Source organism: Streptomyces roseifaciens (genome assembly GCF_001445655.1).
Classification (GTDB): domain Bacteria; phylum Actinomycetota; class Actinomycetes; order Streptomycetales; family Streptomycetaceae; genus Streptomyces; species Streptomyces aureoversilis.
The window spans coordinates 744,283-859,625 of the sequence record NZ_LNBE01000002.1 but is presented as its reverse complement, the minus strand read 5'-3'; the positions used below and the strand labels follow the sequence as shown (position 1 = coordinate 859,625).

Sequence of the window (115,343 nt, the reverse complement as noted above, 5' to 3'; positions counted from 1 at the left end):
TTTGGCTGAACGGGGGTTCCAGGTGCTGGTGGAACGTGAAGCGCAGCTGAGTGCGCTCAACGACCGGCTACGGCAATGCGCAGCAGGAAGGAGCGGGATCTCACTGATCAAGGGCCCGGTCGGCGGGGGCAAGACGGCACTGCTGAAGTCGTTCCTCGAGCAGGTGGAGGCCCAGGGCGGGATGGTCCTGGAGGCGGTGGCCACCCAGCGGGAGATGGACGTGCCCTTCGGCGTCCTGGACCAGCTCTTCCGCGGCCTGCCCTGCTCGGCCGAACAGCGCAGGCTGCGCGCGCTGCTGGACGACAGCGCTTCCCGGCTGTCCGACTCCCTGGAGAGGGCCGGCACGGAGTACCTGCGGAACCAGGCGAACCAGCAGCTGTGGGCGGGCGTGCAACAGCTCTCCACGGAGGTGCCCGTGGTGATCGCCGTCGACGAGCTGCACTTCGTCGACCTGCCCTCACTGGAGTCGTTGCTCTACTTCGCCGCCCAGCTGCGGTCAGCGCGGGTGGCCGTCGTGGTGACCCAGACCGACCGCCCGCTCTGTTCGAGCAACCGGGAGCGGACGCTGCTGGTGACGGAGCTGCTGCGGCAGCCCTGCTTCAGCCTCCTGCGCGCGGACCCGCTGTCCGTCGACGGCGTGGCCGAGCTGCTCTCCGACCGCACCGGACTGGTGGTCAACCGCACCGCGGCCGCGTCCTGGCACCGCGTCGCGGGCGGCAGCCCGTTCCTGCTCAAGGCGCTCCTGGAGGACCGCCTCGTGGCCGGACCGGAGCCCGGCCTCACCCAGTTGGGCGAACCGGTGGTCGGCGACGAGTTCGCCAGGGCCACGCTGGCCTGCCTGCACCGGGGCGGCAGGTGGTTCCTCAGCATCGCGCGGTCTCTGGCGGTGCTGGCGGAGTCGGAGTCGTGCGACCTGCTCGGCGACCTGCTCCACGACACCGCGGAGAGCACCGGCAACATCGTCCGGGCGATGAACGCGGCGGGCATCCTCGAGGCCGGGCACTTCCGGCACCGGGACACGCGGTCGCTGGTGCTCCACGAACTGCCCCCCACCGACCGCGCCGAGCTGCACCGCCGGGCCGCCGGCCTGCTGCACGAGGTCGGCGCGGAACCGCAACGGATCGCCTTGCACCTGGTCGCGGCCCGGTCCACCGACCGGCCGTGGGCGCTGCCCACCCTCATCGAGGCGGCACGCGAGCAGTTGCACCGCGGTGACGTCGAGTCCGCCGCGCAGTTCCTTCGGCTGGCGGAGAGCGCCTGCGAGAGCGAGGAACAGCGCATTGACGTGGCCGTCCTGCGCATCCAGGCCGAGTTCCGCGTCAACCCGGCGGAGGCGATGCGGCAGCTGGGGATGGTCACCTGCGCGGTGCGCGTGGACCGGATGCGCCACGACCAGATGATCGCCCTGCTGCGCCCGCTGCTGTGGCAGGGGAACCGAAAGGCGGCGGCACTCATCCTGGACCGACTCACCGATGCGTCCGACCGGCTCGACGACCGGACCGCGGCCGAGCTGTTCATCATCCGCAGGTGGCTGAGCACCGCGCAGCCGCGGTTGCTGGCCGCCGCGCGTGCCCCGGAGAAGCAGCTCCCGGAGGGGGCCCGCTCGATGGTGGTGGCCGACCCGACGGCGCAGGGAGCCGCCCTGCTGGGCGAGGTGCTCACCAACGGTCCCGACGAGGGCACCCCGAAGGCCGCGCAGTGGCTGATGGAGACCACGCCTCTCGGCGACGGCACCCTGTGCCCGATCCAGTCGGCGCTGCTCGCCCTGGTCTACGCCGACCGCCTCGATCTGGCCGAACAGTGGTGCGAGTCGTGGTTGCGCGAAGCCCTCGCCCGCCGGGCGCCCACCTGGCAGGCGCTACTCATGTCCACGCGGGCCGAGATCGCTCTGCGCCGCGGCGACCTGTCGACCGCCCGCCGCTACGGGTGGTCGGCCCTGAACCTCATCCCGCGCCCGGCGTGGGGCGTGTGCATCGGGTCGGTGGTGGCCAACCTGATGCACGTGGCCACCTCGCTCGGCGAAGCCGACGCCCCGGGGCTGCGGATGGCCGACGTGCCGGACGGCTTCTTCGAGACCCGCTCGGGCATCCAGTACCTCTACGCCCGCGGACGGCGGCAGCTGGATGCGAACCGGCCGCAGCCCGCGCTGGACGACCTGCTCACGTGCGGGCGGCTGATGCGCGACTGGGGCATCGACCTGCCCGCCTTCGTTCCCTGGCGCACCGACGCCGTACGGGCACTGCTGAAGCTCGGGCACGTGGACCGGGCCCGCGAGCTCGCGGAGGAGCAGCTGACCCGGCCGGCGGTCCGTCAGCCGCGGGTACGGGGCATGGCGCTGCGCGCTCTGGCGGCCACCCAGGAGGACCTGCGCGAGCGCGAGAGCACCCTGCTGTGCTCGCTGGACGCGCTGGAGGGCGGCGGCGACCGCGTGCAGCTGGCATACGCCCTCAGCGACCTGGCCGACACGCAGCAGCTGCTCGGTGAGCGCGGGCACGCCCGCACCTCGGTGCAGCGGGCGCTCGGCATCGCGGTCGAGGGCCGGCTGGAACCGCTGCTGCGCAAACTGGCCGGCGGCGCTGGCCCGGTGGGGGCCCGGATGCCGGTCGTGCCGTCTCCGCGGCCGTCGGAGGGGGGCGGAGTGTTCGAGCACGCCCTGAGCGCGGCCGAACGCCGGGTCGTGGTCCTGGCGGCCGAGGGCCGGACCAACCGGGAGATCGCCGAGGAGCTGTACATCACGATCAGCACCGTGGAGCAGCACCTGACCCGCGCCTACCGGAAGCTGCAGGTCAAGGGCCGGGCGGATCTGGCGTCCCTGAACCTCGTCGACCACGCCGTGCGCACGGGCCTCGTGCGTGCCGGGGACCGGAGCGGCTGAGCCCGGCCGGGGGCGGGGGGCGGCACCGCGCGGGTGCCGCCCCCCGCCCCCTTCGGCGTGTGCCGTCATCCGCGCCCGGTGAGGGAGTCGAGCCACGCCACCACGGCGGCCGCCGTGGTCACGGAGTGGTCCTCCAGCACCGAGAAGTGGTCGCCGGCGACGTTCGCGGCGCGGTGCGGCAGCGGCCAGGAGGCCCGCCAGTCCCGGTCCCCGGGCATGCCGGGCAGCGGGTCCCGCGCCCGCAGCAGCAGGGTGGGAGTGCGCACCGGTGACGGCCGCCACGGGCCGAGGACCGTGAGGTAGGCGCCCATCGTGGTCAGGCCCGCCTCCCCGAGCGCGAGGTCGAACCGGTCGACCATGCCCAGCATGCCGGTCATCAGGGCGGGCAGCCACCAGTCCATCTCGGGGTTCGCGGGGGTGTCCACCGGATAGGTGTCGACCATCACCAGGCCCGCCGGAGTGCGCCCGCGGCGCTCCAGCTCCTCGGCCACGGCGTGCGCCACGCACCCGCCGAGGGACCGGCCGACGAGCGCGACAGCACGGTCACCGGCCAGTTCGGTGACCGCGTCGGCCTGCAACCGTACGAAGGTATCCATCGAGTCGGGCACCGGGGCGCCCGCCCCGTACCCGGGCGCTGGGATGACGAAGGTGTCGTGCAGGCCGCTCAGGGCGGGGCCGAACCGGGCGTACTCGTGCGGGCCCGACAGTGCGGTGAGCGCCGGGAAGCACGCCAGCACCAGGTCGCTGCCGCCCGTTGCCAGCCGCACCGGCGCCTGGGCGTGTGCGGCCCGCTCGCGTGCGGTGAACCGCGGGCGCAGCGCCGCCGAGGCGGCCAGCACCTGGTTCGCCGCCGAGGCGTCCGCCGCGCACACCTTGAGGTAGACCGCCGCCAGCGCGTCCTGCGCCGGCGGTGCCGCGGTGCCGGCCGTCCGGTCGCGTACGCCCGCGGTCAGGAAGCCGGCCAGCGCCCGGGGAGTGGGGTGGTCGATGACCAGCGATCCCGGCAGGGACAGCCCCGTCCCGGCCGCCAGCCGCTTGCGCAGTTGCAGTGCGCTGAGCGAGTCCATGCCCAGCTCGGCGAACGCGGTGTCCGGGTGGATCTGTTCGTCCGGCGCGTGGCCGAGGACGGCGGCGCTCTCGTCGACGACCAGGTCCAGCAGTGCCGCGGCGCGCACCGGCTCGGGGGCGTCGTCGGCAACAACCTCCCGTGCGGGCCCGGCGGGCGCCGCGGTGGTGCCCGGCCGTGTGGGCGCGGCGTCCCCGCCGAGCCAGTAGCGGCGGCGCTGGAAGGCATAGCCCGGCAGCGTGACCGGCGGTGCCTCGTGGCCGAGCACTGCGGCCCAGTCGACCGTCAGGCCGCTGACGTGGGCCGCGGCCACGGCCGCGAGCAGCGTGGCCGCCTCGGGCCGGCCCCGGCGCAGGGCCGGTGCCAGCAGCGCGGGCTCCGTCTCAAGGACTTCCCCGGCCATCCCGGTCAGCACGGCGTCGGGGCCGACTTCGAGGAACCGGGTGACCCCGGCCTCGTGCAGGGCCTGCACCGCGTCGGCGAAGCGGACGGGCTCGCGGACGTGGTCGACCCAGTAGTCCGCGCTGCCGATCTCCTCGGCGGTGACGACCTTCCCGGTCAGGCCGGAGGCTACCGGAACGGCCGGTGCGGCGAAGACGATCCGCCCGGCCACCTCGCGGAACCCGGCGAGCATGCCGTCCATCCGGTGCGAGTGGAAGGCGTGACCGACCTTCAGGCGGGAGGTGCGGCGGCCGAGCGCGGCGAAGCGCTCGGCGAGCCGCAGGACCGGCTCCTCGTCGCCGGACACGACCACCGACCGCGGCGAGTTGACCGCCGCGATGCCCACCCCCGCAGGCCCGTCGGCCAGCGCCTCCCGGACCTCCGGTTCGCCGGCCTGCAGCGCGACCATCGCCCCGCCGGACGGCAGGCGCTGGATCAGCCCGCCCCGCGCCGTCACCAGCTCGGCCGCGTCCGGCAGCGAGAGGACCCCCGCCACGTGCGCGGCGGCCAGCTCGCCGATCGAATGGCCCGCCACCAGGTCCGGCCGCAGGCCCCAGGACTCCAGCAGCCGGAACAGCGCCACCTCGACCGCGAACAGGGCCGGCTGGGTGAACTCCGTCCGGTCGAGCACGTCACCGTGGCCGGGAGAGAGCACGACCTCCGCCAGGGGCGGTCCGGGAAGGTGCTGGTCCAGTTCCGCGCATACGGTGTCGAAGGCGTCGGCGAACACCGGGTAGGCCGCGTGCAGTTCCCGGCCCATTCCCGGGCGCTGGCTGCCCTGGCCGGTGAACAGGAAGGCCAGCTTGCCGCCCGGCTTCGCGGAGCCGCTGAGCACGGTGCCCGTCGGCCGGCCCTCGGACAGGGCCGTGAGCCCTGCGTCGAGCTCCTCCCGGGTCCCGGCGATCACGACGGCCCGGTGGTCGAGGTGGGTCCGCCGGGTGGCCAGGGTGTGCGCGGCGGCGGCCAGGGGGCCGTCCGCCACGGACGGGCGCAGGCGGTTCGCCTGGGCGCGCAGAGCGGCGGGCGACTTCGCCGAGAGCAGCCACGGGCGGGCCACCGCTTCCTCGGTGACGGCCGGGGTGTCCGTGGCGGGGGGCTGTTCGAGGATGAGGTGGGCGTTGGTGCCACTGATGCCGAAAGCGGAGACGGCGGCACGGCGGGGCCGGTCACAGGCGGGCCAGGGCCGGGGCTCGCTGAGCAGCTGCACCGTTCCGTCGGACCAGTCCACGTGCGGGGTGGGCTCGTCGACGTTGAGGGTCCGGGGCAGCACACCGTGCCGGATGGCCTGCACCATCTTGATCACCCCGCCCACGCCCGCCGCGGCGGCCGCGTGGCCGATGTTGGACTTGAGCGACCCCAGCCACAGGGGCCGGTCCGGGGTACGGGCGGCGCCGTAGGTGGCCAGCAGGGCGTTGGCCTCGATCGGATCGCCGAGAGGGGTGCCGGTGCCGTGGGCTTCGACGGCGTCGACGTCGGCAGGGGACAGCCCGGCGTTGGCGAGTGCCTGCTGGATGACGCGCTGCTGGGCCGTCCCGTTGGGTGCGGTGAGCCCGTTGGACGTGCCGTCGTTGTTGATGGCGGTCCCACGGATGACGGCGTGGATCGTGTGCTTGTTGCGTTGCGCATCGGAGAGGCGCTCGAGCAGGAGCAGCCCGACGCCTTCGGACCAGCTGGTGCCGTCGGCCGCGGCGGCGAACGCCTTCACCCGGCCGTCCGGAGCCAGGCCGCGCTGGCGGGAGAATTCCACGAACCCGCTGGGTGACGACATCACGGACACACCGCCCGCGACGGCAAGCCGGCACTCGCCGTCGCGGAGGGCTCGTGCGGCGAGGTGGACGGCCACCAGCGACGAGGAGCAGGCGGTGTCGAAGGAGACCGCGGGCCCCTCGAACCCGAACACGTAGCTGATCCGCCCGGACGCGACGCTGCTGAGGTTGGAGACCCCCAGGTAGCCGTCCAGTTCGGCGGGCACCTCGGTCGCCCGGGTGTGGTAGTCCGTGCCCGCGAGGCCGGTGAAGACCCCGGTGCGGCTGCCGCGCAGCGTGTCCGCCGGGATGCCCGCGTGTTCCAACGCCTCCCAGGTCGTCTCCAGCAGGAGCCGCTGCTGAGGATCGGTGGCGAGGGCCTCACGTGGGCTGATGCCGAAGAACGCGGCGTCGAACTCGTCGGCGTCGTGCAGGAACCCGCCCTGCGTGGTGTACGTCGTGCCCGGGGTGTCGGGGTCCGGATCGTAGAGGTCCTCGGTGGGCCAGCCCCGGTTGGTGGGCCAAGGGCTGATCGCGTCGGTGCCGTTGTCGACCAGCTCCCACAGCCGGTCCGGGTCGGTGACGCCGCCGGGGTAGCGGCAGGCCATCCCCACGACGGCGATCGGCTCCCTCCGGGCCGACTCCAGCTCCTCCACGCGCCGCTGGGCCTGCCGGCTGTCCGCGAGCGCGCGCTTCAGGTACTGCCGCAGCTTCTCTTCAGTGGTCATGTGTCCTCATTCACCGGAGTCCCGGCCGTGATCCATCAGCTCGAACAGCTCTTCGTCGGTTGCGGCGTCGAGGTCCAGGTCGATGTCCGACGTGCCGCCGGGGGCGCCGGATCCGCCCCACCGGGTGGCCAGGGCCTGCAGCCGCAGGCCGATCTGCACCATCACCGGATCCTCGACGGCCACTGCGGAGAGCATCGCCTCCAGTTGTTCGACGGTGGCCAGCGCGGACTCGGCGGCCGGGGCCGCGGACAGGTCCAGGCGGGCCAGCACGAACGCGGCGAGCGCGGCCGGGGTGGGGTTGTCGAACGCCAGGGTGGTCGGCAGGCGCAGCCCGCTGATCGCGTTGAGCCGGTTGCGCAGGCCGATCGCGCTCAGCGACTCGAACCCCAGCGACTTGAAGGGGGTGTCCGCGTCCACCTCGCCAGGGCCGGGCAGGCCCAGCACCGCGGCGGTCTGCGCGCGCACCACGTCCAGCACCGCTCCGGCGCGCTCCGGCTCGGGCATGGCCGACAGCCGTGCGGCCAGCGCGTTCGGCTCCTCGTGGACGGCGTCCGGTGCCGCGCCCGGCCCGGAGGCCACCACGGTGGTGGACGAGTCGGTGTCCAGCCAGTAGCGCTGCCGCTGGAAGGCGTAGGTCGGCAGCGGCACAGTCCGGGGCCCGGTCCCAGTGAACGCCGTGGTCCAGTCGACCGGCACCCCGCGCACGGCGAGCGCCGCCGCCGAGGTGCGGAACCGGGTCAGGCCGCCGTCCTTGCGCCGGAGGGTCTCGGTGACCGTCACCTCGCCGGCTGTCCCCGCCTCGAAGGTGTCCAGCATGCTCGGCACCAGCACCGGGTGCGCGCTCACCTCGACGAACACGGTGTGGCCCTGCTCGGCCAGGGTCCGGACCGCCTGTTCGAAGTGGACGGTCCCGCGCAGGTTGTCGTACCAGTAGCCCGCGTCCATGACTGCGGTGTCGATCCAGTCGTCGACCATCGTCGAGAACAGGGGCACCGATGCGCTGCGCGGGTGCAGACCGGCCAGGGCGGTCATGAGAGGTTCCCGGATCCGCTCGACCTGGGCCGAGTGCGAGGCGTAGGCCGCCGGCACCCGCCGGTTCCGCGTGCCCTCGGCCGAGAGGGCGGCGGCCAGCTCGTCCAGCGCGTCGGACGTGCCGGACACGACCACGCTCACCGGGCTGTTGACGGCGGCGACGGACAGCTCCCCCGCCCAGGGGGCGATGGCCTTCTCCGCGTCGGCGACCGGCAGCGCCACGGTCAGCAGCCCGCCGTGGCCGTCCAGTTCGAGCGCCACCCGGCTGCGCAGCGCCGCCACCTTCGCGGCTTCCGCCAGCGACAGCGCCCCGGCGACGTACGCCGCGGCGACCTCGCCCTGGCTGTGGCCGACGACGGCGTCGGGGCTCACGCCGTGGGAGCGCCACAGCTCCGCCAAGGAGACATTGACCGCCCACAGCGCGGGCTGGACGACGTCGACCCGGTCCAGGGAGGCGGCGCCTTCGGTGCCGCGGAGCACGTCGAGGAGCGACCAGTCCACGTACGGGGCCAGCGCCTCGGCGCACGCGGCGACGTGGTCGGCGAACACCGGTGCGGTGTCGAGCAGTTCGGCGGCCATGCCGAGCCACTGCGAGCCCTGGCCGGGAAACACGAACACGGTCTTCGGCGCGCCCTCGGCCCGCCCCCGTGCGACGTGGTCGGCCGGCTCGCCGTCCGCGACCGCCGCGAGCCCCGCCAGCAGGTCGGCGCGGTCGCGCGCGACGACCACTGCGCGGTGGTCGAGCGCGGCCCTGTTCCGCAGCAGGGAGTGGGCCACGGAGGCCAGGTCGAGCGCCGGGTCGCCGGCGACGTACGAGGCGAGGTCGCCCGCCAGGTCGCCGAGCGCGGCGGGAGAGGCGGCCGAGACCGGGAACGGCAGCGGAGTGTCGGTCTCCCCTGCGGCCGGGGTGTCCGTGGCGGGGGGCTGCTCGAGGATGAGGTGGGCGTTGGTGCCACTGATGCCGAAAGCGGAGACGGCGGCCCGGCGCGGCCGGTCGCCGGCAGGCCAAGGACGCGCTTCGGTGAGCAACTGCACCGTTCCGTCGGACCAGTCCACGTGCGGGGTGGGCTCGTCGACGTTGAGGGTGTGGGGCAGCACACCGTGCCGGATGGCCTGCACCATCTTGATCACCCCGCCCACGCCCGCCGCGGCCTGGGTGTGGCCGATGTTGGACTTGAGCGACCCCAGCCACAGCGGCCGGTCCGGGGTACGGGCGGCGCCGTAGGTGGCCAACAGGGCGTTGGCCTCGATCGGGTCACCGAGGGGGGTGCCGGTGCCGTGGGCTTCGACGGCGTCGACGTCACCGGCCTGGAGCGAGGCGTTGGCCAGCGCCTGCTGGATGACGCGCTGCTGGGCCGTCCCGCTGGGTGCGGTGAGCCCGTTGGACGTGCCGTCGTTGTTGATCGCGGTGCCGCGGATGACGGCGAGGACCGAGTGACCGTTGCGCCGGGCGTCGGAGAGGCGCTCGAGCAGGAGCAGCCCGACGCCTTCGGACCAGCTGGTGCCGTCGGCCGCGGCGGCGAACGCCTTCACCCGGCCGTCCGGGGACAGTGCGCGGTGCCTGCACGCGGCGACCATGCCGTCCGGCGAGGACATCACGGTGGCCCCGCCCGCGACGGCGAGGTCGCAGTCGCCGTTGCGCAGCGCCTGCCCGGCCAGGTGGATGGCCACCAGCGACGAGGAGCAGGCGGTGTCGACCGAGACCGCGGGCCCCTCGAACCCGAACACGTAGCTGATCCGCCCGGAGGCGACGCTGGCGGCACTGCCGTTGGGCAGGTAGCCCTCCAGCTCGCCGGGGACCTCGTGCAGCCTGCTCGCGTAGTCGTTGTACATCACGCCGGTGAAGACCCCGGTGCGGCTGCCGCGCAGGGTGTCCGCCGGGATGCCCGCGTGCTCCAGCGCCTCCCAGGTCGTCTCCAGCAGCAGCCGCTGCTGAGGATCGGTGGCGAGGGCCTCACGCGGGCTGATGCCGAAGAACGCGGCGTCGAACTCGTCCGCGTCGTGAAGGAACCCGCCCTGCGTGGTGTACGTCCTGCCCGGCCGGTCGGGGTCCGGGTCGTACAGCGCCTCGGTCGGCCAGCCGCGGTTGGCCGGCCAGGCGCTGATCGCGTCGGTGCCGCTGTCGACCAGCTCCCACAGCCGGTCCGGGTCGGTGACGCCGCCGGGGTAGCGGCAGGCCATCCCCACGACGGCGATCGCCTCGCCGGCATCGGTCACCGCGGCGGCCGCGGGCGTGTCCGCGCGGTCCCCGGTGAGCCGGGCCCGCAAGTGCGCGGCCAGCGCCTCCGGGGTCGAGTGGTCGAAGATCACTGTGGCGGGCAGGCGCAGCCCGGTGGCCGCGTTCAGCCGGTTGCGCAGTTCCACGGCGGTCAGGGAGTCGACGCCGAGCTCCTTGAAGGGCCGGGCGGAGCCGATGCCCGCGCCGTCCGCGTGCCCGAGCACGGTCGCCGCCTCGGTGCGCACCAGGTCGAGCACTTCCCGCTCGACCTCGGCCTCGGGCAGTCTGCGCCACCGGGCGGCCGGGCCCGCTGCCGTCCCCGCGCGGGAGCGGGCGGCGGGGCGCCGGGAGCGCAGCACCCCGCGCAGGACCGGCGGGACCGGCCCGTCCGTGCCGGAGGAGTCGACGGCCAGGGGTATCAGAAGCGGGTCGTCGAGCCGGCCGGCCGCGTCGAACAGCGCGAGTCCGTCCTCCGTGGGCAGCGGCCGGACGCCCTGGCGGGCGATGCGGCCGACGTCCGTGCCACGCAGGTGTCCGGTGAGGCCGCTGGCATCGGCCCACAGGCCCCAGGCCAGCGAGGTGGCCGCCAGTCCCCGGGCGCGCCGGTGCGCTGCCAGCGCGTCCAGGAAGGCGTTCGCGGCGGCGTAGCTGCTCTGCCCGGCCGTGCCGAGGACACCGGCGGCCGAGGAGAACAGGATGAAAGCGGACAGGTCGAGCCCGGCCGTCAGCTCGTGCAGGTGCCAGGCCGCGTCGGCCTTCGGCCCGAACACCGCGTCGAGGCGCTGCGGGGTCATGGCCTCCACCAGCCCGTCGTCGAGCGCGCCCGCCGCGTGCACGACCGCGGTGAGCGGGTGCTCGTCCGGGATCCCGGCCAGCAATCCTGCCAGGGCCTCGCGGTCGGCCACGTCGCAGGCCACGACGGTGGCTTGTGCGCCCTCCGCCGTCAGCTCGTCCACCAGGTCCGCCGCCTCGGGCGCGTCCGGCCCGCGCCGCGAGACGAGCACCAGGTGCCGTACCCGGTGCTCGCGGACCAGGTGCCCGGCCAGCAGCCGGCCGAGCAGCCCGAGGCCGCCGGTGATCAGCACGGTCCCGTCCGGGGCGAACGACCAGCCCGGGCGCTCCGGTTCGGGCGCCGTCCGCGCCAGCCGCGGCACCGTGGCCGCGCCGTTGCGCAGCACCACCTGGGACTCGCCCGCCGCGAGGGCCGAGGCGACGGCTGCGGGCAAGGCGCGCCGGGACTCCTCGGTGCCGTCCACGTCGGCCAGTACGAGCCGGCCAGGCTGCTCCGACTGCGCCGAGCGCACCAGCCCCCACGCTGCGGCCGCGGCGAGGGAGGGAGCCTGCGCGTCGTCGGCCGCGATCGCGCCGGTGGTGACCAGCACGAGGGGACCGGTGTCCGCGGGGCGGGCGAGTTGCTCCTGTACGTGCTGGAGCACCTGCCGGGTGGTGGCGCGCAGGGCCTCGGGCAGGTCCGGTCCGCCGGCGTCCGGCAGGCCGACCTCGACCAGGTCCCACGCCTCGGATGCGACGGGTTCCGCGCCGGTGGGCAGGTCGGCCCAGTCCATCCGCAGCGGGGCGAGGGCCGTGCCGCCCGCCGCGTTCAGCTGATCCGGTGTGACCGCGCGGGTCACCATGGACTCGACGGTGACCACCGGGACGCCCGCCTCGTCGGTGGCCGTGAGCGACAGCGCGTCACCGCCCGTCTCGGCGAGGCGCACCCGCAGGGCGGTGGCGCCGGACGCGTGCAGCCGCACGCCGTTCCAGGAGAAGGGCAGTCGCCGCTCGCCGCCCCCGCCCAGGGCCCACGCGTGGAACGCGGTGTCCAGGAGGGCCGGGTGCACTCCGAAGGCCCCGGCGTCCTGGCGTTGCGCTTCGGGCAGCTCGACTTCGGCGAACACCTCTCCCCCGCGCCGCCATGCGGCGCGCACGCCCTGGAACGCGGGTCCATAGTCGAGGCCGAGGTCCGCGAGTGCGGAGTAGAGGGTGTCCGTTCCGACCGGTGTCGCGCCCGCGGGCGGCCAGTCCCCTCCGGCGGCCGCAGCCGGGGCGTCGTCCCGGCGGAGGAACCCGCCGGCGTGCCGGGTCCATTCGCCCCCGCCCGTCTGCGAGTGCACGGCGATCGGCCGGCGCCCGGTTCCGTCCTCTTCGCCTACGGTGACCTGGACTTGCGCTCCGGACCGGCTGGTGAGCACCAGGGGCGCCTCGATCACCAGCTCGTCGAGTGTGCCGCAGTCGGCCTCGTCGCCGGCGCGGATCGCCCACTCCACGAACGCGGTGCCCGGCACCAGCACGCGGTCCAGCACGCGGTGGTCGGCGAGCCAGGGGTGGGTCCGCTCCGAGATGTGGCCGGTGAACAGCAGGCCGCCGCTGTCAGCGAGCCGGACCGTGGCGCCCAGCATGGGGTGCCCGGCGGCGCCCAGTCCCAGGCCCGGCGCGTCGGCCAGTGCGCCGGGCAGGTCCGGCAGCCAGTAGCGGCGCCGCTGAAAGGCGTAGGAGGGCAGGTCGACCCAGGAGGCGGGCCTCCCGCCGGTGACCGCCGGCCAGTCCACTTCGACGCCCCGCACGTGGGCGTGCGCCAGCGCGGTCAGGAACCGGCCGGAGCCGCCCTCGTCGCGCCGCAGGGTCCCGGTCACGGCGACGTCGTCGGCTCCGGCGTCCTCGGCGGTGTCCTGCAGGTGTGCCGTGAGCACCGGGTGCGGGCTCAGCTCGACGAACACGTCGTGCTCCGCTTCGAGGAGCGCGCGCACGCCCTCCTCGAAGCGCACGGGGCGGCGCAGGTTGGTGTACCAGTAGTCGGCGTCCATGCCGGTGGTGTCGAGCCAGTCCGCGGTCACCGTGGACAGCAGCGGGACGGACCCCTCCTGCGGGAGGATGCCGGCCAGCGCGTCGCGCACCTGCTCGCGGATGTGCTCGACCTGGGCGGAGTGCGAGGCGTAGTCGACGGGGAGCCGCCGGGTCTGCACGCCGTCGGCTCGGCAGGATTCGGCGAGCGCGTCCAGCGCCGCGGGTTCGCCGGAGACCACGACGCTGGCCGGGCCGTTCACGGCGGCGACCGACAGCGTGTCCGGCCACTGCGCGATCCGCTCCTCGGCCGCGGCCACCGGCAGGGCCACGGACATCATCCCGCCGTCGGGCAGGGCGAGGATCGCCCGGCTGCGCAGGGCCACGACGCGGGCGGCGTCGGACAGGGACAGGGCCCCGGCCACGTACGCGGCGGCGATCTCCCCCTGGCTGTGGCCGATCACCGCGTCGGGCCGGACCCCGCAGGACTTCCAGAGCTCGGCCAGGGACACCAGGACCGCCCACAGCGCCGGCTGCACGACGTCCACCCGGTCCAGCGACGGGGCGCCCTCGGCGCCGCGCAGCACGTCCGGCAGCGACCAGTCGACGAACGGGGCGAGTGCCTCTGCGCACGCGGCGATGTGCTCGGCGAACACCGGCGCGGTGTCGAGCAGTCCGGCGGCCATCCCGGCCCACTGCGAGCCCTGCCCGGGGAAGACGAACACGGTCTTGCGGCCGGGGGTGGCGGTGCCGCGGACCACGTCCGCGGGCAGCTCGCCCGCGGCGAGCGCGCGCAGCCCGCTCAGCAGGTCCTCCTGTGTGCCGCCGACAACGACCGCCCGCTCCCGCAGGGCGGCGCGTGTGGTCAGCACCCGGGCGGCGTCGGCCGGATCCGCAGTGCCGTCGGCCAGGGCCGAGGCCAGCCGCCCGGCCTGCGCCGCCAGCGCCTCGGGCGAGTGGCCGGACACCGTCCAGGCGACCGCCTCGCGCCCGAGCGCACCGGCTGCGGGCCCGGATTCCTGCCCGGCACCGGTCTGTTCGGCATCGGCCTGCTCGGGGTCCGCTTGCTCGAGGATGACGTGCGCGTTGGTGCCGCTGACGCCGAACGCGGACACGCCCGCGCGTCGCGCACCGTCGCCCGCCCACGGCCGGTTGTCGGTGAGCAGCCGCACCGCGCCGCTGGACCAGTCGACGTGCGGTGTGGGGGCGTCGGCGTGCAGGGTCTTGGGCAGCACGCCGTGCCGCAGCGCCATCACCATCTTGATCAGCCCGGCGACGCCGGCCGCCGCCTGGGTGTGCCCCAGGTTGGACTTGACCGAGCCGAGCCACAGCGGCCGGTCCTGCGGGCGGTCCTGGCCGTAGGTGGCGAGCAGGGCCTGGGCCTCGATGGGGTCGCCGAGGACGGTGCCGGTGCCGTGCGCCTCGACGGCGTCGACGTCGCCGCCGGTCAGCCGGGCGTCGGCCAGCGCCTGGCGGATGACCCGCTGCTGGGCGGGGCCGTTGGGCGCGGTCAGCCCGTTGGAGGCGCCGTCCTGGTTGATGGCGGTGCCGCGCACCACGGCCAGGACCCGGTGGCCGAGCCGCCGGGCGTCGGAGAGCCGCTCGACCAGCAGGACACCCGCGCCCTCGGCCCAGCCGGTGCCGTCGGCCCCGGCCCCGAAGGCCTTGCACCGTCCGTCCGGCGACAGTCCCCGCTGCTTGGAGAACTCCACGAAGATCGACGGCGAGGACATCAGCGTGACCCCGCCCGCCACGGCCAGGTCGCACTCGCCCCAGCGCAGCGCGCGCACCGCCAGGTGCAGGGCCACCAGCGACGCCGAGCAGGCGGTGTCCACGGTCACGGCGGGGCCTTCGAAGCCGAAGCTGTACGAGATCCGCCCGGAGCCGACGCTGGCGGCGTTGCCGATCGCCAGGTACCCCTCGAGGTCCGGGGGCGGGGCGGTGACCGTGGAGGGGTAGTCGTTGCCGTTGGTGCCGACGAAGACCCCGGTGCGGCTGCCGCGCAGCCCGTTCGGGTCGATCCCGGCGTGTTCGAACGCCTCCCACGTGGTCTCCAGCATCAGACGGTGCTGGGGGTCGGCGGCCAGCGCCTCGCGCGGGGAGATGCCGAAGAAGTCGGCGTCGAAGTGGCCGGGGTCGCGCAGGAAGGCGCCGTTGCGGGTGTAGGTGGTGCCGGAGCGTTCCGCCGTCGGATCGAACAGCCGCTCGATGTCCCAGCCGCGGTCGGTGGGGAACTCCGTCACCGCGTCGCGGCCGTCGACGAGCATCCGCCACAGGTCCTCGGCGGAGTCGACGTCGCCGGGGAAGTGGCATCCGATGCCGACGACGGCGATCGGCTCGTGCTGCTGGTCCCGGGCTTCGCGCAGCTTGCCCCTCGTGTCGTGCAACTCGGCGGAAACCCGCTTGAGCAGGTACCTGATCTGGTCGTCGTCCATGTCTTGCCTTTCCCGGTCAGGAGATGCCGAGTTCGTTGCCGATGAAGTCGATGAGCTCGTCGTCGGAGGCGTCGGCCAGCCCGTCCACCAGCGCGTCCGCCAGGCCGGAGCCGGTGTCGCGGCCCGTGGCCTCCCAGGCGGCCACCACCGCCCGCAGCCGGTCGTCCACCGTCGCCCGCGTGCGCTCGTCCCGGCCCGCCTCGGCCAGTACCGAGGCCAGCCGGTCGAGCTCGGCGACCACGGCCCCGGCCGGGTCGTCCGCGCCGGGCAGCAGCGCGCCGCGCAGGTACGCGGCGAGCGCGGTGGGGGTGGGGTGGTCGAAGACCACCGTGGCGGGCAGCGCCACGCCGACCTCGGCGCTGAGCCGGTTGCGCAGGTCGACCGCGGTGAGCGAGTCGAACCCCTGGTCGCGGAAGCGGCGGTCGGCGTCGACCGCCTGCGGGGACGACCGGCCGAGCGCGCCCGCGACGTGCTTGCGCACCAGGCGGACCAGCATCCGCTGCTGTTCGGGAGCCGCGAGGCCAGCGAACCGCTCGGCGAACGGGACCCGTTCCGCGTGCGCCTCGGCCGGCGCCGCCGTCGTGACCAGTTCGGACAACAGCGGGTGCGCCCGTCCGCCCGCGAGCCGGTCCCAGTCCGCGTCGCACACCATGACCTGGGTGTCCCCGCCGGCCAGCGCGGTGCCCAGGGCGGTGATCGCCAGCTCCGGCGGCATGCCCCGGAACCCGTACCGCTCGCTCTGCGCGGCGGCCTGGTCGTCGGCGATGCCGGTGCCCGCCCACAGGCCCCAGTCGATCGAGGTGGCGGGCAGCCCGAGGCCCCGCCGGTGCTCGGCCAGCGCGTCGAGGAAGGCGTTTCCTGGCGCGTAGTTGCCCTGGCCGGGCAGGCCGCACACGCCCGCGGCCGAGGAGAACAAGACGAACGCGGACAGGTTGTGGTCGCGGGTCAGCTCGTCCAGGTTGCGGGCGCCGCCGGTCTTGACCCGGAGCACCCGCTCGACCTGTTCCGGGGTCAGCCCGCCGAGCATCGTGTCGTCCAGTACCGCCGCGGCGTGCACGACGGCGGTGAGCGGGAACTGCGGCGGTACCGAGTCCAGCACCCGGGCCAGATCCGCGCGGTCGGCCACGTCGCAGGCCACGAAGGTCACCCGGGCGCCCAGGCCGGTCAGTTGCTGCTCCAGCCCGGCGCTGCCGGGGGCCTCCCGCCCGCGCCTGCTGACCAGCAGCAGGTGCTCGGCGCCCTGCTCGGCCAGCCAGCGCGCCGTGTGCGCGGCCAGTGCACCGCTGCCGCCGGTGATCAGCACCGTGCCCGGCGAGGGGGTCCAGGAGGGGGCGGCCGCGGCACCAGCCCGGGCGGGCACCAGCCGGCGGGCCGTCAGCCCGGCGGGGCGCACGCACAGTTCGGCCTCACCGTGCGCCCCGCCGAGGGCAGCGCGGACGTGGTCGAGGACGGCCGGGCCGGGCTCGGCCGGGAGGTCGAGCACGCCGCCCCACAGGGCGGGGCACTCCACCGCGACGATCGCGCCGAGGCCCCACACGAGTGCACCGGCGGGGTCGGTCACCGTGTCTGCCGGTCCGGTGGACACCGCGCCCGTCGTGACGCACCACAGCGGCACCCGGGTGCCGAGCTGTTCCAGCGCCTGTACCAGGGCGATGGTCGCGGCCAGCCCGCCGGGCACGGCCGGGTGCTGCGGGTGCGGGGTGGTCACCAGGGACAGCAGGGACACGACGCCGGTGAGGGGCTCCGCGCCGATCGCCCCGGCCAGCTCCGCCGCCAGCGCGTCCCGGTTCGTGCGGGCCGGGTCGACGGTGACGCACCGGGCGCCGGCGCCCAGCGCGGTGGTGAGCGCGTCGCCCCACGCCCGGGCCCGGGGGTCCTCGGGCAGCACCAGCAGCCAGTCGCCGCCCGCCGGGGAGGGGGCTGCGTCGACGTGTCGCCAGGCGGGCCGGTAGCGCCACCCGTCCACCGCGGAGCGTGCGGCGAGCCGGTCCCACCAGTCGGCCAGGGTGGGCAGGACGGTGCCCAGCGCGGCCTGGTGGTCCGCGTCGTCGATGGAGAGCTCGCCCGCGAGCGCGTCGAGGTCCCGGGCGGAGACCATGCTCCAGAACTCGTCCCCCGGTGTGGCGGCCGGGGCGGACCCGGCGGTGTCCGTGGCCGGGTCGAACCAGTACCGCTGGTACTGGAACGGGTAGGTGGGCAGGTCGGCGGGGCGCGGGGCCAGGCCTGCGAACAGCGCGTCCCAGTCGACCGCGGCTCCCGCGGCGGCGCTCCGGCCGACCGCGTCCATCAGGGTCACCGCCTCGGGCCGGTCGCGGCGCAGCGCCGCGGCGAACACCGGCACCGTCCCGGCCTGCCCGGCGGCCAGGGTCTCGGCGGCCATGGCGGTGAGGACTCCGTCGGGACCGAGTTCGACGAAGCAGCGCACGCCCTCGGACCACAGCCGCTCGACGGTGTCGGCGAAGCGCACGGTCCGCCGGACGTGGTCGGCCCAGTACCCGCCGGAGAACTCCGGCAGCGGTTCACCGGTCAGGTTCGACAGTACGGGGACGGCCGGTCGCGCGTGCGGCAGTTCCCCGGCGACCCGTCGGAACTCCTCCAGCATCCCGTCCATGTGCGAGGAGTGGAAGGCGTGGCTGGTCCGCAGCCTGCGCGTCTTGCGGCCCTGCGCGGCGAACGATCCGGCCACCGCCAGGACGGCGTCCTCGTCCCCCGAGATCACCACCGATGCCGGGCCGTTGACCGCGGCGACGTCCACCCGGCCGCCGTGCCGGCCGAGCGCCGAGCGCACCTCCTCCTCGTCCGCCTGCACGGCGACCATGGCGCCGCCGGCGGGCAGGGCCTGCATCAGCCGAGCCCGCGCGGCCACCAGGGTGCAGGCGTCCTCGAGGGTCAGCACTCCGGCGACGTGCGCCGCGACCAGCTCGCCGACGGAGTGGCCCGCCAGCCGGTCCGGGCGCAGGCCCCACGACTCAAGCAGCCGGAAGAGTGCCACCTCCACCGCGAACAGCGCCGTCTGTGCGTAGACCGTCCGGTCGAGCAGACCGGCGTCGTCCGCCCCGAACACGACGTCGCGCAGCGGCTGTTCCACATGCCCGGCCAGACCCCGGTCCAGCTCCGCGCACACCGCGTCGAACGCCGCCGCGAAGACGGGGTGGGCCGCGTACAGCTCCCGGCCCATGCCGATGCGCTGGCTTCCCTGCCCGGTAAACAGGAAGGCCACCTTCACCCTCGAGGCGGTCGTCCCCGGGTGTTCGCCACGGGCCACGGCGTCGAGACCGGACAGCAGGTCGTCCCGGTCGGTGGCGGTGACTGCGGCGCGCAGGTCGAAGGCCGTGCGGGTGGTGGCCAGCGCGTGGGCGATGTCGACGGGTTCGAGCTCCGGGTGCCCGGCGGCGAAGTCCCGGAGCCGGGCCGCCTGCGCCCGCAGCGCCTCCGTGCTGCGGGCGGACACCAGCAGCGGTACGGCGCGGGCGTCCGGCCGCTCGGCGGGCTCGGTCGGCTCGGCCGCTTCCCGTGCCGGCGGCTGCTCCAGTACGAGGTGGGCGTTGGTGCCGCCGATGCCGAACGAGGAGATCGCGGCCCGGCGCGGCCGGCCGGTCTCCGGCCACGGGCGGGCCTCGGTCAGCAGGGTCAGCGGGGTGTCGTCCCAGTCGATGTGCGGAGTGGGCTCGTCGACGTGCAGCGTGCGCGGCAGCTCTCCGTGGCGCATCGCCTCGGTCATCTTGATGATCGCGCCGACGCCCGCCGCGGCCTGCGAGTGGCCGATGTTGCTCTTGAGTGAGCCCAGGTACAACGGCTCGCCGGGGTGGCGCTGCTTGCCGTAGACGGCGTCCAGGGCCTGCACCTCGACCGGGTCGCCGAGGGTGGTGCCGGTGCCGTGCGCCTCCACCACGTCGATGTCGGCCGCCGACAGCCCGGCGTTGCGGAGCGCCTGGCTGATGACCCGCTGCTGCGCGGGCCCGCTGGGTGCGGTCAGCTGGCTGCTGCGCCCGTCCTGGTTCACCGCGCTGCCGCGCACGACGGCGAGCACCTGGTGCCCGTTGCGCTCGGCGTCGGAGAGCCGCTCCAGGAGCAGCAGGCCCGCCCCCTCGGCCCAGCCTGTGCCGTCGGCGGCCTTGGCGAAGGACTTGCACCGGCCGTCCGCGGACAGCGCGCGCTGCCGGCTGAAGTCCACGAACGTGGACGGGGTGGCCATGACGGTGACCCCGCCGGCGAGGGCGAGTTCGCACTCCCCGGACCGCAGCGCCTGGGCGGCCAGGTGGACGGCCACCAGCGACGAGGAGCAGGCGGTGTCCACCGTGACCGCGGGCCCCTCGAGCCCGAAGCTGTAGGCCAGCCGTCCGGATACCACGCTGCCCGCGCTGCCCACGACCACGTAGCCTTCGAGGTCCCCGGGTGCCCGGGCCACGCGCGCGCCGTAGTCGGCGTACATGACTCCGCTGAACACCCCGGTCCGGGTGCCGTGCAGGGTCTCCGGGGTGATTCCGGCGCGCTCCAGCGTTTCCCAGGCGACTTCGAGCAGCAGGCGTTGCTGCGGGTCGGTGGCCGCGGCCTCGCGCGGGTTCACGCCGAAGAAGTCGGCGTCAAAGCGGTCGGCGTCGTGCAGGAAGCCGCCCTCGCGGGTGTAGGACTTTCCCGGCCGGTCGGGGTCCGGGTCGTAGAGGTCCTCCGGCCAGCCGCGGTCGGCCGGGAAGCCGGACACGGCGTCCCGGCCCTCGTCGACCAGCTTCCAGAGGTCCTCCGGGGCGCGTACCCCGCCGGGGTAGCGGCAGGCCATGCCGACGATGGCGATGGGCTCGCGGTGCCGGGCCTCGGTCTCCTGCAGGCGCCGGCGGGTGTGCTGCAGATCGGTGGTGACCCGCTTGAGGTAGTCGCGGAGCTTCTGCTCGGTCGTCACAGGAGGTGTGGTCACGGGAGGTTCAGTCCTCTTCGATGGGGGAGATGCCGAGTTCGTTGTCGATGAGATCGAAGATCTCGTCGTCGCTGGCCGTCTCCAGGTCGGCGGCCGGCGCGCCGGCCTCGGCCCGGCCGTACCGGCTCAGCAGGTCGCGCAGCCGGGCCGCGATGAGTTCGCGCTCGGCGGGCGATGCGACGGACAGGCTGTCCTCGAGGTGGTCCAGGCCGGTCCGCACCGGTTCCGCCGCGGCGCCGGGCTCCGGCGCGATCCTGGTCAGCAGGTGCTCGACCAGGGCGGCCACGGTGGGGTAGTCGATGAGCAGGGTGGTCGGCAGCCGGAGGCCGACCAGCGCGTTCACCTGGTTGCGCAGCTCGACGGTGGCCAGCGAGTCCAGGCCCATGTCCAGGAACCCGCGCCGCACGTCGATCGCGTCCGCGCTCTCGTGACGGAGCACCTCGGCCAGCCGCGTGCGCAGCGCCCCGGTCAGCCAGGCGGCCCGCTCGGCCTCGGGTAGGGCCGCGAGGTGCGCGGCGCCGCCGGACTCTGCCGCGCCGCCGGATTCCGCCTGCCGGGCCGGTGTGCGCACCAGGCCCCGCAGCATCGGCGGCAGCGGACCCGTGGCCGCCCCGGCCCGCACCGCGGCCAGGTCCAGCGGTGCGGGGACCACGACCGCGCGGTCGACGGCCAGCGCCGCGTCGAACAGCGCCGGCCCCTGCTCGGGGGAGATCGTCGCGAGGCCCGCGCGGTTCATCCGGGCGCGGGCGGCCGGGTCGAGCCGCTCCCCCATGCCGCTGTCCCACAGGCCCCAGGCCAGGGAGGTGGCGGGCAGGCCGAGTGCGTGCCGGTACTCGGCGAGGCCGTCGAGGAAGGCGTTGGCCGCGGAGTAGTTGGCCTGCCCGGCCGTACCGAGGACCCCGGCGACCGAGGAGTACAGCACGAACGCGGACAGCTCGGTGTCCCTGGTCAGCTCGTGGAGGTGCCAGGCGGCGTCGGCCTTGGGCCGCAGCACCGCGTCCAGGCGTTCCGGGGTCAGCGCGCCGATCACGCCGTCGTCCAGGGTGCCCGCGGCGTGCACCACCGCGGTCAGCGGGTGGGCCGTGGGTACCCGGCCGAGGAGTGCTGCCACCGCGTCGCGGTCGGCGACGTCGCAGGCCGCCCAGGTGACCTCCGCCCCGAGGGCGCGCAGCTCCGCTTCCAGACCGGCCGCCGCAGGGGCGGCGCCGCCGCGGCGGCTGGCCAGGAGCAGGTGCCGGGCGCCGTGGGCGGTGACCAGGTGACGGGCGATCAGGCCGCCCAGGGCGCCGTTCGCGCCGGTGATGAGCACGGTGCCGCCGGAGTCGAGCGCGGGCAGCGTCTCGCCGCGCCCGGCCCGGTCCAGCCTCGGCACCCGGATCCGGCCGCCGTGCACGTGCAACTGCGGCTCGTCGAGCCCCAGGGCGGCGGGCAGCGCGCGGTGCGAGGCGGGGTCGTCGTCGACGTCCAGGAGCACGAACCGGTCGGCGTTCTCGGTCTGCGCGGACCGCACCAGGCCCCACACCGGGGTGGCGTGCAGGGCGCGCACGTCCGCGCAGGACAGGGCGACGGCACCGGTGGTGACGATCACCAGCCGGGACGCGGCGAGCCGGTCGTCGGCCAGCCAGCCCTGCAGCAGCGCCAGGGTCCGGGCGGTCGCCCCGTGTGCCTCGGCCACGACTCCGCCCCGGTGGACGGGGCCGGTGACGGCGGTCAGCACCAGGTCCGGCACGGGGGTGCCGGAGTCCAGGTCCGCCTGGAGCGCGGCCAGTTCGGAGTAGGCGTGGCCGGCGCCCAGCGATGCGGCCCAGTCCGCCTCTTCGGCGCCCAGCAGGGCGATGGCGCGGTGCGGGGCGTGCCGCGGCGGTTCGACCGGCTGCCACGCGATGTGGAACAGCGCGCCCGCCGGGTCCTGGCCGGCACCGAGCCGGTCGCGGCGTACGGAGCGCAGGTCCAGGGACTGCACGGCGGCCACGGTGGCCCCGGCCGGGTCCGTGATCAGCAGTGCTGCGGTGTCCGGGCCGGTCCGCGACACCCGGGCGCGGAATTCAGTGCCGCCGGCGGCGTACGCGGAGACCCCGGACCAGGCGAACGGGAGCAGCATCGTGCCGGAACCGCTGTCGCCGCGGCCCCGCACGAGCGGGTGCAGTGCCGCGTCCAGCACGGCCGGGTGGACGCGGTGGCCACGGCTGTCGGCGCCCTCCGGCAGCCGGATCCGCAGGTAGGTGTCCTCGCCGTGCCGCCAGGCCGCCTCGACCCCCTGGAAGACCGGCCCGTACTGGTACCCCTCGTCGGCGAGGCGCGGGTACCAGTCGGTCACGTCGAGCGGCTCCGCGTCGGCGGGCGGGAGGGTGCCCGTCGTGTGCCGCTCGCCGTCCACGGTGGTGAGCACGCCCTTGGCGTGCCGGGTCCAGGGGAGGTCGTCGCCGTCCGCGGGGCGCGAGTGCAGGGTGACCGTGCGGGCGCCCGTGGCGTCCTGCGCGCGGACCGCCACCCGCAGCAGTACCGCGCCCTCGTCCGGCACCGGCAGGGGTGACTCCAGGGTGAGTTCCTCCAGGTGCGGGCTGCCCACCCGGGCGCCCGCGTGCGCGGCCAGATCGACGGATCCGGCCCCCGGCATGAGCACCGCACCGCCGACGGCGTGGTCGGCCAGCCAGGGGTGGGTGGCGGTGGAGATCCGCCCGGTGAACAGCCACCCGCCGTCGGGCAGCTCGACCGCGCCGGGCAGCAGCGGGTGCTCGCCCGCGGCCAGCCCGGCGCCGCCCAGCTCCACCGGCCCGCCGGCGTCGGCGGTGAGCCAGAAGCGGGTGCGCTGGAACGGATAGGTGGGCAGGCCGACCGGGTTGCCCGCCTCGTCGCCGAACACCGCCGGCCAGTCCACGGGCAGCCCGCACACGTGGGCGCGAGCCACCGCGGTCAGCAGCGCCGTGCGCTCGGACAGGTCCCGGCGCGCCGTGGGGATGAGCACGTGGTCGCCGTCGGTGTCGGCCAGGCAGTCGCCGGTCATGGCGGTGAGCACCGAGTCCGGGCCGACCTCCACGTAGCGGGTGACCCCTTCGGCGTGCAGCGCGCGGATGCCGTCGAGGAACCGGACCGCCTCTCGCGCGTGCCGCACCCAGTACGCGGGAGTCGTCAGGTCGCCGTCGGCCGCGGGCGCACCGGTCACGTTGGAGATCACCGGAATGGCCGGCGCGGCGTAGTGCAGCCGCCCCGCGATCTGCGCGAACTCCTCGAGCATGTCGTCCATCAGCGGCGAGTGGAAGGCGTGGCTGGTGCGCAGCGAGTGGGTCCGGCGGCCGCGTGCGGCCCAGGCCGCGGCGACGGCCTCGACCTGCTCGGCCGTGCCGGAGACGACCGTGGAGGTGGGGCTGTTGACGGCGGCGACGGCCACCGCTCCCCCGTGCTCGGCGAGAGTGGGCCGCAGCTCGTCCTCGGACGCCTCGATGGCCGCCATGGCGCCGCCTGCGGGCAGTTCCTGCATGAGCCGGCCGCGGGCGGCGACGAGCGCGCAGGCGTCGGCCAGGCCGAGCACGCCCGCCACGTGCGCGGCGGCCAGCTCGCCGACGGAGTGCCCGATCAGGTGGTCCGGGGCCAGTCCGTGCGCGCGCAGCAGGTGGTATTGCGCGACCTCCAGCGCGAACAGGGCGGGCTGGGTGTAGGCCGTCTCGTGCAGCAGGCCGGCATCCGGTGCGTCCGCCTCGGCGAACATCACCTCGCGCAGCGGGCGGTCCAGGTGCCGGTCGAACTCGGCCCAGACCTTCTCCAGCTCCGTGGCGAACACCGCGGAGGTCTCGTAGAGCTCACGGCCCATGCCCGCGCGCTGGCTGCCCTGGCCGGTGAAGACGAAGGCGACCTTGCCCTCCTTGGCGGCTGCGCCGCGCACCACGTGCGGCGCGGTGCCGTCCTGCACCAGGGAGGCCAGGCCGGCGAGGAGTTCGTGGCGGGACCCGGCCACGACCGCGGCCCGGTACTCGAAGGCGGTCCGGGTGGTGGCCAGGGCCTGCGCGATCCCGGGCAGCGGCGCGGAACCGCCCTCCACGGACGCTTGCAGGCGCGCGGCCTGCTCCCGCAGGGCGGCCGGGCTCTTCGCCGACACGACGAAGGGCAGCGGCCGGTCCGGGCCCGCCTCCGGCGCGGGGGCGGGGGCGGGCGCGGGCGGCTGTTCGAGGATGAGGTGGGCGTTGGTGCCGCTGATGCCGAAGGAGGACACGGCGGCGCGCCGCGGCCGGCCGGTCTCCGGCCAGGGCTGCGCCTGGGTGAGCAGGGCGATCGCCCCGCCGGACCAGTCGACGTGCGGGGTCGGCTCGTCGACGTGCAGCGTCTGCGGGAGCACGCCGTGCTGCAGGGCCTGCGTCATCTTCATGACGCCGGCCACGCCCGCGGCGGCCTGTGCATGGCCGATGTTGGACTTGAGCGAGCCCAGCCACAGCGGCCGCTCGGCGGAGTGGCCCGCACCGTAGGTGGCCAGCAGCGCCTGGGCCTCGATCGGGTCGCCCAGCGCGGTCCCGGTGCCGTGCGCCTCCACCGCGTCCACGTCGGACGGCTGCAGTCCGGCCCGCTCGAGGGCCTGCCGGATGACCCGTTGCTGCGAGGGCCCGTTGGGCGCGGTCAGCCCGTTGGACGCGCCGTCGTTGTTGACGGCGGTGGCGCGGACGACCGCGAGCACCGGGTGGCCGTTGCGCCGGGCGTCGGACAGGCGCTCCAGCAGCACCAGGCCCGCTCCCTCCGCCCATGCGGTGCCGTCCGCCGCGGCCGCGAACGCCTTGCACCGGCCGTCCGGCGCCAGGCCCCGCTGCCGGGAGAACTCGGTGAACATGCCCGGTGCGGCCATCACGGTGGCCCCGCCCGCGAGCGCCAGGTCGCACTCCCCGCTGTGCAGGGCCTGCCCGGCCAGGTGGATGGCCACCAGCGAGGACGAGCAGGCGGTGTCGACCGAGAGGGCGGGTCCGGTCAGGCCGAGCGCGTAGCTGATCCGGCCGGAGGCGACACTGTTGGTGCCGCCCGTGAGCAGGTGGCCGCCGCCGTCGCCCGCCGGGTCGGCCAGCCGCGGACCGTACTCCTGCTGGGTGGCGCCGACGAACACCCCGGTGGCGCTGCCGCGCAGGGCCGCAGGCCGGATGCCTGCGCGCTCCAAGGTCTCCCAGGCCAGTTCCAGCAGCAACCGCTGCTGCGGGTCCATGGCGGTGGCCTCGCGCGGGCTGATCCCGAAGAAGTCGGCGTCGAACAGATCGGCGTCGTGCAGGAACCCGCCACGGCGGGCGTAGGTCGTCCCCGGCCGGTCCGGATCCGGGTCGAACAACCGGTCCAGATCCCAGCCGCGGTTGCCGGGGAAGCCGCCCACGGCGTCCGATCCGGTGGACACCAGCTCCCACAGGGCCTCGGGGGATTCCACGCCCCCGGGCCACCGGCCCGCCATCGCCACGACGGCGATCGGCTCGTCCTCGACGGCTGCCCGGCGCGCGGCCGGAGCGGGGGTGTCGTCGCCGTCGACCGCCGCGCGCACGGCCGCGGCCACGGCCAAGGGGGTGGGGTGGTCGAACGTCAGGGTCGACGGCAGGGGCAGGTCCGCGGCGGTGCTCAGCCGGTCGCGGAACTCCACGGAGCCGAGCGAGTCCAGCCCGAGTTCGGTGAACGTGCGGTCCACCGCCACACCGGCGGGGTCGTCGTGGCCCAGCGCGGCCGCAGCGCAGGCGCGCACCAGGTCGAGCACGAGCCGGTCCTGCTGCTCGCCGGTCAGGCCTGCCAGCCGGGCGGCCAGGCCGGTCCTGCCGGCGGAGCGGCCGGGCGCCTCCCCGTCCGGGGCGAGCCGGGCAGCCGGCACGTCCGGCGCGGGCGGCGTCGTCCGGGCGGTGGTCGTCCAGTGGCTGCCGCGCTGGAAGGGGTAGGTCGGCAGGGGCACCCGGCGGCCGCCCCCCAGGGCCGTGGTCCAGTCCGGCCCGCTGCCGGCGATCTCCAGCTGTGCGAACGCCTCCAGTACCGAGCGCCACTCCGCCCTCTCCGGCCGCAGCAGCGCAGCGGCCCGGAGGGCGGGCCGGTCCGACCGCGAGGGGAGGCCCTGGCGGACCATCGCGGTGAGCACGCCGGACGGGCCGAGTTCGAGGAAGCCGGTGACCCCGGCCCGGTCCAGGTACGCGACGGAGTCGCTGAACCGCACCGGCCGGCGGATGTGCTCGGCCCAGTAGTCCGCAGTGGTCAGCCGTTCGCCGGCCGGGAGGCCGGTCACGTTGGACAGTACAGGGATCCGCGGCTCGCCGAACGTGACCCCGGCCGCGACCGACCGGAACTCGTCGACCACGGAGTCCATGTGCGGGGAGTGGAAGGCGTGGCTCACCCGCAGCCTGCGCGTCTTGCGGCCCAGGGCGGTGAACCGGGCGGCGAGCTCCGCGGCGGCGTCCGCGTCGCCCGCCACCACGACCGCACCGGGCCCGTTGACGGCGGCGACGGACAACAGGCCCGCCTGCGCGGCGACCAGCGGCGCGACCTCGCCCTCGTCCGCCTGGATCGCGACCATCGCCCCGCCTCGCCGCGCGGACTGCATCAACCTGCCCCGCGCGGCGACCAGCAGGGCCGCGTCCTCCAGGGAGAACACTCCTGCGACCGCTGCGGCGGCGAGCTCGCCGACCGAGTGACCGGCCAGGAAGTCCGGCCGCAGCCCGTGGTGCCCGGCCAGCCGGAACAGCGCGATGCCGAGGGCGAACAGCGCAGGCTGCGTGTAGCGGGTCTCGTCCAGCAGCGCGGCATCGGCAGACCCGGGCTCGGCGAACAGCAGGTCGCGCAGCGGACGGTCGAGGTGCGCGTCCAGCCGCGCGCACACCTCGTCGAGGGCGGCTGCGAACACCGGGCTGTCCCGGTGGAGTTCGCGCCCGGCCCCGGCCTGCTGGCTGCCCTGGCCGGGAAACAGGAACGCGGTGCCGCCCGGCCCGCCCGCGGCGCCGCGCGGCACCCGCCCGCTGGTGACGGCGGCGGACGGGGTGCCACCGGCGAGGGCGTCCAGCCCGGCGAGCAGCTCCGTCCGGTCGCCGCCGAGCACCACCGCCCGGTGATCCAGGCGGGCGCGGGTGCGCACCAGCGAGTACCCCAGGTCGAGGGCGCTGCGGCCGGGTACGGAGCGGACGTGGCCGGCGAGCCGTCCGGCCTGCTCGTGCAGCGCGTCGGCACTGGCCGCGGACAGCACCCAGGGCAGCACGGCGGGGTCCTGGCCGCCCCCGGTCGCGGGCGGTTCGGCGGCCAGGGCCGGGGTGGACAGCAGGACGTGGCAGTTCGCGCCGCCCATGCCGAACGAGCTGACCCCGGCGACCAGTTCCCGGTCGGGGGACGGCCACGCCCCGGTGGTGCGCGCGACCGCCAGGTTCAGCTCGTCGAAGGGGATCCGCGGGTTGGGGGTGTCGAAGTTGAGGCTGGCGGGGATCTTCCGGTGGCGCAGGCTCAGCGCGGCTTTGAGCAGGCCCACGACACCGGCGGCGCCTTCGAGGTGGCCCACGTTGGTCTTGGCCGACCCGATCACCAGCGGGCGTCCGGACCGGCCCCGGCCGAACTCCTCGCCCACGGCGATCGCCTCGATCGGGTCGCCGACCGGCGTGCCGGTGCCGTGCAGTTCGACGTACTGCACGGCCGAGGGGGCGATGCCCGCCCGCTGGGCGGCCCGGCGCAGCACGGCGCGCTGGGCCTCGCCGCTGGGCACGGTCAGGCCGTCCGTGGCACCGTCGTTGTTGATCGCGCTGCCGCGCACCACGCAGTAGACGGGGTCGCCGTCGGCGAGTGCCGCCGACAGCGGCTTGAGCACGACGAGGCCGCCGCCCTCGCCCCGCACGTAGCCGTTGGCCCGCGCGTCGCAGGTGTAGCAGCGGCCGTCCGGCGAGAGGCCCCCGAACTCCGAGACGCTGAGCGTGCTCTCCGGGGTGATGATCAGGTTGACTCCGCCCGCGATCGCCACGGAGCACTCCCCGCGCCGGACGCTCTCCGCCGCGAGGTGCACGGCGACCAGGGCCGACGACTGAGCGGTGTCCACCGTGAGGCTCGGCCCGCGCAGCCCCAGGGTGTACGAGATCCGGTTGGCGAGCATGCCGCGGCTGAGCCCGGTGAGCGTGTGGCGGGTGATCGCGCCGCCGTCGCGGTGCACCAGCGTGGCGTAATCGTGCGCGATGGCTCCCACGAACACGCCGGCCGCACTGCCCGCAAGAGCGGGCGGCGCGATGCCGGCGTCCTCCAGTGCCTCCCACCCCAATTCCAGCAGCAGGCGCTGCTGGGGGTCCATGGCCGCGGCTTCGCGCGGCGAGATGCCGAAGAAATCCGGGTCGAAGCCGTCCACCCGGTCCAGGAATCCCCCGGCGGCCGGCAGTGCGCCTTCGCGCAAGCGGTCGGCCGGGGGGCCGGTGACGGCGCTGCGGCCGTTTTCGAGCAATTGCCAGAACGCGTCGGGGTCGGGTGCTCCGGGAAGCCTGCAGGAGATCCCTACTATCGCGACCGCGTTCGTGGACGGAATTCCCTCGCTGAGCATCGTGCTCCTCACCATGAGCCTGGCACGGCGCCGGGCCGAACGACCGCGTGTTGTGGAAACCGATGCTTGTCCAGGCATGACGCCCCCTCAACCCCTAGCCCACCCTTGCTCGGACGGGCCCCTTCGGGGCATCGATTAGGGGTGCACCGGGGTCGCCGATTAGGGGTGGGCGAGGGCGGCCGGCGCCGCGTAGCGTCCCGGAATATCTCGCCCAATTCGCGCTCGCGAGCGCGTCGTGGCGGCAATAATTCCACGTATAAAAGGAGTCGGTCCGTTGACAACCCTGGACCAGATGGACGTCTTCGACCAGGAACGCTATCTCGATGGCCCGCCGTACGAGGATTTCGCCGTGCTGCGCAGCCAAGCCCCCGTGTTCCGCAACCCCGACCCCGAGGTGCCCGAGGGCCACTGGGCCGTCACCCGGCACGCCGATGTCGTGCACGTCGCGCGCAACCCCGCCCTGTACTCCTCGGAGCTGAAGGGGTCGCAGCCGCAGGAGTTCGACGCGGGCGTCATCGAGGTGCAGCGCCGCATGATGATCCACCAGGATGCGCCCCGGCACAGCCGGGTGCGTTCGCTGGTCGCCCGCGGCTTCACCCCGCGCGTGGTGCAGCAGCTGCGGCCGAGCATCGAGGCCGAGTGCGCGGAGATCGTCGAGTCCGCCCTCGAGCAGGGCGAGTGCGACTTCGTCCGTACCGTCGCCGCGGAGCTGCCCCTGGTGGTGATCGCCGAGGTGATGGGCATCCCGCGCGCCGACCGGCACCGGATCTTCGAGTGGTCCACGGCGATCGCCGGGCAGACCGACGACGAGAACGGCGGCGCGCAGGGGACGCGGCGCGCGGTCGCGGACATGTCCGACTACGCCGCGGCACTCGGCTCGGACCGGCTGCGCTGCCCGGTGGACGACATCATCACCCGGATGGTCAGCGCCGACGACAAGGGCAACCAGCTGACCCAGGAGGAGTTCCAGGCGTTCTTCGTTCTGATGACCGTCGCGGGCAACGAGACCACCCGCTACTCGCTGGCCGGCGCGGTCGAGGCCTTCGCCCAGTTCCCCGACCAGTGGGCGCGCCTCAAAGCCGACCCGGGCCTGGCCAGAACGGCCGCGGAGGAGATCGTCCGCTGGGTGTCGCCGACCAAGGTCTTCCGGCGCACCAGCGTCGTCGACCAGGAGCTGGGCGGCCGGCAGATCAAGGCCGGAGAGAAGATCATGGCGCACATCGTCTCGGCCAACCGCGACGAGACGGTCTTCACCGCCCCCGACACCTTCGACATCGGCCGCGACCCCAACCCGCACCTGGGCTTCGGCGGCGGCGGCCCGCACTTCTGCGTGGGCAAGCACCTCGCCGTGCTGGAGATCGAGCTGATGGTCAAGGCGCTGGCCGAAAAGGTCGACCGCATCGAGATCACCGGCCCGACCCCGAGGCTGCGCTCCTACCAGTTCACCGGCATCACCGAGATGCCGGTCCGCATGATCGCGGCCTGAACGCCGCACGGCACACGGGGAGGCGCGGGGCGGTGGTGCACCCCGCGCCTCCCCGTGTGCGTCGGGCGGAACGCCCGGCACCGGTTCACCGCTGCGGCCCGGCCGGGCCGGTCCGTCAGGCTTCCGTCAGGCTTCGTTCGGGGCGAGCTCCCCCTGTTCGGCCGCGGCGGGCGCTGCGGACGCCTTCTTCGCCTTGCGCTCGGGCGCGGTGAGCAGTGCGACGCCTACCACCAAGGCGGCGAGAACGGCAGCGGCCGGGGCGAGCCAGAGCACGCCCCCGACGGACAGCACGGCACCGCCGACGCCCGCACCGATGGCCGTACCCACGTAGTTCATCGACCCGTTGAGGCTCAGTGCGATCGGGGCCACGTCCCCGCCCGCGACGAACACCCGGCTCTGCTGGGGGATGAACAACGCGGAACCCATCAGACCGAGGATGAACAGTGCCACAAGCGTGGGCACGAACCAGTGCTGGACGGCGGCCAGCAGGGCCGACCCGGCGATGATGACCACCATCCCGGCGGTGAGCACGGTCAGCGGGGAGAACCGGTCCGCGAACTTGCCGACCAGCCGGTTGCCGAGGAAGAAGCCCGCGCCGTAGACCAGCAGCGCCACCAGGATCGCGTTGTCGTTGTCCGGTGTGCTCACCCCGACGACGGAAGCGGCGTAGGAAGTGATGAGGAACAGCGGCGCGAGCACCAGGGCGCTCACCGCGAGCAGGACGAGGATGCGCGGGTTCACCAGCACCGCGAGCCGTTCCCGCATCGTCGTCGCCGGCAGCGTCATCGACGGCACTCCGATGCCTGCGAGCACCGCGGCCACCGCGGCCAGGACGACGATCGTCCACAGGGTGCCGCGCCAGCCCCAGAACTGGCCGATCAGCAAGCCGAAGGGGACGCCGAGGACCGCGGCGAGGCTCGACCCCGCGCCGATCACCGCGAAGGCCCTCGACCGCTTCTCGGGCGGGGCCAGCACCCCGGCCACGGCGAAGGCGTTGGCCTGGAACGCCGCCGCGCCCAACGCCGCGACGACCCGGCCCACCAGCACGACCTCGTAGGTCGGCCCCCCGGCCTGCATCACCATCCCGATGAGGAACGCGACCATACCCACGCCGATGACGGCGCGCCGGTCCATCCGTCCGGTCAGCGTCGCGATCACCGGCGACCCGATCGCGTACGCGATGGCGAAGGCCGTGGTGAGCTGGCCCGCGCTCGTCGTGCTCACCGACAGGTCCGAGGAGATCTCCGGGAGCAGCCCGGGCAGCACGAAACCGTCGACCCCGAGCACGAACGTACCCATGGCGAGGATGACCAGACGCCAGGTCAGCGATGAACTCGATGAATTCGATGATTGTGGAATCGTCACACGACTGAGATTAGACTACGATTCGATGCCGGTCAAAGAGTTGAGAGGAGCCTGCGGTGCCACGCACGCTGCCCGAACCGTCGGTCGACTCGTTCGATCTGACGGTCATCCTGAGCGCGCTCGCCGATCCGGGGAGGCGCACACTGATGGGCGCGCTCTACCGTTCCGTAGAACCGATCGACTGCGCGATCCTGGTGGAACGGGCCGGCCTCGGCCTGAGCAACCCGACGATCTCCCACCACTACCGGGTCCTGCGCGAGGCGGGCCTGACGAGGACGGTCGTCGAAGGCCGCAAACGGGTGGTCCGCGTCCGCCGCGACGAGATGGAAACCCGCTTCCCCGGCCTCCTCGAAGCGATCCTCGGCACCCCCGAACGAGCCGGAGCCCCCTCCTCCGTGTGAGCGCCCTGGGCTCGACCGGGGGGCGCGGGGTCGACCGATACGGGTAGCCCTCGCCGCCGGTGCGCCCCGGCGGGAGGCTCCACGGCCGGGCGGATCTCCTCCTGGTAGACGCCGTGGGGAAGTCGGCTGAGTACTCCATGGCAGCAGACCCGGCGGTCACGGCGCCTGCTCAAGGTGACGGTATGCGGAAACGGCCGCCCACCAGCCCCGAACTCCGCAATGGGCCTGCCGACGCCCACCAAGGCTTGCGCCAGCGGCTCGCCTGTTCAGCGCCTGTCCCGACTCGGGTATCCAGCCCTCGACCACACCCCCGTGGGACAGGCAGAAGCGGCGGCAAGATGGCCGGGGCGACCTGGCCCGGGCGCGCCGCGGGGACACCACCGAGTGAGGTCTCTGCGTCAGCGCCGAGGGCAATCGCAGCCACACCACGGGGGCTTGATCGTAGCCGCGCCTGCAGACCACATTCGCCGCGGCATGCACTGCGAGTCGTCCCTCCTGAGCCCAAAGGACCTGAAGGACGAACGCCATCCGATCACTCCCGTCGGCGCACGCGATCAGGTGCACACCGAATATCGCCGCAGTCACTCCGGCCGCCGCACTCGCCACAGCTGTCCAGGCGTCTCCACCTGATGGGGGCTCGGCTCTTGAGGCATCGGAGTTCCTCAGGGTGGCAGCCTCAGCACCCTGGGACCCATCACGCTGAGTAGTAGCGATTTACTTGACGAACCATCAGTAAAGTCAGCATTAGGTCAGCACCAGTACCGCCACAGACCGCCACAGACCACCAGAGCCCGCCAAGATCAACCACTAGCTCCACCAACAGCTGACCTGCTTGACAGCGGCCAGTTCGAATTCCCCACGTACGGCCAGTTTTGGGTTCACGGACGGTCGTCAGCGAACGAACGCAGATTGCGCTCCACAGGGTGGAGGCCATCTCTGCGCCCGTGCCGAGCGGCGCGTGATGCACGGGGTGCGATGTCAGCCCGTCTCACCGACGCCGTGCTCCGCCCACGCGATGCCGTCCACCGCCAGCCATGGCTGGCCGACCACGGTCGCCGGAGTCATTGCGGTGAACGCCAGAACGTCCCGATGCAGGTGAGACTGGTCGACGTAGCCGCTGTCGGCCGCGACCCTGGCCGCACCTTCGCCGGCGGCCAGGCGATGGGCGGCATGGTCGAAGCGGACCAGCCTCGCGGCGCGCTTGGGAGGAAGTCCGATCTGCGACCGGAACCGGGACCACAGGCGCTTGCGGCTCCACCCGACCTCGGCCGCCAGGTCCTCGACCCGGGCCTGGCCGCGGCTGACGAGGATCCGGTCCCAGACGAAGGCCACCTGGGGATCCACCGACGGTCCCGTCTCTGCTCGGCGGGCGAGCAACGCCTCCGCCAACGCGAAACGGTCCTGCCACGACGTGGCATCCCCGAGTTGCTGTCCAATCCGTGCCGCGTCCTGGCCCCACAGGTCGTCGAGGGCGACCAGGGTACGGTCCAGCTCCGACGGGGAGGCGCCCAGCACGGCGCGTGCGGCCACCGGGGACAGGCGCACCTGCACGCACTCGATGTTCTCGCCTCGCACGCGAACAGCGCCGTGCAAGAACCCGGCGACAAGGTTTCCCCGCTGCTGCCGACCGGTGGCGACATCCACGACGAGCGGGCCGTTACCGAACTCCAGAACCAGCGTGACCGCCGGGTGCGGGACCACCCGCACGTCGACCGGGCCCGCGCTGCCGCCGCGGAACCCGGCCATGCTGACACCGGCTACCCGGCTGGGCCTCGGCGACTTCACGACGCCCCACCCGGCCACAGCCCCACGCTCGTGCGCAGCGGATCGCATGACCCCATGCTAAGAGGACATCGACCGGAACATTTGTCCAATACGCCGGCGCGCAGTGACGGTGACAGTGGGTTCATGAGCCACACCATCATCCAAAACGCATTCCAGGCGCTCGCCAGCAACGACCCCGATCGGATCTCCGCAGTCCTCACCGAGGACGCCGAATGGCTGTCGCCCCCTGGGAACGCCACTGCCGTCGCGCTCGAGGCCACCCACCACATGGTGGGCAGGAAGGCGATCGTGCGCTTCTTCGCCGAGGACTTCCCCCGCCTGTTCGTGCGTGACGTCACCGTCTCCTTCCACGGGTCCCACACCGACGGCGAGCGGGTGACCGTGGAGGCGACCATGACGGCGACGCTCGCCAACGGCAACCACTACACCAACGACTACTGCTTCGTCTTCGAGCTCCGGGACGAGCTGATCCACCGGGTCCGCGAATACGTGGACACAGTCCGCGGGCACCGCATGATCTTCGGCGAAGTCCCACAGTAGCCATCCCCGACCTGGCCGTGAGCCGGTCGGCCCCGACGAGCAGGCAGACCGGGGCGGCAACCCTACGTCGGCGATCCCGGCGCACGACCAGCACGCCGCCCACCATCGACAACCACCACGCTGAGTGATCAGCGGCGGCCAGATACCTCCCCACCAACTGGCCGCCTGTGGGGAATTCCAACTGGCCACTAACACCTGCTGAAATGCAGATCAGCGGCCCAACCATCCGTCACTGAAGGAACCTGCCATGAAAATGCTCATCAACGTCCTCGAAGACAAGGCCGCTGGGATGCCGCAGCCTGATGGCTCGGCGGCATCCCGGCGGCTCTGTAAGGGGGCTCGGGTCGGGCAGACGCTCTCGGCAGAGACGCGGGTTAGTCACCCCACCTGGCCGGCGAAGGCCTCGTACGCCTGCTCGCCGAAGAGGACGAAGCGGACCTCTTCCACCGAGGTCGGTGTCTGCCGCACCGTCTCGACCGCAATGCGGGCCGCGTCCTCCATGGGCCACCGGTAGACGCCCGTGGAGATCGCCGGGAACGCGACCGACTTCGCGCCCAGTTCGTCCGCAACGCGGAGGGCCTCCCGGTAACAGGAGGCAAGAAGGCTCTCGTCTCCGCCTGAAACCTGAAACACCGGGCCCACGATGTGGATGACCCAGAGTGTTCACCTACGTCCGGCTGCCTCTCCCTGACGTAACAGGCAGGGGCGGGACGTCTTGCACTGAAGATCTGAGCCGGGCGATCCGCCGGGCCCGCACCCCACGCCCCGGGCAATCACATCCACGGAAGAACACCTTCGCCCGCTCAGCAGCGGGGTGATGCACGCCGTACGCCCTAGTTCAACGCTGCGTGGCCAGCACCAAGACAGCACGGGAGTCAGCACCCGAGCGCCAGATCACTCCAATCACGACATTACTCCGCGCGGATTCCTAAATCGAGTTGAGTGATACGCCGGCGCCCGCAGGGCCCCCTCATGGGTGCTGCCCTCACACCCCGCCTCCGAAGTGTGGACCCCCACCACATAGGCCCCTGACCTGCCGCTTCCTGCCGTGTGGCGACGCGATGACGCGCCCCTCGCCCACCCGGAAGTGATGGCCATGGCTGCCCCTCCCCCACCCATCTCAACTCCCAACTCGATCCCCAGAATCGTCGTCGCGAGCCTCATAGGGACCACTATCGAGTGGTACGACAACCCATCCGGACAGGGCTAGGACCTGCGGTTTTCCTACTCGCGGGCCCAAAAGTCAGCACCGAACCAGCACGGTTTCCAAGCCCAACGTCCACTCCTGCCGCGTGTACGAGAGCCCGTGCCCCTGTGACAGTCACGGACCGATGCTCCTCCGGTGGATGCACCGCCACCGCTCGGGGCCGCTACGGTCTGGCTGACCTCCCCGTTCCCCGTGACCATGGGGTTTCGGTGACCGTCGTAGACGACGATGCCGAGATCCTCTGCCCTCCGGAAGAAACGGCCCGCGGTTCCCCGGTATCCGGGCGAGCCGGTCGACGACACCGTACCCGCCGGGAACCCGGGAGAGTGGGACACCCCCGCTGCCGGATTCCGGTCTGGGTGATCCTCCGCCGCCGTCCGTCTCAGGGCCCTCCGGCTGCAGAGTGCTGCCGTCAGCCGCGCTCTACACCGTGAACACCGGCAAGGACTCCAGGCCCCGCATAAGTCGTGTAAGCCGCCACCGGAATCCGTCAGGCGGGACCGCCAGGCGGAGCCCAGGAAACCGGGTCAGAAGTGCACGGAGGGCAATCTCTGCCTCGGCCAGGGCGAGAGGTGCTCCCAGGCAACGGTGGATTCCGTGACCGAATGCCAGGTGACCTCTGGCGTCGCGCTCGGCGTCGGGGCAGCCGGGAGCCGGATACCGGGCGGGGTCTCGATTCGCCGCTGCGGGCGAGATGAGCACCGGGACGCCGGCGGGGATTTCGGTATTGCCGAGTGCGATCGCTTCCGTGCTGTATCGAAAGGTGGCGATCCCGACCGGTGAGTCATAGCGCAGCAGTTCATCCAGCATGCTGTCGATCTGGGCGGGATTACTTCTTGCATTGCTGAGGAGGGTGGGGTGTTGGAGGAGTGCCAGGACGGCGTTGCCGATGAAGTTCGTGGTGGTTTCGTGACCGGCGACGAGGAGCAGGACGGCGAGAGAAACCAACTCGTCTTCGCTGAGCTGTTCGCCTTCCTCCCGGACGGTGATGAGGTCGTGCAGCAGGCTGTCGTCCGGAGTGCGGTGCTTGGCCTCGATGAGGTCGGCCATGTAGCCGGCCACGGCGTGGGAGGCTGCGTCGATCCGTTGGGGCTGCCCGGCGGCGAAGAGGTCGTTCGACCAGATCCGCACCTGGGACCGATCGCTCTCGGGCACGCCGAGCATCTGGCAGATCACCGTCACCGGCAGCGGGACGGCCAGACCGGTTACGAGGTCCGCCTCACCATTCTTCGGGAGAGCGTCGAGGAGGTGGTCGACGGTGTGCTGGATATACGGGCGCAAGCGGGCGACGGCGCCGGAGGTAAACGCTTTGGTCACCAAACGGCGCAGCCGGGTGTGCTCGGGCGGGTCGGTGGCGAGCATGGTGTGGGCCACCGCGGGGTGCAGGTTGCGGCCGGAGGTACGGCCGGCGAAGAACCGGGCGGTGTCCTTGGACAGGCGCGGGTCGGTGAAGGCTGTCTTCGCTTCGGCGTAGCCGGTCACGAGGTAGCTGGACCGGCTTCCGGAGCCGGTGACTACCTGGCTCACCGGGGCTGTCGCCCGGAGTTCGTCGTAGAAGGGGTAGGGGTTCTGGAGGAACTCCGGGGCCGACAGCGGGTCGCTCATGGTGTGGGAACGGCTTCCTTGTTTGGACAGTCTCGGTGGTGGTCGCGCGCACGACGTCGCTGTTGCGCATGGCTGGGCGACGAGCAGCAGCCATTCTGTCTCGGCTCGCAGGTTGCCTTCTCGTTCGTCCATGCGGAAGCGCCGTCTGTCCACCGGAGGGCAGCGTGCCCCCGGCCGGGACCAGGTTCCCCTGGTCCATCACCGTCCACGAAGGAGAGGTCGTGTGTCAGCTTGACCACCCGGTCCTTGCACGGATCGGCCTGCCCTCAGGTCAGGCCCCACACCTGGTAGTCCTCGGCGAGCAGATGCCCGGCGAGGTACGAGCCGTCCTGCCCCGTGATCGCGGTGATCAGCGCGCGCCCACGCGATGGTGCCCGGCGTGAACCGCAATCGTGCCCGATGTGAGAGAAGCCGGGATCGGTGGACCCACCACATGCGCCCGCCGGTCCCGGCACCGCCGTCGACGAGACTCGACTGGAAGAGTTGATCATCGAGGCGCAGACATCCCTGCCGTTCGAACTGCCCGACCTGGCGAACCGGTGCGCCTCGGCCCTCGGCCTGGGCACCGCGCTGATCTACCTCGTCGACCTGCAGCAACAGCTGCTCATCCCACTCGACGAGACCATGGAGCCGCTGCTGGTGGAGGGCTCGTTGGCCGGCTGGGCGTACCGCACGGTCACTCCGCGAGTGGACGACGCCGCCGACGACGTGATCATCTGGATGCCTCTGGTCGACGGTGCGGAGCGGCTGGGCGTGCTGGCGGTGCGGACCGCCTCGCTCGACGGGGTGCGGATGCGCCGCAGCCGCATGCTGGCATACCTGTTCGCCATGCTGATCACCTCCAAGCGCGCCTACAGCGACTGGCTCGCCGCCCGCGCCCGCACCGCGACCATGCGGTTGCCCACCGAGATGCTGCGGGCCTTCCTGCCGTCCCACACCATCGGCAGCAGCAGGTGCGTGTCGACCGCGGTCCTGGAACCGGCGTACGACGTCGTCGGTGACGCCTTCGACCACTCGGTCGTCAAGGACATCCTGCACACGATGATCCTCGACTCCATGGGTCACGATCTGAACTCCGGCCTCACCACGTCGGTCGCTATGGCGGCGGCGCGAAACGCCCGCCGCGGCGGAGGCGACCTGGCCGACATCGTCGGCTCCGTCGATCAGGCGCTCGCCCAGTGACTGCCCGACCATTTCTGCACCGGCGTGCTGTGCCGGCTCGACGCGCTCACCGGGGTGCTGCGCTGGGTCAACTGCGGTCACCCGCCGCCGCTGCTGATCCGTGGCGAGCGGGTGCTCGACGGGGCGCTGGACAGCCCCCCGCAGCCGCCGATCGGCCTGGCCGGCCAACTCGCCCCGGCGCCCCGGCAAGTCCACGAAACGACACTGGAACCGGGCGACTGCGTCCTGCTCTACAGCTTCCGTCCCGCCACGCGTGGCGCCGGGTCCACCCTCCTGCCAGTTCCTGGCCGTCTCGGCGAACGTCAATCGGCTCGCAGACGGCTTCGCCCCGGAGACGGTCCTTCCGCCTTTGCGTGAACCACCTTCTGCTGCCGGGCTTGTGACGTCTGCGGGGCCGGGGACGGCTTGCTCGTCGGGGTGGTGCGGGAAAGGATCGACGGGCCGTGTCGGCGCCAGTGGCCGGCGACGTACAAGAAAGACAAGGTGGGGGCGGGATGAGCGAGCACGGCCGACGGCGGCGTCACCGTACGGTGGACCGGGTCGCGTGGATCCTGGAGGCCGCCGCGCGGGAGCCGGGCGGGGTGACCGTGGCCGAGTTGGCGCGGACGGTCGGGGCGCCGGCGAGCTCGGTGCAGGACCTGGTCAACGGCCTTGCCGCGACCGGCTTTCTGCTGGAACAACGCGGGCGCTTCAGGCTCGGGCCCGCCCCGCATGTCCTCAACCTCATCGCGGGCCGGGTCGTCCCGCGGATCAGTCAGGCCGAGCTCGACGAGCTGAGCCGCGTCGCGGGTACCCCGGTGCTGCTCACGGTGCGGGTGGGGCTCGACGCCGTGCACCTCGCGCGCGGCGGCGAGGACGAGATCCCCCGCCTCCTGCCGCTTGCCGACGAGCACATGGCCCGGCCGCTGCTGCGCACCGCCGCGGGCCGGCTGCTGCTGGCCTTCACCGACGAGGCGGAGCGCCACGGGCTGCTCGACGAGCTCGCCCGCCATGACCCCGAGGCGGTCGCGGAGTTCCGCCGCGCCCTTCCGGCGATCCGCGCGTCGCGCATCAGCCGCAGCGAGGGTCTGGCCGATCCTGAGGTCAGCGCGCTCGCGATCCCCGTCACTGACGGCCCCGTCGTCACGGGCGCCCTCGTGCTGACGCACCGGCGTCGCGGCCGCTCGGAGCGGCTGCGCCTGGACCGGGCGGCGGCCCGGCTGCTCGCGCACATCCAGGAGAGGCGGACGTGACATCCGCATCGATTCACGGATATCCGTGAATCCGGGCACTCGTGCAGCGCTGGGAACGAGCATCCCGGCATGACTTCGCACACGCTGACCACGACCGAGACGATCTCGCCGACCTCTGTCGGCGAGATGCTCTCCCGGCTGCTGCACGCCCTTGGCGACCCCGATCCGGCCCGGGGAGCCGAGGACATCACCGTCGTCGGAGCCGATCCCCTGGTGCCCTCGGTGCACCGCCTCGCCGATGCCATGTCCGCCGCGATCGGTGTCTTCGGGCGGCAGACGGCGGCGGTCGGCGAACAGCGCGGTCACCAGCACCAGAAGGTGGAGGTGCAGGCCGGGGCCGCGATCGACCAGCTCATGGCCACGTATCACACGACGCTGTCGGGACGTCCGATCGGTGTCTTGCTCGACGATCCGGCGCTGCTCGGCAACAACGACTTCTACCGGGCGCGCGACGGCCGGTGGATCTTCATCATCACCACCTATCCGCATCTGCGGGACGCGGTCTGCTCCGTGCTCAGGTGCGGGCTCGACAAGGTGGGGATCGCGCAGGCCGCGGCCGACTGGGACGCCTTCACGCTGGAGGAGGCCATCTGCGCGCGGGGTGGCGTCGCCTGCGTCGTGCGCACCCGCGACGAGTGGCTCGCGCACCCCGCCGGGCGGTACGTGGCCCAGCGTCCGGTCGTCGAGATCGAACGCGTCGGTGACGGACCGGTCCGGCCGCTGGAGCCGATCGGTGAGGCCGATGAGGCGCTCGCGGGCGTACGGGTGCTCGATCTCACCCATGTCATCGCGGGTCCCGTCGCGGCGCGGCTCCTCGCCCAGTTCGGCGCCGACGTGCTGCACCTGACGCGTCCCGACCGCCCCGACCCGATCCCGATGATCGCGATGACCGGTGGCGGCAAGCGCAACGCCTACTGCGACCTGCGCGACGATCACGACCGTGCGGCCTTCCACGACGCGCTCCAGGAAGCGGACGTCTTCGTACACGCCTACCGGGGACTCGCCCGGCACGGGGCGTCGACCGAGGAACTCGTCCGGCGCCGCCCCGGACTCATCACCCTCGAATATCACGCCTGGGGTGCCGAAGGACCCTGGGGCGAACGCGGCGGGTTCGACCAACTCGCCTGCTCGGCAACCGGATTCGCCATCGAGGAGTGGACCGACCGGCCGTCGCTGCCGCCGACGTACCTGCTCAATGACTACCTCGCCGCCTACCTCGGGGCCGCCGCCGTGGCAACGGTCCTGCGCCGGCGTGCTACCGAGGGCGGCTCCTGGCGGATCCGCGTGACCTTGGCCGGGGTCTGCCACTGGGTGCAGGAACTCGGGCTGCTTGCACGGGAGGACGTACTCGACCTGCCCCGGCCCGGGCGCACGCCGTTCGCCGCGCTGTCGACCGCCGAGACCGACTTCGGCCCGCTCACCGAACCGGCGACACCGTTCGCGTACAGCGGGCGCACGGTCCCACAGGCCGGCCGACGTTCCCCGCTCGGGTCTGCCGCGCTCCAGTGGCGCTAGGCCACTTCTCCGGGTTCTCCGGGACCCGCCACTGCCGCGGTCCACGCACCTCCGTTCGCCCGCCCCACCCGATACCCCAGGAGGAACTGCAAGATGCCCGAGAAGCCGAGCGGCCCGTCCGGCCGCGGACTCCTCGCCGGAGTCCGCGTCATCGAACTGGCCAGCGTGATCATGGCCCCGTACGCCGCCAAGGAATTCGGCGACCTGGGCGCGGACGTGATCAAGGTCGAACCGCCCACGGGCGACATGACGCGCCACTACCCGCCACGGCGCCACCCCGGCATGGGCGGCCCGGCACTCAACCTGAACCGCAACAAGCGCAGCGCCGCCATCGACCTCAAGGCCCCGCACGGCCGCGACGCCCTGCTCGCCCTCCTGCGCACCGCCGACGTCTTCATCACCAACCTGCGCCCGCAGGCCCTGGAGAAGCTGCGCCTCGGCTACGACGAGGCCGCGGCCGTCAACCCCGGCCTGATCTACGCCAATGCCCAGGGCTTCCGCAGCGACAGCCGTTACGGCACGCACGCCGCCTACGACGACATCATCCAGGCGGCCAGCGGCCTGGTCTGGCTCAACCACCAGGTCTCCGGCCAACCGCACTACGTTCCCACCGTCCTCGCCGACAAGATCTGCGGCATGCAGATCGCCCAGTCGGTACTTGCCGCGCTGCACTACCGGGAGCACGGCGGCACCGGACAGCACATCGAGGTCCCGATGGCCGACACCATGCTCGCCTTCAACCTGGTCGAGCACCTGGGAGCGGCCGCCCTGGAGGCCGACGGAGCCTTCGGCTCGGCCCGCTCGCTCAGCCCGCAGCGCCGAGCCCTGCGCACCGCCGACGGCTGGATGTGCATCCTGCCGCACAGCGACCGCAACTGGCGGGACTTCACCGCCTTCGTGGGCCGCCCCGAACTGGCCGCCGATCCGCGCTTCTCCACCGGCCCCCACCGGGCCCGCAACGCCGACGCGTTCTATCCGCTGCTCGCGGAGCTGACGCCGCAGCACACCAGCGCCGAGTGGCAGGCGTTTTGCGACCGGGCGGGCATCGCCGCCGCCCCCGTGCTCGACCTGGCCTCCGCCGCCACCACCGCCTACGCCCAAGAGGGCGGCCTGCTGTACGAGGCCGAACACCCCACCGAGGGCCGCTACCGGGTCATCGGCCGCCCGGTGCGCTACTCGGCCGACCCGGAGCCGGAGCTGCGGCCCTGCCCGGGCATCGGCCAGCACACCGACGAGGTGCTCCGCGAAGCCGGCTTCGACCCTTCCCTGCTGCACCCCACGGGCTGACCGGTTTCCGTAACGAAGCTCCGTAACGCGAAGAAATGCATCAATCAATTCACCAACCCGGGAGCGAATGAGCCATGTCGCCTTCGACGCTTTCACCGACCTCGACGCTTTCACCGATCGCATTCCCCGATGTCGCCCTGCCCGAATCGGCCCGCAGGCTCCGCGCCGAGGTCCGCGCCTTTGTCGACGAGGAGCGCGCCCGCGGCACCGTGCTCGGCCGCCCCGACTCCTGGCTGGCCGGCTGGGACCCCGGCTTCAGCCGCCGCCTCGCCGAGCGCGGCTGGGTCGGCATGGCCCTGCCCACCGAGTACGGCGGCGCCGGCCGCGGTTTCCTGGACCGCTATGTGGTGATCGAGGAGCTGCTCGCCGCCGGAGCCCCGGTCAGCGCCCACTGGGTCTCCGACCGGCAGGCCGGCCCGTCCATCCTCCAGCACGGCACCGAGGAGCAGCGCCGTTTCTTCCTGCCCCGGATCGCCGCCGGGCAGTGCTTCTTCTCCATCGGCATGAGCGAGAAGAACAGCGGCTCCGACCTCGCCTCGGTCGCCACGCGCGCCGAACGCACCGCCGATGGCTGGCGGTTGACCGGCACCAAGATGTGGACCGGCGGCGCCCACGTCAACGACTACGCCATCGTCCTCGCCCGCACCGAAGACGCCGAGGACAAGCACGCAGGGCTCAGCCAGTTCATCGTCGACCTGCGCGCATCGGGCGTACGGGTCGAGCCGATCCACCTGATGAGCGGCGAGCACCGCTTCAACGCCGTCCACCTCGAAGGCGTCGACGTCCCCGACGGCATGCTGCTCGGGCAGCAGGGCGACGGCTGGAAGCAGGTCACCGGCGAACTCACCTTCGAACGCAGCGGCCCGGAACGCTACCTGTCCACCTTCCCCCTGCTGGTCTCCCTGCTCCGCGAACTGGAGCAGCAACCGGCCACGGCCGAACAGCTCGCTCAGGTCGGCATCCTGACGGCCCGTCTGCACAGCATCCGCCGACTGTCCCTCGGCGTGGCCGCGGCCCTGGACGCCGGACACTCGCCCGACACCCAGGCCGCCCTGGTCAAAGACCTCGGCACCCGCCTGGAGGGCGCGCTGGTCGACACCGTCCGCAGCATCCTGCCGACCCCGGCAGACCCGCACGCCACCCCCGGCAGCCACCCCGAACTGCTCGCCTTCGCCCTGCTGCACAGCCCCGGCTACACCCTGCGCGGCGGCACCAACGAAATCCTTCGCGGCATCATCACTCGAGGTCTGGAGCAGCACTGATGAACACCCACACGGTCGACACCGGCACCCCCTTCATCCCCGCGGACGCCTACGACACCGCTGCCTTCTACGCCGAAGCGGACGCCATCGCTATCGTCACCAACGCCACCGCCCCCGACGCCGTGGCCCTCCCCTCCGAGGACGCCTCCACCGCCGAACTCCTCGCCGCCGCCAGGGAAGCAGGACACCGCGCCGTCCCCGCCCCTCTCGCCGAGACCGCCCTGGTCGCCCGCCCCCTGCTGCGTTGCGTCGGCCTCCCTGTCCCGGACGGCCCGCTCAGCTACGCGATCGCCCCCGAGCTGACGATCCGTTACGCCCACCCGGCCGCCTCCGCCGTCGGCTCGGCCGGTTCCTCCGGGGACGACGACACCCTGCTGGTCACCGGCACTCTGCGCCGCGTCCCATGGGCCCGCTCCGCCACCGCGGTGGTCGTGCTGGCCACCGCCCCCTTCGGCCCTGTCCTGTTCACTCTCACACCCGACCAGGCCGTCCTCACCCCCGGCGGCAACCTCGCCGAGGAACCCCGCGACGACCTGTACCTTGCCACCCTTGAGATCCCCGCCTCGCGGGTCCGCCGGATCTCCCCCGAACTGCTCGACGAGGCCCGGCTCCGCGCGGCCCTGGCCCGCTCCGCCCTGATCGCCGGTGCCGCCGAACGCTGCGTCGACCTGACGGTCGCCCACACCACCGCCCGCACTCAGTTCGGCCGTCCGCTCAGTCACTTCCAGGCCGTCAAGCAGGAAGAAGCGCGGCTGATCGAGGAGACCGCCCTGGTCCGCACCGCCGTCCAGGCCGCCGCCCCGCTGGACTTCGGCGGCCCGGCCGCACACGTCGCCATCGCCGCCGCCAAGACCCAGGCCTCCGCCTCGGCCGCCGAGATCGCCCGCATCGCCCACCAACTCCACGGCGCCATCGGCATCACCCAGCTCAGCCCGCTCCACCTCGCCACCACCCGCCTGTGGTCCTGGCGCGACGAAGACGGTGACGAAACCTACTGGGCACGCCGCCTGGCCCGTCCCCTCACCGCCGCCGCCCTCTGGCCCACCCTCACCACCACACCCTGACCCCTCGCCCCCACGCCCTGCCTCGCCGCCGACCGGCCAAGACCGGCCGGCGGCTCAGCAGCTCTCCCCCGGCTCGGGGTGGTGTCACCGGGTTCGAAGGCATCGACAGACTGCCGATCAGGGCATAACCACCCCACTCTTTTTTGATCCCCTCAGAGGTCTGGCGGGTTTCCCGTCCGTACGACGGAGGCTCATCGAGACTTCGCCGACCACGCGCGACATACCCCACCCCCGAGCAGCAAGAACTGGGAGCAGAAACCCCGGTCCCGATCGGCTGCGGCGTCTCCACCATCAGGTTGGAGAGAGCCGCTGCATAGACCGAGACCGGGATCAGCACTACCACGAGTCAACGATCAGAGGGGAGTTCGTCTCATCCCGCCGTCCCTTGGGCCGGACAAAGGCCACGGTCAATGAGAAAGGGGCAGGCGAAATGCGAGCCTACAGGACACCGGCCCGGGCGAATTCGGCCGCCAGAAAGATGGGGGCGCCGTCCGGGCGAGCCGCGCGGATCGACCGCAGGGCCGCCCAGGTGTGGTCGATGCCCTTGCGCCGTCGGACAACGCCCCAGAGCCGGTCGTCACCGACCGAGTAACAGCCGTGGAAATAGGTGATCCCGTGGGTGCGGCGATAAGTGGCCGACAGCCGGTCCGGGCGGCCGGTGCCCAGCACGAGCCGCCGGTCGGACGGATACCGAGCGGCCGAACTCGTCGAAAGCAAAGGTGCGGTCCGGCCGCTCGTTGATCGCGTACTCGATCCGGTCCAGCTTCACGTCGAAGTCCGGGTCCGGGGATTCCTTCCAGGTCTTGGTCCGCTGGAAGGAGATCCCGCGGCGGACGAGCAGGCCCAGCATGGTCGGACGAGTGGTGGCCGTCTCGGCGACGAAGTCCTCGTCGTCACGGTTGAGCAGGCGGGGACGGCCTCCCGCCCACCGAGGGTCCAGACAGGCCAGCCCCATCTCGTTGAAGCTGTGGATCACGTCCCGGACGGTGTCCTCGTCCGCCTGGACCAGACGCGCGATGACCGGGACGGTGTTCCCGCCGGTCGAAGCCAGCAGCAGCATCGCCCGCCGGAACCGCACCGCACTCGTAGTGCCCAGCCGCACGATCCGCTGCAGTTTCTGCCCCTCCTGCTCGGTCAACCGACGAACCCTGACCAGTGCCGCCATCCCCGCCCCTCGCTGGCCGTTGCTTCCTACCAGCACAACGAGCAACCCGGCGAACCAATGCGGTCACAGCACTAGGAGCCGCCACCGCTCCGCCTTATCCGCATCCGGACGCGACCATCCACTCCCGGCAATCGATTACCGCGGCGCGTCCGGCAGATGTGCTCGCCGAGCCGAAGCCGACACACGTACTTGTACTTGTCGCCGAGCTGTATCCCAGCTTGCCGGGACCCGGCCTGATGGAGGTCCGGTAGATTCGACGGACAGCTGATCGGCAAGGGGAGCGGCCGGGTGCCGCGCGTTGGACAGGGGGCCGGGGGGTGCGGAGCGGACAGGGGCAGGACCGCCGCCGGGAAGCGTTGCTGGAGTGCTGGCGCGCTATCGAGCTGTTCGGACCGCCGAGCATCCCGGCGTTGCCCCGGCGGCGCTCCGCCGCACGGTCCGGCCCGAGGGACGAGTACGTCGTCGACCTGACGCCGCTGCCGGGACGGATACCACCGCACCTGCCGTGGGATGCCGACCACCCGGAGACGGGCGCGCCCCGGGCGCCGTACGGCCGGATGTGGCGGCACGAAATCTACTGCGGGGTCTTCGATCTGGAGCTGCTCCGTCAGGCGATGATCGCGGTGTTGCCCGCGGGGACTGATCCGGATCCCGGTGTGCCGCAGTCCGAGCTGACGTTGCCGGGCCAGAGCGCGATGTTCGCCCTGGTCCTGGACGATCAGGGGCGACCGGTCGAGGACACGTCCGTGATCTCCGCCTGTGCCTGGGCGACCGGCCGCCTGTTCGATCCGGGACCCTCCGCGCCGGGCTGGCTGGACGGTTTCGAGGACCTCGACGACGCGTTCGGCACGGCGATCGACGAGCTGACGGCCACCGCGATTCCCTACGGCTCCGCCGCCCCGCCTCACGGCACGGCGTACGGGCAGCGGCCCGGCTCCGGCCGTGGGCCGGGAACTGCGGCCGGGGCCGGGGCCGGCCGCGTGAGCTGGCAGCGACTGCTCGGCGAGATCCTGGGCGAAGCCGCAGTCGGCGCGGTCGGGGCCCTGTTCGGCGAGGTCGTCGGCGCCGTCCTGCAGGGCGCGGCTGAACCCCTGGTGCGCCGCGCCGCCGACTGGGCAGCGGCCCGCCGGCCCGCCGGGGACCATGCCGAGTCCGGGCATCCGGAGGGTGGCGGGAGTGTTCCCGAGCGGGCGCCGGCCGACCCTGCGGACATGCCGGAGGCGCACAGGGGTGGCTCTGGTCCCCGCGCGCTCACGCTCGCCGATCTCGTCGCCCTGACCGCGCAGATCGCCGACCTGTGCGGGGTGCAGGACCATCTGCGGCCCCAGGTGATCAGGGTGCGGAGCAGGCTGGTCCACCGGCCTCGGGACCCACAGGCGAAGGTCGCCGCCGCAGCGCCTTTCCTCAACAGCCTGCTCCCTCCGGATCTCGCCCGGGTCGCCGGGGCCCTCGGCAAGGGGGTCGGCCCGGCACTGGACGCGTATCTGACCGAGCACGATGCCATTGCCGTGGGGATGCGGACTGATGTGCGCCAGGAGCGGGGAGTCGTCCTGACCGGGGTGAGTCCGGAGCTGGTTCCGCCGGGGCGGTGGCCCGCACCAGCGCGGTTCCCGCTCGCGCTGAGCCAGCAGTTCGCGGTCGACCGGATGCTCGCCGACCGCACAGGCACCGAAGGGGGGATGTTCTCCGTGAACGGCCCGCCCGGCACGGGCAAGACGACGATGTTGCGCGACCTGGTCGCCGCGCTGGTGGTCGAGCGGGCAGCGGTGTTGGCGACGTTCGACCGGCCCGCACAGGCATTTAACGGTCCGGCGTGGCGAGGCAAGGACCGGCAGGGCAAACACGCGCGATTCGTGTCGCGGCTCGACCCTCGGCTGACCGGGTTCGAGATCGTGGTCGCCTCCTCCAACAACGGCGCGGTCGAGAACATCACCGCCGAGCTGCCCGGCATCGGCGCGCTCGGTGAGCACTGGCACGGCGGCCCCGACCATTTCTCCGACCTCGCCTCCGCCCTCCTCGGCGGCCAAGCGTGGGGCCTGGTCGCGGCGGTGCTCGGGAACAAGGCCAACCGCAAGGAGTTCGGCGACCGGTTCTGGTGGGGCCGGCTGCCGGAGAAGGAGGCTGCCGCCCGGTCCGCAGCAGGACTGCCACCACTGCGCGGCATGCAGGCTGTCCTGAGTGACTGGATCCCGCCGAGGACTCCGCCCGGCAGCCGGCGCCCCGCCGCCCCGGCGGACCGGGACGCGGCGAACCGGGACTCGGCGGCCGGGCCCGCCGAGCCCGTGCCGTCGTGGACCGCCGCCGTCGCCGCGTTCCGCACCGCCCAGGCCGAGGTCGAGCGCCTGCGTACCGAGCGTGCCCGGCTGGCCTCGGCGCTGATAGCCGTCGAGTCTCCGTCGACCGGGCAGCGGATCGCGGACCTGGAAGCCGCCGTGTTCCGCACAGACCAGCAGGTCACCGCCGCGACGTCCGCCCTGGAACGGGCCACCGTCGCCACCGGCGCGGCCCGGAGTGCCACCGCGGCGGCCGAAGCCGGACACCGGGCGGCCACCGAGCGCGTACCACGAGCCCGGCAGGAGCTTGCCGCCGCCCGTGCGGACCTGTCGGCCGCTCGTGAGCTGGCCGCGCACCACCGCGAGTACGTCACGGTGCTCACCGCACGCCAGGACACACCGCCTACCGCCAAGCGGGGCCTGCGCGGCGGACTACGGCACCTGTTTCAGAGCTCCGCCAACCGGCAGGCCGCCGAAGAGCAGCAAGAGCGTGCCCGGGCCGAGAACGCGCAATTGCTCGTCCAGCAGCGCGCCGCCCTTGACGACTCCCTGGAGCAGGTCGCCGCAGCCGTACGCGCCGAATCTCTGGCCGAGGGCCGGAACTCCCGGTCCGCCATCGCCGTCGACGAGGCCGCCGCCGGCCTCACCGCCGCCCTCGCGCACGAACAGACCACGCGCGCCCGGCAGGCCGCGGCAGACACCGCACTGCGGCGGGCCCGGCAGGCCGCTGAAGCAGCCCGCCACGACCTGCGGGCCGCCATAACCGAGCTCAACGAACGCCACCACGAACTGCAACAGGCGGCTCGGAGCCTGCCCTCACTGCCGCTCGACTGGCTCCACCTCGACGAAGCCGACCAGGAACTCGGCTCCCCCTGGTCCGACGAGGCGTGGTCCACCGCGCGCAGCGACCTGTTCCTGCGCGCCCTCGACCTGCACCGCGCCTTCGTGGCCGGGGCTGCGAAGAGGGTCCGCGGCAATCTCCAGGTCCTGATGGAGCTGATGGCGGGAAACAGTGGACCCCTGCCCGACGAAGAGGTCGAGCATGCCTGGCAGACTCTCTTCCTCATGGTGCCCGTCGTCTCCACCACGTTCTCCTCCGTCGGCAGCATGTTCGCGCGTCTCGGCCGGGAGTCGATCGGCTGGCTGCTCGTAGACGAGGCCGGGCAGGCCACCCCGCAGGCCGCCGTGGGCGCACTGTGGCGCGCCCGCCGTGCCGTTCTGGTCGGCGATCCTCTCCAGCTCGAGCCCGTCGTCACCATGCCCACCGCTCTGCAACGCCGGCTGCTGCGCGCCTACGGCGTCGACGAGCGGTGGCTGCCCTCGGCCACCTCGGCCCAGGCCGTGGCCGACCGGTCCAACCGCTACGGCACCTACCTGCCGGCCCCGGACGGGGACGACGACCACGTCTGGGTGGGTTCACCGCTGCGAGTCCACCGCCGCTGCGAAGAACCGATGTTCACCGTCAGCAATGAGGTCGCGTACGACGGCCTCATGGTCTACGGCACCGCGCAACAGGCGTTCCCCGACGGGGAACGGGGCGGGCTGCTGCCCAGCCGCTGGCTCAACACAGACGACCCCGCCCGCCCGGCTGACGCCCCGTGGGGCGAACGCGACCGCCGTGCCTTCGAGTTCGTCCTCGGCCTTCTGGACCGGCACGGCGTCGGCGTCGAGCGCGTACGCGTCATCGCCCCGTTCCGGGCCCTCGTCGCCGAGTGCAAGAAGGTCTGCCGCGGCCGTGAAGGCTGGACCGCTGAACTCCTCGACGACCGCTGCGCCACCGTCCACCGAGCACAAGGCAAGGAAGCCGACGTCGTCATCCTCATACTCGGCGGAGGCCGTCCCGGGGCCCGCGAGTGGGCGGCCCGCACCCCCCATCTGCTCAACGTCGCCGCGAGCCGTGCCAAGCGCCGCCTCTACGTCATCGGTGAGCGCAGCTTGTGGGCCCCGCTCCCCCATTTCGACGTCCTCGCCCGCGAACTGGTGGAATTCAACCACCTGCGTGACCGCGCATCCTGGCCGCCGGCGGCCAATGACCAGGACTAGGTGGAACGGCTCCGGGGTGAGTTGACGGAGTTCGTTGCGGATGTGTTCGCCTCGCTCCCGCGGCGGGATCAGCGGCGCCGGTGGGGTGGGTGTTATCTGCGAGGCCTGATGCTGCGGGATGTAGAGGTCAGCCGGCTGGCGGTGGGCATGGCGCTGGCGTTCGTCCCCGTCGTGGTGCTGCCCCACCTTGTCGCGGTGGGGGCCGATGACATGAGCCGCTATCTCGGCAAGGACCTGTGACGCCTGGTTGCCCTGGGCGTGGTGGTGTTCTTGTTGTTCGGTTCCGTCATGCGCACACGGGAGCTGCAAGCCGATGCTCGCGCCAAGTTGCCGGAGAGGGTCTGGGCGTGCCTGCCGACCGGACGTTTCCCGTGGGTCCACCCCAGTCCCGGCAAGCGTCGGGCGGCCGCGGCCGACCCGTGGGTGGTGGACCGGTCCAGTCCGTGGCGGGCAGCCGCCACCGGCGTGGCGGCCGGCATCGCGGTCTTCCCCCTCGACAGCGCCTTCACCGTGGTGACCGACGACACCGCCCGCCTGGGCCGCTCAACAATCGAGGGCCTGACGATCGGGCTGATCATCGCAGCGGTCATCGGGCCGGCCATGTGGCGTCTGGCAGCTCACCGGGACCGTACCGGTGCGTGGTTGCGGCTCTGAACATTCATGGACACCGACCGCCTCTGGCTGGCAGAAGTGTGCTTCATCGCCCTCCTGGCCGTTCTGCAGGCATTGCTGTGCCGGTGGATCGTGGTCACCGCTCCGGCATGGCAGACGGGCACACCGGCCACGCGAACAGCACCCGAGAACCTCGGCAGCCCCGGCGAGCAGTCCCGGCTGCGCCCCCTGGCGCCTGCCCACGACCGGCCAGGTGGGCACCGCGGCGCCCAGGGGGTGATGCGCTGCGGCAAGCCCTGGCCGCCCGATTCGGTTACCGCGCACCTGTACTCCACGCGGTGTCCGTGACTGTCTTGTGGTGAGCCGTCACCTTCGTGCCCATCATCTGCTACTTCTGGCCGCCGGCAAGGGCAGTCGCCAACGCGGACGTCGCCGCCACGATGGTCACCGCACCACTGCTCAGCCTCGCTGTGACCGCCCCACTGGCCCGCCTCCTACGCCGCCCCGCAATCACCACCCCGCCGCCGGCTACCCGGCCGCGTGACCGGTGGCGCCTGATCACCGCAATCACCACGGCAGGTGTCCTGATCATCGTTGCGAGCTTCTTCGCAGCCCACCGCTTCGTCACCATCGCCCCCGCCCTTCCGGCAGACGAACGGGCAACTCGCTGCACCACAGGACGCTGGCACGTGCACTCAGACGTCCACACCTTCACCATCCAAGGCGAAAAAGCGCAGGCCGTCGGCGGGAAGGGAAGCACCTGGCACGTCAAGGACCACAAGCTCGTCTTAGCGAGCGTCACAAACACCAGCGAAACCCGCACCCTCTACCTCGCCCCCAACAAGCCTATGGACCACCAACCCCCGAAGCCCACCACCACAACACGCCCCGAGCCCCGCTCACTGGGCTGTTTACACCCCCATCTGGTGCTCGGGCTCGAGGGCGGCCACGAGGTACTGACAGCTGAAAGCGGACGCAACCGGCAGCGATAGCCGAGTGCTGGTTCAGCGGGGACCGAGGCCGGGGCCGCTCACGCCAAATGGGCGGTAAGGAGCCCAAGGGCACAGTGCGCCGCGAATACATTTGGCATCATTTGGGCATTTGGCGTTAACCACCGAGTCGACATGATAGGAATTGATCGCAATGTGCGAATTGCTCAATTACGGGCCTTTGGTGGCAGGATGCGGCCCCGGAGCCTGTGGCATAACACGGGCTCCTCGGTACGTTCGCCACGTTCTCCCTGGTTGCCCCAGAGGTGAAAGCACACCGGGAGCCGAGAGATGACTCAGACCAGTGCAGGCAGTGCCATTCCGGGGCAGCGAGACGGCTTTGCCGGGTCACCCGGCCTCAGCCTTTCGACGCCACCCCGGCCGGCCAAGGCCGTCATCGCCAACTTCAGGCTGCTACGTGAGACCGAGCTCTCCTTCACTGACAAGGTGACGTTGTGCGTCGGCCGTAACAACACGGGGAAGACCTCGCTGGCGAAGTTGTTCAAGCTCTTCATCGCTCGCGACCACACCTGACATGGCGGGGAAGCGAGCAGGGACCGGTAGCCGGCCCGGAACCGCCGCGGCGAGCGAGGCCCCTCGGGCAGGTGCGGCTGCTGATCCAGACGCTCGGGGTCCGGATCAGCTCAGAGCGTCGTGCCGTCGGGGAGTTCCTTCTTCGCGTCGACCACGGCTCGCTTGATGACCACGGTCTCGTAGGTGACGGCGCCGGGTTCGAGACCCCGATACGGCTTGACCAGCACGTCACGCTGGCCGAGGTACGCATAGGTGTTCCTGTCGAAGATCCACTCCTGACGGCTCTCGGGGCCGGTAAAAGTGATTGCGACACCGGGCCGGCCGGTCGCGTCGGCAGCCTTGTCCACGAGCGTGACGCCCGGGATCTTGGCAGCCGCCTTGAACAGTGCGGCGCTGATCTTCGGCGCCGCGATCTGCTCCTCCAACAGCTGGCCTATCTCCCCGAACGCCGTCCAGTCGGCCTGCGGGTCGCCCATCCTGCCCCCCTGGTAGAGGCGCTTGAGCAGGACGTCGGGGTCGGTGGGGAGCGCCTTGACGCTGTTGTAGGAGCCCCGATCGGTGACGTCATCGGCACGCTCGAGGTCGAGGTCCTCGCCGTTCTTGTCCATGAATTCATGGCCGGGCTCATAGATGAAGCTCTTGAGGCCGTCGGGCGAGTGCCAGACCTGGCGCGAGTGCAGCGGAGTCACCGCGAGCTTCTCCTTACCGCCCGCCCTGTCGACCCGCCCGCCCGTCACCTTGCTCTCCACGTAGATGTACTGGTCCTGCCGGGGCTCCAGGGCCGGCTGCCGTGCCGCCGCGAGCGAGATGCGGTCGACGGTCGCCGACAGGCCTTTGGAGGTGCCGGGTTGCAGCTTCGCACCGGCCTTCGGCGGGCGGGTGTCCGTACCCGAGGTACCCGAGCTGCCCGGGGCAACGATCACGGCGCCCGCTATCACGGCTGTGGCGGCCGGCAGCGCAATCCAGGCCGTGCGGCGCGCAAGGGAGCGCGGTGCGCACAGGGCGGTCCGGTGCACCTCGGCCCACAGGGCCTCTTCGAGCAGGTCCTGCCGGGCCTTGGGCAGGGCGGTCTCGTCCTGCCGGGGAAGCAGCAGGTCGAAGTCGCCGTGGTCGAGCGGCTCTTGGGGCCGCCGGGAGATACGCATCATCGGTTCCACTTCTCGTTCGGCCGGTTCAGGTTCAGGTGCAGGTGGAGGCGCTCGGGCCGCCGGGCCGCCATCTCGGCAGCGTGTTGCCGGAGCTCCTGTTCGGTGAGCTTGCGCAGGCGCTCGCGGGCCCGGAACAGCCGCGACCGTACGGTGCCGACGGCCACGCCCAGAGCCTCGGCCGCTTCCGCATAGCTCAGGCCGGACCAGACGCAGAGGGTGACGACCTCGCGCTCCGACCGGCGCAGCTTCCCCAGGGCGTTCTTCGCGGCGGTGAGCTGTTCGGCGTCCGCCATCCTGCCCACCACTTCACCCGCGATGTCCGGCACGGCTTCCTTGGCGGGCATGCGGGCCAGGGCCTTCGCGTGGCGGCGGGCGGCACGGTTGGTGTTGCGCTGGATGTTCACCGCGATGCCCATCAGCCAGGCCTTCGCGCCGTCCGGCTCCTCGGGAAGCCGGGCGCGCAGGCGCCAGGCCTCCAGGAACGTGAGCGAGACGATGTCCTCGGCGGTGGACCGGTCGCCGGTGGCGCGGATGGCGTAGCGGTGGACGATCTGGGCGTGTGAGCGGAAGAGATGGCGGAACGAGTCCGGGTCGCCGTCCCTGATGCGGGTGTGTATTGACGTCACGTCTTGATATGTCCGGTAGGAGGTACGGGTTCCCATGATGTGGGTCACACGACGGGACGAGAGCGCCCCGGCTGCGCTGTTCGGGTTGGGGGCGGGGCATCCCACCGGCTTCAGGTGAGGTCGGTGGCGGGCTCGGTAGCGTAGCGGCTCATCACGTGGATGCCGGCCTGGCCCGTGTTCTCGACGGATTCGCCCAGCAGTGGCGCCCGTATCCCGGCTCACACACCCGCATCGTCTCCGTTCCACCGCCCGCCGTTCAGGGCCGGGAGGAGGGGCGGCTCGAGGACGAGCGGGCGTTCCTCTCCGCTGCCACCACACAGCCGGCCGCCCTGAAAGAGGTCCGGGCCTACCTCCACGCGGAGGACTTCGCGGACCCCGTACACGCAGGGCTCTTCGGGTGTCTGGCCGCGCTGGTTCACCGTGGTGAGGCGATCGACCCCGTCACCGTCGTCTGGGAAGCCCAGCACCGCGGCCTGCTCACCCACACCACACCCGAGGCCATCCTCACCGCCTGCGCCCCTTCGGGAGCCGACCCCGCCTACTGGGCCTCACGCATCCTGCGCCACTCCCTGCTGGAGACGGCCGCCGCCACCGCCGGCCGCATCGGCCACCTCGCCGCCGACCCCACCCTCACACCACACCAGCTCATCACCGCAACCCACCGCACCCTGGGCGACCTGACCGCCGTCCGGCTCCACTGGCACCGCACCCACCCCGGCCAGTACCGCGCCGCCCCCACCGGCCGGTCCACACCCCCGCCCACTCCCCGCCCCCGCGGCCGCCCACCACCGACAGCCAATGCACCACGCATCACCGTACGCACCCGGTAGAGCTCGTCTGCAGGCCTCCAACACCCGCCCTGAATTCAAGGAAACGCTGTGCCTCCCGCCCCCGATGTGATCACTCCCGACGAGGTGCGCGAGGTCTCCCATACGCTGCTACGCCTCGCCCGCAGGCTCGACAGCAAGATCTCCGCACACGAAGCAGCCCGACTCCTGGCACCGATCCTCGACCGGCACGGTGTGCTCGACCGTCTATCCCTGGTCCTCGACGCCGCATGCATCAGCACCTACCACCACGCCTCGGGCAACCAAGAACACCGCGACCTGTGGCAGAGCTTCTCCCAGGCCGGAGAAGCACTCCACGACCACGCCACCGCGCTCACGGGCACCGATCAGATCCTTGCCGCCCTGCACACCCCGCCCACTCCATCGCACCTCCCAGCCGCCCCGGCCACCGCCCAGCGCACACCGGCACCCAAGGCGCGCCAGTGAAGCGGCAGAAGTGGGCCACCTGGAGCCCCGAGACACCCGAGCAGCACTACTTCGTCCGCCCCAGGCACCTGGCCGGCGGCGGCAACCTCGCCTACATCACCGAGCACCTGCGGGCCAGCGGCTGGAAAGACCACGCTTCACGCGCCGGAACACCCATCGTCTTCGACAGCCCCGACCACAGCGTCCGCCTCGGATACGACCCCTCCACCACCCCGCCCGGCTGGACCATCTCCGGCAAAGCCACGCCAGATCAGCCCGCCTGGCACGCCACCTTGAGCTCCCGTATCCCGGTTGAGATCGTCGCCGGCGTCACCCACGCCCTCACCCAGCCCCGCCGCGCCCACGCCCCCAACGTGTGGGCGCCGCTCAGAGAACAGAACTGGCGGACGGACAACCGGGACGGGCACCACACCGCCACCAGCCCGGACGGCACCGCCACCATCCGCTTCCACCAAGAGGAGCCCGGCACCGCCATCTGGTGGGCCACCGCCCACACCGAACACGGCAAACAATGGGAGGCCGTCTTCAGCCACCACACGCCCATGCACCTCGTCGCCGCGTTCACCACCGCCCTCGCCGACCCCGAACCCCTCCTACGCCCCCGCGACCACGTCCCTGCCACCCAGAAGATCCACACCACATCCGTCTCCGCACTGCCCTCACAGATCACCGCACGCCTGCGGGAGAGAATCACCAGTGCTCGCGCCACCACCTGGGCCCATGCCAGAACACCGCAGCCCGCCGCCCCCAGGCCCCACCCACAGCCAGCCCATACCTCACGGTGACGACCCACCAACTGCTGCTCACCCGTCACAACAAGCACGGTTGCAGCACCAGGTCCAGATGCAGATGGCCCCGGTGCCCCTACTGCTGATGCCTGGAGCAGCTCTCCACAGGAGACTCGGGTGGCCGATCGTTCAAGGTTGGCCTGTCCATGAACGTTTTCCGGTGGTAAAAATGAACACCGGCGTTCGTATGGGGGATGGCGCACGGGGGGTAGGGGTGGACGCATTACCGCAGGGCAGCGGCTCGACGGGCGCGGAGAACGTGTCTGTGTCGCAGTATGCGCCTTTGCCATCGGCGGTTTCACATAACCGGTTCGACACACGCACACCACTGCAACAGGTCTTCTACTGGACGCCAGACCAGTGGGAGCAGTTCACCTGTGAGTGGGTCCGCATGCGCAGGGACGAGCTCGGTTACCTCGGTGTCGAAATCGTCGGAGGGACCAACGACCGCGGCGCCGATGTAGTGGCCTTTATGAGCGACCAGAGGCTGAACGGTGTTTGGCACTGTTACCAGTGCAAGCACCACTCCGCAGACCTGACGCTCGACGACGCATTGCCCGAGATGATCAAACCGTTCGTGGCCACGTTGGAGACAAGTAGGACTCTTCCTACCAGATACACCTTCGTTGCGCCGAGGATCCACCCCCGTCTGAAGGACACCGTACTGACGCCAGCCGAGCTGAAGAAGCGGTTCCTGGCCTACATGGACGGACGGACACGGCCGGTCGCCGCGCTGCCCTCCGCGACCCGCGAGGCAGTGCGCGAGCTGGCGGTCCGCACTGACTTCTCGATGTTCTGGACCGTAAACCTTGACGAGGTCTTGGAGGTGTACAGCAAGTCACAGCTATTCGCCTCCCGCTTCAACCTCCCTCCCACCGGCGAACCCCGCAAATTACTCCCTCCGCCCGTTCCTCAAGGCAATGAGGCGCGCTACCTCCAGAAGCTCCTGGACGTTTACCAGGAGAGGTTCGGCGTGGATATCGCGACCGTTGAGGACGCGTTCGAGCACCCGTCTTCGGGACAGCATCTTGGGCGACAGCGTGTGGCATTCTTCGATGCCGAGTCTCTCCGCATGTATGCGCGGGAAAGCGTTCCAGGGGATGCCTACGAGGAGTTACAGGACGACGTGCTGGCCAACCTGATTGAGGTGATTGACATGGACTTCCCCTCGGGGTGGGACCGGTTGCAGGAGGTACTGAAAGCGTCCGGGCAACTGGTCCCTACTGGCTCGCCCCTGCTGACTCACTTGGTGTCGCACTTCCGCAACAGCCAGCGAAAGGGTATGTGTCACCAGCTGGCGAACGACGATAAGTTGACGTGGTGCAAGGGGGGTTGCCGGTGAATCCGCTCAACAGCCCGGTTGAATTGGGGATGCGAGCATTGGTTCTGCTGGCCCGCAGCCATCCCGACCCACTGGACCTTTCCTGGCTTGTCCTGCTGGATCACGCCATGCTGCACAGCGGTCAGTTCGACGGCCCGCCGAGCCTCCACCCGCAGCTACCGGCCCAGCCGGGCGAGCTTGGCATGAAGCGCCATCTGGTACAGGAAGGGCTGGAGGTCCTGATGCGCGCCGGTCTTGCCACGGTCGAGGCGACCGGTGACGGGCTGGTCTATAAGGTCACGCAGCGCGGGTCGGGGTTTGTGGGAATTCTGGAGGCGCCGTACGTCGATGCACTGAGCCTGCGTGCGCAGTGGGCCATCGACCAGTTCGCGTCAGCCACGGACGTTGTGGCCGCCACACGCGACATCACCGCTCGCTGGCACGACGAGTTCACTGCCTGCACACGACACCTGGGGATCAGCCATGGGTAGCCTCACCCTCACGCATCTGACATACGCAGGCGCGGGGCTGCCCACTGCCAGCGTGGAATTCGACCCCACGTTCACGGTCATCTACGGATCTTCCAACACCGGGAAGACTTTCATCGTCGACTCCATCGACTACATGCTCGGCGGCCATGTGCGCCCGTACATCCCACGCGCTGAGGGCTACGGGCAGATCCTGCTCGGGCTGCTGTTGCCCGACGGAAGTCCCCTGACACTCGTACGCAAGCCCGGTGGCAAGAGCATCCATGTACACCAAGCCGACCTGCGGGGCATGGTCCACGACACACCCGACGCCGTCGTCTCGGCCCGCAGGATCCGCAGTCGCCGAGATATCTCGCACTATCTACTCAGCAAGGTAGGCCTGGACGACAGGTACATCCGCACCAATGAGTCCGGCAATACCGAACTGCTCAAACTTGCCGACCTGACACACCTTTCCGTGGTCACCGACACGCGCATGATCGATCCAAACCCTCCCTCGCAGCGAACGCGCGGCACTGCGGCCCGGACCGCCGCGCGCTCGGTCATGAAGCTGATGTTGACCGGTGAGGATGAGCCTCCAGCGACGACGCTCCCCAATGCGTCTCAACGTCGTGTCCAAAGAGGCAAGATCAACCTGATCGACTCGCTGGCATTGGACTTACACGCCAAGCTCTCCCGCGACCAGTCCCCAGCAGAGCTGCGAGAGCAGCTGGCTCTTCTGGAAGGCACGCTGGAAGATATGGCCCGTTCCTTGGCCCGTGAGTCCGAACAGCAAGCCCGTGCCGTCGCTGCTCGCGCGCAACTCGCCCAGACAGACGCCGAGCTGGAGACACGTCTGGGCGAGGTGCTCGACCTGTTGGGACGATTCGACATCCTGCGTCAGCAGTACGAGTCGGACCTGGCACGCCTGGAGATGGTCAGTGAAGCCGGGAACCTCCTGGGCTACTTCCAGGTCGGTCGCTGTGTCTTTTGCGGAGCAGACCCTGAGCACCAGCATGCCCAGCACGGCAACCAGGAGACCACGCAGCTACATGAGGCCGTCGTTGTCGAGTCCACCAAGACCCACTCCCTGCTCGCTGATCTACTGCTGACTCTCTCGGACCTGGAAGCCCAGCGCGACGAACTAATCGAACGCCGGAACGCTTTGACGCGACAGGCAGGCGAGGCGGACAGTGTCCTGGCGCAGATCGAAGCGCGGCTGGCTCCCCTCAATGAGGAGCTGCAAGCGGTTGTCGCCGAACGGCTGCGCGTGGAGAGGGACCTGGAACTGCGTGCCCGGATCGACGAACTGGACGAGCACCGCTCCGAGCTGGTTTCCCAAGGGGCTTTACCCTCCAAACGCGTGGAAGCGTTCATCGCGGGCAGAATCCTGACTTCCTTCGACGGCGTCTTGCAAAGCACCCTGGACTCCTGGCGCATCCCCAACGTCGAGGCGGCCGGCTTCGACCCCTACGGCGGGGACGTAAGTGCGGGTGGGACCACTCGTGCGGGGCACGGCAGGGGCATGCGGGCGCTGCTGCATGCCGCATTCTCAATTGCCCTGGCCCGCTACTGCCTGGACCGCCGGCTCCCGCACCTCGGCTTCCTCGTTCTGGACTCACCTTTGGTGACGTACAAGGAGCCTGATTATGACGCCGACCGTATCCCGCCGAACGTGATCGACCACTTCTACCGCTCAATCCTGGCCTTCCCCGGCCAGGCGATCGTCGTCGAAAACGCGCCCCCGCCCCCCGACGTCCTCGAGCATGCGCGAATCATCACGTTCAGCGGTAGCGGAGACCGCCCCGGCTTCTTCCCCGCTCGCCCCACCAGCGTCCTGGCCAGGCCCTGACCACCGGGGGCCTGAAGCAAGGTTACGACTCCACCTTCATACTCAGGACGCACGAGCGACTTCTCCAAAAGGTTGCTTCTGGCAAATTGCGCCACGGCAGCTGATCGGAACCACCTGAGCGCGACCACCGATCGTTCGGGCTGCGCCTAGGACCAGGATGCGTGGAGCCCTGAGGCCGCCCACCACCACCGGCGGCACCATCTCGTCAGCCCGCTGCAGGTCCGCCCTGGAGCGCAGGCGGACCTCCAGGTCGCCGGTGCCGTGGTGACCGATCCCGCGGACATCGCGACTGAAGCCGTCGACGAGGTCGAACTCGTCCGGGCCAGCCTTGAGGTACATCACGATCGCATCCCGGCGGGTGTTCACCACACAGGCGAAGTTCCGCAGGCGCCGGTAGGCGTCGTAGGTCTGGCGCTCCACCTGCTGGGTGTCCTCCCCGAGCGCGAGCAGCGTGTCGTGCAAGGCTTCCCGCAGCGCCGCCAGCGATCCCTCTGCCGACTCCCCGCTTGTGGGTGCGGCGGGTCTGGCCGGCTGTTGGGCTGTGCGGCGGGCGGTGCCGGGTTCCTGGACGGAGGCGACGGTTTCCAGGGTGAGGAGGCTGTCGCTGAAGCAGCGGTAGGTGACCAGGTCGATGGTGCGGCCCATTTCATGGACGGCGTGGAGGTCGTAGCGGGTGAAGTTCTCCGCGATGCAGATCACGCGCGGGGCGGACCACAGCACCTGGGAGGCGGCCTCCTTCCCGAGGCGCTCGCGGACCAGGAGCTGGAACTCACCCCGGTGATCGACCAGCCAGGAGAGATAGAACAGTCCCTGGCTGATGACGTTGGCGCCCCGCTCACGCTTGTACTCGACGATCACCGGAGCGCCGTTCTCATCAAGGCCGAGAGAGTCGATCCGTCCGCGGTGCCGGGCACCGGTGCTGTACTCGCTCGCCAGGAAGCGCACCCCTGGCAACGCCTCCATGTTCGCCTCGACCAGATCCTGCAGATGACGCTCACGCACCGCACCGCGGGCGGTGATCTCCGCCACGCCCTCGTCACCGATACTGAACAGCCTCAGACCACCCGACACCCTGCTCCTCCTCGCTCCCGTCTGCCGCAACGGCGGCGGACTCACGATTGTTTCCAGGACGCCACGTGTGCCGCTGACGATCTTCCAGAGCGGACCCCCTGGGGACCCTCGCGACCGTCCGGTCGGCACACCCTCCGCACCGCCCGACCTGTAGCCAAATGTCGAAGTTCAACGCTCCGTAGTCAGCACAAAGTCAGCACGGGAGAGGCTCGCAGGGGTGCTGACGTGCGATTTTAGTCAGCACGAAATCAGCACGGGAGTCAGCACCGCATCAACAAATGATCTCAAATCAGGGCAATCGATTTCTTGAGCTCTCTCGGATTTTCTAATACGAGTTGGGCTCCTGACGTCACCCCTCGCACCTCGGCATGGCGGCCGCCCTCACATCCCGGCCCCGAACTATGGATCCTCACAACATAGGCCCCCCACCTGCTACTTCCTACGGTATGGCGACGCAATGACGCACCCTCCCCCACCCGGAAGTGATGACCATGGCCACCCCCGCACCACCCACACCCACCCCCAACTCCCTCCCCAAGATCGTCGTCGCAAGCCTCATCGGGACCACCATCGAGTGGTACGACTTCTTCCTCTACGGATCCGCCGCTGCGCTCGTCTTCAACAAGCTCTTCTTTCCCGGGTCCGATCCGCTCGTCGGGACTCTGCTTTCCTTTCTCACCTACGCCGTCGGCTTCGTTGCGCGGCCTGTTGGGGCGTTGGTGTTCGGGCATTTCGGGGACCGGCTGGGGCGGAAGCGGTTGCTTGTGGTGAGTCTGGTGATGATGGGGGGTGCTACGTGTGCCATTGGGGTGTTGCCTACCCATGCTGCCGTCGGGTCGCTGGCGCCCGTGCTGCTGACTCTGCTCCGGCTCGTGCAGGGGTTTGCGCTGGGTGGGGAGTGGGGTGGGGCCGTGTTGTTGGTGTCCGAGCATGGGGATGCTCGGCGGCGGGGGTTCTGGGCTGCTTGGCCGCAGACTGGGGCTCCTGCCGGGCAGTTGCTCGCCAGCGGGGTACTGTCCGCGCTGACGGCGCTGTTGTCCGATGCGGCGTTTTTGTCGTGGGGCTGGCGGGTGCCGTTTTTGTTGTCGGGGCTGCTGGTGATCGTGGGGTTGTGGATCCGGCTGTCGGTCGACGAGTCGCCGGTGTTCAAGGCCGCCCTCGCGCGGGCCTCGACGGGTGAGCCGGAGAAGCCGCCGCTCGTTGCGGTGCTGCGGGACCACTGGCGCGACGTCCTGGTCGCCATGGGTGCCCGTATGGCGGAGAACATCAGCTACTACGTCATCACCGCCTTCATCCTCGTCTACGCCACCGAGCACACCCAGCTGTCCAAGCAGACCGCCCTCGACGCCGTGCTCATCGGCTCCGCCGTACACTTCGCGGCCATCCCGGCCTGGGGCGCCCTCTCGGACCGGATCGGGCGGCGACCCGTGTATCTGATCGGAGCCGCGGGCGTGGGGCTCTGGGCTTTTCCGTTCTTCGCGCTCGTGGACTCCGGGAGTTTCGGCGGGCTCGTGGCTGTCACGGTCGGGCTGGTGCTTCATGGAGGGATGTACGCTCCCCAAGCGGCCTTCTTTTCGGAGATGTTCGCTACCCGGATGCGGTACTCGGGTGCCTCGATCGGCGCGCAGTTCGCGTCCGTGGCCGCCGGCGCGCCGGCGCCCCTGATCGCCACGGCGCTGATTGCGGAGTACGACAGCGGCACGCCGGTCGCCTTGTACGTGATCGCCGCCGTCGTGCTCACTCTGGTCGCGGTCGGTCTCGCGCCTGAGACGCGTCACCGTGACCTCGACGGCCCGCTCGCGGATCCGACGGCGGCGGGGCCGCGAGACGGTGCAGCCGCAGCGCCAGCTGGATCTCCAGGGACCGGGCGGGCGTCTGCCAGTCCGGCCCCAGCAGACGGCCGACGCGGTCCAGACGCTGGGCGACGGTGTTGACGTGCACGTGCAGGGCGTCCTTCGTTCGGGCCGGGCTCATGCCGGCGGCGAAGTACGCGTCCAGGGTGGGGACGAGCGCCGTGCCGCGCCGCGTGTCGTAGTCGACGACGGGCCCGATGGTGCGGGCCACGAACCGGCCGATACGGTCCCCTCCCCCGCCCTCGTCTCCCGCCCCGGCGAGCAGCAGCCCTACAAAGCCGAAGTCGTCTGACGCCGCGCCTTCTCCGTCCCGGCCGAGTACGTGCAGCACGTCGAGGCAGCGCCTCGCCTCGGCGTAGGCGCCGGCCACGGCTGCGGGGTCGGCCCCCGGAGCGGGTACGGGCGCGGAGGCGCCCACCGTGACGCCGCCGGGGACCGCGGCACCCAGCTGGCGGGCGGCGCGGCGGGCCGCTTCGGACGGGCTGTGCCGCCCGTCGTGCGGCAACAGCAGCACCGTGCCCCCGTCTCGGGCCGCGGCCAGGCCCTGCCGGGTCGCCGCCAGGTGGGACGCCGCGGACCATAGCCGTTGCCGGTGGTCCGCGGGTGGGGGCCATGTGGTCGCGGGCCCGTCGTCTGCCTGTTCTCCTTCCTCCGCCGGACTCGCCGGACACGCTGAGTTCCCCGGGCCCAGCGCATTCGCCGGACTCAGTTCACTCAGGGCACAGCCGCGCGCGGCATCCGCCGTGCCCTCCACCACCCTCGCCGCCAGGACCACATGCGGCGTATCCAGATCCGCGCGCAAGCGTGCGGCTCGCTCCCTCAGCAGGCGCAGGTCGCGGCCGGGCGCGTCGAGGAGGTCGTCGAGCAGCTCGCCCCGTACCCGCTGTTCGGCCTCGCCTGCCTGGCGGCTTGCGAGTTGCAGGAGTGAGGTGACCATGGCCGCCCGTTCCAAGGTGCGCTGGTCGACCGGGTCGAGCTCGGGGTGTCCGTGCAGGACCAGGGCTCCGAGGAGTTCGCCGCCTGCGGAGACGGCGGCGTACCAGCCGTCCTCGTGGCGTACGGCGCGGGAGCGGTCGACGGCGGCCGTGGGGAACTGGCCAGCCTCCAGGAAAGTGACCTTCCCGCCGAGGCTCTCCGCGACGGCCGCAGAGACGTCGTGCACGTCGCCGCCGTGCAGGACGAGTGCGGTCAGCCGGTCGTGGACGTCGGAGGCGCGCTCGATGACGGCGCTGCGGTCGCGGATGATCTCGTTCGCGGCCTCCAGTCCGGCGAGGGCGGAGCGGGTCTCGGCCAGCAGGTTCGCCGTGTCGATGGCGACGGCGGCGTGTGCGGCGAACGAGGCGAGGAGCGCGGTCTGCCCGCGTTCGAATGCGCGGGCGCGGCGGTCCGCCGCGAAGAGCACCCCGATGACGTGGCTGCCGAGCTTGAGCGGCACGCCGAGGATCGCGACCAGGCCCTCGTCGCGGACTCCCGAATCGATGGCCCGGGTGTGTTGAAAGCGAGGGTCGTCGAAGTAGTCGTCGGTGACGTAGGGGCGGGCGGTCTGGGCGACCAGGCCGCCCAGCCCCTCCCCCATGCCGAGCCGCAGCTGCTGGAAGCGGGCCGAGACCGAGCCGTCGGTGACGCGCATGTACGTGTCGCCGGCGGCCTGGTCATGGAGGGTGAGGTACGCGACGTCCGTGCTCAGCAGGGAGCGGGCCCGCTGCACGATGGCCTGCAGCACCGCGTCGAGGTCGCGCAGGCCGGCCAGGTCGTGGGCGGTCGCGAACAGGGCCGACAGTTCGGCCTCGCGCCGCCGCCGGTCCTCCAGCTCGGCCCGTACTCGCAGGGCGAGGTGCTTGGCCCGCTCGAGGGCGGCGAGCCGGTCCGGTGGTGCCCCGTCGGCGCGGGCGCGCAGCACCGGACGCTCGTACTCCCCGGCGGGCGCGCCGCGGGCGAGCAGCGCGAGGTACGGGGTCTCGGTGTGATCATCGGACATGGGCACAGGCTTACCGCCGCCGGCCGACGGCGCGCCAGACATTGGGCGATCGCCGGTCTGTGAGCGGCCCCCGGTCAGTGAGCAGCCCCCGGTCAGTGAGCGATCACCGGTCTGCGGGCGGTCGCTGCCCTTCGGTGATCCGCCTCCGCTCAGCGGACGCCCGTCCTTCAGTGGGCCGTCCATCCGCCGTCCATGGTCAAGGTGCTGCCGGTGATGAAGGAGGCGTGCGGTCCGCACAGGTAGGCGACGGCCTCGGCGACCTCGCCGGGCTCGATGAGGCGCTTGAGGGCCGAGTCCGCCAAGAGGATTCCCGTGAGGACGCTCTCGGCCGGGATGTCGTGGAGGGCCGCCTGGTCGGCGAGCTGCTTCTCTACGAGGGGGGTGCGCACGTAGCCGGGGCTCACACAGTTGGACGTGACTCCGTGTGGCGCCCCTTCGAGAGCGGTGACCTTGGACAGCCCTTCGAGGCCGTGCTTGGCGGCGACGTAGGCGGACTTATAGGCGGAGCCCCGCAGCCCGTGCACGGAGGAGATGTTGACGACACGGCCCCAGCCCCGCTCGTACATGTGTGCCAGGGCTCCCCTCAGCAGCCGGAAGGGTGTTTCCAGGAGGAGGGTGAGGACGGCGCGGAACTTCTCCGGCGGAAAGTCCTGGATGGGGCGTACGAGCTGGGTGCCGGCGTTGTTGACGAGGATGTCGGTGCCGGCAGCCGCCTCCTCGGCCGCGTCGAGGTCCGTGAGGTCGAGCAGCACGCTCTCGACGGCGCCGGGCAGGCATGCTGCCCGTGCGCAGAGAGCGTCCAGGCCGGAGGCGTCCCGGTCCAGGGCACGGACCCGCGCTCCGGCGGCGGCCAGCCGCAGGGCACAGGCGGCTCCGATCCCGCCCGCGGCCCCGGTGACCAGCGCCGTGCGCCCGCGCAGGTCGAGCGCGGTGGCCACCGGGTGGGGGCGCGGATCGGAAGGGTCCGGAGGGTTCCAGGAGTTCAGGGGGTTCAGCGGGTTCGGGGAGTGGGACGCGGTCATGCCCGCACCCTAGGCGGGAGCAACGGCCGAACCGATGTGCTGCACCACCACAGTGTCCCTCGGAACCATGGCGCTGAAAGACATACGGTTCCTGCGCCCCGAGTCGCCCCCGAAGGACACGGAAACCCGATCACCGCCACGTCCTCGTCACCACGGCCCGTCACATCATCCCCCTCAACCTCCCCGGCAACATCATCCCCAACCAAGTGCCCACAAAGGGCACTTGGGGCACGGTAGGGTGTCCGCCACACGAGTGCGCTGTGGCCCATTCCGTCACGGGCCGAGCGGACATCGCCGGGCTGGGCCGTTCCTTTTGGATCACCTGATCGTGGGTTCAATCGGTGGTTCCGGTTGTGCGATGGGCGATACCCCACGGGCGTGGGCCGACGGCAACCCCGTAGTGGCGATGCCCGAGCGGCCCGCCGGGCGACCACAGCCTCTCGCTCAGCCTTCACCCGACCTTTCCCCTGTCTCGCCTTTGCCTCGACCGAGGCAAAGGCGAGGCCACGCGAACGGAGAGCTCCGTGCGAATGACCGAGATTCAGCGATGCGAGATCCGACCCGGCCGTGTCGTGGAATGGACGCTCCATCCGTCCTCCGTCGAAGCCGCGATGAGCTTGCCGGACGATTCCCGTCCACCCGCGTACGTTCAGGAATCCCACGTCCGTACGGCGCGATCGGTCCGCCAGGACGGCCTGTTCGTACCCACCTGGCTCGGCACGGCATTCGACATCCCGGGAAAAGTCGACCTCGACGTCCTCCACGTCGCTCTGCAGACATGGACGCTCCGGCACGAGACGCTACGCAGCGGATTCCGCTGGACAGGCGACGACATGCGGCGCTTCACGCTGGGCGCCGACGACGTCATGCTGCAGCGCCAAGACGTCGGTGACTTTCCCGACACGGCGACGCTGACCCAGTACCTCCAGGATCGCTTCGACGTCGTGGCGAACGCGCTCGTCTGGCCGAACTTCCTCTTCGCCGCAGTCGTCCGGGACGACTGCACCAGCGTGCACATGGCGTTCGACCACAGCAACGTCGATGCGTACTCGATCCAGCGAATCCCCAGTGAGCTACACGATCTCTACTCGGCCGGCCTCGAAGGCCGCTCCGTGGATGCCACCCCGGTCGCCAGCTATGTCGACTTCAGCGCAGCCGAGCGTACGGAAGCCGATCGGATCGACGACACGCACGCGATCGTCTCCCGCTGGAGAGAGTTCATCGCCCGGTGCGACGGGAAACTGCCGAACTTCCCCGTCGATCTCGGGCTCGACCCCGAAGGCCCGCTGCCGGTCCAGAAGTTCATGCACGAGATGCTCGCGGACGATACGGAGGCAGCAGCGTTCGAGGCGTACTGCCGCCCGTACGGCGGCAGCTTGGTCGGCATCCTCGCAACCATCGCCCTCATTGTTCACGAGATCGGCGGGCAGCAGGTGTACCGCACCGTCGTCCCGTTCCACACCAGGGCGAAATCCCAGTGGTCGGACTCGGTGGGCTGGTATGTGGGCGGCGCACCGATCGAGATTCCCGTGGCCCAGGCGCCCGACTTCGACAGCGCACTCGCGATGGTCCGCGCCGCGCTGCGCGAGAACCGGCAGATGTCGCGGATTCCCATCGCCCGCATGCTCCGCCTTCTGGGATCCGACTTCCGGCCCACGTCCCCGGACCTGTACTCGATCGTCTCGTTCGCCGACGCGCGCGTCATCCCCGGGTCGGAGCTGTGGCAGGACCAGAAGGCGTACGGGCTGATCCGGGTTTCGTACGGCGACCAGGTGTGCATGTGGACCACCCGGCTCCACGAGGGCTTGCAGTTCGCCAGCCGCTATCCGGACACCGACGTCGCGCACAGAAACATGCTCCTGTGCGTGGAGCGGCTGCGGGAGCGCATCGTCGCTGTGGCGCGGGAACATTCGGCTGTGCGCGTTTAGCAGTGCTCCGTTCATAGCGCTCCATTCGTAGGGCCCGCGCCCCGCCAGGTTCGTTGCTGTCCGGCTCTGTGCTCACGGGCAGAGCCGGACAGTGGGCGTGCCGCAGCAGCAGCCGCTCTGCTGTGGCACGCCCCGCCCGCCCGCAGGGCCGGCGGGGCATCGCCCGCTCCGCACTCGTCCTCAACCTCAACCTCAACGGACAGCGGGAACGCGATGGGGAAGAGACTCGCCGAGAGGAACCCCGTCAGCGACGGGAAGGAACCTCGTCAGCGACGGGAAGCCGAACCCTTGGGCGGCTCGATGCGTACCCGCTGCTCGACAGGTGCGTTCTCGATGTCGTCGAGTTGCCCGATGATCGTGCTGCGCAGGTCGTCGTAGTCATCGAAGTAGTAGTCGTTGAAGAGCGTGTGGCCCGTCCACATCAGGTTGGCGCACACTCGTGCCGGCACCCGGCCGGTCTGGGCGCCCATGCCGACCAGCGCCACCGACTCGATGCTGCCCGGCGCCTCCTTGTTCTTCCGATGGATCGCCTGGAATGCGGCGGCGCACGCCAGGGCCACATTCAAGGTTTCACTCACGTTCTGCGAGGACGTTTCCATCGTGGGCGTCGATATCAGGAACTTCGGATTGACCGCCCCGGACGGCACGCACACCGCACCGCCCACCGGGAGGCTTCCCGCGAACTGGTCGCGGATCGCGCGCTGAACGCGCAGTTGGATTCCCGCGCCGAGGTGCCGCTTGATGGCCGCGTCGACCCCGCCGTCCATCCGGCCACGGGAATTGGTCGGGGTGACCCAGGCATCGACGTTCTCATCGAGGATCGAGCCCTTGCGGATCTCGATCCCGGGGGTGTCGGCGAAGGCCGCCCGCCATGCCTCCACCACCTTGGTGTTGATGTCGGTCAGCACCACCCTGAGCGGGGACTGCATGCGGTTCACGGTCATAGTGCACTCCTATCGGCAACCGGTCCTTCGACCACTCACGAAGCTACCTTGCCCCACTGACAACGGCGCTGGCGGCGGTGGTTCGTGACCCGCCGTCACGATTGCGAGCGCACCGACCCGGTGCTAGCCTGCCGCCAGATTTCCGCAGGTCAGCCCTGACCTCCGACACTCCGACGAGAGCCCACCGGCCTGCACGCACGGCGCTTGGGGCTCCTGCCCCCTCTTGTCGCATTCAGTACTTTTGCGCGGAACTCGCCCACCATTCGCCTCACCAACCATGTCTCCATCAGCACGGTTCGATAATTCGGAGTACCTCCACAATGAGCGATGCCAACAACCCGGCCCAGCCCGACCCGAATGACCCTCTGGCCCTCACCGAACTGTTCAAAGGCGGCGGTGAACCGTGGCTTCCGCTCCTGAAGCCGGTTATCGAGGCACAGCCGGACGCAGCCAGGTTCATCGGCCCGGGTCGGGGACCGGAAGTCGTCCCCGTCCGCGAACTGACCTTTCAGGCGCTCAAGCCCAATCCACCGCACAAGTGGAAGGTCGTCATATTCGGGCAGAACCCGTATCCGCGGCCGGAAAGCGCCACCGGCATCGCCATGTTCGACAACACCTTCCACGACTGGAAGGACAGCCAGTTCGGCAGGGTCGTCAGCATCCGCTGCATCATCAAGGCAGCGGCGATGTGGAAGTACGGGATTCCCAAGAAGACCCCTATCGCCGACATTCGTGCGCTGCTGAAGAAGCAGGACACCGTCCAACCGCCGGAGTGGTTCCAGGCGATGCTCACGCAGGGCGTGTTGCTGCTGAACGCGGCACTCACCGCGAGCAGTGAGGGAGCGAGGGGAGCCGACCCGCACACCGCATTCTGGCGCCCGGTCGCCGAGCGGATCGTCGAGGAGATCCTCAAGGCCAAGCAGAACGCCGACGAGGAGGACCGCGGCGTCGTCTTCGCATGGTGGGGTGCTCACGCACGCAGTCTCAAGAAGATCGTCCTCCGGCTCCAGGAGAAGTACCCCGACGTCGACGTCCGGCACATCGACCACCCCAACCCCGCGGCGCAGGGCGACATCTTCTGCGACGGCGACCATTTCGGAATGGTGAACGATGCCCTCGCATCGCTCGGCGCCGACCAGATCGACTGGCTGCCGAGCAAGGGCTGGAACAAGCTCGCGGAGGGGGCCGGCGGGACGGACGACGGCGTCGCCGACCGCATGGGCGCGTTCATCACGTCCACCATGGAGCTGCACCAGCTCTACCTCGAACGGCTCTCCAGCGTCAAGGACGAGGGCCTCGCCCTCCCCGCGATCACCGGCGTGTTCGACACCCCGCTCATGGAGTTCCGCGACGCCGTCGCCCCGGTCGCCAAGCTGCTGTCCGGTCTCAACCGGCACGTCGACCTGTCGCACGATTTCGGCAAGCGGCGGGCGGACGAAGCAGTCGGCAACGGCAGCCTGTCCGCCGACGCGATTGCCGCCCTCTACCTCTACACCTGTGAGTCCGCGTTCTACCGGGAAATCAACAAGGTCCTGCGCTCCCCGGACCGGGACAGAATCGTCCCGTATCTCCCCTACCTGCGGCTGCTGTTCTCGGCGGTTTCGCAGCTTCCCGCCCGTACCGAACCGCTGTGGCGTGGCGTATCGCTGGACCTGCGCGCGCAGTACCCGCTCGGTCGGACCGTGACCTGGTGGGGCGTGTCGTCGTGCACGCCCAAGCTCAGCGTGGCGCAGGCATTCCTCGGCAGCCGCGGCAAGCGGACGCTCTTCGAGGTGGTACCCGCCCGGGCCGTGGGCATCAGCAGGTTCTCCGCCTTCACCGGCGAGGAGGAATTCATCCTCTCGCCGGGCACACAGCTCAAGGTGACGGGCGTAACGACCGAGCGCGGGGGTCTGTGCACCGTGAAACTGACCGAATTGGAGGAGCAGCACCTCGTGTCCTGAGCGGGGGTTGGCACGGCACCGGCACGGTATGGGCACGCGTACGGGTACGGGTACGGGTACGGGTACGGGTGCAGCACAGCAGGCTGGCCGGCAGGTCTTCCCTGCCGGCCAGGATTGCGGCCACGGTTACGGAAGGATGAGCGGCAGGTCCCGGCGAAAAACGGCCATGGCCCGGCCGGGGCCGTCGTAGTCGTCGACGATTCTCGCGTCGAAGCCGAGGCTGCGGTGGAAGGCGATCGAGCCGGTGTTCGCAACCGAAGTGATCGCTTTCAGCCGCCGTGCCCCAAGACCTTCCGCCGCCTCGGCGAACTCCGTGTACAGACGACGCCCGAGACCGGTGCCGCGAGCGTCGTCCCGCGTGGCGATCAGATGCACGTATCCGGTGCCGCCCGGGGTGACGAACCCGAAAACGTACCCGCGGATCCCGTCCCCGGCCCGGGCGACCAGACAGGTCGGGCCGAACTCCTGCACCAGCGCCAGAACATGCAGCGACCGGAGGTCACGTTCGCCCCAGTAGCGAGAGTGATCGGCCAGGACCTGGTGAAAGTCGGCCGTACCGGCCGACTCGATCTGTATGTCCATAGCAAGGATCATGACAGGGGCGTGTCGGCCGCCTCACGCCGCAAAGCCCCCTTGGGGGCAGTTGCAGGGGCCATGTATCCGCGTCACGCCGGTGCGGCAGGATCGAGCGCGGCTCGACCGCGTGCTGGAGGCCTTCGGAGAGCATGCGCCGGGTGTCCGGGTGGAGTTGGTCGCGCTGCCCGTACGGAACGTCTCGCGCAGCTCGTGGACAGGCGCCTGGATGCCGTCTTCGTGCGGGGCGGTGCACCTGTCTTCGACAGTGCCTCTGCTCAGCACAGTGACGAGCTGCGGCGTCGCCTGCTCTGGGAGGACGAGCTGGTGGCAGCAGTGCCTGCCAGGCATCCACTCGCCGAGCAGCCGACAGTGAGCCTCGCCGAGCTTTCGGCGCTGCCGCTGCGTCTGACCGAGCGGCGTCGTCACCCGGCGTTGGTCGACCTCGTCCTCGACGGCTGCCGGCAGGCGGGCTTCGAGCCGACTCCGGGGCCCGTATTCAGCAGTCTTCAGGACACCCTGGCGGCGATCGGCTCGGGCACGCCGATGTGGACGGTGGTCTACGCCGGCAACGCCCGGCTGATGCGGCTGCCGCGCGTGGCCTTCGTCCCCTTCTCCGGGTCCGGGCTGCGACTGCTCGTCGAGCTGGTGGTCCGGGGCGGCACGTCCTCCCCGCTGGTTGGTTTGCTGCAGGATGCCGTGGCGGGCCGCACCCGGCCGCCGGGCGGGGCGCCTCTCGCTACCTGATCAGCGGTCCTCGCCATCGGCGAGCAGTCATCAGTGATCAGTGATCAGTGATCGTGATCGCTGCGAGAGTCAATCGGGTCTGGGTGGGCACCGGCCCCGCGCGGTGAACTGTTTCCAGCGACGGAACGCACCGCACCGGAACCGCCGGTGGGGCGCTCCAGTCCGGAAACAAGGAGCACATCATGCCCATCGTCACCATTCAGCAGGGTCCCCGCGACATCGAGCTCAAGCGTGATCTGGTGGCTCGCGTCACCGACGCGTTCGTGGACGCCCTGCACATTCCCGCCGAGGCCGTGCAGGTATGGATCCACGAGGTTCCGGCCGACAGCTGGGGCGTGGCGGGCAAGCTGACTGCCGACAAGTAGACCGCTCTGCCTCTGGGCGGGGGCCGCACCTGTCTCAAGACCACGTGTCCGGGGGTCACGTGGTCTCGGGACGAGGCTGCCTCACCGACGGGGAGCCGGGCGCCGGCCCGACCGGCCGGCGCCCGCCCCGAGGTGCCTCGCGATGCAGCGGGGCCGAGGGCTCAAGGCCGAGGTCAGCCACCAGGCGTGATCCGGCCCCGCCAGGCTCCCGTCACACCGCCCCGGTTCTCGACGTAGTCCTTGAAGCGCCGCATGTCGCCTTTGACGTGCCGGTCGATCGCCCCCGTCAGGTCGGCGGCCGCTTCCGCGACTCCGCTGGGCTCGACGTCCATCACCAGCACCACGCGTGTGTGCGCCTCGTCCACGCGCTGGAAGCTGACGGTGCCCCTCTGCTCCGTCTCGCCGCCGACCGTCCGCCAGGTGATCCGCTCGTCGGGGAACTGGTCGACGATCTCGGTGTCGAACTCCCGCCGTACGCCACCGATCTTGGTGACCCAGTGGTTGAGGCTGGCGTCGATCTGCCGGACCTCCTCGACGCCCTCCATGAAGTTCGGGAATTCCTCGAACTGCGTCCACTGGTTGTAGGCGGTATGGACGGGAACGTCGACCTCTACAGCCTCTTTCACCGTGCTCATCAGCGACCACTCTCCTCGTTCTCGTAAGGTCAGGGCCACTCGTGCGCGTACCCGCTCACGCCCGGTTACGCGTGAGCGGGACGAGAAAGCCCGCACCGGCACCGGCACCCACCCCCGGCCCCGCAGGAAAGCTCCCCCAGCGGCCGACGTGTCCTGCGCGCCTCTTCCCCGGGTCCGTCCAGCCGTGTGATCGTCTTTCCCACGTGACGGCCGGCGAGGTCACGCCCGGGGTACGGACGAACGACGGGAGGATTGCATGTCAGCCGCCCTGCTCTCCGCGGCGTTCGCCCTGCTGGCGGCCGCGGCCAACGCGACGGGGACGGTGCTCCAGCGCATCGCCGCGCGCACCGTGCCTCACGGGGACGCGTTCAGCGTGCGCCTGATCCGGCATCTGGTGCACAACCCGGCATGGCTCGGCGGGATCGCGGTGATCGTCGGAGCTGCGGCGTGCCAGGCGCTGGCCCTGAACCTCGGGTCGCTCTCGCTCGTCCAGCCCATCCTCGTGACGGAACTGCCCTTCACTCTCGTCATCGCCTGCGCGTTCTCCCGCCGCCGCCTCTCCGCAACCGGCTGGGCCGCATCCCTCATGGTGGCCTTCGGGCTGGGGCTGGCGCTGGTCGCCGCCGCGCCCTCCGGGGGTCACGGGGAGGTTTCCGCCTGGGTGTGGCTCCTCACCCTGACCGCCACCCTGGGCGCCATGGCCCTCTGCGTCACGGCCGCCCTCACCAGGCCCCGCGGTATGAGCAGGGCGGCGCTGTTCAGCTCCGCGTCGGCGATCAGCTACGCATTGACGGCGACGTTGATGACGACCGCCACCGACGTCTTCGAACAGCAGGGCGCCGGGGCGTTTCTCACCTGCTGGCAGACGTACGGCTTCTTCGCTGCCGGCGGCCTGGCGCTCTTCCTCCTGGCCAACGCCATGGAGTCGGGGCCGCTGGTGGCCTCTCAGCCGGCCCTCACTCTCGGCGAAGCGCTGGTCAGCCTGGCGTTGGGCGGCCTGGTGTACGGCGAACGGGTACGGACCGGCTGGTGGCTCATCCCGGAGGGGGTGGGTGCGGTGCTGGTCACCTGGGGCGTCCTGCTCCTCCCCGGAGTCGAGACGGAGGCCGATGAGTCGCCCGAATCGTCCGAGTCATCTGGGTCGTCCGAGTCATCGGCCGCGTAACCCGTCCGTCGGTACCCGCCCGTCACCTGCCCGACACGGGGACTTACCGGCCTCTCCAGTGAGCCATCGCCATTGGTGAACCCTTGGGATCCAAGGCCCCACAGCCGGAGTCGATGAGCTCCGCATGTCCGCCGTACGCGCTCCATGACGCTCCAGGACCCTGCCGTTCGGCGACCTCGCACAGACATCACCGGGATCCCATCGGGTAAACGGAAGATAGACGGCCCGAAGGAGGAGCCATGTCCGGGTTGATCGCACGTATCAAGCAGTTCGCCCGCAGCCCACAGGGACAGCGGACCATCGCATCGGCCCGGCGTGCTGCAGCCGACCCACGCAAACGTGACCAGGCCCGCAAGCTGCTCGGGCGGCTGCGTGGACGCCGGTAGCGGCCGCTGACAGTACAGCGGAGGGTTGAGGGTCAAGGCGCCGGGGCTGTGACCGGCGTCAGGAGCCCGGCGCCCGGACCCCGGAGCCCGGGAGCTCGGAGTCCGGGAGCCCGGAGCCCAGCACTCAGCGGTAGTCGGCCAAGCCCTCCGCCAGTTCCTCATCGTCGCCGTCCAGGCGCCCGGCCAGAGCTTGCTGCAGAGCGAACGTGCCGCGGATCGCGGCGATACGGGTGCTGAGCCCGTCAGCCGGCCGACTCCGACTGCCACGGGCGGCCAGCAGCACCCGTCCCAAGAAGTTCTCGCCATAGCTCGCACCGACTGCCGCGAGGTCTTCGGCAGGGTCACCGAGCCCCACCTCGTCCCAGTCGACGACGCCACTGAGCCGCGGCAGTCCGTCGGCGTGCTCCCACAGCACGTTCTCGCCCCCGAGGTCGCCGTGCACCACTGCGTCGGTGATGTGAGGAAGGCTGTCGAGCGCCGCTAGTTCCCGCTCGGCTCGCCGCCGTCCGCTGTCGGCCATGAAGGGGAACAGCTCTGCGCGCACGTCCGCCGCGAACTGCCGCCACCGGCCTTCCGGTGCCCGGGGCAGAGCCGCTCGTACCGTTGCCTCGTCCGCGCCGGCCCGGGCCAGTCCGGCCAGCAGGGAGGCGTACTGCGCCGCCACGGCATCGGCCACGACGGGATCGTCGAGCGCGCCGGCCTCCAGGGGTGCGCCGGGAACGCGGCTCAGAACCAGGAACGGCATCCCGTCCGCGTCATGGCCTCCGCCCTCGGAGGACAACGGCTCAGGCGTGCGAAAGCCAAGATCGAGTACGGCGAGTGCGCGCAGTACGGCTGCCCGCTCCGGCAATCTGCCGGCCGCCGCCTCGGTACGGGGCAGGCATACGACGCGGTCTGAGCCGATGACCACGTGATGGAACTGACCCCGGTGGACGGCCAGATCGCCTGGTTCGTCGTCCGGCAGCAGCCGGCCCAGCAGCGCACGGTGCGTGTCCGATAACTTCACAACATCAGACTCTCCATCTTTCAACCGCGTGGGGCAACGTCCACGAGGTCGAGGTGTTCGGCGACCTTGGCCGTGAGAAGAGCCGGGTTCTCGGCCGGGAGCCCGTGTCCGCCCGGCACGCGCAGCAGCCGGGCGTGGGGGATCCCGTCAGCCAGTTCGTGCTGGTGGTGCGGGTACACGATGCGGTCGTCCGCGCTGGAGATGATCAGTGTCGGCGCGGTGACGTTCGGGAGCAGGTCGGTGATGTCGATCCTCATGTCGGCTTCGGACTGGCGGGCGAAGCCGTCCCGGGCGCCGTCCAGCATGTCGGTGAAGGCGGCAGCCGCCTGGGCGAACGCGGTCCGGTCCCAGGTGCGGAGGGTGTCCTTGCCCATGGCGGTGAGCAGGATCATCCGGGCGAGCCCGGCGGGGTCGGTGCGTATGAGCTGACTCCACAGTCCGAACTGGAACACCATCTGGGCGTCGGCCCGGACCCATCCGGCGTGAGCGGTCAGGGAGTCGACCATTCCGGGGTGCAGGCCTGCGGTGGCCGTGGCCACGACGGCGCCGAGGGAGTGCCCGACCAGGTGGAAGTGGTCGAGGCCGGCGCCCTGGGCCGCCGTCACGACGTGGGCGACCATGTCGTGGAGAGTGATCGGCCCGCCGGGGTCGCGGGTGTCGCCGGAGCCGGGCAGGTCCGGGGCCACGATGGTGCAGCGGTCGCCGAGGGCCTCGATGAGCGGCCCCCAGTTGCTCTGCGCGGTGGCACCGGTGCCGTGGACCAGGACCAGGCCCGGGCCCTTTCCGGTGACGAGGTAGTGGGCCTTGCTGATGCCGCCGGAGACGGCCACGTCGACTACGGGCATGGTGCTTCTCTTCCAGAGAGTCCGGGTTCGGGCCTTGGCCAGGGCGGGGCGGGGACGGACCTTCGCCCGGGCCGCTGCCGGCCCGCCCGGCTGAGGGCTGTCGAGGGCTGTCGAGGGATTTCGAGGGATTTCGAGGGATTTCGAGGCTGCCCAGAGCCGTCGAGAGTTGTTGCGGGCTGTTCAGCGCAAGGCCGCACGGAGCGCCCGGTTGAAGCGTTCGGCCTGGTCCTGCTGGGACATGTGGCCGGCGCCTTCGATGACGGTCATCCGCGCGCCGGGGATCAGGTCGGCGCACTCCCGGGGAACGGACAGCGGGACCTCGGTGTCCAGTTCGCCGTGCAGGAAGTGGGTGGGAACCTGCATGCGGCCCAGCCGGTGGCGCGGGTCGTAGCCGGCCTGGTCGACGATGAGCCGGTCGATGAGGAACGTGGAGTCCAGCAGCTGCCGGACCGTCCAGTCGATCATGGCGGTGCCGGCTCCCGGGCGGTACCAGTGCGGGACGAAGCCGGCCAGGGTGCCCGCCCTGTCGGCGCGCAGGTCCGCCAGCAGCTTGTCCATCGCCTCCCGCATCCCGCAGAAGTGGTGGACGCCCGCGTCCACCGGGACGATGGCGCCGATCCGGTCCGGGGCGGCGAGCGCGGCCTCGATGGTGAACGCCCCCGCGATCGACGATCCGATCAGCACCGGGCGGTCGAGCTCCAGGGCGTCGACGAACCCCAGGATGTCGTGGGTGATGTCGGCGATGGTGTAGCCGGTGGCGGGCCGGTCCGATCTGCCGCAGCCCCGCCAGTCGAGGGTGATCACACGGTGGTCGGTCATCAGGTCGGCTGCCTGTGCGTCCCACACCCGGCCGCTGGTGCCCCAGCCGTGCAGGAACAGCAAGGGGCGGCCGGAGCCGAGGTCCTGGTAGTAGAGCGTGGTGCCGTTGACGGTCGCGTGGGCCATCGTCGTGTTTCCTTCCCCTCTCCGTGGTACCCCAGGTCTCCCAAGGGCGATTCCAGCGGACAGGCCGGTCACGACCAATGAGCAGTCCGCTCCTAGACTGATCAAGGACCATGATCAATAAGGGCGTCAGCAGGGGGCGGCGTGGAACTGCGACAGGTGCGCTACTTCATAGCGGTGGCCGAGGAACTGCACTTCGGGCGGGCCGCCGAACGGCTGCACATCGTTCAGCCGACCGTCAGCCAGCAGATACAGCGGCTGGAGCGCGAACTCGGCCTGAAGCTGTTCGACCGCACGACCCGCACCGTGACGCTGACCGCCGCGGGGCACGCCTTCCTGACGCACGCCCACGCCCTCCTCCAGGCCGAGCGTTCGGCGAACGAGGCCATGGCCGCCTTCCGTGCCGAGCAGGAATCGACCCTGCGCCTCGGCACGAGCACCGGACTCGGCCTCCGCCTGGACGCCGTACTGACCGCCCTCACCGAACGGGCCCCGCAGCTGCTGGTCGAGCTGGTCAGCGCACCCCAGGCGGCCCGGCTCCAGCAAGTCCGCGACGGCGAACTGGACGCCGCATTCGTCCGGGGCACAGACCTCGCACCCCGCACGGACGGTACGGACCACCACAGCCCGGACCTGGAGCTTCTCCCCCTCTGGTGCGACGCCCTCGTCGCCGCCCTGCCCGCCGGACACCCTCTGGCCGCACAGCCGAACGTCACCCTCGCCGACCTGGCCGACCTGCCCCTACGGATCACGCCGCGCGACAGTAACCCCCTCCTCGTCGGCACGGTCATCGACGCTTGCCGCGCGGCCGGCTTCGAACCGGTCATGGGTGCTGCGTTCACCACCGACCAGGACACCCTGGCCGCGATCGCCACCGGCAGGCCGAGCTGGACCGTCTACTACGCCTCACAGGCCGAAATCCAACCGGCTCCCCGCATCGCCTTCCGCCCCTTCGCCGCCCCCGCCCCGGCCGTCCGGACGTACCTGGCGGTGCGCCCCGCCCCGCCTTCCCGCCGGTTGGCGGCTCTCCTGGACGCCTGCAGCCGGTAGACCGTGCCACTCGCCCGCACAAGGGTGCGCCCGTCACACAGGGAACTTAGTGTGGAACCGACCGTGACCACTGGGGGAGGTGAGGAGGGCGTGGCATGCCGGACCGGTCGGGCCTGGGGTGCCGACTGCGCTCCGCGATCAGGATTCCCGGGCGCCCGGCCCCCGGCCGCCCCCGACGCGGCGAGCGGCACGGCGAGCGGTACGGCGTGGCGACGGCTTCGTACGTGCGGCGCGTGGCGAGGAACGCCCGGCTGCGGCTGACGTCGAGCGGTCGTGTGGCTACGGGCACCGCGATCGACGCATACGGCGTGTTCCATTCTCCCTTGTCCCGGATCAGGTTGCCCTGGACCGGCTTGCCCTGGACCGGCTTGTCCCGGGTCAGCCGCCCGGTCGCGGACGACCGTAATCCCGCAGCCGGGCCCGCCGCCCGACGCGACGCCGGCCGGGCCCGTTCCCGCCGCGCGACGGGAGTCCGGCGGTGGCGCGGGATCGTACCCGTGGTGTGGGTGGCCGTGGCCTTCGGTGTGGTGCAGCTCGTGGTGGTGCCGTTGCGGCTGCCGCTGGGCTGGGACGAGGCCGTGTACGTGAGTCAGGTCAGCCCGCGAGTACCGGCCGCGTATTTCAGCGCGCCGCGGGCCCGGGGCATCAGCTGGCTGGCTGCGCCTGCGGTGCTGCTCAGCGCATCGGTGGTGGTGTTGCGGGCCTGGATGCTGACACTGGCCACGGCCGGCCTGGTGGCCGCCTTCTGGCCATGGCGTCGCCTGGTCGGCGAAACGGTCACGGCGGCGGCCGCGGCGGCGTTCGCCGGTCTGTGGGTCGTGCAGTTCTACGCGGGCGAGGTCATGCCGAACCTGTACGTGGCCTACGGCGCGACGGCCGCAACGGGATGGTTCCTACGGGCCGCCGCCACTGCTGGCGCCGGGCCGGGGCGGCGCGGCGTATGGGCGTGGGCGGGGGTTGCGGTGAGTGTGGCGTTCACCGCGTTGATGCGCCCGCCCGACGCGGTGTTCCTCGCGCTCGCGCTGCTCGCCGCCGTGGCACTGACGCCGTCCTGGCGCCGGTGGCGCCCGGCGGCCGCAGTGGTGGGCGGGCTCGCGGCCGGGCTGGCGCCGTGGCTCACCGAGGCGTACACCGACTTCGACGGTCCGGTGGCCCGGCTGCGGGACGGCAGCGGCGTCCAGGGCGGCATGGGGTGGACCAACACCCTCGGCATGCACCTGCGCGCCCTGAACGGGCCGCTGCTGTGCCGCCCGTGCCACATCCCCTGGGACTATCCGCTGCTGTCACTGTGGTGGCTCGCCACGCCCGTCGTGGCCGTCGCGTCCCTGATCCTGGTCCTCATCCTGACCAGGCACCGGCACGGCGCCCGGACCGCCGTCGATGAACGGCCCGCCGTCGATGGACGGAACGCCGTCGGCGGGCAGGACGCCATCGGTGGACAGGCCGCCACCGGTGGACAGACCTCCGTCGGCGGGCGCGGCACGCCACCGGTGGCTGTGGTCGCGCTGCCCCTTGCCTGCGCGGCGGCGATGTCGCTGCAGTACCTCTTCCTCCTCGACTACGCGGCCCCCCGCTTCCTCATCCCCGCCTACGCCCAACTCGCCATTCCCGTCGCCGCCTTCGCCGTGGCCCTGTTCCGTTGCGCCTGGCGGCGATGGCGCCCGGTCGTGGCCGTGGTGCTGGGCGTCGCCTTTGCCCTGCATCTGACGTCCCAATACCTGGTGCTGCAACGCAGAGTCGGCGATCAGGTGCGCCTCCGCGCCGACACGCTGCAGGCCGCCGAGCGCCTGCACCGCGCCGGTCTGAGCCCCCCGTGCACCCTGGTCGGCCCCGAGGTCGTCTCCGTCGCATTCCACGCGGGCTGCTCGTCCGAAGCGCTGACCGGCAACAACACGTCCACCACCGTCGGCGAACTGCTGCAGCGGGCCCGGTCGGAACCGGTGGCTGCCGCCGCCCGCATCCCGGGGGCGCCGGGGTTCGCGCGCGGCTGGACGCCGTGCGTGCTGCGGATGCCGGACGGGGCCGACTGGTACCTCTACCTGGCCTCGTCGCCCCGGGTGACGGGCCGCTGCGGCTGACGCGGCTAAGCAACTGACGCGGCTGAGCATCCCCAGGGCCGGAGCCACAGTGGCGGCTCTCCGGAGGCGACCAGTCACTGCGTCGGGCTGTACCGCACAGGCAGACGGGACAGGCCGCGGATCAGGCCGGGCCTCCAGGGGGCGGCCTCGGCCGGGTCGGTGTCCAGTTTGAGGTCGGGCAGGCGGCCGAGGAGGGCGGGGAGGGCGACGGCTGCCTCCAGGCGGGCGAGTGGCGCGCCCAGGCAGTGGTGTATGCCGTGGCCGAAGGCCAGATGTCCGCCGCCGGGCGTGCGGGGGCGACGGATGTCGAAGCGGTCGGGTTCGGCGAAGCGGCCGGGGTCGCGGGAGGCCGAGGCCAGCAGGATGAGGACGGCCTCGCCCGCCGGGATGGTCCGGCCGGCGATCTCGACGGGCTGCCTGGTCCAGCGGTACGCGGCAGAGGTCACCGGTCCCTCGTAGCGCAGCATCTCCTCGATCGCGCCTTCGAGCAGGGAGGGGTCGGATTGCAGGGCTGCGAGCTGTTCGGGGTGGGTGAGCAGGGCGTGGGTGCCGTTGGCGAGCAGGTTGACGGTGGTCTCGTGGCCGGCGACGAGCAGGAGGAACGCCATGCCGATCAACTCGTCCAGTGGCAGGCGGCGCCCTTCGGCGTCCTCGGCCCGGACCAGCGCGCTCAGCAAGTCCTCCTCAGGATGGCGCTCCTTGGACTGGAGCAGTTCGGTGAGGAAGGCCGCCATCGCTGCGGCCGCCTCGGCGCCTGCCGGGGAGGCGGGTTCGAAGACCATCCGTTGCGACCACTCGTGGAAGGACTCCCGGTTCGCTTCGGGTACGCCCAGGAGCTCGCAGATGACGGCGATGGGGAGGGGGAGCGCAAAGGATTCCACGAGGTCGGTCGCGCCCAACGGGGCGATCCGGTCCAGCAGTTCGTCGGCGATCTGCTGGATACGCGGCCTGAGGGCTTCGATGCGCCGGGCGGTGAACTCTCCGGCGACCAGCGCGCGCAGACGGGTGTGCTGGGGCGGGTCGGTCTGGAGCATGTTGCGGCCGATGGCCTGGCCGCCGTCGCTGATCCAGCGGGAGGAGTGGCGGACGTCCGTGCTGAGTCCGGGGTTCGTGAGGGCTGCGCGCACCGCGTCGTACCCGAGGATCACCCAGACGTCACCGGCTCCTTCCGTGGGGACGCGGTGGACGGGGCCTTGCTCGCGCAGGTGGGCGTAGAGGGGATAGGGGTCGGCCACGAAGTCCGGGAAGCCCCGGGAGTCCGTGCCGGCCGGGGCCAGGGCCCGGAAGTCGGGAAGCGTGCTCATCGATCGTCATCCCTTCGTCGGCCGGTGCGAGCGCCAGCCCGCACGGCCCCAAGAAAAGTGGGGATAGCTCCCCACTACGTGGCCGTGACCTTAACAGCGAAACGGGGACTGGTCCACGTTTCGCTGTTAGAGTGCTGCCACGCCCGCTGAGCCGCCTCGGCCGGACAACGAGGAAGACGCAGGCGGGAGCAGGCAGGCGAGGAGCAGGCGGGCACCCCCGCAGGAGCAAGTCAGGCAAGGAGGGCCGATGAGCGACGGAGGAGGGACGGGCCCTTTGCGCAAGGACGCCCAGCGCAACCGGGACCTGCTCATCGCAGCCGCCCGCGAGGTCTACGCCGAACGCGGCGTGGAAGCCCCCCTGGACGACATCGCCCGCCGGGCCGGCGTCGGCAACGCCACCCTCTACCGGCGCTTCCCCACCCGCGGCGCGCTCATCGAGGCGGTCTTCGGCGACGCCCTGACCCACACGCTGCGCCAAGGCGAAGAAGCGCGCGGCGCCGACGACGCGTGGGCCGGGCTGACCGGCTATTTGGAGTACATCTTCGAAGGCCTGGCCGCCGACAGGGGTGCCAACGACCTGATGACCACGAGCATCCCCGACGTCCCCTCCCTCGACGCCCTCAAGACCCACCACTACGAGACCGTCTGCGTGCTCATCCGACGCGCTCAGGAACAGGGCTCCATGCGCGACGACGTGGTCGTCGAGGACCTGCTGTTCGCGCTGGCCGCCCTCGGCCGCGTCGTCCCCACCTCCGTGACCGTCGCCCCACAGGCCTGGCGGCGCCACCTCCGCCTCCTCCTGGACGGCCTGCGCGCCCCCGCCGCCACCGCCCTCCCCGTACCGCCGCTCACCCCTGACCAGCTGACGGGCGCACTCCGCGCACTGGCCGGCCACGACACCGCCGACTGACGTCCGGGACACACCACCCGCCATCCCACCCCCGCGGAGCAGGCACCGGCCCTCGGACCCTCGGCAGCCGTCTCTGCGCCGATGAACCCGCAGTTCCGGCACCCGGGCTGCCGCGCACCCCGCCTCCGGGGCAGCGTGTCAGCTCGCGAGTCGGCGTTCGAGAGGGGTGCGGTAGCAGGGGGTGACCCGGGTGCCGTCCAGGAAGGCGGTCAGGCGCTGGATCTCGGTCGTGATGAGCGCGCGGGCGTGGCTGCCGGGGTCGGTGAGGAGGTGGTGGTTGATGTGACCGTCGGGGTGCTGGGCCCAGGCGCCGATGATGCGGCCGTCGGCCCAGATGGTGGGGCCGATGTTGCCGTTGCGGTCGAACAGGGCCGCCGTGTGGGCCGGGTCGAGGTACCAGTCGCGGTGACGCCAGCCCATGGGGGTGGGATCGAGGCCGGGCAGCAGTGCCACCCATGGCTCCGGCTCGCCCTCGGCTACGGGCTGGTTGTCCTCGGGGAGGAGGTAGCCGGTGCCTTCGTCGAGTTCGACGGCTTCGGCGCCGGTGGCGGCGATGGCCTTGCGGGTGTCGGTCAGGGTCCAGCCGGTCCACCACTTCAGGTCGGCCGCGGTGACGGGGCCGAACGCCGCGAGGTAGTGGCGGGCGAGCGCAGCCTTGGCTTCGGGGGCCGGCACGGCGGGGAACGGTTCGGCCGGGGCCCAGCGGAACTGGGCCGAGGTCCACGAGCCCGCGGGGCGGGTGCGGTGGACGCGGCCTTCGGCGGCCAGCGTGCCCAGGATGGGGGCGGTGACGCGCTGGCGGGTCTCGTACGACTTGCCGGGGTTGAGGACGTAGTACTCGCGCAGGTCGGGAATGTCGGCGGCCAGCTCGGCGGCGGTGGCCCCGCCGCGGGCGGCCAGGGCACCGAGGGTGGCCTTCTCCACGGCCGCGTAGCGGGCGGGGGTCCAGCCGAGGGTGGTGCGCAGGTGCTCCACGGCGTCGCCGCGGTTGCGGTGGGCGTCCTTGGTGGTGGCGGCGTGGAGGACGGGCGCGAGGTGGCGGGGAGTGACGAACATCGTGCGGCGCATGCACCGGATGCGGGCGAGCGGAGGCGCGGCGTCGTAGAGGGCGTGGTCGATGGCCGCGGCGGTGGGGGCGGCCATCCGGGCGGCGGCGGAGAGGAAGACGGTGGCCGGGTCGGTGGCGTGCAGGCCTATGAGGGCCCCGGCCACCTCCTGCGGTGTGGCGGCCCGGTGGGCGGGGGCGAGCAGGTGCCGTTCGGCGAGCCGGGCGCGGCGTTCGGCAGGGGTGATACGACGCAGAGCGGTCATCGTGCGGGGGGCTTCCAGGATCACCACTCCCGCTTCTGCACGACGCCGATGACGTAGCCGTCGGGGTCGGTGAAGTAGAGGATCTGCACGCCCTCGTGGGCGACTTCCTTGATGACCTCGACCAGGGGGCGGATTTTCTTCACGTAGGCGTCGAAGTCGTCGACGGCCAGGTAGAACATGCCGAACGCGCCGGGCGTGCGGTCCTTGAGGACGGGCAGCCAGTCCCGCAGGTGAGCGTCCCGGTAGACCATGAGGACGAACTCGTCGCCGAAGAGCAGGCTGCGGATGTCGTCATTGGGGTCGTTGCCCGCGGGCGTGGCGGTGAAGCCGAGCTTCTCGTAGAAGTCGACGGATGCCTGCGTGTCCTTCACGCCGAGACAGGGGGCGATGGCGGGGGCCTTCATCAGGGTCTCTCCTCGGGGGCAGCTTTCAGTACATAAGTACTGTAACCACGGAGCCAGCCGGTGCGCAATACGGACACATCGGTTTATTTAATGCCGCCGAAGGCTCACCCGCGCCAGCCACCAGCCGCCCCGTCCCACACCACCCACACCCACCCGGGCATCCAGGCACCCAGACACAGGCAGGCAATCCATCTACGTTACAGATGTACCGTAAGCCCTCACGCCCGGTGCCCGCTGGAGCGCCCGGCCAGCGCGGCATCGGCCGCGGCGAGGATGTTCCCGAAAGTGCTGGTGATGATCGGCCGCGCGAAGCGACGGGTGAGGAAGGTTCCGACCAGCGGGACGGGGATCTCGGCACGCGTGGTCCAGCGGACGTGGGTGCCGCCGTCAGTCTCGGTGAACGTCATGCTGCCGACTTCGTGCCGGGCCGGCGGCAGGCTGCGCTCGACGACGTACTCGGTGGCGTACGGCGGGTCGTAGTGCGTGATGCGCTCGCGGAACCAACCGATCAGCCACAGGTGATTGCGCACCGCGCCGAAGCCGTACGGCGCGGTCTCTCCGCGCCGGGCCAGGCGGCAGCGCAGCACCAAGGGCGAGGACGTGTAGTTCGTGGTCGTGGTGAGCCAGGCGAAGACGTCGTCGATCGGGGCGTCTATGGTGCGCTCGACGATCATGGTTTCCATGGCTGGCGTTCTCCCCTGTTGAGTGGGTGCACCGCATCGGCGCGGTGCAGCTTGTCCGGGTTGCGCATGACGTAGAGGCCGGTGATCCGTCCGTCGTGGATCTCGAAGGCGAGCAGCCAGTCGAGTTCACCGTCGGTGAGCGAGCGCGCCGCGGGCATGCCGTTGTAGGTGGCGGGCTCGATCCGGGTCGTCGCGGTGACGCTGGTGCGGGCCACGCCGAGGACGTACCGGGCGACCTCGGCGCGGCCGGTGATCGGGTGGCGGGCGGCTGACACCTTCCCGCCGCCGTCGGAGACCTGCACGACGTCGGGCGCCAGCAGGTCCATCAGCGCCTGGACCTCGCCGGTCGTCGTCGCGAGCAGGAACCGCTGGACGATCTCCCGGGTGGCTTCGGAGTCGGGCTCGAAGCGGCGGCGCCGAGCATGGACGTGCCGGCGTGCGCGGTGGGCGATCTGCCGGACGGTGACCTCGGTCTTCCCGATCGAGGCGGCGATCTCGCCGTGGGTGTAGCCGAACACGTCGTGCAGCACGAACACCGCGCGCTCGGCCGGGTTCAGCGTCTCCAGGACGAGCATCATGGCCATCGACACCGACTCGTTGAGGATCACGTCCTCGCTCAGCTCGGGTGCGGTGCGGATCGGCTCGGGCAGCCACGTGCCGACGTACTCCTCGCGCCGCGCCTTGACCGCGCGCAGGTGATTGAGGGACTGCCGGGTCACCACGCGGACCAGGTAGGCACGCGGATGCTCGACCGTGGCCGGGTCGACCGCGCTCCATCGCAGGTAACTCTCCTGCAGCACGTCCTCGGCATCGGTGGCGCTGCCCAGCATCTCGTAGGCGATGGTGAACAGCAGCGCACGGTGCTCGGTGAAGGCGTCCACGACGAACCGGCTCCTTTCTTTCGGGCACCCATCGAGACACCCGGCACCGGCGAACCGTGACAGCCCCTGACTGTGAATCACTTCACAGTCAGGGGCTCGATCGGGGACTCGATCTGGGGCTCAATCAGGTTTGGGACACAGAAGGTTCGCCGACACGGCCCTACGCCGCGCAGAATTCGTTGCCCTCCGGGTCCTGCATCACCCACCAGTGCCCTGCCGGGCCCTGGTTCACCTCGCGGATACGGGTCGCCCCCAACCCTTCCAGCCGGGTCACCAGTTCGTCGAGGCCACCGGGCTCGCTGTGCACATCGAGGTGCAGGCGGTTCTTGCCGGACTTGCCCTCGGGCACGTCCTGGAAGAGCAGCCGCCGGCCGCGGCCGACGCCGCTGGTCTCGTCGAAGGGGTCCTCGGGGTGACGGATCGCGGCGTAGCCGCGGAAGGTCTTGCGGCCGCGGTGCTCGACGACCGCCGCCTCGGCGATGTGACCGGCGGCCAGCAGCTGCTCGACGAGCCTGCTGGGGTCTTCCACCTCGTACTCCAGGGCCGCGGCCCAGAAGTCGGCGAGGGCGGGTGCGTTCGCGCTGTCGATGACCAGCTTCCAGTTCAATGCCATGCCGCCAGCATAGTCGATGTAACCGATATAACCAGTTACACTGGCGGCATGGACTCCCCCGCAGCCAAGGGGCTCACCCTTCGCTCCCACACCGGCGTCGCCTACCGGTTCGACCCCGGCGCCCTGTGCCTGGAACTGCTGCCCACCGGCGGCCCCGGCCCGTACCGCCGCTACGAGGTCCTGCACGAGCCCGCCGACCTGGCCGCCTGGGCGGAGCGGTCGCGGCTGACGCCGACGCCCGTGCTGGAGATATCCGAAGCCGAGGTGACCGGTATGCGGGAGCTGCGCGACGCACTGTTCCGGGTGGTCATCGCCCACACGCGCGGCGAGCCCCACCCGCAGGGCGACCTGGAGACCATCAACGCGGCGGCCGCCCGCCCCTCCCTGGCCCCCGTCGTCGCACCGACCGGCGAGCGGCAGTGGTCCGGAACCCCCAGCGGCACGCAGCTGGCGGCCACCGTCGCCCGGGACGCCGTCGAGCTGCTGACCGGCCCCTATGCACACCGAATCCGCACCTGCGCCGCCGAGGACTGCAACCTTGTCTACGTCGACACCTCACGCCCCGGCCGGCGCCGCTGGTGCTCCATGGAGCACTGCGGCAACCGCAGCAAGGTACGGGCGCTGCGCGCCCGCCAATCCGAGGAAGGATGACCATCATGCCCACCGGACTCACCAAGGACGTCGGCTGGCAGATCGGCGTGTCCCGCACGCTGCCCCACCCCGCGCCCGTCGTCTGGGACTTCATCAGCAGCCCCGAAGGGATCGCCCTCTGGCTCGGCCCCGGCGCGGCCCTCGCCCCGGAACGCGGCGCCCCCTACCGGACGGCCGCCGGAGTGACGGGCGAAGTGCGCGGCTACCGGCCGGGAGACCGTATCCGCGTCACCCACGGCACCACCACGGTCCAGGTCGCCCTCACCCCTGCCGCCGACCCCGCCCGGACGGCCCTCCGCTTCCACCAGGAGCACCTGGCGAGCGCCGAGGAGCGCGAGCAGCAGCGGGCTCACTGGCAGGGCGTCATGGACCGGGTCGCCGCCGCCCTCGACCGGCAGCAGTGACGGCGAGCTGACACCCGCCCTGCGTCGGCCACCTGCCCTGACACCGGCCGCCCTACTACGTCACAGGTCGCCTGTTCCCCATCCCCCACCCCCCCTATCGCCCGCCGCCCCTGCCCGTCGCCCGTCAATGGCCCATGAAACGGGCCCTCAAGTGGACCACCTCCGCGCGATCCTCCGCGTCTACGGTCGTTCACATGACAGCAATCACCGGCAACGTCGCCGCCTTCCGCGACCTGCACCACGACCGTGCCGGGCGCGGCCCGCTCGTCCTGCCCGGCCCTTGGGACCCCGCCACCGCCCGCGCCTTCGCAGCCGCCGGATTCCGGGCCCTGGCCACGCCGAGCGCCGGCATCGCGGCCTCCCTCGGCTACGCCGACGGCAGCACCCCTGCGGACGAGATGTTCACCGCGGTCGCCCGCATCGTCCGGGCCGTCGCGGAGGACGGCGTGATGGTCTCCGCCGACATCGAGGACGGCTACGGGCTGCCGCCCGCCGAACTCGTCGAGCGGCTGCTGGAGACCGGCGTCGTCGGCTGCAACCTGGAGGACAGCGACCGCACCACCGGACGGCTCAAGGACCCTGCCGAGCAGGCCGAGTGGCTGGCAGAGGTGCGTGCCGCGGCCGGTGACCGGCTCGTGATCAATGCCCGCACCGACACCTTCCTGCGTGCCGGCCAGGTGGCCCCGGATGCCACAGCCGCAGCCGCAGCCGCTATCGAGCGTGCCCGGCTCTACGTCCTCGCCGGCGCCGACTGCGTGTACCCCATCCTGGCCCCCGCGGAGCTCCTCCCGGAGATCACCCGCGCCGTTCCCGCACCCGTCAACGCCATCGCCCTCACCAACGGGCCCGCACCTCGCGAGCTGGGCGAACTGGGTGCTGCCCGGGTCACGTTCGGCGGTGGGCTCCACCGTCGCACGATGGCGATGGTGGAGGAGCTGGCTGCCGGGCTGCGAAAGGCGGCGGACGTCACGGCGAACTGACCCCTCGGCCCGCCCGCGCCCCGGGGCCCCGGCACGCACCCGCGCAGCGCAGCACAGCTCAGCACAGATCAACTCAGCTCAGCCCGCGAGAACCTGCTCGATCACGTAGCGGGCGTTGGCGGAGATGACCAGGTTGGTCTTCCGGTAGTACGGCAGCTGGATGACCGCCATGGACAGCGCCCAACCGCGCCCGCGCGCCCAGGTGTCGTCGTCGGCGTCCACGCAGTCCCGGAAGACCTGCCGGGCGGAGGACGGCAGCAGGTTCCACGCCGGGATGAGGTCGACGGCGGGATCGCCGAGCCCCGCGGTACCGAAGTCGATCACCGCGGCCAGGCGGTCACCGGCGCCCAGCAGATTGCTCGGCATGAGGTCGGAATGGATCCAGCACGGCGCCCCAGGCCAGGCCGGGACGGCGAGCGACGCCTGCCAGGCGGCGAGGATCGCGTCGGCGTCGAACGGCTCGTCCGTGCGCCGGAGCGCCTCGATCGCGTCCCGGGTCTCCGCATCGGCACTGGCCAGCGGTCCGCCGCGGTGTGCCGGAGGGCCGCCTTCGAGGTCGGCCTTGCGGATGGCGGTGACGAAGCCCGCGAGGTCGCGGGCCATCGCCTCGGGCCGGGCCACTCGCCCCTCGACCAGCGCCTCGCCCCCGATCCACCGGTGGACGGACCACGCCCACGGGTAGCCCTCGGCGGGCTCCCCCGTCCCTACGACCGTCGGGATCGGGACGGGCATCAAGGGCGCCAGCTCCGCCAGCCACCGGGCCTCCTCGTCCAGCCCTTCGGCGCCGCCCGCGGTGAGCGGCAGACGGACGGTCAGTTCGTCGCCGACCCGGTAGATCGCGTTCACCGTCCCACCGGACGCCAGGCGCCGGACCGGCAGGTCCGCCCACTCGGGAAACCGGGCACGGAGTAACCGCTGGACGAGCCCCGCGTCGATGTCCGCCTCGTCCGCATGCATCTTGGTTGCCATGTGCCGACCGATCATCCGCTCTCACCGTCGGGAGCGTGTTCGCCCCGCCGTACCGCGCATCAACCTATGCCTCCCGGGCCCGTCGGCGGTAACGCATTTGCCACCGATCACAAAACGGTTCCGCAGCTCTAGGCAACGCCCGGAGCGGCGTTCGCCAGGGGAAGCCTGACCTCGAAGAGTGCACCGCTTTCCGGTGCCCGGCGTACGGAAATCCGTCCGCCGTGGCGCTGCACGACGTCGCGGACGATGGCCAGGCCCAGTCCGGCGCCGCCCTCGTCGCGGCTCCGGGCGTCGTCGAGGCGGACGAACCGTTCGAAGATGCGCTCCCGCTCGGCCGGGGGCACGCCCGCGCCGTCGTCGCCGACGGTCAGCACGACCGCGTCGTCCTCTCGGCTCAGGGTCACGGACACGCAGGAGGCGGCGTGGCGCTGGGCGTTGTCGAGCAGGTTGCCCAGCACCCGGGTGAGCTGGGAGGCGTTGCCGCTGACGCCGTGGCTCTCTCCGGTGATCTGCACACGGGGGGTGATCCGGTCGGTTGCCGCACGCTGGACCAGTTCGGCTCGTACCAGGCGGGCGAGGTCCACAGTGATCCTGCCGGCACTTTCGGCGCTTTCGGTGCTTCCGGCCCTTCCGGCCCTTCCGGCGCTTTCAGTGCTTTCGGTGCCTTCCCCGGCGTCGAGGCGGGCGAGCAGGAGCAGGTCTGCGGCCAGGGTCTGCAGGCGTGTCACCTCTTCAAGGAGCCCGTCGGCCTCGAGGAGTTCCGGGTGGGCGTTGGCCACTTCGAGCTGGGCGCGGAGGCTGGCGATGGGGTTGCGCAGTTCGTGGGAGGCGTCGGCGACGAAGCGGCGTTGCCGTTCGACGGAGGTCTCCAGCGCGGCCAGGGTCTGGTTGGTGGTCACGGCCAGGCGGGCCACTTCGTCGCGCGAGGCGGGTTCGGGTACGCGGCGGCTGAGGTCGTGGCTGGTGGTGATCTCCGCCATCCGCGCGCGGATGGCTTCGACGGGGCGCAGGGCACGGCGGGTGACCAGCCAGGTGACGGCGGCGATCACGAGGAGGAGCAGGGGCAGGCCGATGAGCATGGCCCGGGTGACGGAGGTGACGGTCTCCTGTTCGTCCCCCAGAGGGGTGGCGGCGTAGACGGTGTAGCTGCGGCCGTCGTAGGTGGTGGCGTGGACGGACGCGAAGCGGTAATCGTGCTTCTCGTCCGGTTCGTCGCTGTCGGTGTTCACGGCGACGGTCTTGTGGTCGGTGCTGGTGGAGACCTGCCCCCGGGGCGGCGTCTCCTCACTGTCGTCACCGCTGTCGTCACCGCCGTCGTCACGGCCATCGTCGCCGTCGTCGTCATCGCGGTCCGAAGGCTTCGCCGTGGGGGCGGGGGCGGGCGCGGGATCGTAGGTGGTCAGCGGGGCCCGCCCGCGCAAAGGTTCGCCCGCGGCGAGCACCTTGCCTGCGCTGTCGACGATCTGGACGAGGTGGTCCTCGTCGTCGGGGAGGGAGACCTCGGAGAAGCGGCCGTTGAGGGCCGCCTGGGAGCCGGCCACCGCGCGGGCCCGTACCTCGGACTGCAGGGACACGCGGTCCATCAGGTCGCCGCGCAGCACGCTGATGACGGTGATGCCCGCCGCCACCAGGGCCAGGGCGACCACGACCGTGGCACCGAGGGTGGTGCGTGCCCGTACGGAGGCGAACGGCCTGGACAACGGCCTAAACATGGGTGCCGCCGTCGGTGGCGAGCCGGTAGCCCGCTCCCCGTACCGTGGTGATCGAGCGACGCCCGAAGGGGATGTCGAGCTTGCGGCGCAGCGTGCGGATGTAGACCTCGACGATGTTCGGGTCGCCGTCGTAGGCGAAGTCCCATACGTGCTCGAGGATTTCGGCCTTGGAGACCACCTGCCCGGCCCGCAGCGCCAGCTGTTCGAGGACCGCGAACTCCCGTGCCGTGAGCGGCACGTCGGTCTCCCCGCGCTGCACCTGCTTCGCGCCCGGGTCCACCGTCAGATCACCCAGCCGCAGTACCGGGGTTCCGGCGCGGGTACTGCGACGCAGCAGGGCGCGGATGCGGGCGACGAGCACGACGTAGGAGAACGGCTTGGTGAGGTAGTCGTCGGCGCCGGTGTCGAGGCCCTCGGCTTCGTCGTACTCCCCGTCCTTGGCGGTCAGCATCAGGATCGGGGTGTCGTCCCCGGCCGCCCGCAGGGTGGAGCAGACCCGGTAGCCGTTCATGCCGGGCAGCATGATGTCCAGGACGATCAGGTCGTACGCGGTCTCGCGGGCCCGGTGCAGGCCGTCCAGGCCGTTGTGGGCGACGTCGACGGCGAAGCCCTCGGCGCCCAGGCCGCGGGCAAGGGTGGTGGCCAGCCGTTTCTCGTCCTCCACGATCAGCAGTCGCATGTCTTCAGCGTCGCAGAGCGAACCTGAAAAAAGTTTCAGCTTCCTTCAGCGGGCGTTCAGGAAGCCTTGGGCACCGTGAGGACGGCAACGACAACCGCAACGACGACCGGCCCCGCCACCGGGGGGCCGGGTCCTCGAAGACGAAGGGACTGTCCTCATGAAGCCGCAGCTCAAGCGCGTACTGACCGGCCGCCGCCGTGTCCTCGCCGCTGCACTGGCCGCAACCGCCCTCCTGGGCGGCGCGGGCGCCGCGACCGCCGCCTCCCTCACGGAGAACGGGGGCGACGCTCCGGCCGTGTCCTCCATCGGGGCGGACGAGCGCGAGCACCGCGCGCTCGTCAAGAGCGCGAAGGTCGACGTCAAGCAGGCCGCCGACGCCGCGCTCAAGAGCGTCTCCGGCACCGTCGTCTCCGCCGAGCTCGACGACGACCACGGCCGCACCGCCTGGGACGTCGAGATCATCGACGGCAAGGGCACCGAGCACGACGTCACCGTCGACGCCACGTCCGGCAAGGTCACGGCCAACACCGTCGACACGCCCGACGAGGACCGCGACGACCGCGACGACCGCGATGACCACGACGACTAGGACAACTAGGACGACCAGGACGACTGGCCGTCGCCGCCCGGTCCCGCGCGGTGCCCGGGGCCTTGATCAGCGCAGGTCCCTGCTGCGTACGTAGCGCAGGCCGCAGGCGTCCTCGTACGGGTCGCCCTCCGCGCCGATCAGGCTCCGCACCGGCTGCATCGGGAGCCAGGTCAGGCCCAGGAGCCAGCGGCCCACGGCCTGCCAGAATCGCGGCCGCCCGGCGTCGGCGTCGCGCACCACACGGGACACCAGCAGGAACTTGCCCACCGTCGTCCGGAACAGCACGGCCCCCAGCACGTGGTGGACGAAGGACACCCCGAACACGCACCCGGCCACGTAGGCCCAGAAGATGCCGACGCTCTTGTCGTCCGCGAGCTGCAGGGCGAGACCGAGGCCGCCGACGACCGTGATGGTGCCGTCGATCGCCGCAGCGAGCATGCGGCGCTCGTCCCCGATCGCCTCGGGGACCTCGGGCTGCGGGGTCGGGTACGGGTTCGGGTGCTGAGGCGGGTACGCGTAGGGGTGCGGGGGCTGCTGGTAGTGCGGGTGCGGGTACTGCTGCTGGGGGTGGGGAGCGTACGGGTGGGGCGGGGACTGTGGGGGCTGATTCGGCTGCTGGTTCGGGTGCTGTTGCTGGTACTGATAGTCGATCACGGGAGGTCATCCTGCCTGATGACTGTCACAACTCATTCTCGGATTGATACCCGAGCGGAACCGAACAGGCTCGAACACGCGGGCGCGGCTACCATCTGCGGATGGCTCGCAAGGAAAAGGCCGCACGGCGTCTCGTAGTCGACGGGGCGACCTATATGTGGTCGATCGGCCACACCCACCACGTGCTGGGCGGCGGCCGGTACGAGGACTGCTGCGAAACCCTCGTCATCCGCCTGTTCAAGGCGCGAGGACGCCTCCGCATCTCCTTCGGAACAGGCCCCGGCAAACTCGTCCCGGACGGCTACATGCCGTCCGGGGCAGTCGGCACCACCGGAGGCGGGCTGCTGAACCTCCACGAGCCGGGGACCGTCAGGGCACTGCTGGACGAGGCACTGAGCCAGGGATGGCGTCCCGACGACCCTCCGGTCGAAGAGCTGGACGGCTGGAACCTCTTCGACGCCGTAGCCGCCCGCCGTCGGCCCTCTGGCTCGAACTGATCGCCGGCTGCGGGCAGACTTGTTGTACTGCGCGCATGGAAGATCACAAGCAGTGCACGGTGGTCCGCACCGGGCAGTACGAAGGTGTTCAGGGCGGCTTGTTCGGGGCGGGGATCAGCGCCCAGTCGGCAGGCGCGAAGGCGCTGTGTCTTCACCGGCTGGTGATGCCCGCCGGCACCCGGGGGCGCCCGCACCTGCACGAGGGCCATGAATCAGCCATCTTCATCCAGTCGGGTCAGGTCGAGGTGTGGCACGGCGAGGGCCTGGCCGAGCACGTGGTGCTGCACGCGGGCGACTACTTCCACATCCCCGCCGACACCCCGCACATGCCGGTGAACAGCAGCGGCGAGGACATGGTGTGCCTCGTCGCGCGGACGGATCCCGACGAGCAGGAAGGCGTCCGGCTGCTGGAGCTGCCGGACTGGCTGGAGGAACGGCTCGGTCTGCTGACGGTCGGGGTCGGCTGAGATCAGGCCCGGCGGGGGCGCGGCCGGTTCACCGCGCCTCCGCACGCGGGTGGGCGTCTCTCACTTCCGGGACCGGAGGGGCAGGGTGGCTGCGGCGCCGGCGCAGCCAGACGTACAGCAGCAGGCAGGGCAGCAGCAGTCCGCAGAGGGTGAGGACGAGGAAGGCCGTGAAGCTGCTGATGTGCGTGACCAGCCAGTCGAAGTTCTGGCCGAAGAAGCCGACCACGAACGACAGGGGAAGGAACACCGACGCCAGGATCGTCAGCCGCTCCATCGTGGCGCTCTGCCGAAGGTTGATCTTGTTCTGTTCCACGGAGATCACCGCGATGTTCGCTTCGAGGACGGTGGCCAGCAGGTCGCGCTGGGCGGCGACCTCCTCGTTGACGAGCAGCAGGTGGTCGTGCACGTCGCGGAAGTACGGCAGGAGTCCGGCCGGCGCCTTGCCCGGCTGCAGGCGGCGGGTCACCACGGCGAGCAGCGGGTGCACCGCGCGGTAGAAGTCGGTGGCTTCACGGCGCAGGGAGTAGATCCGCTCGGTCGGAGCGACCGCCCCCGAGAAGACGGTGGCCTCGATCTGCTCGATGTCGCGCTCCAGTTCCGCGACGACGGGCGCGTAGCCGTCCACGACCTGGTCGAGGATCGCCCACAGCGTGGAGACGCTTCCTGCCCGGAGCAGTTCGGGGCGGCGTTCCAGCCGGCTGCGGGCGCCGCTCAGCTCGCTGGCGATGCCCTGGCGCACGGTGATCACGAAGTGCTCGGCGAGGAAGATGCTGATCTCGCCGGTGTCGACCTCCTCGCGCTCGTCGTCGTACCGCGCCGTGCGCAGGATGATGAGCTCGGTGCCGTCCTCGTACTGCTCGGCCTTCGGCCGAAGGTGGAACGCCCGGGCGTCCTCGACGGCGAGCTCGTGCAGCCCGAAGCACTCGCGCACCCTGGCCAGTTCCGCAGGCCCCGGCTCGAACATGCCCAGCCAGACGAACCCGCCCTGCGCGCAGCGCGCGGCCGCCTGCTCCAGCGGCATCGCGCCCTCGTGCTGCCGCCGGCCGTCACGGTAGTGGGCACAGTCGACGATCACGGCCTTCCTCCTCGCGGCCGGGGACGGTTGCCCGGGCCGGCCCACGGGGGCTCACGACATGGCCGTCGACCCCTTTTGAATGCTTTTTGACTACTTTGCATGCGAATCTAGCTGTCCGGTGGCAGAAAGTGGTGCAACCACACGACCTCATGAGGAGGGACCATGACGGCAACGACGCGGGAAGAGGCTCCGGTCGCCATCGAAGGCGGTGGCGTGGAGCTGCGCACGCGGGAAGCCGGGGGAGGCATGTCCGTCGCCTTCGTGCGGTTCCCCCGGGGCACGGACATGAAGCCGGCTCTCACGGGTCTGCCGGGCGGCATGTGCCAGTGCCCCCACTGGGGGTACCTGCTCAAGGGGCGGCTGAAGATGCGGACAGCGGGCGGGGACGAGATCTACGAGGCCGGTCAAGCCTTCTACTGGGCTCCGGGGCACGCCCCGGAGGCGCTGGAGGACTGCGAATACGTCGACTTCTCGCCGACCAGGGAATTCAACGAAGTGGTCGACCACGTCAAAGCACGGATGGGTTGAACCCGCCGAGGGGCAGTCCGCGCGGTACGGACTCAATCCCGGTGGCGGTCCCAGAAGGGGCAGTGGTGTGCCGGGCCCACGTCGAAGGGCTCCACGCCGTGCCGGCCCGGTGCCAGGGACTGGGCGAGTGGCGCCTGGCTGTGGAACGCGGGCCAGCCGGGAGCGCCGAGGCGGTTCGGGTTGCCGGTGTGGGCGAAGCGTGTCCAGTAGTCGGTCATCCGGTCCGCCAAGGCGCGCTGCCGGTCGGTGAGGGGCTGTTTCGTGAGCGGGGAGACGAAGAGGTAGGGGAGCTCGAAGCCGTGCGCGGCGCCGTAGGGGAAGCCCGGCACGTCGGGCAGGCCCTCCAGGACGGGCGCGGTCCGGTCGGCGAACTCGTAGGCGTACGTGGGGACGCGCCGGGCGAGGGCCTTGTCGGCGCGCAGCGTGGTGCACGCCCATGCGTTGTCGGTGGTCACCGCGGCCCAGGCGAGGGCGGGCGTGGGGTACGCGGAGAGCGGGTACTCCGCTTCGACGGCCCCGGCCGCGCCGCCGAAGGAGTTCCGCAGGCGGGCACGGTAGTCCCGGGCGTCGCGAAGGGGGTACTGGCCGAGGGTGAAGCCGAGGAACATGCGCATCTCGTCGCGGTTGGCGCCCTGCATCACCGGCACCCGGTGGAAGCGGCCGGCCTCCAGGGCGCGTGCCGGCTCCGTGGGCAGGAGGGGGTTGCCGTACGCCGGTCTGTTGAAGACCGCGTTCAGCTCGGGCGTGACGAGCTTGCCGGCACTCAGGCCCCGCAGGCAGTCCAGCGCACCCGCGCCCTGCGGGCACCCGAGACGGCGGGCTGCGGCCGCGCCCTCGTCGCGGAGGTCGTGCTGGGAGACGAAGGGCCGGTAGGCGGGGAGGCTCGGGATGAGGGCGCCGGGCGGGTACTCCGTCATGCAGGAGCCGCTCTGCAGGACGGCCTTGTCGAAGAGGCCGGCTGCGGTCGGCGAGACCAGCTGGGCGCAGGTGCTGAGCCCGCCGGCCGACACCCCGAACAGGGTCACGTTGCCCGGGTCCCCGCCGAAGCGGGCCGCGTTGGCCCGCACCCAGCGCAGGGCCGCCTGCTGGTCGGCCAGGCCGAACGGCGGAGCGTCCTTGAGCTCCGGGTGGCCGAAGAACCCGAGCGTTCCGAGCCGGTAGTTGACGGTGACGACGACGGCGCCGCCCCGTACGGCCAGCCGCTCGGCGTGGTAGGTGCTGCCCGTGCCGTAGGTGAAGCCGCCGCCGTGCAGCCACACCATGACGGGCCGCCCGCGGGCGGGTCCGGGGCCCGTGGGTGCGGTGACGTTGAGGTGCAGGCAGTCCTCCGAACCCGTGGGGGCCCCGCCGCCGAACACCGGCGGCTGCAGGCACTGGGGTCCGGGCTCCCCCGCCTCCCGCACGCCGCGCCAGGGGCGGGCGGGCTGCGGCGGCCGCCAGCGCAGCCCGCCGGTGGGCGGAGCCGCGAAGGGAATGCCCTCGTACGTGGCGAAGCCGTCGTGCGCTCTGCCCCGTACGAGCCCGTGGTCGGTCCCGACGACCGGGCGCTCCGGCGTGCCGCCCCCCGGCGCTGCGGCGGCCGCGGTGACGGCGGACGACAGCGCCAGGAGCACGGCGGCCAGAGCGCCTCGGCGGCGGCGCGGGAGCCGGGCGCGCCGCATGCTTCCCTGCCCCTTCGACAACTTCAGCACCTTCAGCACGTTCAACGCCTTCCGCGCCCTCTGCGCCCTCTGCGTCTTCGGCCCCTGCAGCTCAGAACGTCCCCGAGCCGGTCATGTTCTCCAGCGTGCGCGTGAGCGTCCGCCGGAGACCGGACACCGTGCGCCGGGCCTCGGGCGTGCCGACGTAGATCGAGTTCATGTACAGGCCGGTGTCCGTGCGGTGGAGCCAGAAGCAGAAGCCGTTGGTGCGCGACAGCCAGACGTGCTTCCTGGCCTGCCGGGGCACGTGGTGCCGGGCGCCGGGCGACCGCCGGAAGTCGAGGTAGGAGAAGAAGTTCACGGCGTACGGCCAGTAGCGGATCTTCGTGTACTCCACCGGGGCCAGCAGCTGCCACGCCTTCACGAACGGTACGTCGACGTGCTGCTGCATCTCGGCCGACGCGGCGCGCACGTTGGCCATGACGGCCGCGAAGTCCTGATCCTCGGCGACGGAGAAGGCGATGGGCATGGTGTTGATGAACCAGCCCATGGTGTGCGCGTAGGGGCCCCGGCCGCGTTCACTGACCGGCATGATGCCCCGGTAGACGTCCGGGCCGCCCTCCTTCCTGAGGGACACGCCGACGGCGCCCAGGAGCCCCATGAAGAGCCTGCCGCCGACGGCGCGGCACGTGGCCTCCAGCTTCTCGAGCTCGTCGGCCGCGAGCAGCTTCTCGGTCTCGTTGACCGCGGGGTACATGCGGCCCGGCTCCGCGCCGAGGTCCAGGGGGAAGCGCGGGAAGAAGCTGTCGCCGCCCGCCATGAACGTCTTCCAGCGGTCCAGCCGGGCGTCGTCGGCGTCCAGGGAGACGTTTCGGCGGCGCTGCTCGCGGCTGAAGTCGAGGTAGCTGCCCGTCTCCGGGAGGGCGGGGGTGCGGCCGTTCGCGAACGCCTCGTAGGCCGCGGCGATGTCGTGCACGGCGATCGGCGTGGACAGGCCGTCGGTCACGAGGTGGTCGCAGGCGAACCAGACCGTGGCGGAGTCGTCCCTGACCACGGCGCCCATGCGGATCAGCGGCCAGGACAGCGGGTCGACCTGCTGGAACGTGCGGTGCAGATGCTCCCGCACGCCGTCGGCGGAGCCGACGAACCCCATGTCGTGCTCCTTGAGCTCCACGTCGTCCGGCCCGAGGACGTCGCAGGACACCTCGCCGACGAGCTGCTGGAAGCTGGAGCGCAGCACCTCGTGGCGCCGGACGAAATGCAGCATCGCAGAGCCGAGTGCTTCGCGGTCCACGGGCCCGGGGAGATCGAAGGTCCCGGCGACGTAGGCGCAGACGGTGTCGTTCGCTCTGTGCGCGTCCTGCGCGACGGCGAAATGTTTCGCCTGGTTGTACGTCGTGGCCGCGCCCGGCCGGGGCGACCCGGCGGAGCCGACCATTTTCGAAGAGACCACCGCCCATTCGAAGACGTGCCCTGGGGCGATTTCCACATCCTCGACGGATACCTGGATCACGGGGTCCCTTCCCCTTGTCGGCTGCCCTGGACGGGAGTTGCCGCCACGAGCCGGGCAGAGACCGGCGGGCGCACTCACTCGTTCAGCCCAACGAGCCGACTGGTCAGGGGAAACGGGCCGGGCACGTGCGGCAGCAGCCGGCAGCCGGCCCCAGATGGAGACCCCGTCGGTCCCCTCATCTCGCGTACGAGCCGAGCCCCACCAGGCAGTAGACGGCCTCCCACAAGGTGCGCCCGCCCCTGCTGCTCCAGCTCGAGTACGCGTACTGGCTCTCCGCGACGCTCTTGCACCTGCTGCGGTCCCTCGTCCCGTGGAACGTCTGGACCACCCGGTAGTGGGCCTTCGGAGACGAGCAGCTGACGACGCGGAACGGGTCGACGCTCACCGTGCCCGCCGACGGCGGGACCGACTCCCCGTCGAGGCAGGTGCCCAAGTCGTGGGGGCGGGCGGGAGCGGGCGGTTCGAGAGCCGGTAGGGAACGGTGGGGCGTCGGCGCCGCTCCTCCGTAGGGCGTCGGGGAAGCGAAGGGCGTCTGCCCTGCCGGTGCACCGAACGCGGAGGAAGCGGAGGAACCGGCCGCGGGCGGCGGGGAGTCGGCGGACGAGGAGCGGTCGTCGCGGTCGCTCAGGACCACCAGGCCCGCGAGGACGCCCGCCGCGGCCGCGAGGCCGATCAGTTTCGGCGTCAGACGGCCGCGCCGCCCGGCCGTCACCACGACACGTACCAGCACCTCGCCCTGCGGCGTGGCGATCCTGATGAGACCGCCGCCCGGGAGCGGGGGTATGCGCACTCTGATCGTCCCCCACGGCAGGTCGACGGGGCGGACGGCACCCGAGGACGCCTCCCTCGGGGTGAGGCTGACAGTGACTTCTGCTGACACCGCGACTCCTGAGCCGATGGTGGGCCGCCGCACGGGGTGCGGAGGCGGCCGGTCGCGGCCCAGTGTGGACCAAACAGCGGAAGCATTGGAGTGCTTTTCTAGAAGGAACTTCTACTTCCACACAACGGACAGAACCGGAAGGCGGGACGTCGGAGTCCGTTTCCAGGCCGGTATGCAGCCGGCGGTTCACTGCCTCGCCGCCGGAGGCACGCTCAGCGACGATCCGGCCGACCTCTTCGACCGGTACGGCTGACATACGGCTGACATCCGTCCGTACGGCCGACATCCCGTTCCGGCGTGGCGCGCCCGGACAGCCGCCGTACCCGAGGGAAGGTGGCTGCATGGTCTCCGAGGAGGTTCTGATTCCCACCGACGGGCCGGCGCTCGTCGGTGACCTCGCCGTACCGGGTTCCGCCCGGGCGGTGGTGCTGTTCGCCCACGGCAGCGGCAGTTCCCGGATGAGCCCGCGCAACCGGGCGGTCGCCGCGACGCTGCAGGAGGCCGGCCTGGCCACGCTGCTGATGGACCTCCTGAGCGAACAGGAGGAGCGGGTGGACGCGGTCACGGCCCAGCACCGCTTCGACATCGACCTGCTGAGCGGGCGCCTGGCCGCAGCGATCGACTGGCTCGGCCGGGACCCGCGGACCGCCGGCCTGGCGGTCCATCTGTTCGGGGCCAGTACGGGCGCGGCGGCGGCGCTCACCGCGGCCGCGCAGCGACCGGACCGCGTGCGGTCGGTCGTCTCGCGCGGCGGCCGCCCCGACCTCGCCGACGACGCGCTCGGCCGGGTCCGGGCGCCCGTCCTGCTGATCGTGGGCGGCCGGGACTACGACGTGCTGCAGATGAACCGCACGGCCGCCACGCAGCTGCAGGCACCCCACCAGGTACATGTCGTACCGGCGGCCACCCACCTCTTCGAGGAGCCGGGAACGCTGGAGGAAGTCGCCGACGTGGCATGCCGGTGGTTCCTCCGGCCCGCGGAGGCCCCGGACGGAGAAGGGCAGCCGTAGCGGGACGGCCGGAGCGGAGAGGCCCCAGGAGAGGCCCCAGGAGAGGCCCCAGGAGGAGAGGCCGGCCGGAGCAGAGGCCCCTGGAGTAAAGATCCCCGGCCGCCGGTTACGGGATCTCAGGCGAGCGTCTTGAGCAGCTGCTCGCCGAACTCCTTCGCGCGGTCCACTCCCCCGAGGTGCCCGCCGGGGAACTCCACCAGCGGGATGCCGAAGAGTTCCGCAAGCCGGGCGGCCGGCCCGTAGAAGGGCTCCTGCGTACGCGACAGCCGCCCCGCTGCCGGGACCAGCTTGTGCGCGGCCGGGCGCAGCGCCTCCAGGTCCGGGACGGACGAGGAGAAGGGGCACAGCATGTGCTCCAGGAAGACCGGGAAGTTGGCGTGCATACGGGGGGCCATCTCCTGGACCTCGGGCGGCAGTTCGGTCGCCTGCTCCGCCTCCTCCGCCGTCACCGGCTCCCCGACCCCTTCGCTGAACCGGGCCATCGCCGGGCCGAGGCCCTCCGCCCGGTAGGTGTCGCGGACCTCGGCGAAGAGCGCCCGGTACGAGGCGGGGTCCGGGAGGAGCTCCACGAGCGGCGGCTCGTGCACGACCACGCGGCGCAGCCGTTCGGGGTGGCGGGCCAGCAGGTCGAGCGCGACGACGGCGCCGGAGCTGCAGCCCATCACCCCCGCCTCTTCGCCGGGTGCGAGGTGGTCGAGCAGGCGCCGCGCGTCGTCGCTCCACACCTGGACCTGCTGGTCGGTGAGCGGGCCGTCGAGGGTGCTGCGGGACAGGGCGCGCGGGTCGTAGGTCACCACGGTGTACTCGGCGGCCAGCGCCGGGAACATGCCCGCGTACATCCCGGCGTCTCCCGCGCCGCCGGAGATGAGCAGCAGGAGCGGGCCGCTGCCGCGCGTCTCGTAGTACAGGGTCGCGCCGGGCACGGCGAGCGTGCCGGTCGTGAAGCCGGGCTTGTCGTTCATTTCTCTTACTCCCCGTTCGTTTCGGAAGGCCACTGCTCCAGGAGCACGTGGAGGGCCTCCAGCCCGCGCGACCAGGACTCCTGCACGGGGCGGGAGTGGCCGAAGCCGCCGCTGAACTCCAGGTGGATGTAGCCGTGGAAGGTGCTGCGCAGCAGCCGGCCGGCGTCGGTCAGGTCCGGCTCGGTCAGGCCGTAGCCGCGCAGCATGCCGTAGGTCAGCTCGACGCTGCGCCGGAACCCGATGGAGTCCGCGACCTCTTCCGGTGCGAGCTGCATCTGCGTCGCGGCGTACCGGCCGGGGTGCGCGAGCGCGTAGGACCGGTAGGCGTCGGCGAAGGCGATGAGCGCGTCCTTGCCGGCCCGGCCCGCGACGGCGGCGGCGATGCGCTCGGTCATCTCCGCGGACCCGAGCAGGGCGATCCGCACGCGCAGCTCCCGCAGGTTCTTCACGTGCGAGTACAGGCTGGCGTCCTTGACGCCGAAGTGCCGCGCGAGGGCGGAGACGGTGACCTTCTCCAGCCCGGCCTCGTCCGCCATCGCCGCGGCTGCGTCCGTCAGCTTGGCCACGGTCAGCCCTGCTCGCACCATGCGTACCCCTTTCCTAGGACCTCTAGGAAAAAAGCTAGCACACCTAGGCGACGCCTCTTCAGATATTTCGCCGCTCGTTCGGGTGCTGCAGCGCCCCATCGCCACTGTCACGGCGTCAGTGCCACGCACCACGGCCGGCCGCACCCCCGCATGCGAAGATCGTTTCGCTGTATGTGCTGGTGACGACGGTGGTGGAGGGCAACGATGTACGCGATATCCCTGGGCGACGACGGCGCCGAACTGTGCCCGCTCGAGCCGTGGCAGGCCGAGGAGTTCCTGGCCCACGTCGACCGGGGGCGGGAACTGATCGGGCAGCACATCCCGCTGGCGGACGTGGTCACCGATCTGGAGTCGAGCCGTACGTTCCTCCAGCGGTACGCGGACAAGGCGGCCGCCGACGCCGGGCGGCTGTACGGCGTCCGGACGGACGGCAAGCTGGTCGGCGGTGTCCTCCTCCGGACCATGGACGTCGTACAGGGCACCGCCGAGGCCGGCTGCTGGCTGGAGCCGGCGGCGGTGGGCAAGGGGCTGATCACCAGGGCGGTCGGCGTGCTCATCGACTGGGCCGTCGAGGAGCGGGGGATCCACCGCGTGGAGTGGCAGGTCTCGACGGCCAACGCACCCAGCATCGCCGTGGCCCGCCGCCTCGGAATGACGAAGGAAGGCGTACTGCGCGCGAGCTACCCGTACCGGGGGCAGCGGCGCGACATGGAGGTCTGGTCGGTCCTGGCACCGGAGTGGCGGGCGCGCAAGCGGGCGGCTCAGGCTCAGGGGGCGTAGCCGTGAACGGGGGCCCGGTCGACCGGGCCCCCGTTCAGTTGTTCCGGTAGCGGGTCAGCGGGCGGAGGCACTCTCGTAGTGCGGCCGGGAGGCCTGCGGCCCCGCTTGGTGGCGCCCCCGGTCGTGGCCCGGGCGGAACGGCCACCACGTGCCCCGGCCGAGGATCGCGGCGAGCGCGGGCACCAGCACGATGGACAGGACGAAGGCGGAGAGCACGATGCCCAGCGCCGTCGCGAAGCCGATCTGCTGCGTGGAGGGGGCCGCGTTGACGGCGAGGCTGCCGAAGGACGCGGCCAGGACGATTCCCGCCGTGGCGATGGCGGGTGCGGTGTGGCGCACGGCGCGGGCGACGGCGGCACGGGCCGGGCCGGGGCGTTCCATCTCCTCGCGGATGCGGTCGCCGATGAGGATGTTGTAGTCGGTGCCGAGGGCTACGACGAAGAGGAACAGCACCAGTGGCAGGACGAAGTTGACGCCCGGCTTGCCGAGGAGGTGCTGGAAGAAGAGCGCGGAGGCGCCGAGCGTGGCCGCGAAGCCGAGGCCGACGGCGATCATGAGGACGGCCGGGGCGAGCAGGCTGCGCAGCAGGACGAGCAGGATGAGGGCGATGAGCACCGCGGCGACCGGGAACACGATCTTCAGGTCGTGGTCGACGGCGGTGGAGATGTCCGCGAAGATCGCGGCCGTGCCGCCGACGTGGGCTTCCAGGCCGGCGGGTGTGTGCGCGGCGACGGTGGCGCGGACGGGCCCCGAGACCAGGTCGCGGGCCTGCTGTGACTGGGTGTCGGCGGTGAGGTAGAGGTCGATGCGGGCGGCGGTGCGGTCGCCGTTGAGGGTGGTCCTGCCGACCTGCCCGACGCCCTTGACCCCGGCGAAGGCCTTGGGCAGGGCGTCGAGCGCCTCGGGGTTGAGGGCACGGCCGTCCTTGGCGGTCACGTAGACGGTGGCCGGGTCGGACACTCCGGCGGGCAGGGCGCGGGAGATCTCGGCGGAGGTGACGGCGGCCGGGGTGCCGTGGGTACCGGAGGTCTGGCCGAAGTCCATCCGGATGCCGGCCAGTCCGGTCGCCAGGGCGCCGAGCAGGGCGACGGAGGCCAGCACGGCGGTGAACGGCCGGCGGGCGACCAGGTCGCCGACGCGCGCGGCCGCACCGGGACGGGGCTCGTACTTGAGGGAGCGTGAGGGCCAGAACATCTTGCGGCCGGTGACCGCGAGCAGCGCGGGCATCAGGGTCAGGCCGGCCAGCAGCATGACGAGCACCGACACGGCGATGGCGGGGCCGAGCACGCGGAACTGTCCGAAGGTCGCCACGCCGAGGGTGGCGAAGGCGGCCACGACGGTGAGGGCGGCGGAGGTGATCGCGGTGCCGACGCGGGCGCTGACCTCGGCCGACACGGCGCGCGGGGCCAGGTCGGGGTGGGCCCGCAGCTGTTCGCGGAAGCGGAAGAGGAGGAAGAGGAAGTAGTCGACGCCTATGCCGATCAGCACGACGCTGATCATGCTCGGGGTGGAGGGATCGAGCGTGATGCCGGTGAGCATCGCGAGGCCGACCACCGCTCCCGCCGCGGCGCCGCCGACGATGACGACCGCGAGCAGGGGAACGAAGGCGGCCAGCACGCTGCGGAACACCAGGATGTTGATCAGCACGATCAGGCCGATCATGAGGGTGCCGACGACCCTCTGGGTGATCTCCTCGGCTTCGGCGGTGTCGACGAGGTCGGCCAGGCCGCCGGTGAAGCCCGTACGCATCCCGGCCTCGGCGAAGTCGGCCTTCGCCCGGTCGCGGAAGGCGCGGTAGAGGTCGTGCATGCCGGGGTCGGCGGAGTTGCCGGTCAGCTGCACCGAGAGCAGCTCGAAGCTGCGGTCGGGCGCGACCATGGCCGGGCTGACCTTCGGCGTCTGGGAGTGGTCCTCGGCCAGGAAGGAGGGCGGCCCGTCCTCCTTGGGTTCGGGCATCGCGACGCGCCGCTGACCCAGTTGCTCGGCTAGGGCTCCGACACGCCGGTGGTCGGATCCGGTCAAGGGCTTGCCGTCGGCGCGGGCGACGAGCACGGTCACCGCGTTCGCATCGGGCTTCACCCCGAACCGCTCCTCTGCGACCTTGAGCGCGGCGGCCGAGTCGTACTTCGCGGGCAGGAAGTCGCCGCTCTGGCTCTGGGTGACGCGGTAGAGCAGCGCCTGGCCGAGCATGGTCAGGAGGATGCCGACCACCGCCCAGAGGGCGATGACCTTCCATGGGTTGCGGGTGGAGAGCCCGGTCAGGGCGCGGATCACGGTGTCCTCCGGCAGTGGGTGGAGCGCCGGGTCGTCCCGGCCGGTGTCCAGCTCATCAGCGCGGAACGCAGGATCCGTCCGAGTGCAGGACGAGAAACGGACTGGGAGCGGGGGCCCGGGAGCGGCCGCCGACCAGGACCGTGGTCCTGGTCGGGGATCGGCTCGGGGGCCCGGGGCCGAGCCGCCGGCCGGTGCCAGAATGGATCATCGGATGACAGCCGCGCCGCACCGGAAGTGGTCGGAGGCGGGGGCGGCTGAGGGGGAAGGACCGTGATGTCGACGACGCGCCCGGGCGCAAGGGATTCAACCGGAGGGTTCCGGGCTGCGCCGAGCGGCGACGCGCTCCCCTGGACGCGCAACGACGCGCTCGTCGCGGTCGGGGCCGCGGCCGTGGACCTGATCGGCTTCACGCTCGCCAGCCAGGTCGATCTCGGGTACGTCCCGCCGGCCGGGTGCGTACTCATGGTGGTGTCCGCGCTGCCGCTGCTGGCCCGGCGCCGGGCGCCGGTGCTGACGCTCGCGGCCGTCCTGCTGTTCGGCCTGGGGCTGAACCTGAGCGTGCCGGTGGCGCAGCACTTCAACGCCACGATCGTGGTCGCGCTGTACACGGTCGTACGGACCCGGCGCGCGGCCGTTGCCGCGGCGGCGACGCTCGCGGCCGTGACGCTGCCGCTGGTGGGACTGGCGTCCTGGCCGCGGCTGAGGCTCGTGGACGTGGTGGCCAACGGGGCCACCGGGGCGATCGTCGTCATCGCCGCGATCGTGATGACCCACTGGCAGCGGGACATCGAGGCCAACCGCCGGCTCCTCGCCGACCGGGCCGTCGCCGACGAACGACGGCGCATCGCACGGGAACTGCACGACATCGTGGCGCACCACATCACCACCATGCAGCTGATGGCCGGAGGCGCCCGGGCCAACCTCGCCCACGACCCCGAGGTGGCCAGGGAGGCACTGGTCGACCTGGAGGCGTCCGGGCGGATCGCGCTGCGCGAGATGCGGCAACTGCTGGACGTACTGCGCGCCGGGGAGGAGCCTGAAGAGGCACCGGCCGCCCCGCAGCCCGGGATCGGGGACCTGGAGCGGGTCGTCTCCGAGTCGTGCCGGGCCGGGTTGCCGACCGCACTCGACGTGCGGGGCGAGGAGCGCCCGCTGCCGCCGAGCGTGGGCCTGACCGTGTTCCGGATCGTGCAGGAGGCCCTGACCAACGCGCGCAAGCACGCGGGCAGGGCGCAGGCGTCCGTACGGCTGACCTACGAGCCGGGCGGGGTGGCGGTGGAGGTGTCGGACGACGGCGCGGGAGCCGGCACGGACGCGGGCTTCGGCACGGACGCGGGCTTCGGGTGGGGGGCCGGGGTCGGGGCCGGGGCCCTGGCCGGTGCGCGCTCCGGTTACGGCCTGGTCGGGATGCGGGAGCGGGTCGTGCTGCACGGCGGGACGCTGGAGGCCGGTCCGCTGGAGGAGGGCGGGTTCCGGGTGTCGGCCCGGTTGCCGCTGAAAACCGACGAACAGCTGCTGCCGGCGACCGGCGAGGAGGTGCTGCGATGAGCGCGGTGACGAACGATGCGAAGGCGAACACGAACGCGGGCGTGAGCCTGAACGGGGGCGGGGACAGGGGCAGGAGCACGGGCAGGGACGGGAACGTGGGCGGCAACGTGGGCGCGATGAGTGACGTGGTGGGGCGGCGGACGATCAGAGTGCTGATCGCGGACGACCAGCCGCTCGTACGACGCGGGCTCGCGCTGATCCTCACGCCCGACCCGGCCTTCGAAGTGGTGGGCGAGGCGGGGGACGGCGCGCAGGCGGTGGACCTCGCGCACCGGCTGCGGCCCGACGTCGTCGTGATGGACATCCGGATGCCGGTACTGGACGGGGTCGCCGCGACCGGGCAGCTCTCACGGGAACTGCCCGGCTGCCGGGTGCTGGCGCTCAGCACCTTCGACATGGACGAGTACGTGGTGGCCGCCCTGCGGGCCGGCGCCTACGGCTTCCTGCCCAAGGACATCTCGCCGGAGGAACTGGTCGCGGCGGTACGGGTGGTGCACATGGGAGAGGCCGCGGTCGCGCCCCGGCTGCTGACCAGGCTCATCTCCACCTACGTCAGGGCCCCGCGCCGCCCGGAGCCGCCCGTCGCGCACACGGGCGAGCTCACACCGCGCGAGCTGGAGGTGTGGCGGCTGATGGCCACGGGGCTCGACAACACCGGGATCGCGGGGGCCATGGACATCAGCCTGTCCACCGTCAAGAACCACATCACCAACGTTTTCGGGAAACTCGGCGTCCGTGACCGGGCTCAGGCGGTGATCGCCGCGTACGAGACGGGACTGGTCGAAGTGGGCGGCGGGCGGAACTCCGTGTCTCAGCGGAACTCGTGAACCACCTGGATCTCACCGACGATATGGGCGTTGAATTCCTCGAGCTCCTCGGCCGGAACCCACAGTTCGAGAATCGTCCGCCCACCGGCCTGCCGGACCGGATAACGGCTCAGGAATTCGGCCTCGGCCTCGAATCGGGTGACGAAACCGGCGCCGTCGTGTTTCACGTTCCAGTCCCGGGCAATGGTGATCGCGTAATCCTCGTTGAGGACCGGGTAGAAGATCGGCTGCTCGGGGAGACGGGGCGGCCAGGCACGCCAGCCCGCATCCCGGACCAGGTCCAGCTCCTTGGGGCCGGTGGGGCGCCACAGGGTCGTCGTCGCCGGTCGGATGGGCATGTGAATCACTCTCTGGATCTGGACCTGGAAGTGGGCCTGGGCCTGGGACTGGGATTGGGGCTGGGACTGGGGCTGGGAAGCTGCCGGTACGGCTGATCGGGAGACCAGACAGTACCTGCCTCGCCGGCTGGGCGACCACCCGTTTTCGTACGGCTGCCGTATCGCCCGAAGGACCGTGAGCAGAGCGCTCACGGTCCGACGTGCGGGTGATGTCAGGTCACCAGCGGTACCAGCGGCCTCGGCCGCCGCCCCCGGGGCCCGGGGAACGCATGACGAAGCCGAGGAGCCAGAGCACCAGGACCGCCACGGCGACCCACCAGAGCAGCTTCACCGCGAACCCTGCGCCGAAAAGGATCAGCGCGAGGAGCAGAACAAGGAGAAGAGGAACCATCGTTATCAACCTCCGAAACGACGTGTTCCCCGGATTCCCGTTCCCACACGGTCCGCGAGATTCCCGAACCGCCCATGGCTAGCGTTCCGAGAGCTCCGACGGGGCCTCCTGGACCACCCAGCCATTGCCGTCCGGGTCCTCGAACGTCATGAACGAGTTCCACGTGCCGCCCTTGCCGTCCTCCCAGCCCGTCGCACCGACGTGGCGGACCGGGGAGACGTCCACACCCCGGCTCACCAGCTCCTCGCGGGCCGCCTCGATGTCGGTGACGCAGAGCTGGAGGCCCTGCAGCGTGCCGGGGGACATCACCTTCGTACCCGGTGCCACCGGCATCCCCTCGAGCATCGCGATCGAACACCGCGAGCCGGGCGGGGTCATCTGGATGATCCGCATGCCGGGGGCCACCTCGTCGTCGAGGTCGAGCTTGAAGCCGGCCTTGCCGACGTAGAACTCCTTCGCCCGGTCCATGTCGGCGACGGGGACCGGGACGACTTCGAGTGTCCAGTTCCGGTTCTTGGTGTTCGTGGTGTTCTTAGGGTTCGTGGTGTTCGTGGTGCTCATGGTGAGTCTCCTCAAGAACGCCGGCGTGTCCGGCACCACGCCGGCCGCCCGGTTACCCAGTGTGCAACCGCACATCCGGAGCGGCGTAGTCGGGATCATCAAGTGGGTGAAGGGCCTCCGTACGTCATCCGGCTTAGCTTCACTCGTTCGCGTGCGCGCACGCGCGCGCGACTGGTTCGCTGATGGCGCGCATTTCCCGATGAGAGGGGCAAACAGCGCATGACTACAGGCCCGTTAGCGCCCGGAGTGTTCGTCAAGGAACAGCCCAGCGGAGTCAGGACGATCACCGGCGCAGGGACGTCCACCCCTGCCTTCCTCGGGTACTCCCTCCGGGGCCCCGGTGATCTCACGGCTTCCCCGCCGACCCTCGTCAGGAGCTGGCCCGAGTTCGTCGACCTCTTCCACTTTCGCCCGCCGCACCCGGTGGAAGCGGTCGAAGAGGAGCTGAAGACGCTGGTCAAGGCCATCGAGGAGGTCAGCGGGGAGCTCAAGCCGCTTGAGGACCACCTCCGGGAGGCGGCGACCGGGGAGCCGGAACCGACCGTAACCCCTGAAGCGTTCGACAAGCTCGTCGCCGTCCGTACGGCCCAGTGGCAGGATCAGCCGGTCGCACCGGCGGACGAGGAGGCGGCCGCAGCCACCGCGACGACCGTCTCCGAAGCCCACCCCGACGAGTACACGCAATGGAACTCGACCGGGGCCCGGCTGCTGCCGCTCCACCAACGCCAGGCGGAGCTGACCGCCCTCAAGGAACACCTCGACGAAGCGAAGACCTATCAACTCGCCGAAGCCGTCTACGGATTCTTCGCCAACGGCGGGACGTCCTGTTACATCCTCCGGCTCGACCATGCCCAGGGCCTCGCCGCGCAAGTCGACGGTGATCCTGTTGCACGCACCGGTCTCGCCGGGCTGAAGACCGTCCCGGAAGTGACCATGGTCGCCGTTCCGGACCTCTGGTCCAAGGGGACCGATGCCGCGACGGGCGCGACCGTCATCAGCAAAGTCGCGGGCCATTGCACGACCATGCGCAACCGGCTCGCCCTGCTGGAACCGCCGCCCGGCACGGCACCCGGCGACGTTGCCGGTTTCCTGACGAAGCTGGCATCGCCGGACACGACCGACGCCGAGTTCACCACGCTCTATTACCCGTGGGTGAACGTGCCGGGCGTCGACGGCACCCCGCGCACCGTCCCGCCCTGCGGGCACATCGCCGGCGTCTGGGCCCGCACGGATGCCGAACGCGGCGTCTTCAAGGCCCCCGCCAACCAGAACCTCCGCGGCGTGCTGACGCTGCCAACGCTGCTGACCGAGGACCGCCACGGAGAGCTCAACGCCCATGGCGTGAACTGTCTGCGGGTCTTTCCCGACCGCGGCCTGCTGGTGTGGGGCGCACGGACGAGGTCCAGCAGTCGCGACTGGAAGTACCTCAACGTCCGCCGCCTCGTCTCCTTCCTCTCCGGCTCCATCCGCCAATCCACCACCTGGGCCGTCTTCGAACCCAACGACGACCGCCTCTGGGCCACCCTCCGCCACTCCGTCACCAGCTTCCTCACCGACCAATGGCGACAAGGGGCCCTCCAAGGCCGCACACCCGACGAAGCCTTCTACGTCATCTGCGACAACACCAACAACACCCCCGCCACCATCGACAACGGCGAAGTCCACTGCGACATCGGCATCGCACCCGTCCGCCCCGCCGAATTCGTCCACTTCACCATCACCCAGATCGCCGACGGTCCTGCACAGTCCGGCTGATCCGCGCAGCCCAGCCCGGCCCGGCACCATGAGGACACCATGAGCCCAGGAGGCACCGCACGTGTTGACCGGTGACACCTTCAGCAGCAGCACCTTCGCCATCGAACTGGGCAAGTTCCAGGTCGAGACCGTCCAGGACGTCTCAGGGCTGACCCTGGAACAGGACGTGGTCGAGACCCGCCAGGTCTCCTCCACGGGAGAACTGATCGTGCGCAAACAGCCGGGCGCCCGCCGCACCGGCGAGATCACGATCACCCGCGGCATGGACAAGAGCACCGCGTTCACCGACTGGATCAAGGCCACGCTGGTCGACGCCGACCTCGACAGCGCCCGGCAGAACATCACCATCGCCCTCAAGGACGCCAAGAAGGAGACCGTCCGGCGCATCCACCTGAGCAACGCCTGGGCCTCGCGCTGGGAAGGCCCTCAGCTCGGGGCGACGAACTCCGGCGTCGCCACGGAACAGGTGACGATCACCTACGAGGACATCACCGTCGAATAGCTCTCCCCCCGTCACGACGCGTCGCAAGCACAGCAGCAGATGATGAAGGAGAGGGAGCAGCAGCGATGACCACACCGAAGCCCCCGGGCGTCTACGTCACGGAGAAGTCCAGCGGCGTCCGCATGATCGTCGGGGTGGGTACCTCCACTCCTGCGTTCCTGGGTTACACCAAGGTTCCGGACACCAGGAACGAGGGGGCGGCCACTCCCCCGTTCACGGCCGAGGAGCGCACGCACCCCCAGCGGATCCGCGGCTGGCAGGAGTTCGCCGCCCGCTACAGCATCCAGGAGCTGAGCGCGGAGCTCGCCGGCCTTCTGAAGAAGAACAGCAAGGCAGCGGAAGACCTCAAGAAGGTCCGCGCATTGCAGCGGTGCCTCGTCCTCGCGGAATCCGTCTACGGGTTCTTCGCCAACGGGGGCACGTCCTGTTACGTCGTGGGCTTCACCGATCCCTCGGCGGCCGTCGCGAGCACGGCGCTGCAGGGCAATGCCGATCAGCGGACGGGTCTGGCCGGGCTGGAGACCGTCCCCGAGGTGACCATGGTCGCCGTGCCGAATCTGTGGGACATGACCGCCGCGGTCTCCGAGGCCGAGACGCCCCCCGCACCGGACCTGGACACAGGACGGGGGCTGATGAGCGCTGTCGTCGGCCACTGCAAGGCTCTGAACAACCGCCTCGCAGTGCTCGACGCCCCTCCGGGCCAGACCGCCGAACCGCTCAAGGCGTTCGCCGACTCGCTCCCGTCCCAGGACACGTCCGACGCGGAGTTCACCACGCTCTACTACCCGTGGGTGAACGTGCCCGGCGTCGACGGGACCCCACGCACCGTCCCGCCTTCCGGCCACATCGCCGGCGTCTGGGCCCGTACCGACGCCGAACGCGGCGTCTTCAAGGCCCCCGCAAACCAGAACCTCCGCGGCGTGCTCGACATCCCGGTCCTGCTCACCGACGACATGCAGGGAGAGCTCAACTCCAAGGGCGTGAACTGTCTGCGGGTCTTCCCCGACCGCGGCCTGCTGGTGTGGGGCGCACGGACGAGGTCCAGCAGTCGCGACTGGAAGTACCTCAACGTCCGCCGCCTCGTCTCCTTCCTCTCCGACTCCATCCGCCAATCCACCACCTGGGCCGTCTTCGAACCCAACGACGACCGCCTCTGGGCCACCCTCCGCCACTCCGTCACCAGCTTCCTCACCGACCAATGGCGACAAGGGGCCCTCCAAGGCCGCACACCCGACGAAGCCTTCTACGTCATCTGCGACAACACCAACAACACCCGCACCACCATCGACAACGGCGAAGTCCACTGCGACATCGGCATCGCACCCGTCCGCCCCGCCGAATTCGTCCACTTCACCATCACCCAGATCGCCGGACAGCCGGGGCCGAACAGCTAGCCGCCGTTCACGGCCCCGCCCACGACGTCAGGAGTGCTGTCCGTCATGCAGAAGCTCGTGGTGCGGGAGGGTGATCTGGTGACGATCCAGGTGACCTTGACCGTGCCCTCCGCCGCGTCTGCCGTCGAAACCTCCACCAGCCCAGCGCTCGCCCCGCCTCCTCCTGCCTTCCGTCTGCAGGGCTCGGCCGGCTTCCGGGTCGAGGGACACGTCGCCTGCGTCCCGGGCGACATCGAGTCCCTGCGGATCGAAGGAGTCCCCTACGTGGTGCCGCCGGCGTTTCCCGTCCCGGGGGCCGGCACCGTCGAACTCAAGGTGCCGAAGCGGAACCGCGCCCAGTACGCCAGGACCACACAAGGCAAAGAGGTCGTCGTCGACGGCGGCCCGCTCGAGCTGGTCTTCACCCCGACGACGGCGGCGCGCATCCTCAACCCGCCCGCCGAGGACAAGGAGAAGGAGTACGAAGGCACGGCCGTCCTCACCTGCGTCCGCGCATGGCCCGTCACCGCCGGTCCTGCCACCTGACCGGCCCTTTCGCGCTTGTGCCCTGGACACCGGTCCGGTGTCCAGGGCACAAGCACATCAAGGCACATCAAGGGCGGCAAGGCACGGCAGGGCAGGGCACGGGGCGGAGCGGCGCAGTCAGCCCGTCGCTTCCGTGGCCCAGACGAAGTCGTAACGGATCTCCTGCCCGTTGACCCGTACGGCTTCGTCGCGGTTGCGCAGCTGCACGGTGAACGCCGCCCCCGGCAGGAGGAGCACTTCTTTCTCCTCCGGCTTCTGCGAGAAGGCGGAGATGTCCCGTCCGCTGCGTCCGGCGAGTTCGAGCCGGTAGAGGACCCTGCGGCCTCCGGCGGTCGGGTACTGGAGCGGCAGGAACTCCTCGGCCTTCTTCCGCTTCTCGCTGGTGCTGGTGAAGCCGTCGAAGGCAATGCGTTTCCGGGGCCACATCTCCCACCCCGCGCGGTACACCGACCCCGTTACGGGAGGGAGCCGGTGGAGGGAGTCGGCGAGTATGTCGGCATGGGTCTTGGCCTCGGCCCGCAGTGTGCCGGCGAGGGCATGCATCCTCGTCCGCACGGGCTCCAGCCGGGCCTTCCGCTCCTGATCGTCGATACCGGGCGCCGTGTACCGGCTGATCAGCCCCTGGAGCTCGTCGTCACGCCACCTGGTGAAGGGCACCTCTGTGGGCACGCCCTCGGCGACCCGGGAGATCATCTCGTCGATCAGCCGGCCGACGCCGACCGACGTGAAACCGCCGGGAGTGGTGAGAACACGGTTGATGAGCTGGTGGTTGTCACCGGTGTACTGCGTCAGCGCCAGGAAGTGCGCGAAGTCGAGGTCCTTGCCGGGTCCGTCCGCGCCGCCTGCCTGCCGCTGCAGGCGCCGCTGCTTGCGGCGCGCCGCGCGCACCGTGTCGTCGTGAACGGTGAGCATCCCGCCGTCCTCCCGCTCGGCCTGCGCCTCCTGTTCGTAGAGCGCGGCGTACGGCGGCTCGGGCAGCTTCGCCCGGGGCAGCGTGGCCCGCACGAACGCGTCGAAGTCCCGGTACATCGCGGCCACGTCCTTGGAGGACGCCGTGAGGCCGGAGAGGCTCGCGAGGCCGGCCGCTTTCGCGCCGCGCAGGATCTCGTACAGCGAGTGGTCCCGGCCCGTCAGCATCCAGGAGGCGACGGCGAGGAAGAACTCCCGCTCGGAACGCTCCTGCCCGCCGCCCGGTCCTCCCGGCACGGCCTTCAGCCAGCGGAAGGCGCTGAGCATGCGGGTGGTGGTGCCGGAGATGCCCGCGACGAGGGGTGCGCCGCGCTCGTGGTGCTTGCGGTACCAGGCGGCTGCGGGGTTCATGGCGAAGAGCGCCTGCCCCGAGGCCCAGGGCAGGGGGAACTCGGGCCCCTGCTCCCCGGCCGGAGCCACGGCCGCCCAGATGGCTTCCGGGGTGACGTCGTACTCCTGCGGGTGGATCCGGTCGCCGTCGAGCCGGACGCCTTCGACGCGCAGGGGTGTGGTGCTGCTCTGTGCGTGTGCCCGCTCCGCTTCGCTCAGGGGCACGCCGAGGTCCTGGTAGTTGCGGAGGGTGCTCCTGCCCGGTCCGGTCCCGGCCGCGGCCTCGGGCCGCTCGGTCCTGCCCTGCTGACTGCGGCCCATCGACACGGTGGTGCCGGTGCCGTGCTGGAGGGTCATGTTGCCCAGGGCGAAGATGTCCTTCGCGAACAGGCGCCCGATGTCCTGCGGCAGTTGCCCGAGGACGCTGCGGGTGCCGCCGGTCAGGTACTCCCGCTGCGCGCTCAGGGCTTCGGTGTCGAGGCCGAGTTCGCGGGCGCGCCGCAGGTCGCCGTCGAGGACGATGCGGTGCAGGAGGGTCTTGAAGGAGACGTCGCGGGCGTCTCCGGACGGCCCGGGCTGGGGGCCGTATTTGTAGTAGGCGGCGTTGTAGAAGGCGGTGACGAGCTCGCGGACGGTGGCGGAGGAGCCGGGGGCGGTCCACTGCAGGAGCCGCTCCCGGGCGTCTCCCGCCGTTCCCCCCGTTCCCGCCGTTCCCGCCGTATCTCCCGTGCCGACCTGGCCGGCGCTGGCCGGATCGTCCTTGAGGAAGGCTCCCGCCGCCCGCTCCGCGGTGAATTCCGCGCTCAGCACCTCGTTCAGCCGCAGCACGGCCGTACGGGCGGCGCGGCCGACCTCGGGTGCGGCTGCCAGAGCGGCGCCGAGCCGCTGTTCGTAGAGCTCGGCCTCCTGGTGCCAGCGGGGCGAGGCGACGAGGCGACGGTGGCCGAACGGCGCGCCGGCCGCGG

Annotated in this window: 82 protein-coding genes and 7 pseudogenes (1 of these 89 running past the window's edge); 47 read left to right on the top strand and 42 right to left on the bottom strand. The window is 71.4% G+C overall.

The window, feature by feature from the left end; genetic code table 11:
* Positions 1 to 28: 28 nt before the first annotated feature.
* Complete coding sequence (locus AS857_RS05255; protein WP_160330178.1) at positions 29 to 2,875, top strand: AAA family ATPase; 2,847 nt, start codon at positions 29 to 31, stop codon at positions 2,873 to 2,875.
* Between the two features lie 65 nt (positions 2,876 to 2,940).
* Here AS857_RS05255 and AS857_RS05250 read toward each other — a convergent pair.
* The 4 genes and pseudogenes from AS857_RS05250 to AS857_RS05235 all read right to left on the bottom strand — a co-directional run.
* Positions 2,941 to 6,837 (bottom strand): annotated as a pseudogene (locus AS857_RS05250) (type I polyketide synthase); the annotation flags it as partial.
* 24 nt (positions 6,838 to 6,861) lie between these two features.
* Positions 6,862 to 7,263: pseudogene (locus tag AS857_RS42530) on the bottom strand (acyl carrier protein); the annotation flags it as partial.
* A 333-nt stretch (positions 7,264 to 7,596) separates the two neighbouring features.
* Positions 7,597 to 20,185, bottom strand: a pseudogene (locus AS857_RS42525) (type I polyketide synthase); the annotation flags it as partial.
* A 55-nt stretch (positions 20,186 to 20,240) separates the two neighbouring features.
* Positions 20,241 to 28,727 (bottom strand): type I polyketide synthase, encoded by an 8,487-nt coding sequence (locus AS857_RS05235; protein WP_079110073.1) that lies wholly within the window; start codon positions 28,725 to 28,727, stop codon positions 20,241 to 20,243.
* A gap of 274 nt (positions 28,728 to 29,001) precedes the next feature.
* Here AS857_RS05235 and AS857_RS05230 point away from each other — a divergent pair, with 274 nt between their 5' ends.
* A complete protein-coding gene (locus tag AS857_RS05230; RefSeq protein ID WP_245699585.1) occupies positions 29,002 to 30,213 on the top strand; it encodes a cytochrome P450 in 1,212 nt (403 codons plus the stop codon).
* 126 nt (positions 30,214 to 30,339) lie between these two features.
* Here the strand turns inward: AS857_RS05230 and AS857_RS05225 are convergent, their stop codons facing one another.
* Complete coding sequence (locus tag AS857_RS05225) at positions 30,340 to 31,578, bottom strand: MFS transporter (RefSeq protein WP_245699584.1); 1,239 nt, start codon at positions 31,576 to 31,578, stop codon at positions 30,340 to 30,342.
* 56 nt (positions 31,579 to 31,634) lie between these two features.
* On the opposite strand from AS857_RS05225, the gene AS857_RS05220 reads away from it, so the two are divergent.
* Entirely contained in the window at positions 31,635 to 31,979 is a 345-nt protein-coding gene (locus tag AS857_RS05220) for an ArsR/SmtB family transcription factor (RefSeq protein ID WP_058041908.1), read from the top strand.
* Positions 31,980 to 32,957: 978 nt separating this feature from the next.
* Here AS857_RS05220 and AS857_RS05215 read toward each other — a convergent pair.
* Entirely contained in the window at positions 32,958 to 33,725 is a 768-nt protein-coding gene (locus AS857_RS05215) for a helix-turn-helix domain-containing protein (protein WP_107105515.1), read from the bottom strand.
* Between the two features lie 162 nt (positions 33,726 to 33,887).
* Between AS857_RS05215 and AS857_RS05210 the strand changes: the two genes are divergently transcribed.
* The gene (locus tag AS857_RS05210; RefSeq protein ID WP_058041906.1) at positions 33,888 to 34,304 is read left to right on the top strand and encodes a nuclear transport factor 2 family protein; all 417 of its coding nucleotides are present in this window, start codon (positions 33,888 to 33,890) and stop codon (positions 34,302 to 34,304) included.
* 378 nt (positions 34,305 to 34,682) lie between these two features.
* On the opposite strand, the pseudogene AS857_RS38545 reads toward AS857_RS05210, so the two are convergent.
* The 3 genes and pseudogenes from AS857_RS38545 to AS857_RS41015 form a co-directional block, all read right to left on the bottom strand.
* Positions 34,683 to 34,961, bottom strand: a pseudogene (locus AS857_RS38545) (macro domain-containing protein); the annotation flags it as partial.
* 973 nt (positions 34,962 to 35,934) lie between these two features.
* Positions 35,935 to 37,116 (bottom strand): cytochrome P450 family protein, encoded by a 1,182-nt coding sequence (locus AS857_RS05200; RefSeq protein WP_058041905.1) that lies wholly within the window; start codon positions 37,114 to 37,116, stop codon positions 35,935 to 35,937.
* Positions 37,117 to 37,313: 197 nt separating this feature from the next.
* A pseudogene (locus AS857_RS41015) lies at positions 37,314 to 37,517 on the bottom strand (GDP-mannose 4,6-dehydratase); the annotation flags it as partial.
* 19 nt (positions 37,518 to 37,536) lie between these two features.
* Between AS857_RS41015 and AS857_RS05195 the strand changes: the two are divergent.
* The 7 genes from AS857_RS05195 (at position 37,537) to AS857_RS41825 (ending at position 44,658) form a co-directional block, all read left to right on the top strand.
* On the top strand, positions 37,537 to 38,298 hold the full coding sequence (locus AS857_RS05195) for a hypothetical protein (protein ID WP_245699583.1): 762 nt from the start codon (positions 37,537 to 37,539) through the stop codon (positions 38,296 to 38,298).
* Positions 38,299 to 38,655 (top strand): PP2C family protein-serine/threonine phosphatase, encoded by a 357-nt coding sequence (locus AS857_RS41010; protein ID WP_275477349.1) that lies wholly within the window; start codon positions 38,299 to 38,301, stop codon positions 38,653 to 38,655.
* A 137-nt stretch (positions 38,656 to 38,792) separates the two neighbouring features.
* Positions 38,793 to 39,530, top strand: a complete 738-nt coding sequence (locus tag AS857_RS05190) for a helix-turn-helix domain-containing protein (protein ID WP_063804158.1) — start codon at positions 38,793 to 38,795, stop codon at positions 39,528 to 39,530.
* Between the two features lie 69 nt (positions 39,531 to 39,599).
* Positions 39,600 to 41,045: a CoA transferase gene (locus tag AS857_RS05185; protein WP_058041903.1), complete on the top strand. Its 1,446-nt coding sequence runs from the start codon at positions 39,600 to 39,602 to the stop codon at positions 41,043 to 41,045.
* Between the two features lie 93 nt (positions 41,046 to 41,138).
* Complete coding sequence (locus tag AS857_RS05180; protein ID WP_058041902.1) at positions 41,139 to 42,332, top strand: CaiB/BaiF CoA transferase family protein; 1,194 nt, start codon at positions 41,139 to 41,141, stop codon at positions 42,330 to 42,332.
* A gap of 74 nt (positions 42,333 to 42,406) precedes the next feature.
* Positions 42,407 to 43,594, top strand: coding sequence for an acyl-CoA dehydrogenase family protein (locus AS857_RS05175; protein ID WP_058041901.1), 1,188 nt, complete (start codon positions 42,407 to 42,409; stop codon positions 43,592 to 43,594).
* Positions 43,594 to 44,658, top strand: coding sequence for an acyl-CoA dehydrogenase family protein (locus AS857_RS41825; RefSeq protein WP_058041900.1), 1,065 nt, complete (start codon positions 43,594 to 43,596; stop codon positions 44,656 to 44,658). Before AS857_RS05175 ends, AS857_RS41825 begins: the two co-directional genes overlap by 1 nt.
* A 471-nt stretch (positions 44,659 to 45,129) precedes the next feature.
* On the opposite strand, the pseudogene AS857_RS05165 reads toward AS857_RS41825, so the two are convergent.
* Positions 45,130 to 45,823 (bottom strand): annotated as a pseudogene (locus AS857_RS05165) (helix-turn-helix domain-containing protein); the annotation flags it as partial.
* Between the two features lie 317 nt (positions 45,824 to 46,140).
* Between AS857_RS05165 and AS857_RS41820 the strand changes: the two are divergent.
* The 6 genes from AS857_RS41820 to AS857_RS05140 all read left to right on the top strand — a co-directional run bounded on the left by AS857_RS41820 (position 46,141) and on the right by AS857_RS05140 (position 52,274).
* Complete coding sequence (locus AS857_RS41820) at positions 46,141 to 50,139, top strand: DEAD/DEAH box helicase (protein WP_144440725.1); 3,999 nt, start codon at positions 46,141 to 46,143, stop codon at positions 50,137 to 50,139.
* 108 nt (positions 50,140 to 50,247) lie between these two features.
* Positions 50,248 to 50,379 (top strand): hypothetical protein, encoded by a 132-nt coding sequence (locus tag AS857_RS41815; protein WP_275477351.1) that lies wholly within the window; start codon positions 50,248 to 50,250, stop codon positions 50,377 to 50,379.
* A 21-nt stretch (positions 50,380 to 50,400) separates the two neighbouring features.
* Positions 50,401 to 50,793, top strand: coding sequence for a hypothetical protein (locus AS857_RS05150; RefSeq protein WP_144440724.1), 393 nt, complete (start codon positions 50,401 to 50,403; stop codon positions 50,791 to 50,793).
* A gap of 6 nt (positions 50,794 to 50,799) precedes the next feature.
* Positions 50,800 to 51,099 carry a hypothetical protein gene (locus AS857_RS39425; RefSeq protein ID WP_144440723.1) on the top strand — a complete coding sequence of 100 codons (300 nt, stop codon included), beginning with the start codon at positions 50,800 to 50,802 and terminating at the stop codon, positions 51,097 to 51,099.
* A gap of 26 nt (positions 51,100 to 51,125) precedes the next feature.
* Positions 51,126 to 51,743: a hypothetical protein gene (locus AS857_RS39420; protein WP_144440722.1), complete on the top strand. Its 618-nt coding sequence runs from the start codon at positions 51,126 to 51,128 to the stop codon at positions 51,741 to 51,743.
* A 288-nt stretch (positions 51,744 to 52,031) separates the two neighbouring features.
* Positions 52,032 to 52,274: an AAA family ATPase gene (locus AS857_RS05140; RefSeq protein ID WP_058041894.1), complete on the top strand. Its 243-nt coding sequence runs from the start codon at positions 52,032 to 52,034 to the stop codon at positions 52,272 to 52,274.
* Positions 52,275 to 52,384: 110 nt separating this feature from the next.
* Here the strand turns inward: AS857_RS05140 and AS857_RS05135 are convergent, their stop codons facing one another.
* Both AS857_RS05135 and AS857_RS05130 read right to left on the bottom strand, forming a co-directional pair.
* On the bottom strand, positions 52,385 to 53,422 hold the full coding sequence (locus AS857_RS05135) for a CU044_5270 family protein (protein ID WP_144440721.1): 1,038 nt from the start codon (positions 53,420 to 53,422) through the stop codon (positions 52,385 to 52,387).
* Positions 53,419 to 54,084, bottom strand: a complete 666-nt coding sequence (locus AS857_RS05130) for an RNA polymerase sigma factor (protein ID WP_079110124.1) — start codon at positions 54,082 to 54,084, stop codon at positions 53,419 to 53,421. The genes AS857_RS05135 and AS857_RS05130 overlap by 4 nt, the downstream gene beginning before the upstream one ends.
* A 119-nt stretch (positions 54,085 to 54,203) precedes the next feature.
* Here AS857_RS05130 and AS857_RS05125 point away from each other — a divergent pair, with 119 nt between their 5' ends.
* From AS857_RS05125 to AS857_RS05100, 6 genes are all read left to right on the top strand, one after another.
* Positions 54,204 to 54,878 (top strand): DnaB-like helicase N-terminal domain-containing protein, encoded by a 675-nt coding sequence (locus AS857_RS05125; RefSeq protein WP_058041892.1) that lies wholly within the window; start codon positions 54,204 to 54,206, stop codon positions 54,876 to 54,878.
* Positions 54,879 to 54,926: 48 nt separating this feature from the next.
* Positions 54,927 to 55,322, top strand: a complete 396-nt coding sequence (locus AS857_RS40995) for a hypothetical protein (RefSeq protein WP_245699582.1) — start codon at positions 54,927 to 54,929, stop codon at positions 55,320 to 55,322.
* Positions 55,319 to 56,107, top strand: coding sequence for an SPDY domain-containing protein (locus AS857_RS05115; protein ID WP_058041890.1), 789 nt, complete (start codon positions 55,319 to 55,321; stop codon positions 56,105 to 56,107). Before AS857_RS40995 ends, AS857_RS05115 begins: the two co-directional genes overlap by 4 nt.
* A 172-nt stretch (positions 56,108 to 56,279) precedes the next feature.
* A complete protein-coding gene (locus AS857_RS05110; protein ID WP_144440720.1) occupies positions 56,280 to 57,452 on the top strand; it encodes an ABC-three component system protein in 1,173 nt (390 codons plus the stop codon).
* Positions 57,449 to 57,922, top strand: a complete 474-nt coding sequence (locus AS857_RS05105; protein ID WP_107105514.1) for an ABC-three component system middle component 2 — start codon at positions 57,449 to 57,451, stop codon at positions 57,920 to 57,922. The genes AS857_RS05110 and AS857_RS05105 overlap by 4 nt, the downstream gene beginning before the upstream one ends.
* Entirely contained in the window at positions 57,915 to 59,750 is a 1,836-nt protein-coding gene (locus tag AS857_RS05100) for an ATP-binding protein (protein ID WP_058041887.1), read from the top strand. The genes AS857_RS05105 and AS857_RS05100 overlap by 8 nt, the downstream gene beginning before the upstream one ends.
* A 42-nt stretch (positions 59,751 to 59,792) precedes the next feature.
* Here the strand turns inward: AS857_RS05100 and AS857_RS05095 are convergent, their stop codons facing one another.
* Positions 59,793 to 60,821 (bottom strand): DUF5655 domain-containing protein, encoded by a 1,029-nt coding sequence (locus AS857_RS05095; protein ID WP_063804157.1) that lies wholly within the window; start codon positions 60,819 to 60,821, stop codon positions 59,793 to 59,795.
* A gap of 485 nt (positions 60,822 to 61,306) precedes the next feature.
* On the opposite strand from AS857_RS05095, the pseudogene AS857_RS37165 reads away from it, so the two are divergent.
* Positions 61,307 to 62,551: pseudogene (locus tag AS857_RS37165) on the top strand (MFS transporter); the annotation flags it as partial.
* A gap of 7 nt (positions 62,552 to 62,558) precedes the next feature.
* Here the strand turns inward: AS857_RS37165 and AS857_RS05085 are convergent.
* Complete coding sequence (locus AS857_RS05085) at positions 62,559 to 64,652, bottom strand: helix-turn-helix domain-containing protein (RefSeq protein ID WP_079110070.1); 2,094 nt, start codon at positions 64,650 to 64,652, stop codon at positions 62,559 to 62,561.
* Positions 64,653 to 64,819: 167 nt separating this feature from the next.
* Positions 64,820 to 65,674, bottom strand: a complete 855-nt coding sequence (locus tag AS857_RS05080; protein ID WP_079110069.1) for a 3-hydroxybutyrate dehydrogenase — start codon at positions 65,672 to 65,674, stop codon at positions 64,820 to 64,822.
* A gap of 530 nt (positions 65,675 to 66,204) precedes the next feature.
* Between AS857_RS05080 and AS857_RS05075 the strand changes: the two genes are divergently transcribed.
* Positions 66,205 to 67,602 carry a condensation domain-containing protein gene (locus tag AS857_RS05075; protein WP_058041885.1) on the top strand — a complete coding sequence of 466 codons (1,398 nt, stop codon included), beginning with the start codon at positions 66,205 to 66,207 and terminating at the stop codon, positions 67,600 to 67,602.
* Between the two features lie 266 nt (positions 67,603 to 67,868).
* On the opposite strand, the gene AS857_RS05070 is transcribed toward AS857_RS05075, so the two are convergent.
* A complete protein-coding gene (locus AS857_RS05070) occupies positions 67,869 to 68,546 on the bottom strand; it encodes a macro domain-containing protein (protein ID WP_058041884.1) in 678 nt (225 codons plus the stop codon).
* Positions 68,547 to 68,866: 320 nt separating this feature from the next.
* Between AS857_RS05070 and AS857_RS05065 the strand changes: the two genes are divergently transcribed.
* Positions 68,867 to 70,489 (top strand): ADP-ribosyltransferase domain-containing protein, encoded by a 1,623-nt coding sequence (locus AS857_RS05065; RefSeq protein WP_058041883.1) that lies wholly within the window; start codon positions 68,867 to 68,869, stop codon positions 70,487 to 70,489.
* A gap of 126 nt (positions 70,490 to 70,615) precedes the next feature.
* Here AS857_RS05065 and AS857_RS05060 read toward each other — a convergent pair whose 3' ends face one another.
* Positions 70,616 to 71,083, bottom strand: a complete 468-nt coding sequence (locus tag AS857_RS05060; RefSeq protein WP_058041882.1) for a GNAT family N-acetyltransferase — start codon at positions 71,081 to 71,083, stop codon at positions 70,616 to 70,618.
* On the opposite strand from AS857_RS05060, the gene AS857_RS42255 reads away from it, so the two are divergent.
* On the top strand, positions 70,973 to 71,809 hold the full coding sequence (locus tag AS857_RS42255; RefSeq protein ID WP_420823909.1) for a LysR family substrate-binding domain-containing protein: 837 nt from the start codon (positions 70,973 to 70,975) through the stop codon (positions 71,807 to 71,809). The two genes, AS857_RS05060 and AS857_RS42255, sit on opposite strands and share 111 nt — an antisense overlap.
* A 182-nt stretch (positions 71,810 to 71,991) precedes the next feature.
* Positions 71,992 to 72,174 (top strand): 4-oxalocrotonate tautomerase DmpI, encoded by a 183-nt coding sequence (gene dmpI, locus AS857_RS05050; RefSeq protein WP_058041880.1) that lies wholly within the window; start codon positions 71,992 to 71,994, stop codon positions 72,172 to 72,174.
* Between the two features lie 173 nt (positions 72,175 to 72,347).
* Here the strand turns inward: dmpI and AS857_RS05045 are convergent, their stop codons facing one another.
* Positions 72,348 to 72,809 carry an SRPBCC family protein gene (locus AS857_RS05045; protein ID WP_058041879.1) on the bottom strand — a complete coding sequence of 154 codons (462 nt, stop codon included), beginning with the start codon at positions 72,807 to 72,809 and terminating at the stop codon, positions 72,348 to 72,350.
* A gap of 256 nt (positions 72,810 to 73,065) precedes the next feature.
* Here AS857_RS05045 and AS857_RS05040 point away from each other — a divergent pair, with 256 nt between their 5' ends.
* The gene (locus AS857_RS05040; protein WP_058041878.1) at positions 73,066 to 73,974 is read left to right on the top strand and encodes a DMT family transporter; all 909 of its coding nucleotides are present in this window, start codon (positions 73,066 to 73,068) and stop codon (positions 73,972 to 73,974) included.
* 510 nt (positions 73,975 to 74,484) lie between these two features.
* On the opposite strand, the gene vph is transcribed toward AS857_RS05040, so the two are convergent.
* From vph to AS857_RS05025, 3 genes are all read right to left on the bottom strand, one after another.
* Positions 74,485 to 75,366, bottom strand: a complete 882-nt coding sequence (gene vph, locus AS857_RS05035; protein WP_058041877.1) for a viomycin phosphotransferase — start codon at positions 75,364 to 75,366, stop codon at positions 74,485 to 74,487.
* A 20-nt stretch (positions 75,367 to 75,386) separates the two neighbouring features.
* On the bottom strand, positions 75,387 to 76,211 hold the full coding sequence (locus AS857_RS05030; RefSeq protein ID WP_058041876.1) for an alpha/beta fold hydrolase: 825 nt from the start codon (positions 76,209 to 76,211) through the stop codon (positions 75,387 to 75,389).
* 180 nt (positions 76,212 to 76,391) lie between these two features.
* Positions 76,392 to 77,156, bottom strand: a complete 765-nt coding sequence (locus AS857_RS05025) for an alpha/beta fold hydrolase (RefSeq protein WP_058041875.1) — start codon at positions 77,154 to 77,156, stop codon at positions 76,392 to 76,394.
* Between the two features lie 141 nt (positions 77,157 to 77,297).
* Between AS857_RS05025 and AS857_RS05020 the strand changes: the two genes are divergently transcribed.
* The gene (locus AS857_RS05020; protein WP_058041874.1) at positions 77,298 to 78,203 is read left to right on the top strand and encodes a LysR family transcriptional regulator; all 906 of its coding nucleotides are present in this window, start codon (positions 77,298 to 77,300) and stop codon (positions 78,201 to 78,203) included.
* 497 nt (positions 78,204 to 78,700) lie between these two features.
* Entirely contained in the window at positions 78,701 to 80,281 is a 1,581-nt protein-coding gene (locus AS857_RS05015) for a hypothetical protein (protein WP_058041873.1), read from the top strand.
* Positions 80,282 to 80,355: 74 nt separating this feature from the next.
* Here AS857_RS05015 and AS857_RS05010 read toward each other — a convergent pair whose 3' ends face one another.
* Positions 80,356 to 81,585 carry a cytochrome P450 family protein gene (locus AS857_RS05010; protein WP_058041872.1) on the bottom strand — a complete coding sequence of 410 codons (1,230 nt, stop codon included), beginning with the start codon at positions 81,583 to 81,585 and terminating at the stop codon, positions 80,356 to 80,358.
* Positions 81,586 to 81,832: 247 nt separating this feature from the next.
* Here AS857_RS05010 and AS857_RS05005 point away from each other — a divergent pair, with 247 nt between their 5' ends.
* Positions 81,833 to 82,495, top strand: a complete 663-nt coding sequence (locus tag AS857_RS05005) for a TetR/AcrR family transcriptional regulator (RefSeq protein WP_058041871.1) — start codon at positions 81,833 to 81,835, stop codon at positions 82,493 to 82,495.
* Between the two features lie 138 nt (positions 82,496 to 82,633).
* On the opposite strand, the gene AS857_RS05000 is transcribed toward AS857_RS05005, so the two are convergent.
* The 5 genes from AS857_RS05000 to AS857_RS04980 all read right to left on the bottom strand — a co-directional run bounded on the left by AS857_RS05000 (position 82,634) and on the right by AS857_RS04980 (position 86,387).
* Positions 82,634 to 83,833, bottom strand: coding sequence for a winged helix DNA-binding domain-containing protein (locus AS857_RS05000; RefSeq protein WP_338058244.1), 1,200 nt, complete (start codon positions 83,831 to 83,833; stop codon positions 82,634 to 82,636).
* Positions 83,827 to 84,210 (bottom strand): VOC family protein, encoded by a 384-nt coding sequence (locus AS857_RS04995; RefSeq protein ID WP_058041870.1) that lies wholly within the window; start codon positions 84,208 to 84,210, stop codon positions 83,827 to 83,829. Before AS857_RS04995 ends, AS857_RS05000 begins: the two co-directional genes overlap by 7 nt.
* Before the next feature lie 218 nt (positions 84,211 to 84,428).
* Positions 84,429 to 84,893 carry an SRPBCC family protein gene (locus AS857_RS04990; RefSeq protein WP_058041869.1) on the bottom strand — a complete coding sequence of 155 codons (465 nt, stop codon included), beginning with the start codon at positions 84,891 to 84,893 and terminating at the stop codon, positions 84,429 to 84,431.
* On the bottom strand, positions 84,881 to 85,723 hold the full coding sequence (gene sigJ / locus AS857_RS04985; protein ID WP_245699619.1) for an RNA polymerase sigma factor SigJ: 843 nt from the start codon (positions 85,721 to 85,723) through the stop codon (positions 84,881 to 84,883). The genes AS857_RS04990 and sigJ overlap by 13 nt, the downstream gene beginning before the upstream one ends.
* 211 nt (positions 85,724 to 85,934) lie before the next feature.
* Positions 85,935 to 86,387, bottom strand: a complete 453-nt coding sequence (locus tag AS857_RS04980) for a VOC family protein (protein WP_058041867.1) — start codon at positions 86,385 to 86,387, stop codon at positions 85,935 to 85,937.
* 48 nt (positions 86,388 to 86,435) lie between these two features.
* Between AS857_RS04980 and AS857_RS04975 the strand changes: the two genes are divergently transcribed.
* The 3 genes from AS857_RS04975 (at position 86,436) to AS857_RS04965 (ending at position 88,422) form a co-directional block, all read left to right on the top strand.
* Entirely contained in the window at positions 86,436 to 87,038 is a 603-nt protein-coding gene (locus AS857_RS04975) for a CGNR zinc finger domain-containing protein (RefSeq protein WP_058041866.1), read from the top strand.
* 5 nt (positions 87,039 to 87,043) lie between these two features.
* Positions 87,044 to 87,442 (top strand): SRPBCC family protein, encoded by a 399-nt coding sequence (locus AS857_RS04970; RefSeq protein ID WP_058042105.1) that lies wholly within the window; start codon positions 87,044 to 87,046, stop codon positions 87,440 to 87,442.
* Between the two features lie 194 nt (positions 87,443 to 87,636).
* Positions 87,637 to 88,422 carry an isocitrate lyase/PEP mutase family protein gene (locus AS857_RS04965; protein WP_058041865.1) on the top strand — a complete coding sequence of 262 codons (786 nt, stop codon included), beginning with the start codon at positions 87,637 to 87,639 and terminating at the stop codon, positions 88,420 to 88,422.
* 78 nt (positions 88,423 to 88,500) lie between these two features.
* Here the strand turns inward: AS857_RS04965 and AS857_RS04960 are convergent, their stop codons facing one another.
* From AS857_RS04960 to AS857_RS04950, 3 genes are all read right to left on the bottom strand, one after another.
* Entirely contained in the window at positions 88,501 to 89,391 is an 891-nt protein-coding gene (locus tag AS857_RS04960; RefSeq protein WP_058041864.1) for an aminoglycoside phosphotransferase family protein, read from the bottom strand.
* Positions 89,392 to 89,519: 128 nt separating this feature from the next.
* Complete coding sequence (locus AS857_RS04955; RefSeq protein ID WP_245699581.1) at positions 89,520 to 91,091, bottom strand: sensor histidine kinase; 1,572 nt, start codon at positions 91,089 to 91,091, stop codon at positions 89,520 to 89,522.
* Between the two features lie 4 nt (positions 91,092 to 91,095).
* On the bottom strand, positions 91,096 to 91,782 hold the full coding sequence (locus tag AS857_RS04950) for a response regulator transcription factor (protein ID WP_058041862.1): 687 nt from the start codon (positions 91,780 to 91,782) through the stop codon (positions 91,096 to 91,098).
* A 157-nt stretch (positions 91,783 to 91,939) separates the two neighbouring features.
* On the opposite strand from AS857_RS04950, the gene AS857_RS04945 reads away from it, so the two are divergent.
* A complete protein-coding gene (locus AS857_RS04945) occupies positions 91,940 to 92,371 on the top strand; it encodes a PepSY domain-containing protein (RefSeq protein WP_058041861.1) in 432 nt (143 codons plus the stop codon).
* Between the two features lie 66 nt (positions 92,372 to 92,437).
* Here AS857_RS04945 and AS857_RS04940 read toward each other — a convergent pair whose 3' ends face one another.
* The gene (locus AS857_RS04940) at positions 92,438 to 93,025 is read right to left on the bottom strand and encodes an RDD family protein (RefSeq protein ID WP_058041860.1); all 588 of its coding nucleotides are present in this window, start codon (positions 93,023 to 93,025) and stop codon (positions 92,438 to 92,440) included.
* A gap of 101 nt (positions 93,026 to 93,126) precedes the next feature.
* Between AS857_RS04940 and AS857_RS04935 the strand changes: the two genes are divergently transcribed.
* Both AS857_RS04935 and AS857_RS04930 read left to right on the top strand, forming a co-directional pair.
* Entirely contained in the window at positions 93,127 to 93,522 is a 396-nt protein-coding gene (locus AS857_RS04935) for a hypothetical protein (RefSeq protein ID WP_058041859.1), read from the top strand.
* Positions 93,523 to 93,557: 35 nt separating this feature from the next.
* Positions 93,558 to 93,989: a cupin domain-containing protein gene (locus AS857_RS04930; RefSeq protein ID WP_058041858.1), complete on the top strand. Its 432-nt coding sequence runs from the start codon at positions 93,558 to 93,560 to the stop codon at positions 93,987 to 93,989.
* A 28-nt stretch (positions 93,990 to 94,017) separates the two neighbouring features.
* On the opposite strand, the gene AS857_RS04925 is transcribed toward AS857_RS04930, so the two are convergent.
* Positions 94,018 to 95,064 carry a magnesium and cobalt transport protein CorA gene (locus tag AS857_RS04925; RefSeq protein WP_058041857.1) on the bottom strand — a complete coding sequence of 349 codons (1,047 nt, stop codon included), beginning with the start codon at positions 95,062 to 95,064 and terminating at the stop codon, positions 94,018 to 94,020.
* Positions 95,065 to 95,226: 162 nt separating this feature from the next.
* Here AS857_RS04925 and AS857_RS04920 point away from each other — a divergent pair, with 162 nt between their 5' ends.
* A complete protein-coding gene (locus tag AS857_RS04920) occupies positions 95,227 to 95,592 on the top strand; it encodes a cupin domain-containing protein (RefSeq protein ID WP_058041856.1) in 366 nt (121 codons plus the stop codon).
* 32 nt (positions 95,593 to 95,624) lie between these two features.
* Here AS857_RS04920 and AS857_RS04915 read toward each other — a convergent pair whose 3' ends face one another.
* The 3 genes from AS857_RS04915 to AS857_RS04905 all read right to left on the bottom strand — a co-directional run bounded on the left by AS857_RS04915 (position 95,625) and on the right by AS857_RS04905 (position 99,625).
* The gene (locus AS857_RS04915) at positions 95,625 to 97,292 is read right to left on the bottom strand and encodes a carboxylesterase/lipase family protein (protein WP_245699580.1); all 1,668 of its coding nucleotides are present in this window, start codon (positions 97,290 to 97,292) and stop codon (positions 95,625 to 95,627) included.
* 52 nt (positions 97,293 to 97,344) lie between these two features.
* Entirely contained in the window at positions 97,345 to 98,745 is a 1,401-nt protein-coding gene (locus AS857_RS04910; RefSeq protein WP_058041855.1) for a condensation domain-containing protein, read from the bottom strand.
* 175 nt (positions 98,746 to 98,920) lie between these two features.
* Positions 98,921 to 99,625: an LppU/SCO3897 family protein gene (locus AS857_RS04905; protein WP_058041854.1), complete on the bottom strand. Its 705-nt coding sequence runs from the start codon at positions 99,623 to 99,625 to the stop codon at positions 98,921 to 98,923.
* A 341-nt stretch (positions 99,626 to 99,966) separates the two neighbouring features.
* Between AS857_RS04905 and AS857_RS04900 the strand changes: the two genes are divergently transcribed.
* Complete coding sequence (locus AS857_RS04900) at positions 99,967 to 100,635, top strand: dienelactone hydrolase family protein (RefSeq protein ID WP_058041853.1); 669 nt, start codon at positions 99,967 to 99,969, stop codon at positions 100,633 to 100,635.
* A gap of 116 nt (positions 100,636 to 100,751) precedes the next feature.
* Here AS857_RS04900 and AS857_RS04895 read toward each other — a convergent pair whose 3' ends face one another.
* Together AS857_RS04895 and AS857_RS04890 are read right to left on the bottom strand one after the other, a co-directional pair.
* Entirely contained in the window at positions 100,752 to 101,597 is an 846-nt protein-coding gene (locus AS857_RS04895; protein ID WP_058041852.1) for an alpha/beta fold hydrolase, read from the bottom strand.
* Between the two features lie 5 nt (positions 101,598 to 101,602).
* Positions 101,603 to 102,184 (bottom strand): TetR-like C-terminal domain-containing protein, encoded by a 582-nt coding sequence (locus tag AS857_RS04890; RefSeq protein WP_058041851.1) that lies wholly within the window; start codon positions 102,182 to 102,184, stop codon positions 101,603 to 101,605.
* A gap of 204 nt (positions 102,185 to 102,388) precedes the next feature.
* Here AS857_RS04890 and AS857_RS04885 point away from each other — a divergent pair, with 204 nt between their 5' ends.
* A complete protein-coding gene (locus AS857_RS04885) occupies positions 102,389 to 102,964 on the top strand; it encodes a GNAT family N-acetyltransferase (protein WP_058041850.1) in 576 nt (191 codons plus the stop codon).
* A 54-nt stretch (positions 102,965 to 103,018) separates the two neighbouring features.
* Here the strand turns inward: AS857_RS04885 and AS857_RS04880 are convergent, their stop codons facing one another.
* Positions 103,019 to 105,238, bottom strand: coding sequence for an MMPL family transporter (locus AS857_RS04880; RefSeq protein WP_058041849.1), 2,220 nt, complete (start codon positions 105,236 to 105,238; stop codon positions 103,019 to 103,021).
* Positions 105,239 to 105,511: 273 nt separating this feature from the next.
* Here AS857_RS04880 and AS857_RS04875 point away from each other — a divergent pair, with 273 nt between their 5' ends.
* Both AS857_RS04875 and AS857_RS04870 read left to right on the top strand, forming a co-directional pair.
* Entirely contained in the window at positions 105,512 to 106,786 is a 1,275-nt protein-coding gene (locus AS857_RS04875) for a sensor histidine kinase (RefSeq protein WP_058041848.1), read from the top strand.
* A gap of 116 nt (positions 106,787 to 106,902) precedes the next feature.
* Positions 106,903 to 107,613: a response regulator gene (locus tag AS857_RS04870; RefSeq protein ID WP_058042103.1), complete on the top strand. Its 711-nt coding sequence runs from the start codon at positions 106,903 to 106,905 to the stop codon at positions 107,611 to 107,613.
* On the opposite strand, the gene AS857_RS04865 is transcribed toward AS857_RS04870, so the two are convergent.
* From AS857_RS04865 to AS857_RS04855, 3 genes are all read right to left on the bottom strand, one after another.
* Positions 107,598 to 107,951, bottom strand: coding sequence for a hypothetical protein (locus AS857_RS04865; protein ID WP_058041847.1), 354 nt, complete (start codon positions 107,949 to 107,951; stop codon positions 107,598 to 107,600). The genes AS857_RS04870 and AS857_RS04865 overlap by 16 nt on opposite strands.
* Positions 107,952 to 108,168: 217 nt before the next feature.
* Positions 108,169 to 108,342: a hypothetical protein gene (locus AS857_RS04860; RefSeq protein ID WP_058041846.1), complete on the bottom strand. Its 174-nt coding sequence runs from the start codon at positions 108,340 to 108,342 to the stop codon at positions 108,169 to 108,171.
* A 78-nt stretch (positions 108,343 to 108,420) separates the two neighbouring features.
* Positions 108,421 to 108,903, bottom strand: a complete 483-nt coding sequence (locus AS857_RS04855) for a VOC family protein (RefSeq protein ID WP_058041845.1) — start codon at positions 108,901 to 108,903, stop codon at positions 108,421 to 108,423.
* A 219-nt stretch (positions 108,904 to 109,122) separates the two neighbouring features.
* On the opposite strand from AS857_RS04855, the gene AS857_RS04850 reads away from it, so the two are divergent.
* The 4 genes from AS857_RS04850 to AS857_RS04835 all read left to right on the top strand — a co-directional run bounded on the left by AS857_RS04850 (position 109,123) and on the right by AS857_RS04835 (position 113,079).
* Complete coding sequence (locus AS857_RS04850) at positions 109,123 to 110,658, top strand: phage tail sheath family protein (RefSeq protein WP_063804156.1); 1,536 nt, start codon at positions 109,123 to 109,125, stop codon at positions 110,656 to 110,658.
* A 61-nt stretch (positions 110,659 to 110,719) separates the two neighbouring features.
* Positions 110,720 to 111,160, top strand: coding sequence for a phage tail protein (locus AS857_RS04845; protein ID WP_058041843.1), 441 nt, complete (start codon positions 110,720 to 110,722; stop codon positions 111,158 to 111,160).
* A 65-nt stretch (positions 111,161 to 111,225) separates the two neighbouring features.
* Entirely contained in the window at positions 111,226 to 112,554 is a 1,329-nt protein-coding gene (locus AS857_RS04840; protein WP_058041842.1) for a phage tail sheath family protein, read from the top strand.
* Between the two features lie 45 nt (positions 112,555 to 112,599).
* Positions 112,600 to 113,079 carry a hypothetical protein gene (locus AS857_RS04835; RefSeq protein WP_058041841.1) on the top strand — a complete coding sequence of 160 codons (480 nt, stop codon included), beginning with the start codon at positions 112,600 to 112,602 and terminating at the stop codon, positions 113,077 to 113,079.
* Between the two features lie 117 nt (positions 113,080 to 113,196).
* Here AS857_RS04835 and AS857_RS04830 read toward each other — a convergent pair whose 3' ends face one another.
* Positions 113,197 to 115,343, bottom strand: the 3' portion of a protein-coding gene (locus tag AS857_RS04830) for an ADP-ribosyltransferase (RefSeq protein ID WP_058041840.1). The gene runs 196 nt beyond the window's last position; the window shows 2,147 of its 2,343 coding nt (coding positions 197-2,343); its start codon lies beyond the right edge, outside the window; the stop codon is at positions 113,197 to 113,199.

Coding starts and splice junctions, on each gene's coding strand:
- AS857_RS05140 (WP_058041894.1), top strand. CDS start 52,032: ATGACTCAGACCAGTGCAGGCAGTGCCATTCCGGGGCAGCGAGACGGC.
- AS857_RS05130 (WP_079110124.1), bottom strand. CDS start 54,084: ATGGGAACCCGTACCTCCTACCGGACATATCAAGACGTGACGTCAATA.
- AS857_RS05060 (WP_058041882.1), bottom strand. CDS start 71,083: ATGATCCTTGCTATGGACATACAGATCGAGTCGGCCGGTACGGCCGAC.
- AS857_RS05180 (WP_058041902.1), top strand. CDS start 41,139: ATGCCCGAGAAGCCGAGCGGCCCGTCCGGCCGCGGACTCCTCGCCGGA.
- AS857_RS05135 (WP_144440721.1), bottom strand. CDS start 53,422: ATGATGCGTATCTCCCGGCGGCCCCAAGAGCCGCTCGACCACGGCGAC.
- AS857_RS05080 (WP_079110069.1), bottom strand. CDS start 65,674: ATGACCGCGTCCCACTCCCCGAACCCGCTGAACCCCCTGAACTCCTGG.
- AS857_RS41825 (WP_058041900.1), top strand. CDS start 43,594: ATGAACACCCACACGGTCGACACCGGCACCCCCTTCATCCCCGCGGAC.
- AS857_RS05065 (WP_058041883.1), top strand. CDS start 68,867: ATGAGCGATGCCAACAACCCGGCCCAGCCCGACCCGAATGACCCTCTG.
- AS857_RS04860 (WP_058041846.1), bottom strand. CDS start 108,342: ATGGTTCCTCTTCTCCTTGTTCTGCTCCTCGCGCTGATCCTTTTCGGC.
- AS857_RS04960 (WP_058041864.1), bottom strand. CDS start 89,391: ATGGCAACCAAGATGCATGCGGACGAGGCGGACATCGACGCGGGGCTC.
- AS857_RS04970 (WP_058042105.1), top strand. CDS start 87,044: ATGCCCACCGGACTCACCAAGGACGTCGGCTGGCAGATCGGCGTGTCC.
- AS857_RS04895 (WP_058041852.1), bottom strand. CDS start 101,597: ATGAACGACAAGCCCGGCTTCACGACCGGCACGCTCGCCGTGCCCGGC.
- AS857_RS05175 (WP_058041901.1), top strand. CDS start 42,407: ATGTCGCCTTCGACGCTTTCACCGACCTCGACGCTTTCACCGATCGCA.
- AS857_RS04865 (WP_058041847.1), bottom strand. CDS start 107,951: ATGCCCATCCGACCGGCGACGACGACCCTGTGGCGCCCCACCGGCCCC.
- AS857_RS05040 (WP_058041878.1), top strand. CDS start 73,066: ATGTCAGCCGCCCTGCTCTCCGCGGCGTTCGCCCTGCTGGCGGCCGCG.
- AS857_RS05075 (WP_058041885.1), top strand. CDS start 66,205: ATGACCGAGATTCAGCGATGCGAGATCCGACCCGGCCGTGTCGTGGAA.
- dmpI (WP_058041880.1), top strand. CDS start 71,992: ATGCCCATCGTCACCATTCAGCAGGGTCCCCGCGACATCGAGCTCAAG.
- AS857_RS05190 (WP_063804158.1), top strand. CDS start 38,793: ATGAGCGAGCACGGCCGACGGCGGCGTCACCGTACGGTGGACCGGGTC.
- AS857_RS05185 (WP_058041903.1), top strand. CDS start 39,600: ATGACTTCGCACACGCTGACCACGACCGAGACGATCTCGCCGACCTCT.
- AS857_RS04840 (WP_058041842.1), top strand. CDS start 111,226: ATGACCACACCGAAGCCCCCGGGCGTCTACGTCACGGAGAAGTCCAGC.
- AS857_RS04835 (WP_058041841.1), top strand. CDS start 112,600: ATGCAGAAGCTCGTGGTGCGGGAGGGTGATCTGGTGACGATCCAGGTG.
- AS857_RS05025 (WP_058041875.1), bottom strand. CDS start 77,156: ATGGCCCACGCGACCGTCAACGGCACCACGCTCTACTACCAGGACCTC.
- AS857_RS05045 (WP_058041879.1), bottom strand. CDS start 72,809: ATGAGCACGGTGAAAGAGGCTGTAGAGGTCGACGTTCCCGTCCATACC.
- AS857_RS05200 (WP_058041905.1), bottom strand. CDS start 37,116: ATGAGCGACCCGCTGTCGGCCCCGGAGTTCCTCCAGAACCCCTACCCC.
- AS857_RS04950 (WP_058041862.1), bottom strand. CDS start 91,782: ATGCGACTGCTGATCGTGGAGGACGAGAAACGGCTGGCCACCACCCTT.
- AS857_RS04965 (WP_058041865.1), top strand. CDS start 87,637: ATGACAGCAATCACCGGCAACGTCGCCGCCTTCCGCGACCTGCACCAC.
- AS857_RS05215 (WP_107105515.1), bottom strand. CDS start 33,725: ATGGCCGGGTTCCGCGGCGGCAGCGCGGGCCCGGTCGACGTGCGGGTG.
- AS857_RS04975 (WP_058041866.1), top strand. CDS start 86,436: ATGGACTCCCCCGCAGCCAAGGGGCTCACCCTTCGCTCCCACACCGGC.
- AS857_RS04875 (WP_058041848.1), top strand. CDS start 105,512: ATGTCGACGACGCGCCCGGGCGCAAGGGATTCAACCGGAGGGTTCCGG.
- AS857_RS04935 (WP_058041859.1), top strand. CDS start 93,127: ATGGCTCGCAAGGAAAAGGCCGCACGGCGTCTCGTAGTCGACGGGGCG.
- AS857_RS04980 (WP_058041867.1), bottom strand. CDS start 86,387: ATGGCATTGAACTGGAAGCTGGTCATCGACAGCGCGAACGCACCCGCC.
- AS857_RS05100 (WP_058041887.1), top strand. CDS start 57,915: ATGGGTAGCCTCACCCTCACGCATCTGACATACGCAGGCGCGGGGCTG.
- sigJ (WP_245699619.1), bottom strand. CDS start 85,723: ATGCTGGGCAGCGCCACCGATGCCGAGGACGTGCTGCAGGAGAGTTAC.
- AS857_RS05010 (WP_058041872.1), bottom strand. CDS start 81,585: ATGAGCACGCTTCCCGACTTCCGGGCCCTGGCCCCGGCCGGCACGGAC.
- AS857_RS04855 (WP_058041845.1), bottom strand. CDS start 108,903: ATGAGCACCACGAACACCACGAACCCTAAGAACACCACGAACACCAAG.
- AS857_RS05235 (WP_079110073.1), bottom strand. CDS start 28,727: ATGCTCAGCGAGGGAATTCCGTCCACGAACGCGGTCGCGATAGTAGGG.
- AS857_RS05070 (WP_058041884.1), bottom strand. CDS start 68,546: ATGACCGTGAACCGCATGCAGTCCCCGCTCAGGGTGGTGCTGACCGAC.
- AS857_RS05210 (WP_058041906.1), top strand. CDS start 33,888: ATGAGCCACACCATCATCCAAAACGCATTCCAGGCGCTCGCCAGCAAC.
- AS857_RS04990 (WP_058041869.1), bottom strand. CDS start 84,893: ATGGAAACCATGATCGTCGAGCGCACCATAGACGCCCCGATCGACGAC.
- AS857_RS05110 (WP_144440720.1), top strand. CDS start 56,280: ATGAACACCGGCGTTCGTATGGGGGATGGCGCACGGGGGGTAGGGGTG.
- AS857_RS05030 (WP_058041876.1), bottom strand. CDS start 76,211: ATGCCCGTAGTCGACGTGGCCGTCTCCGGCGGCATCAGCAAGGCCCAC.
- AS857_RS04885 (WP_058041850.1), top strand. CDS start 102,389: ATGTACGCGATATCCCTGGGCGACGACGGCGCCGAACTGTGCCCGCTC.
- AS857_RS41815 (WP_275477351.1), top strand. CDS start 50,248: ATGCTGCGGGATGTAGAGGTCAGCCGGCTGGCGGTGGGCATGGCGCTG.
- AS857_RS04870 (WP_058042103.1), top strand. CDS start 106,903: ATGAGTGACGTGGTGGGGCGGCGGACGATCAGAGTGCTGATCGCGGAC.
- AS857_RS04920 (WP_058041856.1), top strand. CDS start 95,227: ATGACGGCAACGACGCGGGAAGAGGCTCCGGTCGCCATCGAAGGCGGT.
- AS857_RS04850 (WP_063804156.1), top strand. CDS start 109,123: ATGACTACAGGCCCGTTAGCGCCCGGAGTGTTCGTCAAGGAACAGCCC.
- AS857_RS04945 (WP_058041861.1), top strand. CDS start 91,940: ATGAAGCCGCAGCTCAAGCGCGTACTGACCGGCCGCCGCCGTGTCCTC.
- AS857_RS04890 (WP_058041851.1), bottom strand. CDS start 102,184: ATGGTGCGAGCAGGGCTGACCGTGGCCAAGCTGACGGACGCAGCCGCG.
- AS857_RS42255 (WP_420823909.1), top strand. CDS start 70,973: ATGCAGCGACCGGAGGTCACGTTCGCCCCAGTAGCGAGAGTGATCGGC.
- AS857_RS04900 (WP_058041853.1), top strand. CDS start 99,967: ATGGTCTCCGAGGAGGTTCTGATTCCCACCGACGGGCCGGCGCTCGTC.
- AS857_RS04930 (WP_058041858.1), top strand. CDS start 93,558: ATGGAAGATCACAAGCAGTGCACGGTGGTCCGCACCGGGCAGTACGAA.
- AS857_RS05085 (WP_079110070.1), bottom strand. CDS start 64,652: ATGTCCGATGATCACACCGAGACCCCGTACCTCGCGCTGCTCGCCCGC.
- AS857_RS39425 (WP_144440723.1), top strand. CDS start 50,800: ATGGACACCGACCGCCTCTGGCTGGCAGAAGTGTGCTTCATCGCCCTC.
- AS857_RS04995 (WP_058041870.1), bottom strand. CDS start 84,210: ATGAAGGCCCCCGCCATCGCCCCCTGTCTCGGCGTGAAGGACACGCAG.
- AS857_RS05005 (WP_058041871.1), top strand. CDS start 81,833: ATGAGCGACGGAGGAGGGACGGGCCCTTTGCGCAAGGACGCCCAGCGC.